We start from the raw sequence: 113,589 nt of genomic DNA, 5'->3' as shown, positions 1-113,589 counted from the left end.
GCCAGATCCCGCAACAGCGCGTCCAGCTCCGCCCGGCTGCGATGCGCCGCGCAGATGAACAGGCCGCGCGACCCCACCATGCCGCAATCGGCCAAGGCCCGCGCCTTGGCGTTGGTGCGCAGGACCCGGCCTTCCGTATCGAGAATAAAACGGGCTGTATCGTCAGCCTCAAACCAGGCGTCGGCTTCCGGAAGATCACGAGGCGCTGAAGGAGAGTAGAACGTCCGCATATCGGCAAAAGTCGTCGCGGGTCGGCTTATCAACAACCCGTCCACAGGGCTCGCCGTGTCCGATCCAAGCGTTGTCGTGGTCTGCTCTCCCATCATCGCCCTAACCTCCCGCACGCCCGGCCCTACTGACCCATCAGCTCCGCGAAGCTGAACAGCGCGTCCTCAGCAATCTCATTCTTGGACGCATAACAGCGAGTTTCAAGCTTCAAAATGAGAAACCGAGATTTTAATAAGCTCTGCCTTAAAGATTCTACCTAGAGAACATCATCAACTTAGCTCAAGTCAAAATTTACGACGACTTTGATGCCACAACGAACACAGAACCTGATACCAAGAACACAACCTTTCTGGCACGAAATTTATTACGACCATTTAAAGTCCCAAAATGGGTCAGTCTACTTCGGGGAGATGTCTATGGTCAGAACATCCGCATAGCGGCCCTCCATAGCCCCGGCGACCGGACCCAGAACGAAGGTCATCGGAATGGAAATACCGGCCAGGGTCCGCGGCGGATCAATCTGTTTTGTCCACAGGGCCGACAGATCAACATCATCGCCATCCAGTTCGACCGTATAGGGCAAGGTCGGGGCGTTGGGCGCCTCTTCCACCCGATGCATGACGCCGCCATGCTGGGAGGCGATCGACACCGTCGCCAGGGTGTTGGCCCGGACCTGAAGGAATATCCGCCGCGTGACCCCGGCGATCGCCTCGCCGAAATCCACGACCTCGACGCTGGAGCCCGTGCCGAAAGCGCCCGCCGCCCCGGCCAGATTCAGTTGCGCTCTCGGCGTCGCCTGAAGGATCAGCCGCACCGGGATCGGCGCTCCGATCGGTTCGCCATCCGCCGTCTTCATCACCAGACGCAGGTTCACGCCGTATTCGCCGGCGTCGGCGACCGCTCCCTGCACCACAGCAGCATCGAACTGCGCCTGCCCCTTGGCGCCCGGTGGCAACTGATACTGAAACACCGCCGTCTGCACGTCGGCCATCTGCACCCCCGATGCTTCGCGCGGGCGGAACTGCACGCCGACATTGCCCAGCACGACGCTGGTGACTTCCACGCCGACCTCGTCGGTGAACGACATCCGTACATCGCAGGCGGCCTCGCCCCGGTTCTCCAGGCCGACGTCCAGCGCGCCGGATGACGGTCCGATGGCGAAGGGATTGTACTCGATCCGCACCGTCTGCGGTCCGTCCCGCACCGCCAGATCGCACGCCTGAGCCGATACGCTCGACGCCAGGGCTGCGGCCGCCAACAGGCCCGCTGTCCCGATCATCAGCCGCAGCCGCGCCTTATGACACAGGGCCGGGGGTTTTGATTTCTCCCACATCGCTTACTCCTTCCGCGTTGTCCGGGATGACGAATTCCCCCACTGTCCGACCCTTGATCACCAGTCGATAGCGTCCGGGGGCCAGGCCGTCGGCGATGAACCGCCCATTGCGATTGGTGAAGAAGGGTTTGCCCTGCGCTTCGTCCTGAGCCTCGGCCGCCACGATCAGCCCCCCCATCAAGGCGACCGGCCCCTCAGGCGACATCAGATAGCCGCGCGCCGTGTGCGAAGCGTCGCTGCCGACGACGAAACGATAGCCGTTGCCGAAACCAGGGAATGCCGAGATCACGCCGGAGCCCAGGTCATAGCCTTCCGGCAGGGGGTCGACCTCCAGCTCATAGCGCCGCACGCCATAGCCGCGATCGACGCCCGCCAGCGCCGGGCCGAACCAGCCGCTGTTGGCGACCGGATAGCCGCTGGAGTCCGTCAGGCTGACGCGCGCGCCCTTCAACGTCGGGTGGCCGGTGGCGATGACGAAACCTTCGCGCGCCGAGCGTCCGATGCCGAAGGCGCCGTCCGCATAGCCGATCATGGTCGAGACCCGCCACAACGACTCCTGCCGCGTCTGTCCGTCGGTCAGGTTGGAGACGAGCCGGTTGGAGACGATCTCCGCATCGAAGCGGTTGTTGATGTAGCGCAGGTCGCCCGCGATGGTCTGCTGCGTCCCGTCCTCAGAGAAGCGCAGATCGCCGCTCAGATCGTTCAGCCGACCTGTAGCGGCCCGCGAAATGCCCACCTCGCGCAGGTCGTTCTGGGTGTCGTAACGGGCCACGCCGCTCCACCGCCCCCCGAAACGAGTGGTCAGGTTGATGCCGAACCGCGTGTCGTCGCGGCCGTCCAGGGCGGTCGTGCGTTGCACCGTCATATTGACGCCGAAACGACGGAAGGTGCGGCCGAAGTTCAGGTTCAGATCGGTTCGATCCCGCTCGCCTCGCCCCTTCACATAGGCCGCACCGAACCCCAGCGTATAGGCGCGGAACCGCAACAACGCCTGACCGGCCGCACGCCACTGCTCACGGTTGAAGGCTGTGTTCTCAAAGACATTCTGAAAATAACGGCTGGTCGCCTGTACCGACGCCACAAGGCGAAGATCCACCTCTCGCCCGAACGTCGTCTCGCGCAGGTAGTCGATCGAGGCGATATAGCCCTGCTCGTCGGTGTCGCCGTTATGACTGACGGCGGCGCTCGCCTGGACCAGTCCGAGGCGGCTGCCCCAAACGGCCAGACCGCCGGCCTGGCCGCGCCCCTGAGCCAATTGAGCGTTGGCCCCCAGGGTCAGCACGTCGCTGATCCCCTTGCGGACAAAGCCCGACGCGGCCAGCGACGAGCCGTATTCCAGCGATCCGCCCTCCTCCAGCACGCCCGCCGACACGCCGAAGTCCACTACGCCGGGGTCCAGCAGTCCCGCGCCGCCGAACAGATCGAACACGGCGATCTCTCTTTGACCCGTATTGTCCTCGATCAGCAGCCGAACGGTGTTGGCGCCCTGGCCGAACGGAAAGTCGCCCAGCGAATAAGGCCCGGCGTCCAGCCGCAGCCGCTCGATGATCACGCCGTTGACCTCGACCACCACCAGGGCGGGGCGATCCAGCACGAACTGCCGCCGCCCGGCCGGACGCACGTTCTGAAAGGGCCGGATGGTCGAATAGGCGCGCGCCGCCGACAGGCCGAGAAACCGTCGCGATCCCTGAAAGCTCTCGACTGGCGGAGCGAACTCGCCCGCGGTCAACCGCACCGCCGACTGGAACAGGTCCTTGGTCAGTCGGATTTCACGGCGGCGCCAACGCTCATCGGATGATGCGCCGTCATAGTCGACGCCCGCCGTCAGCGTCACGCCGTCGAAGCCGCCGAAATTAGCGAACATGTCGATCCCGCCCGAGAGCGGCGCGAACCGGCTTTCGGTGTGGGAATACTGCTGCGCCATCGTGATATTGGCGCCGGCCGCGAAGTTGGAGGGCTGGTCAAAGGCCGCCGGATCGACCAGCTCATTGCGATTGAAGCTGACATCGCGACGCGCCCGCGCCCCGGCCGAGAGTTCGGCCACAAAGGTCAGCGCCAGAGGATCAAAACTCAGGGAAAAGCCTTCGTCTCGCAGGTCCGCCATGTTGACGCGTTTCTGCGACGCGATGATCGTCTTCAGCCGATCGCGCTGGGCGGGCGCCAGACTGGGGCCCAGAAGGTCCATCAGCGCCTGCGCGTCGACCACACCCTCGCCCTGTAGATCCACCTCCCCCGCCAGATCGCCCAGATAGCGGCCATCAAGGGTCAGCGGCCCCTGGATGGGACTCAGCACCGGGTTGGGCCGGGCGGACGGCGTCTGATCCTGAGGTCCGCCGGCCACCGCGTCGAGCGCGGGGGGAACACTCGACGCGGCGCCGGCGGCGAGCAGGACGTCAGGGGCGCCTCGCTCGACCGGGACTACGGCGGCGGCGCCGTAGGTGACTTCGGAATAGTTGGGCGCGGTGCGGATGACCTCATCTCCCGCGAACGGCGTTTCAGCATTGCTCGCCGACGCGACGCTGCCGCCCAGGCAGGCCGCAGCGCCGAGGCGCCGCCAGATCCGATTGGGGCCGGGCATCTCACAGCAGCACGATCGAGGCGGTCACATCGCCGCTGGCGCCTGCCGCCAACGCCGCAGGGATACGCATATTACGCGTGGCGCCGCCCGCCATCACGCTGACCTCGCCGACATCAACCTCGGCGGCAGGAATCTCATGCGCCTTGCCGTCCGCCGTCTTGAGCGTGAAACGCGCCTCGCGCAGATGAGCGAATCCGTCGCCCGTATTGCGCGCCGTCAGCAGGATGTCGCCATTCGCCGCGCGGGAAGCGGAGGTCACCTCGACCGCCGCCCTGGCGCTGGCCGGCGCCACAAAAACATAGGTATTGATCGTGAAGGCCAGTTTGACGTCAGCGCCCGCTTCGTCCTCGCCGGTGACAGCCTGCATGTCGATCGGCAATTGCGCCGCCCGCACAAGGTACATGCGGCCCTGCGGCGCGCTGTCGCCCAGATAGCGCACCTGCACCACCTGCTCGCGATTGGGCGGAATGACGGACTGGACCGGAAAGACCCCGATGTCGTCGTCTTCTGGAACTAGGCTGCGGGCGCCGTTTTCATCGACCTGCATCCGATAGACTTCGATCTCCACGGTGGCCGGCGCCGTGGCCGTATTGCGCACGGTCAGTCGGTAGCTGGATCCGCTTCCTGAAGGCGTGATCTTGGCCACCATCGGCGAGACATCCATGGCGCGCGTACCGGACGCCGGCGTCATGGCCATCATCAGGCAGAGCACTGAAGCTGCGACGACTTGAAATCTCATGACTGCATCTCCCCTGCAGTAATGTGAAAAGAAAACGGGGAGCCTTGCGAGCTCCCCGTTCTGGCTCGATCAAGCCGGGTTCAGCGTGAAGGTAAAGGTCTCCGTATAGGTGCCGGCCGGAGCCGACGCCGCGCCCGGACCGGACGGCGCAGCCGCGCAGCCCGACGAACCGGGGTTGGTGGGATCGCCTTGCGTGCCGCCGGCGCCGGGGCCGCCCGGAACATTGTAGCAAAGGTTCAGGAACAGATCGGCGAAGATGCCGTCGGCCAGAGCCTGGCTATAGCCGCCCGAGTCGGTGACCACCGCCGGACTGCCGGGCCAGGTGTCCTGAGCCGGGAAGCCGAGGCTCGGCACTTGCTGGACAACCAGGTCCCAGTCGTAGTTGATCAGCACGCCATCGGCCGACTTGAAATCGCCGTTCTGGGCGCTGGACGTCAGCTTGGCGCCGCTCGGGGCGTTACACGACATCCGCAGGGTCGTGACTTTCTGGCGCGCGCCATTGGCCACGGCGACATTGCCGCCAGCCACGTTGGCCAGGCCGATGCCGCAGAAGTTGGTCACGCTGGTACTGACCGTCACATTGGTCTGAGCACTGGAAACACCAGGCAGAGCCAGCAGGGCTGCTGCGGCGGTGGCGGCCGCAGTCATCATCAAAGTACGCATCTTCGCCTCCGGGAATGGGTTGTTTAACGAGACCCCAGACTGTCGATTCCGATGTCTGGACTTGCGGCTGATCGCCACAATCTCGCCATTTACAACCTGTCCCGAAGACCAACATCCCCAAGGTTGCTACTCATCTTGGACTAGTCAATTTTAACTAATCATTCACGACTATGACTGGGCCGCGCTGCTGCGCGGAGGACCGAGCAGCAGCCACAGGGCGCCGAAGATCACCGCCAGCGCAGCGAGCCCGACCGCCTGCGGAGCGACCTCCCCCAGACTGGCGCCCATCGCGTTCATCGGCACGAAGGCCTGGACGGCGGCGGTCGACGGCGACAGATGAGCCAGCCAGACCAGCAGCTTGGGCATCATGAAATGCGGCCAGGCCGCACCCGTCAGAAAGAACAGAGGCGCCGAGGTTCCGACCAGCACCTGCAGCACCCGCTCGTGACGATCGAACAAGCCGCCCAGCAGCAGCCCCAGCGCCGAGACCCCGGCCGCGAACACCGGCGACAGCAGGATGACCCCGCCCAGATCGCCGCCGCGCGGATAGTCCTGCACCCAGAAGACGAAACCGAAATAGAACAGGCAGGACGCCGTGCCGATCGCCGTCAGCGCCAGCCACAGGCCCAGTCTCGCACTGCGTCGCATGGGGGCCGCGCCGGTCTCGCGGCGCAGGGCGGCAATGACGCCGGCGCCCAGCAGCAGGGTCTGCTGCAGGATGATCAGACTGACCGCCGGCACCGCGTAATCGCCATACCCTTCCGTCGGATTGAACAGGGACTCCTGCTTCAGCGTCGGCGCCAGTTTTGCCGCGCGTGCGGCCTGAGGCAGGCCCTCCAGCCGCGTCTCGGCGACGTGGGCGGCCGCAGCCGCGACCGCCTTGCCGACAGAGGTGACCCGGACCAGATAGCCGCCGTTCAGCCAGACGGCGACGCCGCTGGGGGCGCCGCGCGCCAGATCGCTCTCAAACCGGTCAGGCAGGATGACGACGCCGTCCACCACCCCTCGCCGCATCAGGTCGGACGCCTCGGCGGTCGAAGGGATCACGGCGGCGACCTCGACCGCATGGGAGGCGTTCAGATCTTCGACCAGGGCGCGGGTCAGGGCGCTCTGCGTCGGCGTCACCACAGCGACCGGCAGGCCCGTCGCCGCCTGCCCGGCATAGGCGGCCGGATAGTAGAAGGCGTACAGAACCACAGCCAGGATTAGCAGGCTGCTGACCGGCCGGGCGCGCGGCAGGTTGCGGAATGTGGCGATGAAAGTAGCGCCCACGCCCTGTTCCGGCAGGGGAAAGGCCAGCGCCTCGGCCTTGGGCGCGCGGCGGGCGCGCAGGCCGATCAGCACGGCGGCCAAGATCAGGGCGATCACAGTGACGACGCTCAGGATCGTCAGGTCGCGCCAGGCCCCGCCGGGCGCTGCGCCGGTCACCATCTGGCCGGTCTGCAGCCGAAGATAGTGGGTGTAGGGCAGGATATCGCTCCAGATTCGGGCAAAGCGCGGCCCGTGATCCAGCGGCAGGGTGCCGTTCGAGAAGGCGATGGCAGCGCCCGAATAGATGGCGGTGGCCGAGAAGGCCATGTCGACATCTCCCAGCAGGGCGACCAGCAGGGCCGACAGGGCGACGCTGACCGCCATTAGGGCGACCACGCCCAGCATCAGCAGGGGCAAGGACCCCGCCACGCCCCAGCCCCTGATCCCGCACAGCCAGCCGATCCAGGCCAGGCCCCACAGGGAGAAAATGACGAAATGCGGGATCAGCGTCCCGATCAGAGCCGCCGTCGTCCGCCCGCCGGTCTGGGCCTTGAACGCCCGGAAGGAACCGCCCTGCATCAGCCGTCCGACCGCAAGCACCGCCGAACAGGCCGCCAGCAGGTGCAGCACGCCGGGCGCCAGCAGACCGCCGAGGAACAGCTCGAAGCTCAGCTGCGGATTGCCGATGATCGACACCTGGACGGCGGGGGGCTCCAGCGCCGTGGCGGGCAGGCCCATCTGGCGCGCGCGCTCCTCCAGTCGAGGCGCGGCGGCCGAGGCGATGGCCGACGACTGGCCCAGAGCCGACAGGGCGCCGACGGTCTGGAAGGCGCCGTTGAACGACACCGTCACCTGCTCCGGACGACGGAAGGCGCCTTCGCTGAAGCCCGAGGGAAAGTGAGCGATGCTGTAGACCTCGCCGCGCCGCATCAGGGCTACGGCCTCATCCACCGTCGCCGGCGCGTGGGCCACCCGCAGGCCGGGGCTGGCCTCCATGTTGCGGATCGCCGCACGGCTGAAGGCCGAGTTGTCCTGATCCACCACGGCGACCGGGGCCTGACGGATCACGCCGGGCGCCAGCATGGCCGCGATCACCGCCAGCAGGATCAGCGGCAGGCCGAAGGCGACGAAGGCGTCCCACGGCCGGGTCGCCAGCCGCCGCGCCTCGTCCTGAACGGCCGCAAGAAAGACGGCCGCCCCGCCCTTCATCGCGCCGACCAGTCGAACAGGACGCTCATGCCCGGCCGCAGGCCCTCGATCGGCCGGACAGGCTTGGCCTTCACCTGGAAGCTGCGGACATCATAGCCGCTGGACTGCCGGGTCGAGCGCCATGTGGCGAACTCGCCCTGCGGGCTGATGGCGGTGACGCGGAAAGCCGCGCCCTTTACGCCCAGCGCGGGTACGTCCCCGCGCACGGTCGCGCCGATCTTCAGCTCGCGGAACTGGTCCTCGCGCACGCTGAAGGCGACCCACGGATCAGACGTATCGACGATGGTGAACACCGGCACGCCCGTCAGCACCAGCTCGCCGACATTGGCGAAGCGTTCCGACACCTCGCCGCCATGCGGAGCGGTCAGACGGGTCTCGCCCTGCAGGCTTTCGACCTCAGCGACGGCGGCGCGGGCGCCGCTGACGTTGGCGTCGGCGACCAACTTCTCTTGCGGACGGGTTCCGGCCTGCGCCTTCAGATACTGCTGGCGCGCGGCCTCGGACTGAGACGCCGTTGCGGCGCGGGCGGCAACCGCCTCGTCGCGGCGCTGGGCGGAAATGACGCCCTCGGCGAACAGGTTTTCGGCCCGGCGCGCGGTCTGATCAGCCAGACGGGCCGTCGCCTGTGACGCGCGCCAGATGGACTCGACCGTCTGCACGTCCTCGGCGCGGGCGCCCTCGCGGCTCATGGACTGGATGGCCTGCGTCGACTGCAGCAGGGCCCGCGCCTGAGCATCCTTGGCCTCGACCTCGGGGCTGCTCATCAGCGCCAACTCCTGGCCAGCCGCCACCTGATCGCCTTCCGCCGCCATAAAGCGTTCGACGCGGCTGGGCACCTTGGTGGCGACGGTGAAGGTCTCGGCCTCGACCATGCCCTGCACCTGATCCGGCGCCGGACGAGCGGCCAGGAACAGACCCACGACGATGAAGACCAGCAGCAGCGCCACCCCCGCCGCGACAATCAACGGCAGAAGCGGACGGCGCTGTTTCGGCGGCGGCGCCTCGGCGGGTTTGGGCGGCGTATAGGCCGATGAAGGCGTCTCGCTCATGGGGCGCTGAGTCATGGGGCGCTGATCCGGTCGTCGCGTTGCAGATAATCGTTCAGGGTCCGGCCGTTGCCCGACGTCGCCAAAAGCGCCGCCAGGCTCAGATCGTATTCATAGGCCGCAGCCGCCCGTTGCAGGCGCGCGGTTCCCAACAGGTTGCGGGCGTCGATCACCGACGCGGCCGTCGCCTCGCCCTCGCGGAAGCCGACCTCCTGCACGCGCAGGTTCTCGCGCGCGGCCTCCAGACTGCTGTCCATGCTCAGGAATTGCCGCCGGGCCAGATCGACCTGATTATAGGCGCGCGTGACCATCAGCCGGGCGTCGTCGCGGGCCTTGCGCTCCATCTGAGACGCCGCCGAGGCCTGGGCCCGCGCGGCGCCGAGCAGCCGTCGCCTGTCCACCGAAGACATCAGGGTGTAGCGGGCGCCCAGGCCAAAAGCCCAGTCAGGCTCGGTCGGCAGGGAATCATCGGGGTTCATGTTGTAGGTCCCGAAGGCGAACACCGACGGCTTCAGTCGCGAGGCCGCCAGATCGGCCCCCGCCTCGGCCAGATCGCGCCCCGCCTGCGCCTGAATGACCCGCGCGTTCGACTGCCCCGCGCTGTCCAGAAACAGGTCGGCAGGTCCCACCGGGCCGCGGTTGACGAACAGGGGCGTGGTCGGCGTCGCCCCGTCCTCAAGGTCCGTCACGCGCGCCAGCGAGGCGACGGCGTTTTCATGCTCCAGCTCGGCGCGGTTGACCTGGCGCTGGGCGGCGTCGCGCGCCACCTCGACCTGAAGCGTCTGGGCGCGGCTGAGGAAACCCTCGCTCTCCATGCGGCGCGCGTTGTCCAGATGCAGATCAAAGCCGTCGCGCGTGTCTATGGCGATCTTCAGCGCCTCCGCCGCCAGCACCTGGCCGAAATAGGCCTGGGCCAGCCCGACGCCTTCCAGATCGACGGCTTCCCGACGCTTGGCTTCGGCCAGATCAAGATTGGCCTCCGCCGCCCGACGGAGGGCCGGAATGGCGCCGCCGGTATAGATGGGCTGAAGCGCCGTCACCGTCGGGCGAAACGTCGTATCGTCCACCTGCAGCCGTATGTCGTGCGGCAGAGCGGCGAAAATCTCCGGCAGAGCCGCCTGCAGCCTCTGCTCCACGACGCCCAAAACATCGCCCGGCACGCCGGGCAGACCTGAGATCAGACCCGGAATGGCCGCGCTGATGTCGGACTGCGCCCGGTCCAGCGGCTCGCCCAGCGACAGGTCGAACGTCTTGCGATAGCGGATCAGCTGAGCGTCCAGCGACACCGTCGGTCGGTTCAGGCCGTCTGCCGCGCGCGCCTGGGCCTCCGCAGCCTCCACCGCATAACCCGCGGCCCGGTTCAGGCTGGACGTCGAACGCAGCCGCGCCTCAGCCTCTGCATAGCTCAACGGGGTGCGGGACGCTTCGGCGTTTCGGGGCGCAGATGCGGTCAGTTGCGCCTGCGGCTCCGCCTCCTGGCTGCTCGCCATCGGCCCCGCAGCCAGCGCGACGCACAGCCCGACCCCACTGATCATCATCGCTTCACCCCGTATCACGTCCGACCCCAACGATCCTGACGCGCCGCCGTTGCGTCAAGCAAGCAGGGGAGCGGCTGGCTCTCCACGTGCAGCCTCGTCTGTAATCCTGCCTCGAGGCCGGCTGCGAGACGAAACAGCCTAGCTGCTGTTGCTCTCGACCCTAGACAGTACTAACTTCAATGTCAGTACTATATTCAACCGCCCCTCACCCGAAATGGAGCATTCATGGACGCCGATGTCATCGTCGTAGGCGCTGGTCTCGCCGGTCTGGCGGCCTGTCAGGAGCTGGTGACGGCGGGCCAGCGCGTCGCCCTGATCGACCAGGAGAATGCAGGCAATCTAGGCGGTCAGGCCTACTGGTCGTTCGGCGGATTATTCCTGGTCGACTCGCCTGAACAGCGGCGTCTGGGCGTGCGAGACAGCCTCGACCTGGCCTGGCGTGACTGGCAGGGCAGCGCCGGATGGGACCGACTTGAGGGGCCGGGCGCCGAAGATGAATGGGCTGTGCGCTGGGGCCGGGCCTATGTCGAGTTCGCCGCCGGCGAGAAGCGCAGCTGGCTGCGGCAGCTCGGCGTGAAGCTGACTCCGATGGTCGGATGGGCCGAGCGCGGCGGCGGGACCGCCTTCGGCCACGGCAATTCCGTGCCCCGCTTTCATGTCGCCTGGGGAACCGGCACCGGGGTGTCCGAGCCGTTCGCCGACAGGGCCAGGGATGCGGCGAAACAAAATCGACTGACGTTTCATCACCGACGTCGCGTCGATCAACTGCTGGTCGAGGGCGGCCGCGTCGTCGGCGTCAGCGGCGCGGTCCTGGCCCCGGATGATGCGCCGCGCGGGGCGCCGACGAACCGCACCGTAATCGGCGACTTCACCCTGAAGGCGCCCGCAGTGATCCTGGCGACCGGCGGCATAGGCGGCAATCACGAACTGGTGCGGCGATACTGGCCTGAACGGCTGGGCGCGCCGCCGCGCGAAATGATCACCGGCGTCCCCGCCTATGTCGACGGCCGGATGCTGGACATCGCCGCTGAGGCCGGGGCCCGCCTCGTGAACCGAGACCGCATGTGGCACTATGTTGAAGGGGTGCGGAACTGGGCGCCGATCTGGCCCCGGCACGCCATCCGCATCCTGCCCGGCCCCTCGCCTCTGTGGTTCGACGCCCTGGGTCGGCGCCTGCCGCATCCCGCCCTGCCCGGCTATGACACCATGGCGACGCTGAAACACCTGCGCACCACGCCCGATCTGGCGGCGTACGACCATTCCTGGTTCATCGTCACCGAGACGATGCTGGCCAAGGAATTCGCTCTGTCGGGATCGGAACAGAACGCCGACATCACCAACCGCAATCTTCTCGGCGTCCTGCGTTCGCGTCTGGGCAAGGGCGCGCCGAAGGAGGTGGCCGCCTTCCGCGACAAGGGCGCCGACTTCGTCGTCGCTGATGATCTGGAGACGCTGGTGGCGAAGATGAACGGACTCACCGAGCAACCGCTGCTCGACCCGGCCCTGATCCGCCGCCAGATCGAGGATCGCGACGCCCAGATGGACAATCCCTACGCCAAGGACGTTCAGGTTCAGGGCATTCACAACAGCCGACGCTACAAAGGCGACCGCTGGGCGCGCACCTCGGCGCCGCACAAGGTGCTGGATCCGCAGGCGGGGCCGCTGATCGGCGTCAAGCTGCATGTGCTGACGCGAAAGTCGCTGGGCGGACTTCAGACGGACCTGTCCAGCCGCGTCTTGACGCCCGACGGCGCTGTGCTGGAAGGTCTCTATGCTGCAGGCGAAGCCGCTGGTTTCGGCGGCGGCGGCCTGCATGGTTACAACGCTCTGGAAGGCACCTTCCTGGGCGGATGCATCTTCTCCGGGCGAGCGGCGGGACGGGCGCTCTCCGGGCGGAACTGACGACAACAGGGGGAATGACCTATGGGCTCGCCGTTGACCCTGATCGGGCTGCCGATCGCGCTGGGCATCATCATGTTCGGCCTGGGCCTGAGCTTGACGCCATCCGATTTCGTCCGGGTGGGCCGACAGCCGAAGGCGGCGGCTGTAGCGCTGGCCTGTCAGTTGCTTCTGCTGCCGGCGATCTGCTTCGCCCTGGTGCTTGCGTTCCGGCTGCCGCCGATCCTGGCGGTCGGCATGATGCTGCTGGCGGCCTCGCCCGGCGGGACAACGGCCAACCTCTATAGCCACCTGTTCCGCGGCGATGTGGCCCTGAACATCAGTCTGACGGCGATCAACTCCGTCATCGCCGTGGTGACCCTGCCGGTCATCGTCAACCTGGCCGTGGCCTATTTCCAGCCCGGCGACATGAAGGTCGGCCTGCAACTGACCAAGACCCTCGAGGTCTTCATGATCGCGCTGGTTCCCGTGGCTCTGGGGATGCTGGTGCGCGGCCTGAAACCCGGCTTCGCCCAGGCGATGGACAGGCCGGTCCGTATCGCCTCCATCCTGATCCTGACGCTGGTGATCCTGGGCGCAGCGGCGTCCAGCCTGGATGTGCTGCTCGCCAACTTCCAGGCCCTGGCGGGGATCGTCATCCTGTTCTGCCTGTTCAGCCTGGGCATAGGTTTCGCCGTGCCCCGCCTGCTGAAGATCGAACGCCCGCAGGCCATCGCCAGCGCCTTCGAGGTCGGGCTGCACAACGCCACCCTCGCCATCGTCATCGCCCAATCGGTGCTGCGCAGCCCGGAGATGACCCTGCCCGGCGCCGTCTATGGCGTGCTGATGTTCCCGCTGGCGGCGGCGTTCGGCCTGCTGATTACCCGCAAGCGCGCAGCAGCCGTCGCACGCTGAACGAGATCAGCCGCGCAGTTCGCGACGCAGAACCTTGCCCACCGCCGTCTTGGGCAGGGGTTCGCTGCGGAACTCGACGATGCGCGGCACCTTGTAACCGGTCAGTTGCGCGCGGCTGTGAGCGATCAGCATCTCGGTCGTCAGCTCAGGCGATCGCGGCACCACGACGATCTTGATCCGCTCGCCCTGCGCCGCATCCGGCACGCCGACGGCGGCGACCTCCTCGACCAAAGGATGGCTGGCGATCACATCCTCGATCTCGCCCGGATAGACGTTGAAGCCGGACACCAGGATCATGTCCTTGATCCGATCCACCAGGCGTACCCGCCCATCCGCCTGCATCACCCCGACGTCGCCGGTCGCCAGCCAGCCGTCGTCCGACAGCACCCTGGCCGTCTCGTCAGGCCGTTTCCAATAGCCCAGCATCACCTGGGGGCCGCGCACATGCAGTTCGCCCTCTTCGCCGATCCCGGCCCAGCTCCCGTCCTCGCGACGCATGCGAACCTCAGTCGAGGGCGCCGGCAGGCCCACCGTTCCGTCGAAGCCCATCCCTTCCGGGTGCTCCAGATCGACGCGCCCGATACAGACCACCGGCGATGTCTCCGTCAGGCCATAGCCGTCGATCAGCGGCGCGCCCGTCACCGCCTGCCACTCCTCCGCGACGACCTTCTGCGTCGCCATGCCTCCGGCGATGGTCAGCTTCAGATCCGAGAAATCGCGCTCTCGAAACGCTCGGCTCTTCATCAGGCTTACGAAAAGGGTGTTCAGCCCCGTCATGCCGACGAAACGCTCCTTGCGCAGGATCCATTCCACCCGCTTGGCGTCGCGCGGATTGGCGATCAGGATGTTGCGCCCGCCCGCCCCGGTGAACATCATCAGGTTCGCGGTCAGCGAGAAGATATGGTAAAGCGGCAGCATGGTGACATTGCCCAGAGGCCGTGTCTGATCAATCTGATCCAGCAGCCAGACCCGCCCCTGAATCGTGTTGGCCAGGATGTTGCGATGGGTCAGCATCGCCCCCTTCGCCACGCCTGACGTGCCCCCCGTATATTGCAGGAAGGCGATGTCTTCAGGACTGATCTGCACCGGCTGCAACGTCAGTCGCCGGGCCTGTCCCATCACGCGCGTCCACCGATGCGAGCCCGGCAGATGATAGGCCGGAACCATCTTCTGCACGTGACGCATCAGGGCGCTGACGGCGACGCCCTTCAGTCCGCCCATCATGTCGCCCATGGCGGTGACGACGACGTGCCGAAGATCGGTTCCTTCGCGCGCCTGCTCCACCGTGGCGGCGAACATGTCCATGACCACCAGGACGACCGCCCCGCTGTCCTTCAGCTGATGGTTCAATTCACGCGGGGTGTAGAGCGGATTGACGTTGACCACGATGCCGCCCGCGAACAGCACGCCGAACAGGGCCGCCGGATACTGCAGGCAGTTCGGCATCATCAGCGCCACCCGCTCGCCCGGCTGCACGCCGATCGACTGCAGCCAGGCGCCGAAGCTCTTGGCCGCCTTCAGCATATCGCCATAGGTCACCGCCGAGCCCAGACTGACGAAGCCGGGACGGTCGGCGAACTTCAGCGCATCCGCCTCGAACAGCTGGGTGACCGAGGCCCAGCGCGCCAACTCATCCTCGATGCAGACGGGCACGCCCTCGCGATAGGACTTGGTCCAGAAACGCTCGGCCCACAGCTGGTCCATCTCCGCAGCGTGATCCGTCACAGCGCTCATTTCTCGACCACTGCGACAACGCCCTGCCCGCCCGCCGCGCAGATGGAGATAAGCCCGCGCCCGCCGCCATTGCGGTCGATCATGGCGGCCAGATTGGCCAGGATGCGCCCGCCGGTCGCCGCGAACGGGTGCCCCGCCGCCAGCGAGCCGCCATTGACGTTCAGCCTGGCACGGTCGATCGAACCCGGCGCGGCATCCAGCCCCAGCCTTGTGCGAGCGTAGTCCTCATCCTCCCAGGCCTTGAGCGTGCACAACACCTGAGCGGCGAAGGCCTCGTGAATCTCATAAAAATCGAAATCCTGGAGCGTCAGGCCCAGCCGCGCCAACATGCGCGGAACCGCATAGGCGGGCGCCATCAACAGCCCTTCGTCCCCGCCGACGAAATCAACCGCCGCCGCCTCGCCGGTCCGCAGATAGGCCTGAATCGGCAGCCCCCGCGCCTTGGCCCAGTCCTCGCTCGCCAGCAGCACGGTCGATGCGCCATCCGTCAGGGGCGTGGAATTGGCCGCCGTCAGGGTGCCGTTCTCGCGGTCAAACACCGGCTTCATCGTCGCCAGCTTCACTGGATCGATATCCGGCCGCAGGTTGTTGTCCCGCCTCAGCCCCCGATAGGGAATGACCATATCGTCGAATAGACCGGCCTCCCAGGCGGCGGCGGCGTTGCGGTGGCTGGCGACGGCCAGGGCGTCCTGATCCTCACGCGCGATGTTCCAGCGCTTGGCCATCAGTTCGCAGTGTTCCCCCATCGACAGGCCGGTGCGGGGTTCGGCGTTGCGCGGCGGTTCAGGCTTGAACGGCGCGGTCAGACCTGCGCCCAACAGCGCCTTGATCCGACCGCCGGTCGTCTTCTCCCGATTGGCGGCCAGCAGGGCCTTTCGGAACCGTTCGTTCAGAGCGATGGGCGCATCGGACGTCGTGTCCACCCCGCCCGCAACCCCGACCTCGATCTGGCCCAGCGCGATCTTGTTGGCGACCAGGATGGCGGCCTCCAGCCCTGTGCCGCAGGCCTGAGACACGTCATATGCCGGGGTGTCCGCGCCGATGGTCGTGCCCAGCACGCTTTCGCGGGTCAGGGCGATGTCGCGCGACAGCTTCAGCACCGCACCCGCCGCCACTTCGCCCAGGCGCTGACCGTGCAGGTCGAAACGGTCGGCCAGCCCCTGCAGGGCGGCGGTCAGCATGTCCTGGTTGGACGCCTCGGCATAGGCGGTGTTGGACCGCGCAAAGGGAATGCGGACGCCGCCGATAATGGCGACTCGACGCGGCGCAGGTGCGGTCAGCATAGGGCTTCATCCCTGGATGAAAGGGTCAACCGACCCCGCATATGGATGCGCGATCCAACAGCGTCGCGCACTTCAAAATGGCGTTCACGGCCGCATGATCCAGCGTACAACGTCGCCTTTCCGGGCAGGAACAGCGGCGCACGAAAGGCGACCTCGACCTCGGCGACCGTCAAGGGTTGCGGCGGCGACAGGGCGGCGATGGCTCGCGCCTTGCTCCACATCCCGTGGGCGATCGCGCGGCGAAAACCGAACAGCCGCGCCCCCAACGCCGAAGTGTGGATGGGATTGGCGTCGCCGGAAACACGTGCGTAGCGACGGCCCAGTTCTTTAGAGAGCTTCCACGTCTCGCTCCGCGCGTCCGCTCCACCGTTCGCCAGAACCGGCGCCGGTTCGCCCGATCCGGACCGACCGACGCGCATGTAGAGGCTGGAGCCTTCCCACACGGTCTCGCCGTCGCGAACCGCCATCGTCTCCAGAGTGAAGGCCTGTCCCTTGTCGTGGGCTACGAACCGTCCCGTCCGGGTCCTCAACGTCAGCCGGTCGCCAAGGCCCAACCGCGCGTGCTGACGGATATGGTTGTGCAGGTGCACCAGACCGACCGCCGGATAGGGAAAGTCCGCTCCCAACAGAATCCGCATCTGCAGAGGAAAGGCCAGAATGTGGGGCCAGGTGATCGGCACGCCCTGCTCGGGCGCAAAGCCGCACACGCCGGCATAGGCGTCGACCGCCGTCGCCTCTAACACCACCTCACGTTCAAGCACGCGGCGCGGCAGCACCGGGTCAGACGGCGCTTTGCGTATCAGACCATGCAGGGCGCCGCCGACCACCGCCAGCCCTGACAGAGGAGCGTCGAACCGCTGGACCGCGCCGTCCACGATCATGCGCCCAGCAGGCTCTGGCCGCAGACGCGCACCACCTGCCCGTTGACGCCGCCCGATGCAGGATGCGCCAGCCAGGCGATCGTCTCGGCCACATCGACCGGGCTGCCCCCCTGCCCCATGCTGTTCATCCGGCGCCCCGCTTCGCGAATGGCGAAGGGGATGGCCGCGGTCATCCGGGTCTCGATGAATCCGGGCGCCACGGCGTTGACGGTCAGGCCGCTTGAAGCCGACTGCGATGCGAGGCGACGGACGGCCCCGATCCACGCCGCCTTGGACAGGGCGTAATTGGTCTGCCCCATGTTGCCGGCGACGCCGCTTAATGAAGATACGGCGACGATGCGGCCATTACGGCGCACTCCCCCGCCCTCGATCAGCGCCTGGGTGATCGCCAGCGGCGCCGACAGGTTGACCGCCATGACGCTGTCCCACTCGGCGGGTTCCATGCGGGCTATGGTGCGGTCACGGGTGATCCCGGCATTATGGATCACCACGTCGTAGCCGCCCCGCTTACGCGCATCGGCGAGCAGGGTCGCGGTCGCGTCAGACGCCGTGATGTCCAGCGCCAGGCTGTCGACGCCCAGTTCTACCGACAGGGCGGACAGGCCGTCCGCCGCCCCGGCCACATCCAGCGCCGTAACCTGGGCGCCCTCAGCCGCGAACAGGCGAGTGATGGCTTCCCCGATCCCGCGCGAGGCGCCGGTGACCAGCACCTTTCGTCCTGAGTGGCCGGCTCCGGCTCCGCCTGTCTCGACCCGCGCGGCCACCCGGATCGACTGCCCCGAAACATAGGCCGAGCGCGGCGACAACAGAAACGCCAGCGTGCTTTCGGCGGCCGCCTCCGCGCCCGGCGTCACATAGAGCATATGGACGCCGATGTTGCGCCGAACCTCCTTGGCCAGTGAGCGGACGAAGCCCTCAAGCCCGCGCTGCACCGCCTCGCCTTCAGCATCTGCCATCAACTCGGGCGGGGCGCCGATCACAACGATGCGGCCATGTTCGGCTACCGAACGAACAGCCTGATGGAAGAAACCATACAGGCCCTTCGCCGCCTGGACGCGCGCGCAGTCCGAGGCGTCGAACACCAATGCGCCATAGCGCGCATCCGGCGACCATTCGGCATGAAGCCCATGCCCCGACGCCTGCATCAGCCCCGCCAGAACGGCCGCCATGGGGCCGTCGCCGCTGCCCCCTGACAGACACGGGCCGACGATCCCCGCCCCCGCCTCTGCGCGACGTTGCAGCGGCGCCGGGCGCGGCAGGCCCAGGGCTCCCGTCACCCAACCGCCCACGCCCGAGTTGACGAAATTCAGATAGCGATCGCTCATCAGGCCGCCTTCTTTTTCGTCTTGGCGAGCGCCGTGTCTGTCGGCCGTCTCGCCAGACCAGCCGCGATATCGAAGTCCGGCGCGAAGTCGTCCACCTGGATCGCCTGATCGGCATGGGCGGCGAAACGACCGATCAACTCGCGCTCCTGCGTGGTGATCAGGCCCTTGCCTTGCGCTTCCACAGCCCAGTCATCCAGCAGGGTCAGATTCTGCGGCGCCCTTGCAATCACGCCTCCGCGCACGGCGTCCTTCAGCCGCCGCTCAATGGCCTCGACCTGCGGATAGAGATCAAAGGCGGCGAGGGTCACGGCGATGGGATCGACCTCTACGCGCGCCGTCCACGACCCGGCGATCAGACGGTCGCGCGCCGGGCTGTGGGTCTGAATCAGGGCGGCGACAGCGGCGGCGCAACGGTCGTCCGGTTCGGACGTCTTCAACCCGAACGGCGCCCCGATCAGCTTCAGGAACAGGGCTGCGCCCCGGCTTGGGTGATTGGCCAGCAGGCTGCGCCAGGCAGCGCCGGCTCGCGCCAGAGCGTCCTGCGCCGCCCAATGAACGAAAGGCAGGTCCTCCGCTGGACGGCCTTCATCCTCAAACCGCTTCAGCACGCTGCTGAGAATGAAGAGCTGAGACAGGATGTCGCCCAGACGTCCCGTCAGCGCGCCCTTTCTCTTCAAGGCGCCGCCCACGGTCGCCATCGACAGGTCCGAAGCCAGCGCCAGCAGAGTCGAGAGCCGCGTCGCCGCGCGATAATAGCGCTTCAACTGCGGCGCCGCGTCGCGAGGCGCCCCGATCAGGACGCCGCCCGTCAGGCCAAAGGTCAGCGCTCGCGCCATATTGCGGAACAGAAAACCGACATAGCCGAACAGGGCGGCGTCGAACGGCTTCAGCTCGCCCGCCTCCGCCGTCCGCATCAAGGTCAGGACATAGGGGTGGCAGCGGATCGCCCCCTGACCATAGATGATCAGGGTGCGGGTCATGATGTTGGCGCCCTCTACCGTGATGGCGATCGGCACCTGCTGATAGGCGCGCGCCAGATAGTTGCCGGGGCCCATGCAGACCCCCTTGCCGCCAATCACGTCCATGGCGTCGTTGATGACGATGCGCGCGCGTTCGGTGACGTGATATTTGGCGATGGCCGAGACCACCGATGGCTTCTCGCCCTGGTCCAGCGCCGCCGCCGCCAGACGCCGGACGGCGTCGGTCGCATACAGATGGCCCGCCATCCGAGCCAAAGCCTCCTGCACGCCCTCAAAGGCGCCGATCGGCTGGTTGAACTGACGTCGGATGGCGACGTAGGCGCCGACCATCCCTACGGCCAGCTTGGACATGCCGACATTGGACGACGGCAGGGAGATAGCCCGGCCCGCCGCCAGACATTCCATCAACATGCGCCAGCCCGCCCCGACCTGAGCGCGTCCGCCGATCACCATCTCCATCGGCACAAAGACGTCGTCGCCCGTCGTCGGCCCGTTCTGGAAGACGGCGTTAAGCGGCCAGTGCCGCCGCCCGATGTTCACGCCGGGATGATCACGCGGGATCAGAACACAGGTGATGCCCGGCTCGGCCTCGTCGCCCAACAGACCGTCAGGATCAACCGCGCGGAACGCCAGACCCAGCACGGTCGCGACCGGCGCCAGCGTAATGTAGCGCTTGCGCCAGCTGATGCGAAAACCCAGCGTCTCTTCGCCGTTCCACATCTGCTTGCAGACCACGCCCGTGTCCGTGATCGCGGCGGCGTCAGATCCCGCATAGGGGTTGGTCAGGGCGAAACAGGGAATCTCCTCCCCCCGCGCCAGACGCGGCAGATAATGGTCTTTCTGTTCTTCCGTGCCGTAGTGCAGCAGCAGCTCGGCCGGTCCCAGGGAGTTTGGCACCATCACCGACACCGCCGCCGCTGAACAGCGGGTCGACAGTTTCTGGATCACCTGACTGTGGGCATAGGCCGAGAACCCAAGCCCGCCGTATGCCTTGGGCACGATCATGCCCAGAAAGCCCTTGTCCTTGGCGTAGGCCCAGGCTTCAGGCGATAGATCCTGCCAGACCGAAGTGGTCTCCCAATCATTGGCGAGGTCGCACAGGTGCTCGGTTTCAACGTCCAGGAACCGCTGCTCCTCGGCTGTCAGGCTGGGTGAAGGCGTCGACAACAGCCGCCGCCAGTCGGGCCTGCCCGCAAAAAGCTCAGCGTCCCACCAAACATTGCCCGCCTCGACCGCCGCCTGTTCCGTGGCGCTCATGCGCGGCATGATCTGTCGAAAAGCGCCCATCGCCGGACGGGACAGCAAAGCCCTTCGCAGGGGCCTGAGCATCAGCAGCGCCAGGATCGGAACTGCTACCGCAGCCATGACGCCCGCCGTCGACGGCGAGACGATCCCCAGCTTCCACCCCGCCAGAATCCACAGTCCGGCCAGCAAGGCCCACAACGCCATGCGGGCTTGATGAAAGGTCAGGATGAAACCAGCGCCCAAAGCGGCGCAGATCCATATCAACATGGTCGATCCCCCGCCGTCGCTGGCGCCGCCAGCCCTCCGGCCTATTCAAGCTTCAATCGAAATCGTCGCCCGCCTCAGCGCAGGCGGGTCCAGGTCTGCGTGCGGCACAAAAGCGGGGCGATGCAGGCCTGAACCGTCAGCCGGTCAGGCTCAGCCAGGGTCAGCCTGCCTGTAGCCGCGCTCTGGCCGCTTTCCGGATCATACAGAGGGCCGCCGCTCCACGTCTGCGGCCCGCCTGAAAAGTCCTGCAGCACCACCAGTCCCTTGATCGGTCGGTCACGCAGCGCCGATCTGCGGTTCCGCACATCACGCTGATCCGGATTGGCGCGCAGGGCGGCGGCGTCGACCAACCGCCCACACAACCTCGCCCCGCACCGCTCGATCGCGACCACGCCATTCTGCGCCGTCGTACGCCAGCGCCCCACAATGGCGTCGTCGTGCTGCGCCGTTGACGGCCCGGCGGCTAGGCCCAGCCCCGTCGTCAGGGCCAGGCCCGTCGCCCACACCCACGATCGCCTCCTCATCCCTTCCCGCCCAGATAGGCGTTGCGGACCGCCGGAGGCACCCGATCATAAATGGTCGGAGGCGAGATTTTCAGCCGCCGCCGCGCTTCATCCAACGGTTCGGCGAGAAGCCGCTCGTAATCCTCGCCCGGCAGCCAGGCCGCGCGCTGTCCATTGCGCCAGGCCTGAAAGACCGCCCGCCCGCAAGGAAAGCCGGTTCGGGCGCGCATGAACTGCACCGCCACGCCGCCGGCGATCAGGCCAAATCCGGCGCTGCGGGTCTGCGGCAGGGAAAAGGCCACAACGCACGCCTCGCCCAGGGCGTCTGAATGATAGCCGGTCAGCACATGCCAGATGTCATGAACATCACGCAGACGGCGCGCGTACCACGCACGCGGATGCGCCGCCTCAATCTCGGTGTCGGCCACCTTGCGGCTATCCTCCGCCAGGCCATAGGCGGTGAAGTTCTGCGGCTCGACAAAGGCGCGATAGGCGGCCCCGACTGTGCCCGGCCCGAACCGCCCCAACCAGTCGCGATCCTGGAGGTAATCCGACAACTCCAGACGCTCATAGGCCTGCTGGCCGCCCATCGGCGTGTCCAGCATCCGCCGATAGCCCCAGTCCGGCGAGCGCCCCGACAAGGCGTTCATGATCTCGAACACCTGGCGCGTGTCGTCCTTGTCCGCCACCAGGCCGCGAAACGCCCGGATAGCCCGTACGGGCTGAACACGGCGGCTCGTCACATGCGTCGGCTGGCGAACGCCCCGATCCGCAGCATAAGGCGCCGCGAGCATCGCTGAACCTGTTTGCACTGGCTCACTCCTCTATCGGAGATTAAATGACACTACCTACACTAATGTCATTTACAGCAATGTCAATTGCAAAAGACTATCAAGGCCACGCCAGATCGCCCTAGCCCGGCGCTGGGCGCCACAACGGAGGGAGACACAGCTATTTTCGAGCGAAAGGCGATGCAGGGTGATGGAGCCCCGACATGCAAGCAATGTCGGCGATATTCTGCTCCATATATCGAGGCGCCAGCGCACAGACAGAGTCGAGACCAACTCCGCACGGCGCCTCAAACAAGAAGTTGGGGCAGTTTCTAAATTAGATAAATCCCCTCGCAGGATTTGATCCTGCGAGGGGCCGCATCATTAGCTGATGGTACGGGCCGGCGTGATTTTTACCGAGCCACCGACAATCGTGCAAGACGGATCGCCTGCATTTACCGGAGGAAGCGGGTTATTGTTGAAAGTAATAGTAGAAGTCGCGTTGTTCCAGTCCGCGTCAAACGTACCATAACAGGGCTTGTTTAGAACCGTATTAGCGCCAATCGTAACTCTAACCTTATTAGTTACGCCCGGAATCACGTCAAAAGACCATGCGCCATAGGGCTTAACCAAGCTCAGCGGGCCACAATACAGAATATTTCCAGGAGAAAACGAACCGCTCAGCGTTCCACCAGAAGAGGTATTGCTACCAGTTCCAGAAACATTACAGTTTGCAGTAACTGATTGCTGCATCGTTACGTTTCCTGAAAATGTAAACGAACCGGTCGGAGACATCGTCTGCGCACCAGCACCCGAAGCGGCGCCGATAGCGAGAACGGAAGCGATAGTAAAAACAATCTTCTTCATAGTTTTTCCTTCCCTTGTTCCAGAGCTCTCAAAAGAGAGCAATAAATACTAACACCAATGCAAACAGAAGCTACAAAATTATCGTACCATCAAAACTTTTTAGAAACTGAAATCGCCATCAACCTCGGATCCAAGGTAAACACGTTTGTGGTTAGTCCAGTATCATCACTATTTGTAAATGCGTCGGTTATCGGAGTCTTATCGAAGACATTCTTCACGTAGAACTGAACGGAAAGCCCACTAACCACGTTTTCGGCAGTTACTGAAATGTTGGTATTATCCCATGACTTCAGCTTGTCATACTCGGTATTATAGATACGGAAATAGCTTTCGCCCTGCCAATAATAGTCTGCACGGAATGTAATATCCCAGCCATTAACAGGAAGCGTGTACTGAGTGCCTACATTCGCTGTCCAATTCGGCGAATTCGGCAATTCATTCCCGCTCAGATCTGCGTCAAAGCCGCGACCATAATTGGGAGCCTCCGTAACCCCGTCATAGGTAAAGCCAAAGAAGGCCCACATAGGTAAAATCGTGTCGAACTCGGGATTGAAGCTGCCGTAGCGCGCCGATCCGGAGCAGAGCGCCTGAAGCGCCTGTCCGGTCGTAACTCCATCGTAGCCGAAGCTCAGGATCGTCTCGACGTGCTTGGTCGGCGCAATACAGTTAGAGGGCACCTGAACCCAGGGCCGCAACAGGGTCCAGTCGGCATTGCCCTGGGTGCGGTTCATCACGTCGATGGACTTCTCGCCATCAGCAACACGCGTGTTCAGATAGCCGACATTAGCGTCGATACGCCAAGCGGGCGTCGGATAGAAAGCGCCCTCCAATTCAACACCCCAAATCCGCGCATCGAAATTCTCATTCAATGAGATCCGATCAACGATTTGGGAGACCTGGTAATCGCTATAATCATAATAGAAGGCCGTCGCATTGAGGCGCATCCGGCCATCCATGAAACTGTTCTTGGTCCCGATTTCAAAGGCATTGATGTATTCAGGAGCGAATTCAGACGCCAGCGGCTGATACTGGATGACTTCTGGATTGATATCAACGCGCGGAGGATTGGTGCCCCCGCCCTTATATCCTCGTGAATATGAAGCATAGACCAGCGTATCGTCTGAGAAAGCCACGTTCGGTTTCCAGTCGACGACAAACCGACCCGTCACCGCATCCCAGCTTTGCTTCACATCGGGCAAGGCCGGATAGCCGCGATTGACATAACCGCCGGACGATAAGCCAGGCGTTCCATCCGGTGACGCCCCGAGCAATAGCTGGCTGGGATAGGGCGTCGTGGTCTTGCGATCATCCGTATATCGCAGACCTGCAGTAACTCTGACCGTGTCCGCGACGTCCCAGTAGGCTTCGCCGAACACCCCTAGCGAGCGCGTACGCACTACATTTCGGCTGCGGAAATAATTATGCCCATCGCCTTCAAGTTCGGAAAGAGGAGAATATTCGACATATACACACTCACGCCACGCAGGAGCGGAGGGATCTCCACATGGAATGGTGTCCAGGAAACCGGAAGAAAGGTTCTGGTTATAGAAATACTCTCCGATAAAGGAGAACAGGTTATTGAATACGTAGTAATTATCTTCAGATTTGAAATCGAGATAGTTAGCGCCGAGGCTAAAATTAAATCGCCCATCCCACGCCGATTGAAGGCGGAATTCCTGAGTAAACTGCTTATTGTCGGACTGACTGACGTCCACCGACAAAATAGACGACGAGGGGCCCAGTTGTGGATCCGTGTAAATCCCACCTGGCGCAGCAGGGCTTGGCGGAAGCGTTGGACCACCCGGCCACGAACTGCGAGCGGGAGAAGAGTCAACGAAAATGTCATTACTGACATATCTGCTATAATCTTGGGTAGAGTAATAGTCGTCCTTAGCAAAAGCAGTTTGAGAATGGAAAGTCAGCCCATTATTAAATTCATATCGCCAATTCAACTGAACAACATCATTCTCAGCTCTGAATTTTGGATCATATGCGGTTGATATTTCGCGAAGATCCTTAGACTGCGTCACCCCCGCATATGGGTCAGTCAGGTAGTAGAATGCATATGCGGGAACAAATTCATCAGGATCATAGCCGTAGTTCATCATCGCGCCCATGAAGACGTGACTGAACGCCCCACCGTTAGGCGTCCCATAGGCTGCGTCGTCGAACAGACTTGACGCCATACACCCCTGGCTCATCCGGTTCCGGGTAAAACTGTCCGTGACCGCGAAGGATCCGACCTGCGTAGGCCCCTCGTCCTTGGTGCATAGCTGCTTGCCCGTACGGGACCTCCGATCATCCTCACCGAAATGTTCCCAGATCAGATTGGCGCTGAACCGGTCGGTCGGTTCCCAAGCCGCCGACAGACGTGTCGAGTACAGGTCACGATCATTGACGCGCGTTTCGTTGAACGTGTTGTAATCAAACCCCTCACGCTTCGTCAGTGACCCCGCACCTCGTATCCAGAAGGTATCCGTTACAGGAATGTTGACCATCATCTGGCCGCGCATGGAGTTATAGTTGCCCGCTTCGGCCTTCATCATCGCGTCGAAGTTGGGGCCAGGCAGATTGGGGATCATGTTGACGACGCCACCCGTGGCGTTGCGCCCATACAAAGTCCCTTGCGGGCCTCGCAGGACCTCCACACGATTAACGTCTAGATATTCCTGCTCGAACAGTCGGTTACGTATCAAAGGCGTATTGTTGAAGCTGACAGCCACCGCTGGATCCGATGAAGCTGAAATCGCTTTGGTGCCAACCCCCCGTATGGAAAAGTTATACATACTGAAATTGGACTTGGAAAAACTGACGTTGGGCACAGCCCGCACCAGTTCAGAACCGCCGTCGATCTTCATGGCGTCCAGGGTCTCGGCTGAGAGCGCTGTAACCGCGATCGGGACATCCTGAATGGATTGTTCACGCTTCTGGGCCGTGACGATGATGTCGCCAACCGACGTTGCGTCCTGGGAAGGCGCTGCATCCTGAGCCAGCGCAGGGCCGGCGGCTACAACTAGAGCGAAAGCCGACGCGGTGACAGCCAGACGCGCGCGATTACAGGCCGCTGAAGCCATGAAAACCCTCCCCTGCACGGCCCTGCTCCCCAGCTGGACCGAATGCTTCCTCCCGCCTTTATGTAGAGCTGACGACGAGGCGGATGCGCCGAAAGCCGACGCTATCGATCCATCTATTCATACCCATGTCAACAGCTTATTTACATTGATGTCCGGTAAATTTTCCCGGCGGGTTTCGTCCTTCTGCTCCATAGAACTCGAAAATAGGCGGCGCGTCAGACACCTGCGGGCCGGCGTTAACCAACGGTTTCGCGAACCCTACCCTCGGCCTTACGATCATCCGACAGCCGAGAGACCTCGCCAACGGCTTGCGGTCGCTCCGGACGGCCCGTAAGAGACTGCTATCTACATGAATGTCACTTTTATAAGCATCGACTGGAAAAATGGAAAAGCCGCGCCGCCGTCGCCGTTCGCCTGAGGAAGCTCGTCGTGAGGCTCTGGCGTCAGCACGGATTCTCTTGCTTTCGGGGGGGCCGAACGCCGTCACACTGGCCGCCGTTGCAGCTGAAATCGGCGTAACCCATGCAAACCTGATCCACCATTTCGGCTCAGCGGCCGGCCTCCAGTCAGCTCTGATGGGGTCGATGGTGGCTGATCTCAGCGACGCCCTGGACGCCGCCGTCGACCGATTACGCACCGATGAAGGGGCGCCGTTAGAGCTGATCAACGCCGTCTTCGACGCCTTCTCGGCCGGGGGCGCGGGACGCCTGGCGGCTTGGATCGCCTTATCCGGCGACCTGTCGCACCTCGAACCCGTGCGTGAAGCCGTTCAAAGCCTCGTCGTCGCCATCCAGGAGAAGCTGGGCCTGGGCGTAGACCTTCCTGACGAGACTGTTGGCTCGGCTGTCCTCTTCATCGCACTGGGCGCATTTGGCGATGCCCTGATAGGCGCTCCCCTTCGAGGCATGCTTGGTCAATCCGAGGACGCCAGTCGCAGGGTCACGGCCAGTTTGCTGCCGACTTTCCTCGCCATGCGCCCGCGCACCGCCTAGTGCGCGCGCAGCGCCTTTGGGCGTGCTCCCACAAGCGATCGCTTGATCCCGAAGCCGTTCCCCGACTTTGGCGAGCATTCCGCCAAAGGGTCGACGTCACAAAAGCGAGACCCTCCGAAAGCGTTCGAAAGGGCTCGTCAGAATCTACTTTTTGTTCAGTGACTATCGGCGCTTTCGGAAGTGACTTCGAAAGGGCGCCATAAGGCGTGAATCACTCCCATTCGATTACTGAAGCCGGACCAGAACATTGAATGTTTTGGATTTTTTGTTCGACATCGATAGCGAAACCGATCCGTAGGCCGAACAAATCTCGAGGTATTGAAAACATTGGTGAAATTCTAATCAATAAAATTTTCGTGATGTCGAGGCCTTTCGCAGTCTGTTGTGACCTTCGACGACATCTTTGACCCAAACGACATCAGTATCAACTTGGAGCTTCTCCACCATGATGGAGTGTATTCTGCGGTCCAGGCTAGCCAAGAGGTTTGCCGGATTCGCACGAATAGGTCAGCACAGCGGCTTCTGCGTAGCCACTCCACAAGCGACCGACCGACCGGAACTGGGCGAGGAGTTGACGGCATGGTCGAGGACGCGATGAGAGGCGATATCGATCTGGCCCCATTCGTAACCCACACGATGGGTTTGGAGGAGATCAACGAGGACTTCGCACTGATGCACGAAGGCAAGTCGATCCGCACGGTCATTCACTACTGACCCGCCGATCCGAAGCGGCGCGAGGCGCTCGGATCGACAACTCGGCCGTCATCATGGCCCGACCCCGGCCATGATGAAGCGCGCTCTGGCAAATGGGCAACGCGTCGCGATGCGGTAACAAGCGCCGAAGTGCGGTCGTTACATGCCGATAGCGGCACGGACCAGGGCCGCCTCGCCCAGGCGCTTACCACCGGAGTGTGTGTGGCCTCGTCGCGCGACCCAACGGGAAAATGGTTTTGTCGTAACCTTTGTCTAGTGCTGGAAAAATATTTCAAAGCTGCCGAACATCCGGCCAGCCTGGCCGTTGGATGTATTGAGTGGGAAATGCATTCATCTGTTACCCGACTGTGATGAACCACGGGCCGCACGTGCGTATAGGGCAGGAAGATTGAATTGAAGAGCAAGGATATTCACGCGACGACGCCGACCACCGATCATGGGCATACGGGGCCGCCCGCTTGCGTGCAGGTTCGCGGCGCGCGCCAGAATAACCTCAAAAATATTGACGTCGATGTACCGCGCGACGCCTTCGTGGTGTTCACCGGCATATCGGGCTCGGGCAAGTCATCGCTCGCGTTCGGCACCCTTTATGCCGAAGCCCAGCGGCGTTATCTGGAATCGGTTGCGCCCTATGCCCGTCGCCTGATCGACCAGGCCGGGGTGCCGGAGGTCGACGCGATCGACGGTTTGCCGCCTGCGGTCGCGTTGCAGCAGCAGCGCGGTTCGGCCAACGCGCGATCCTCGGTCGGCAGCGTGACGACGCTCTCCAGCCTGGTGCGGATGCTCTATTCGCGCGTCGGCGAATATCCGCGCCATCAACCCATGCTCTATGCGGAGGATTTCTCCCCCAACACGGTCGCGGGAGCCTGCGCGACCTGCCACGGCATCGGCCGCGTATATGACGCGACCGAAGAGACGATGGTTCCTGACGACAGCCTCACCATTCGCGATCGAGCGATCGCCGCCTGGCCGGCCGCCTGGCATGGCCAGAACCTGCGCGATATCCTCGTTTCGCTCGGCTATGACGTCGATACGCCGTGGCGTGACCTACCGAAAAAAGATCGCGACTGGATCCTCTTCACTGAAGAGGCGCCGACGGTGCCGGTCTATGCGGGCCTGACGCCCGAACAGACCCGGACGGCGCTCAAGCGCCGCATGGAGCCGAGCTACCAGGGCACCTTCACCGGCGCGCGCCGCTATGTGCTGGAAACCTTCGCCAACACTAAAAGCGCGCTGATGAAGAAGCGCGTCTCGCAATATATCATCGGCCGCGATTGCCCGACCTGCGACGGCAAGCGCCTGAAGCGCGAAGCCCTGTCGGTCAAATTCGCCGGCCTCGACATTGCCGAGTTCGGTGACCTGACGGTGCTCAAGCTGAAGGACTTGCTGATGCCCGTCGCGCATGGCGCGTATGGGGCGGTCTCCGCCCCCTCAGAGGGCCATGTTCTGGAAAAAGCGGCCCGCGATGCAGCGGTCGAACAACGGGTTGCGGCGGGCGGCTCTGCGCACAAGAGCGCGCCCGACGTACGCCGCACGCCCAATCTCTCCGACGAGAAGCGGATCGCCGCCCAACGCCTTGCCTGCGAATTGATCGAGCGGCTAGAGCCGCTGATCGATCTTGGCCTTGGCTACATTTCGCTCGACCGCAGCACGCCGACGCTCTCCTCCGGAGAGCTGCAGCGCTTGCGGCTTGCCACACAATTGTCGTCACAGCTTTTCGGGGTGGTCTATGTGCTTGACGAGCCTTCGGCAGGGTTGCACCCGGCAGATGGCGAAGCCTTGCTCACCATTCTCGAGCGTCTCAAGGCGGCGGGCAACTCCCTGTTCGTCGTCGAACATGATCTCGACGTGATCCGCCGCGCGGAATGGCTCGTCGATGTCGGGCCAGGAGCCGGGGAAAAAGGCGGTGAAGTCCTCTACAGCGGGCCGATAGAGGGGCTTGCCGACGTCGAGACTTCGATCACCCGCCGCTACCTGTTCGCAGAGCCGCTCCGCAGTGAGCGCACACCGCGCGATCCCAAGGCATGGCTACGCCTGGAAGGGATCAGGCGGAACAATCTCCATGGTCTCGACGTCGAGTTTCCCATCGGCTGCTTCACCGCTGTCACCGGCGTTTCGGGATCGGGCAAATCCAGTCTTGTCAGTCAGGCGCTGCCCGAGCTCGTCACGGAACACCTCGGCGGCTCCCCCGTGGCCGAGGAGGAGGATATCGATCCGCTGCTCGATGCCCAGAACGACACTGAAGGACGCATTGTCGCAGGCATGGAGTATGTTCGCAGGCTGGTGCGGGTCGATCAGAAACCGATCGGCCGCACGCCGCGCTCGAACCTATCCACCTACAGCGGCATGTTCGACCATGTGCGACGGATCTTCGCTGATACGCCGCTCGCCCGCCGGCGGCACTACAGCCCGGGAAGGTTCTCGTTCAACGTACCGCAAGGCCGCTGCCCTGTGTGCGAGGGCGAGGGATACGTCATGGTGGAGCTGCTATTCCTGCCGAGCGTTTTTGCCCCCTGCTCGACCTGTCATGGCTCTCGCTACAACCCGCAAACGCTCGAAGTCGAATGGAACGGGCGCAATATCGCCCAGGTGCTCGAACTGACGGTCGACGATGCGTGCGATTTCTTCGCTGGCGAGGCATCTGTGATGCGCTCCCTCGACGTGTTGCGGGAGATCGGTCTTGGCTATCTGAGGCTCGGTCAGCCGGCGACCGAGCTGTCTGGCGGGGAGGCGCAGCGCATCAAGCTGGCGACTGAACTGCAACGCGCTCAACGCGGCAACACGATCTACATCCTCGACGAGCCAACTTCGGGGCTTCACCCCTCCGATGCGGACCGGCTGATGCAACATCTGCAGGGCCTCGTCGACGCCGGCAATACCGTCGTAGCCGTCGAACATGACATGCGCGCCATCACACAGGTGGATTGGATCATCGATCTGGGACCGGGGGCCGGTGAAGATGGTGGCCGTATCGTTGCCAGCGGCGTCCCCGGCATCGTTGCGGAAACGGAAGGCAGTCTTACCGCCCGCTATCTTAAGGCGGCGATGTAGGTCGTAAATCTGGCCGAACGCACGTTCGATCAGGTGCATCTCAACCACAGGTTGGAATGGGTCGAATCTGGAAGCGGGAGCCGGCGATGTGTCACCGCGGTTGACGCGGCTTAGGGTTGAATGCCCGCCAGGTGCGCCGTGTCCGTGTGACACGCAGCGTGGCGGACGGCCAATCGCTGGCCACCCGCCACGCTTGTTTTGTGCGGACCTTCTCCACAGGGAGAGGACCCTCACATGGTTCGTCGAAACGCCCCGTCTTAATTCCCTGCTGCGAACGCTGCGCCCCCACGTTCTGCGATTTCCTCAACGAGTTTGGCACAGAAGGCGGGCAAATCATTGGGATCGCGGCTGGTAACAAGCCCGTTGTCGACCACGACTTCCTCATTGGTCCATGCACCGCCGGCGTTCTCGATATCGACCTTCATCGTCGGGTAGGACGTCAAGGTGCGACCCTTAAGCACGCCCGCCTCGATCAATGTCCAGGGTGCATGGCATATGGCCGCGACAGGTTTATTCTGATCGAAGAAGGCCCGGATGAAACCAATGGCCTCGACGACGTCCCGCTGACAGCAGCCACCGTGGCGTTGGTCTGCCAGAATGGCCCCGACATGCCACGCATTGAAAAACGGATATGAACCGTGTCGTTGACCTTGGGCATGAGCGCCTTCCTTTCAGCCGAGCAGCGGCCTTCTTGCGGCGCCTTGTACACGGCCAGACGAACGGCGCCTCCCGCCGAGCCGGGGCCAGCGTCGGGATGAGCATGCTATAGACGCCCGGGTGGCGAACACCCTTCCTGCCCCAAGGACCTCATGGCGCGACAATCTCGGATTTCGACCCGGCTATCCGCAGCCAGCCTGGTCCACCTCGGCGCGCCGCGCCTGGCGGAACTCCTTATCGAGGCCGGCGCCGGAAACGCCAATCTCAAGCGCCGGCTGCGTCTCGAGCTGGCGGCCGAGATCAGTCCTGACATCCTGGCCCTGGAGATCTACAAGCGCATCACCGCCGTCTCGGCCGCGCGCACCCGCGTGTCCTGGCGAAAACGCGGCGAACTGATAGAGGACCTGAACGCGCACCGCCGGATGATCGTCGAGCGTCTAGCGCCCGAAGCGCCCGGCGAGGCGCTCGCCGTCCTCGTCCGCTGGTTCGACCTCTATTCCGGCCTATCCGCCCGCGTAAAGGACACCAAGGGCGAACTCCCCGCCGCTTTCGAGGCCGCCGCTCCTGAACTTTTCACCCTGGCGGAGACAGCCGGGGACGAGGCCTTGCGCGACCTGGTCGACGCCCTGCGCCGACACCCGCAGGATTACGCTCGCTGGGCATCCGCCGCCGGCGAGACCCTGGGTCCACGCACCGCCCGCCGGCTGCTCGACAGCCTGGACGCCGCGATCAGGAAGACTCCGGCAGGCCGCAACCTTTTACGTCGCCTGGCGGACAAGGCCGGGGACCTCGACCTCTGGCTGTCGCTCGTCACCCCCGAACAGGCCGGATCCCCCGACATAGCCTCAGACGTCGCCCGCCGCCTCCTGGACGCCGGCCGCGTCGCCGAAGCCCGCGCCGCCCTGGAGGCCGCCTTGAGCCCCTCCCCGCTCAACCGCCCCTGGACCTTTGGCCACAGCCCGAAGAACGGCGCACCGCGCCTGACCCCGGCGTGGGAAGCCGCCTCCATCGACGTGCTCGACGCTGAAGGAAGCCGCCAGGAGGCCCAGGACCTGCGCTGGAGCCTGTTTGAACGCGACCTGTCGGCTCTGGTTCTGCGTGACTACCTCTCGCGCCTGCCCGACTTCGACGACGTCGAGGCCCTGGACCGGGCCTTCGTCCACGCCTCGAGCCATCCGGACTTCGAGGCCGCCATGCGCCTCCTGATGGACTGGCCCGCTCACAGGGAGGCGGCGGCCCTCGTCCTGGCCCGACCCCGGGAAGCCCGGCAGGCTCGCCCGGGGTCTGCGGACTGGGCCTCTCGCCTGGCCCAGCGTTATCCCGAAGCCGCCGACATCCTGGCGAGCTAGACGCTCTGGCCAGCCAGGGTCCTGAAGGTGACGGAGTAGCGCAGTGCCGTCATCGGCGAGATCGAATGCTCCCAGTCTCTCCGCGCCTCTCCTGACAGCCGATAGGCCGATCCGGGCGCCAGCGGCGCGGCTGACCGACGCCATCCCGTCCCGTCCTTCCGGCGCAGGCGCATCACGCAAGGCGCGAGAAAGGAGACGCCGAGGATCTCCCCGTAGATCGGCCTGTCGCGGTGCCAGCCGATACCGGCTCCGGGGGCGTATTCATTGACCAGAACCTGGACGAAGGCCTCTTCATCAAGGTCGAGCCGTCCGGTCAGACTGCCCAGGAGCGCCTTCAGGAAATCCGGCCAGGGCGCGGCCATCTCCAGTCGACGTCGGTCATGATCATAGCGGCGTCCGAAGGCGGCGATCTGTCGGAAACCCTGGTAGCCCATGTGCTCATAAGGCCTGAACTCCAGCCGCTGCAGTTGTTCGACCACCCCTGCCTGCTCGCATGCCGACAGGACATCCGGCCAATAGTCGAAGCCCGGCGGCACGGCAGGCTGGGGCGCGTGCCCGAACAGGTCCGCCTGGAGCATGGCTGTCACAGCGCCAGTTCGCCGGACGCAGGCTTCGGCGAAGCCTTCTCCAGATTGGACAGGGTCACGCCGACGAGGCGTACGCCCCTGGTCGGCTGATAGAGGGATCGCACCAGCAGGCGGGCGATCTCGCGCAGGCGCGCCTTCGAGGCGACCGGCTCATTGAAGGAGCGGCTGCGGGTCGATTGCTGGAAGTCGGCCCACTTGACCTTCACCGTCACGGTCCGGCCCAGCGATCCGGCCTTTTCGCACCAGGCCCAGACATCGTCGGCCATCTCGTCCAGCCCGGCCTCGATCGCCGCCGGATTGACCAGGTCGCTGGCGAAGGTGGTCTCCGATCCGCTCGACTTGCGCTCGCGATCCGGATTGACCGGGCGATGGTCCTCTCCGCGCGCCACGCCATGGTACCAGGCGCCGGACTTGCCGAAGTGATGCTGCAGGAAGGCCAGGGACTGACGCTTCAGGTCCGCGCCGGTCTCGATGCCCAGGCGGTTCATCTTCTCCGCCGTCACCGGCCCGACGCCATGGAAACGCTTTACAGGCAGGGCTTCGACAAAGGCCTCCCCTCGCCCGGGGGGGACCACGAACTGGCCGTTCGGCTTGCGCTGGTCCGAGGCCAGCTTGGCCAGGAACTTGTTGTAGGAAATCCCGGCCGACGCCGTCAGACCGGTCGCCTCGAGGATGCGCACGCGTATCTCCTCCGCCGTCGCCGAGGCCGTCGGCAGCCCCCGGATATTGGCTGTCACGTCGAGATAGGCTTCGTCGAGAGACAGGGGTTCGATCAGGTTCGTATAGTCGGCGAAGATGGCGTGGATCTGCGCCGAGACGGCGCGATAGACCTCGAACCGGGGCGGCGTGAAGATCAGTTCCGGGCACTTCCGCAAGGCCGTGCTCGACGGCATGGCCGACCGCACGCCGAACTTGCGCGCCTCATAGCTGGCGGCGGCGACCACGCCGCGCGAAGCGGCGTGGCCTACGGCGACGGGACGACCGCGCAAGGCGGGATCGTCCCTCTGCTCCACCGAGGCGAAGAAGGCGTCCATGTCCACATGGATGATCTTGCGAGGTGCTTCCGTTCCCATCACAGGCGCCATCTAGCAGCGAAAGAACAAAACAGGAACTCATTTCGCCTGACGACGTCAGCTGCCTGAAAATAGGGAAGCTCCCAATCCTCACCGGAGCAAGGGGCGTCCTTGCGCGTCCGTGATCCCCAGGGCGACATCCCATTCGTTGACCTCGGCCTGTTCAGTTCCGGCGGCAAGGATCAAGGTGAAGCCGCCCCCGGGTGGGAACTCGACCGCATGAACCGTGTGGCCGGCCTCCTCCACGGCGAGTATTCCCCTTTTGAGGCTGGCCCTTGAAAACGTCGCTCGCGTCCGGCTCCCTCCGCTCATCTAAGCCGCCTCCCAGACCCGGTTCAGGACCTGGGCCGCCAGCGCCGCCTTGTCCTGCGGGAGGAAGCGACCGTAGTGGTCGGCGACCGTGGCCGGCGTGTCCTGGATGGCGTAGCTGGCCTGCTCGTAGGAACCGGTCAGCTTCAGCACATGGGTCGCCAGGACGTCCCTCACATTGTGCGGCCCGTGGGGAAGCAGGCCCGGGATCGCCCCCCTCCCCGTGTAGGGGTTGTAGATCCCGTACCGCTGGATCACCTGACGCCAGGCGCTGTAAAAGGTGTGCTGGTTGTAGGCGGCGTCGCGGCTCGAGGTCTTCACGGTCTTGACGAAGAAGGTGCCTGGATCGCGCGAGCCGTTCAGCAAGGCCGGTCGATGGCGCCCCACATAGGCGTCGATCCAGCGATACAATCCGCCGAGGTCCGGCAACAGAAGCCGGAACGGGCGTTTGGAAAAGTAGGCCGAGCCGGAGTTCTTGAAGGCCACGCAGGGAATGAAGACCTCCCAGCCGCCTTCCCTCTCGCTCCAGCGCAGTTCGCCGCACCGCCGGACCTCCAATTCCCTCTCGGGCGTCGGCGGACTCCCCCGCGGACGCAGTTGGAGTTGCCGCAGGTTCTTCTGCCGGACGCCGAGATGCAGACCCAGCCTCAACATAAGGAAGGATCGGACCGCCTCGGCGGCGGCCCGGGGATAGCGCCTCTCTTCGGGCATGCGCCGCAGGATCTCCTCCGTGATCTTGCGATACTCCCGACAGGGCTCGCCGCTTCGAGAATCCTGCCCGACAAGGCCTGGAATGGGTCTCAGCCGATCCGCCAGCCACGGGCTCTGCCTGAGCCACCCCGTCTGGCTGCGCGAGAATGCGGCGCCCAGCAGGAGCATCTCGCTCTCCCAGCCGGTGTAGAAACCCCGGCGTCGCTCGCGCCACTGCACATACCAGTCCCAGACCGATGGCAGGACCAGCAGCCCGAAGGTCAGGTCCCCGCGGGGCACGCCCAGCCCGCTCACCTCGTCGTCAGGCAGGGCGGCCAGGGCGCCGAACAGCAGGGCCAGATGCTCCTCGCGCTGCGCCGCTGTCTCCGCGCCCCATACACCGGAGCGCTGATAGCCGATGTTCGTGAGCGTCGCCGACTTGAACCGCAGGAGGGCGTCCATCTCGGCCCGGAGTTGGGCTGGGGCGGCGAGTTCGGGCGGCCCGCTTCCGTCAAAGCGAAGCGCGAACCGATGCTTCGAAACCGTTGAATGATAACGATGATAAGCCGTGCCGCCGGACAGGATGGTCGAGCGCACCCAGGCCAGGATTTCCTCCCGTTCTTGGGCCGACCGCTCATCGAAGTCATCCGGCAGGTGCCAGGCGAGACGACGGGATTCCGCGTGCTGCACCTCGGGCGGAACTAGGCCGGAGAGCGCGCGACGCCTTTGCAGGCGCGACCGCAAATAGCCGGTCTCCAACTGATAGCGATGCTCAATGATGTCGAGGACCTTCAGGCTGGCAGGCGTCTGCGGGACCTTCAGCCCACGCCGCCAGGCCGCGAGGGTCGTGCGGTCCGTCAACCCGCCGGCGACCACGATGGCCCGGTGCAGGCGATGTGAGTTCTCACCATGCCGGCGAATCTGGAGATCCAGCGCGGCGTGGAAGTCCCGGGGGTCATCATGAACCTCCCACAAGGCAGTTGGATGAGTGACGATCAGGAGCGGCGGACGCCCTCTTTTTCTCGGAACGGACGCGTCAACTGGCGAAGGCACGACAAGCTTTGAACTGCGCACAAAAACTCCACTGGAAACATCGTCTTCGGACGACGGTGGAGAGACGTTTCAAAAGACGCTTTCCCCTAACTATCGATGTGATCATGCGACCGAGCATCAGGAGGGCGGACCTTCCGAAAGCCCCGCTTGACTCCCCCAGGGGGTTAGCGCGCATATAAGAACATATGCAGAACATTCATTCTCAGCCTGAGGCTCTGGCGGCGCTGAAGACTCGCCTGGAGGCCCTGGATCGGGCCGGCGGTCGTCGGGCCGGCGCGGGCGTGCGCGCGGGAAGCGACGACGCCTTCGCGCCGCTGGCGACGGGCGTTCTGCATGATCTTTATGCTGCTGCGCCCGCCGACGCGGTGGCCGTCAACGCCTTTGGGCTGGGCTTGGCGCTGCGGGCGGCGGGGGGACGGCCCATCGTCTGGGGCCTGCATGAGATGATGGCCCAGGAGGCGGGACGGCCGCACGGTCCGGGCCTGCATGAGATGGGGTTATCTCCGCGCGACCTGTTGCTAGTGCGCACGCGCGACGTGCAGACCCTGTTGGCCGTGGGTGAAGAAGCCCTGCGCAGTCCCGCTGTGGGCGCGGTGCTGCTGAGCGCCTGGGGCGAGGCCAAGGCCTTCAGCCTGACAGCCAGTCGCCGACTGACGCTGGCGGCAGAGACGGGGGGCGCGCCCCTGTTCCTGGCGCGGGCGGGCGCCCTGCCCTGTCCCAGCGCGGCCGAGACCCGCTGGTCGGTGGCGTCCTGCGCTTCGGAGCCTCTGGAAGGCGGAGCGCCGGGGCGGCCGTCTTTTTCTGCGACCCTGCTGCGGCGGCGCGGCGGCGGGGCGACCGGAACCTGGATCATGGAGTGGGATCGTGAACAACGAACCTTCCGTCCGCCCGCGCCGCTATCTGGCGGTCTGGTTCCCCTGGCTGCCCAGCGACCGACTGCGGCGTCGGGAACAGCGGGACGGCGCGCCGCCTGAGGATGCGCCGCCGGTCGTCCTGGCCGAAAAGATCAAGGGCGCGCTGCGGTTGGCGGCCGTCGATCCGGCGGCGGCCCAGGCGGGACTGACCCCTGGCCTGGCCCTGGCCGACGCACGGGCGCGGACCCCCGCCCTGCGCGTCGTCGCCCATCGACCGGACCTCGACGACGCCCTGCTGGGGCGCGTGCTGGAGGATTTCGGCCGCTTCACCCCCATGATCGCGCAGGACCCGCCGCACGGCCTGATGCTGGACGTGACCGGCTGCGCCCACCTGTTCGGCGGAGAGACCGGCCTGATGCGGACGGTCCAGGCGCGGGCCGAACGCGCCGGACTCAAAATCCGGTGCGCCCTGGCCGGCACGCCCCAGGTCGCTCGCGCCCTGGCCCGCTTCGGCCCCGGCGGCCGGTTCGAGCCCGGCCAGGACCGCGCCGCCGCACGTCGCCTGCCGGTCGCCGCCCTGGAGCTTTCGGACAAGGAGGACGAGGCCCTGCGTTGCCTGGGCCTGAAGCGGCTGGGCGATCTGGACGACCGGCCTCGCGCACCCTTGGCCGCCCGCTTCGGCGCTGACTTCCCGACCCGACTGGCGCGGGTTCTGGGCGACGAGGACATGCGCATCACCCCGCATCGTCCGGCCGCGCCCGTGATCGTCGACCGCGTCTTCTTCGAGCCGATCTCCGCGCCCGAGGACGTGGAGCGGGTTCTGTCCGACCTGCTGGTCGAGACCATGGACCGGCTGGATCAGACCGGTCTGGGCGGCCGCGTCTTCAAGGCCGCCTTCTATCGCGTGGACGGCGAGACGCGCCGCGTCGTCGTTCGCACCGGCCGCCCGACCCGCGACGCCCCCGCGACCCTGCGGCTGTTCCGCGAGCGGATGGCGGTCCTGGCCGCCCCGCTGGACCCCGGCTTCGGCTTCGACCAGATGCGAATGTCCGTGCCCTGGACCCAGGTCCTGGCGCCGACCCAGCAAGGCCTGGAACGCGAGACGCCTGGCGAGGAGGCCTTCAGCCGCCTGATCGATCGGCTGACCGCGCGTCTAGGACCGGAGGCCGTGCTGCGCTTCGAACCCTTCGCCTCGCACATTCCCGAACGCGCGGCGCGACTGGTCCCGGCCGCCGCCCGTCATGGCGACGAGACCTGGCCCGACCTTGATCCCGACGATCCGCCCTTGCGGCCGCTGCAGATGTTCGACCCGCCCCAGCCGGTCGAAACCCTGGCCGAGGTCCCCGACGGCTATCCGCTGAAGTTCCGCTGGCGCCGCGTCCTGCACGAGGTGACGCGCGCCGAAGGGCCCGAGCGGATCAGCGGCGAATGGTGGCGCGCGCCGGGCCAGCGCACCCGCGACTATTACCGGGTCGAAGACCGAGACGGCCGTCGCTTCTGGCTGTTCCGCCAGGGCCTCTATGGCGAGACGCCCGAGCCGCGCTGGTTCATCCACGGCCTGTTCGCATGAGCAGGCTCGACCCGTGCGGCGCCTACGCCGAACTGGCGACGGCCAGCAACTTCTCCTTCCTGCGCGGCGCCTCGCACCCCAAGGACCTGGTGCTGACGGCGATCCTGCGCGGCCACGCCGGGCTGGGGCTGGCCGACCGCAACACCGTGGCGGGCGTGGTGCGCGCCTGGAGCGCGCTGAAAGAGATTCGCATCGAGGGTCTGGCCCCGCCGGACAGGGTGCGCGACGGCGGCAGTCCCGGCGAGATCGCCTTCATCGAGAACCCGCTGAACGACCCGGTCCTCTCCGAAGAGGTGAAGCGTCGTGCGGCGGACTTTCGCCTGCTGACCGGGGCGCAACTGGTCTTCAACGACGGAACGCCCGACGTCATCGCCTATCCGGAGACGCGGGCGGGTTGGGGCCGACTGACGCGCCTGCTGACCCTGGGCAACCGCCGGGCGAAGAAGGGCGAGTGCGAGATCGGCCTGCGCGACCTGCTGGCCGATCCCGAAGGCCTGCTGCTGATACTTGTCCCGCCGGACCGGCTGACCGGGCTGGAAGCGATTCTGGCCCGCATGAAAGAAGCGGCGCCGGGCGCAGTCTGGCTGGGCGCCGCCCTGCACAGGCGCGGCGACGACCGGCGCCGGCTGGCCCGGCTCAAGGCCATGGCGGAGCGAGCGGACGTTCCCCTGCTGGCGCTCAACGACGTCCTCTACGCCGGCCCCGAGGACCGTGACCTGCAGGACGTCCTGACCTGCATCCGCGAAGGCGCGACCATCGAAACCGCCGGCCGTCGGTTGGAAGCCAACGCCGAACGCTGGCTGAAGCCCGTGGACGAAATGGCCCATCTGTTCCGGGACGCGCCCGAAGCTATAAGCGAGACGGCCGCCTTCCTGTCGCGCGCGACCTTCGACCTGTCCGAACTCAGCTATCAATACCCGGAAGAGCCCGTCCCGCCCGATTGGACGCCGCAGGCCTGGCTGGAAGAACTTACAGGGCGTCACGCCGCCATGCGTTACCCCGACGGCGTTCCCGACAAGGTGCAGGCCTTGCTGGACAAGGAACTGGCCTTTATCGCCCGCAAGGATATCGCCCCCTATTTCCTCACCATCTTCGACATCGTCCGCGTGGCGCGCAACAAGCGCATCCTGTGTCAGGGGCGCGGCTCGGCCGCGAACTCGGCGGTCTGCTATGTCCTGGGCATCACCTCGGTGGACCCGATGGAGTCCGACCTGCTGTTCGAACGCTTCCTGTCCGAGGACCGGAACGAACCGCCCGACATCGACGTGGATTTCGAGCACGAGCGGCGCGAAGAAATCATCCAGCATATCTACGAACGCTATGGCCGCCATCGCGCCGGCATCGCCGCCACCGTCATCCATTTCCGTCCCCGCAGCGCCATCCGGGAGGTGGGCAAGGCCCTGGGTCTGACCGAAGACGTCACCGCTCGTCTTGCCTCCAGCCACTGGGGCAGTTGGGGGACCGAGATCGGCGATCGCCACGTCGTTCAGGCGGGACTGGACGCCGCCAATCCCATGATCGCCCGCGCGGTCGAGATGGCGTCTCGTCTGCTGAACTTCCCCCGCCACCTCAGCCAGCATGTCGGGGGCTTTGTCCTGACCCAGGACCGGCTAGACGAGATGGTCCCCATCGGCAACGCCGCCATGCCCGACCGCACCTTCATCGAATGGGACAAGGACGACATCGACGCTCTGCGCCTGATGAAGGTCGATGTTCTGGCGCTGGGGATGCTGACCTGCATCCGCAAGGCGTTCGACCTGATCCGCACCCACGAAAACGAGGACTGGGAACTGCACACCCTCCCGCGCGAGGACCCGGCCGTTTACGACATGCTGTGTCGAGGCCAGTCCATCGGCGTCTTCCAGGTCGAGAGCCGGGCCCAGATCAACATGCTGCCGCGGCTCCGGCCCCGTTGCCTGTACGACCTGGTCATCCAGGTCGCCATCGTCCGCCCCGGCCCGATCCAGGGCGACATGGTTCACCCCTATCTGCGTCGCCGCAACGGTGTGGAGAAGGTCGTCTATTCCTCACCCTCCCCAGATCACGGCCCGCCCGACGAACTGGAACAGGTGCTGCGCAAGACCCTCGGCGTGCCCCTGTTCCAGGAACAGGCGATGAAGCTGGCCATCGTCGCCGCCGAGTTCAGCGACGGCGAGGCCAATGGCCTGCGCAAGGCCATGGGCACCTTCCGCGGCGACGGCAGCCTTCACACCTATGAAACCCGGATGGTCGGGCGGATGGTCGAACGCGGCTATGACCCGGCCTTCGCCCAGCGCTGCTTCGAGCAGATCAAGGGTTTCGGTTCCTACGGTTTTCCCGAAAGCCACGCCGCAAGCTTCGCCCGGCTGGTCTATGTCTCGTCCTGGATCAAGCACCGCCACCCGGCGGCCTTCGCCTGCGCCCTGCTGAACAGCCAGCCGATGGGCTTCTATGCGCCCGCCCAGATCGTACGCGAGGCGCAGGAGGTCGGGGGGGTCGAGGTGCGCCCCATCGACGTCTCGCACAGCGACTGGGACAACAGTCTGGAGGGGCCTGTGAAGACGCCCGCGCTGCGTCTGGGCCTGCGCCAGATCGACGGCTTCAGGGAGGATTGGGCGAACGCTCTGTCCACGGCGCGTGCCGAGGCGCCCTTCGCCGATATCGAAACCCTGGCTCGTCGCGCCGGACTGCCCGCCGCCGCCATGCGCAAGCTGGCCGACGCCGACGCCTTCCGCTCCTTGGGACAGGATCGTCGTGAGGCCCTGTGGGCGGTGCGCCGCCTGCCCGACGACGATCCCCTGCCCCTGTTCGCCGCCGCCGAGGCGCGTGAACGCGACGCCCGCGAACTGGGTGCCGAGCCCGACGCCCATCTGCCCCGAATGTCGCTGGGCGAACACGTCGCCGCCGACTACCAGACCGCGCGCCTGTCGCTGAAGGCCCACCCCATGGCCATCCTGCGCCCCATCTTCGCCGCCGACCGCGTCCTGACCTGCGCCGAAACCGAGGCGAAGCGCGGCGGCTACCTGGTGCAGATCGCCGGCGTGGTCCTGGTGCGCCAGCGACCGGGCAAGGGCAACGCCGTCTTCGTGACCCTGGAGGACGAGACCGGCATCACCAACGTGGTCCTGTGGGCGCGGATGCTCGACCAGTACCGACGCGAGGTCATGGGTGCCCGCCTGATGCAGGTCGAAGGCGTGGTCGAGAAAAGCCCCGAGGGCGTCGTCCATGTCGTCGCCCGCCGCGTCATCGACCGCAGCGCCGAGCTCTCCCGCCTGTCAGAAGACCACGAAACCGACATTCAGTTGGCCCGCGCCGATATCGTCGCTCACTCTCAACCGCCGCGTCAGCCGCCGCACCGGCATCCGCGCGACGTGCGCATCCTGCCGGGATCGCGGGATTTCCACTGAACGATATGTAGGGGAAACGACAAGCTTCGAACTACGCACAAAAACTCCATTGGAAACATCGCCTTGCAGACGACGGATGGAGAGACGAATGTTGAGCACCCGGACCCTAATAGGCTGGCGAAGAATCTCGGGGTTATGTCAGCACCTCCTCAAAGGAAGGGCGGTCCCGGCCACTAGCGATCACTACTTCGCCTGGAGAGGGCACGATGAAGCGGCGCTTCGCTACATCTCTAACAGGCAGGGGCCCAAGGGACCGACGCCCGACACAAGCAGGGCGTGGAGCGTGGAAAGGAACCATTTCCGCCGGGAGGTCGTCTTTCTAGCGGGGGCGGTCAGGAGCAAGACTATGAAACCCGAGCAATCCAGAGGACGAGCAGGCAACGCCGCGACACCGGGCGGCAAGCCCACCCCTGATGAACCCGACGAGGGCGTGTTGCGCGTGGGCCGCGAGTCCCGCCAGCGCGCCGGCCCGGACGGTCCGGACGCGACAGTAGTCGGCGACATCTTCAAGAGGCCGCCTGATCGACGGCGGTCGAAAGAGACGGGCCCCAAAAAGTCGGCGGAGCGTCCACCGAATGGATGACCGTCCCGCGCCGCCCCTGAATCCAGAGCCCGTCTTCGGGCCGCGAGACGGCGACCTGCCGGCCTATCTCTGCAACGGCCTGATCGGCCTGAGGGTTCGAGAGGTTCCGCTCTTCCCCGGCATGGTCCTCCTCAACGGGCTCGCCGGCGCCCACCCCGAGCGCGGGATCGAAGCCGCCGCCGCCGCCCCCTATCCTCTGTGCGGGGACCTGGCGATCGACGACGTCTGGATGAGCGAGCAGCCCTGGGCCATCAACGATCTCCGCCAATCGTACGACTTCGCGAACGCCGAGCTCCATTCCGCCTTCACCTATCAGGTCGGGACGCGGCGCCTCTCGGTGGAGGTCGTCGCCTTCGCCAGCCGCACCGCCCCCTCGATCGTCGCCCAGGAGGTCCGGGTCACGGCCGATGGACCTTGCAGCCTAAAGTTTCGGGCTGTCGTGTCGATCGCCGCACTGACCGGACGGGTCCTCCGACGGCGGACGGATACGCCCGGCGAACCTGAGCCTGCGTGCGACGGCAGTCTCCTGTGGGAAACGGCCGAAGCGCTCGGACAATGCGGCCTGGCCATTGTCACCGAAGCCCCCGCGGCCGCCCGCCGCCAGGTCCTGGCCTGGTGCGACGCCGGGCCCCTGTGCACGGAATATGGGATCCGGCTGGCTTCAGGACGACCTGCGCGTTTCCGGCAAGTGGCGGCCATGGTCCCCTCCGTCCTCCACGCGCGGCCTGACGAGGAGGCTGTCAGGCGTGTGGCGCGAGCCTCCCGGGACGGTTTCGACGTCCTGCGACGCTGCAACCGCGCGGCCTGGGCGGAGATATGGGAGGGTCGGATCGTCATTGTGGGCGCGAAATCGCGGCATCAGGCGCTTGTCGACGCCGCCTTCTACTACCTGAACGCTTCCGCCCACCCCGCTTCGCCGGCCTCCACCTCGATCTTCGGTCTCGCGACCTGGCGGGACTATCACTACTACTACGGCCATGTGATGTGGGATGTGGACGCCTTCTGCGTCCCGCCCCTGATCCTCATGCAGCCGGACGCGGCGCGCGCCATGCTGGCCTTCCGGAGCCGAGGACGGTCTGCTGCGGCGGCCAATGCGCGCCTTTCCAACCGTAAGGGGCTGCAATATCCCTGGGAGGCCGCGCCCGGCACCGGCCAGGAGGCGGCGCCTGGCGCCGGCGACGCCGCTCATCACGAAGATCATGTCTCCCTGCATGTGGCCCGCGCCTTCTCCCTCTTCGCGGACGCCACGGGGGACCAGAAATTTCTGGAAGAAGAGGCTTGGCCGGTTCTCAGCGGGGTGGCCGACTGGTTCGTAAGTCGCGTGAGCCGAACAGGCCGGGGATTTGAGCTTCTCCGTTCTATGGGACCGGCCGAGGTCCCTTCGCCTCCGGACAACGACGCCTTCAGTCTCATGGCCGGAGCCGACATCCTGCGGCGCGCCCTGCGGGTCGCCGAGCGCCTGCGGAAGACCGCGCCCAAGGCCTGGACGGCGGTTCTCACCGAGCTCTACCTGCCGGTGCGCTCCGACGGGGTCATCGCAGCCCATGACGGCTATGATCGCCGCGAGGAAAAAGGCGCCACGCCCTCGCCCCTGGCCGGACTGTTTCCCTATGACTATCCGGCGTCGCCCGCGATGAGCCGCAAGACGCTGGCCTTCTACCTCAAACTCTGGCCGGACTACGTCGGATCGCCGATGCTTCCCGCTCTCTACTGCGTCTGGGCGGCGATGGCCGGGGACCGAGACCTGGCGCTCAAGCTGTTTGAGGAGGGCTTCGCCGCCTACGACCGGCCCCGGTTCCACCAATGCCTCGAATACCGGCTGGATCACGCCGACGGCCCCCCGGCCGGTCCCTTCTTCGCCAACCTCGGCGGCATGCTTCTCGGCCTCTGCTACGGGCTTACAGGACTGGTGGTGGACGACGGCGAGCCGGATAGCTGGGCCCGCCGCCCGGTCACCCTGCCGGCAGGCTGGCAGGCTGTCAGAATCGGCCGCCTCCAGGTGAGAGGCCGTTCGGCGCGCCTTGTCGCGCGGCAGGGCGCCGAGCGCGCCGAGCTGTCATTTTTCTAAAAGCTAGGGCAGCGTCGCTGGCTGGCCGCTCATAGCCAGACCCCTTCTAGCTGACGGCCCCGGTCTCCCCTGCGTCCGGCCCGCATCGAAGGCGGAAGGCCAGGGGCGAAAACACTTCTTCAGTTCCACCATCTTGAATGGCCACGCCTGTCAGGCCCTGAGCCTCGAGCGACGTTGCGAGGCGCAGAGCGGCGCGGTCGTCGGATACGCAAGTGGCGAGCGCCTTCCCGCCGACTTCATAGGTGACCAGATAGGGCATTTGATCGCTCCTCGCTCCCGCCTCCTTAGTTAAGCGTCCCAGCCGGCTGGCCGACGCGCCCCCTTGAGGCTGGATCAAGGCTTGAGGACGACCTTGGTCCACTCATTGGGATTGTCGTGGAAGTTCTTGTAGGCCGTCGCCGCCTCCTCAAGGGGAAGGCGATGGCTGATGAGGTCGGTCGTGTCGATCTGACCATCCATCACCAGCTCCAGCAGCTTTGGCAGGTATTTCTGCACATGGGTCTGCCCCGTCTTCAAAGTCAGTCCCTTCTGCATGAAGGCGCCGATAGGCAGCTTGTCGCCAATCCCACCATAGACCCCGGGCATGGAGATGCGGCCGCCTTTGCGGCAGGCCATGATAGCCTCGCGCAGCACGTGCTGGCGGTCCGTGCCCAGTTTCGTCTCCTGCTTGACCGCATCGATAACGTTGTCGGGGGCAAAACCGTGCGCCTCCATGCCCACGGCGTCGATGCAGGCGTCAGGGCCGATGCCCGCCGTCATCTCCTTAAGGGCCTCCAGCACCTTAACCTCATGATAGTTGAGCACCTCGGCGCCGTTCTGTTTCGCCAGAGCGAGACGGCGCGGATGGTGGTCGATAGCGATCACCCGCGCCGCGCCCATGTGGATGGCGCTCTTGATCGTGAACAGGCCGACCGGCCCGCATCCCCAGACCACCACCGTGTCGCCCGGCTCGATCCCGGCGTTTTCCGCCGCCATCCAGCCGGTGGGGAAGATGTCCGACAGGAAGAGCACCCGCTCGTCTTCGATGCCGTCAGGCACGACGATGGGTCCGAAATCCGAATAGGGAATACGCGCATACTCGGCCTGCCCGCCGGCGTAACCGCCGGTCAGGTGCGAGTAACCGAACAGCCCGGCCGCGGGATAGCCGTAGGCGACCTCGGAGGCGTCGGACTTGTCCGCCGGGTTAGAGTTGTCGCAGGCCGAGTACTGCTCCTTGCCGCAGAAGAAACACTGGCCGCAGGCGATGACGAAGGGGACCACCACCTTCTGCCCGACCCGAAGGCTCGTATTGCCCCGTCCCACCTCGACCACCTCGCCCATGAATTCATGCCCGAGAATGTCTCCGCGGTGCATACCGGGTATGACGCTGTCATAGAGGTGGAGGTCCGAGCCGCAGATTGCGGTCGCGGTGATCTTGATGATGGCGTCGCGAGGATTGACGATCTCCGGATCGGGGACCGTGTCCACCCGAACATCGTGTTTGCCGTGCCAGGTCAGTGCGCGCATGAAATATGTCCTTGATAATCAGCCGCGGGGAGCGGCGCCGGGAGCCTGGGAAGTGGAAACCTCCCCCGTCTCCATCAGTTGTTTGAAGCGGCGAAGTTCGCGTCGTGCCTGGATGCGCGGTTCACGCTGCATCACCTTGGCCACAAGCTTGCCCACGGCGCCGGCGGGAGGGTCATAGCTGATCATGACCCGGACCTCGGTCCCCCGCCCGAAGGCGTTGTCGCGGAACTCGACCCAGCCCTCGTGATCGACGTCCGCCGCCTCCGTGGAACGCCAGGCGATCTTTTCGCCCGGCCGGTCTTCGACGATCTCGGTTTCCAGTTCGACATCCATGCCGCCGGGCCCGGCTATGACCCAGTCGCGTCCGTCGCTGCTGACCGACCGCACATTGGCCATGAAAAGAGGAAGATTCCGGAACTCCCGCCAGAAGGCGTAGAGTTCGGATCGGGGCCGGTTGATCATGACGGCCTGGATGGACGAGGAGGCGTGATCCCCCTCATGTACGTCGTCGTTCAGAAATCCTGTCGACGCCATGTCTGCGTCGGTGCTTCTGGGCTCAGTCTGCATGGGTTCTCTCCTGGTTCCGGGGAGGCGCGGACGCCTCCTCCGATCCTAGTTTCTCGCGCGCTATGGCGAGGTCTCGAACAAGCCTGGTCCGTGTCTGGTCAAACCGCGCCTTCTCTTCGGCGGCCCGCGCCTCGAGGCCTTGCATCTCGGCGCGAACGGCTGCCGCGCTTTCGGCGTGGGCCTGATCGAGCGCCTCCAACTCGTCAGCGAGGCGCTGGGCTCTACGGAGTTGGGCGGGGGTCCCTCCCTTGCGCGCCCTGGGTCGCGATGCACGGGGGCCGGCCTTGCTGATATCGACCGTCAATCGACGCTCGATTACTTCTCCAGGTCGTGCTCTGGCCGCCTCGGCGTCCTCAGCGTCGGGCGCTTCCCTGGCGAGGCCGGACGCGAAGATGTCCTGCCGGATGCCCCAGGCGGCGAGGGCCTTGGGCCGGGAGGCGGCAGCTACCGTGAAGCGATGGAAGCCGTCCGACCATTCAAAGAGCTTCAGTTTGGGGGCCATGGCGATCATATCGCCGCCTGGAGGCTCCCCATGGGGGCGGCGGAGGTCTGACCGGCTGGAGCTGAAACAGCGTCCTGGGCCTTGGCGACGGGGGCATCGCCGCCCCCCTGCGGACTGCAGCGGGACAGAAGCGCGGCGGCGGCGGAAGAGACGATGATCGGGACGTGGCGCATGGTCATGAGCTCCTGGGTGTGACTAAGAAAGCGCGCCGCGCGTCCGCTGGTTTCCCTCCTCATGCCTTCCGGTCGCGTCGAGGTCCCGCCGAGCCCGGAGCAGCGGGGCCGTGCGCCACTGTCGGGAAGGCGACAGAAGGCCGAACAAGTCTACGGTGCTGGCCTTTGATAACCCTAGCGGAACTGCGGACTGCCTTCGCGGATCGGGACAGCAGGCGTCTGAAGGCAGCTAGAGCAAACGCTCATTTCCGGTCATGCGTTTGAAGAAGCCGTCGAGCGCCACAAGCAGGTATCCACCAAGTCCAGTCATGCCTATCCAAGTGTCTATGCGCGCTTTCGTTGCGCAGCTTGGGCGCTAACGCACCTCAGCCTAAGCTGTGCCCACGTCGCCTTCCCTTCGAGTCCAAACACATCCGAATTGCGTGTAGCCCTCGCTGAGTAGGGCCCGCCGCACTTCAGATGGAATGCGACACCGTCCGCTGTCCGCCAACCCGAAGGCGCGCTGAACGACCGGTGTTTGCGACATCCCGAACCTCCCTGTCAGCGAATCTGAACGCAGCGCTCCCGGTAGGGTTGCGGCAGGGGCGTTGCCTTGGGCGGGTTTCAGCCTCCCGATCCAACCACAGGCAACTGCGCGCCGGAACTGCCGCCCAAGCCTGCCTGACCCGCACATAAACCCATCTATCACCTTGGGATTCAGGCATAATTCACGGAGGCGACTAGGAGGGGCCAAAGGTCGGTTTGCAAGCGGCCGAGCTTTTTCCGCTATCGAGACCCGCTTTTTCGGAGGGCTGATTTCTTCGGCAGTCCAGGCGAACGGCTGTGGGCGACGCCGCGTTTGCCAGACCAGCGTTAGTATATGGAACAAGGCTCCGTCGGGAGCCTTGTTCCTCCGCCAACCAGGAGGAACAAATGGCTGACAAGACCCTCGACAACCTATTTCACGACACGCTCAAAGACATCTACTACGCCGAGCGGAAAATCCTGAAGTCGTTGCCGAAGATGGCTCGCGCCGCTCAGTCGCCTGAACTGAAAGCTGCTTTCGAGAAGCACAAGGAGCAGACGGAAGGCCAAATCGAACGTTTGCAGCAAGTGTTCGAAATCATCGGCAAGGCCCCGCGCGGAAAGACCTGCGATGCCATTGAGGGCATTCTGGCTGAAGGCGATGAGATCATGGAGGAGTACAAAGATACTCCTGCCCTTGATGCCGGGCTTCTAGCCGCGGCCCAAGCGGTCGAGCACTATGAGATCACCCGCTACGGCACACTGAAGCGTTGGGCGCTGGTGCTGAATCTGAAGGACGCCGCGGCTCTGCTAGACGAGACCCTGCAGGAAGAGTCTCAGACCGACGAGGATTTGACGAGCATTGCCGATACCGCCGTCAACGCCGAGGCGCTGTCATCTGCAGCCTAAGGGCGCCTTCGCTCCCTTGGAGGCCCGCTCTCTCCCAGAGGGCGGGCCTCTGCTTCCTGGAGGTCTTCAATTCGCCCTCGGCCGCAACCTGCACGCAGTTGGAAGGCCGTTCGCCGCTTGGTCCGCAAAAGGCGGCTCAGTCTGCTGCTTGGCGGCCACGCTGTTTCAATACACGGCTTTGCCAAGAAGCTTGGCGCGGGCGGTTTCACTGTTCTCAGCTAGCGCATCTTTTAAATAGGAGTCGACTTTCTCCCGCATCGTTTGCTCAACCTTGGCCATAGCTTACTTCATCCCGGGATTTCTAGAGGCAACTAATAGGTTGCTGAACGCTGGCCCAAGTCCAGTTCCGGACATTAGCCGCTCACCAGGCTCGGGCTTCCACTGCGTGGTGAAGCCCTGAGCTTATGCCTCAGTTGATCGTATCGCTTCTGCCGGCCGTCGCCGTCGTTTCCATTTCGATATTCGCGAGCATCTGATCCAAGGCTTGGTTGAGCGCTTCTGTATCCCGATGAGGATAAATAGCTGGTGTGTCTTCCCTGAAGGCTGAGACAAAGAGGGCAATGACCTGGCTCTCGTCTAGTTCGGTCCAGGAGACGCCTCTTTCTGACAGGCGACTCTCCATGATGGGCCCGGTCGCGCGCATTGCCTCGCCCATGGGCACGCCCAGCCCTTGCATCCAGCGTTCGAAATCTAGTTTGGCCGCCATGGGCGTCTCCATTTAAACAAGGGCGGAGCCGACGCCGACTGGCCCTGTGATCAAAGCTACCGTAAAGTCTCGAGCCGTCTTTTCTCGCCTCCCCGCGCTCTTTCACTTCACGCTACAAGCCCACGCGGATCGCGGCGCAAGTCAGCTGTAGTCATCAGGTAGGATCAGCGAGCGGCGGCCTGGGCAACTCACGCGCGCCCTCGGGCTCGGCGACGCCCGGCGGCGACGGCTCTGTACCGGCGGCGTCCTCGATCTTCTTCATCTGCGTGGCGTCATCGTCCAGCTTTGGCGGAGAAGGGGGCGGGTCTGACGGCCTTGGCGTGATCAGACGGGCTGAGATATTCTCCTGGTCTACGCCGCGGAGCAGCTCTGCTGGGTCGCCCCTAGATACCGCGTCGGCTTTGATCGGCGTGAGGGCGCCGTCCTCATTATTGAGGTATTCGGACGGATTACGAGGCGTCTTGACCATGGCTCTCTCCTTTCGCCTCACGAGATAAGGCGAGCGGCGGTAGGGTGTTCCCGCAGAGCAGACCGCATTTGGTGCGGCGTTTTAGGAACGGTCCCGTCAGAGCGCCCCCCAGGCGTACAAGGAGGGTTGCGATCACCCGCATGACGGCCACTTCGCCCCTCAAGCGTCGCCAATCTGCATGAGCGATGCTAGCTCACCAAAGGCTCTTCGGCGCCGGTGTCTTCGCCGTCGTAGCGGACGAACGACATCCGGCCATCGGGCTCCAACACTCCCCACTTGACCATATCCAGGCGCTCGATCCCCGCCTTGCGCATTTCCGAAAGGATTTCGTCAGGTCTGACACGATCCTTGTGCAACACGTCTTCGACGAGCCGCCCCCTATTGATCACGATCGCCGGCGGCGCTTCACTGACGGTCTGAAACCACTTCAGTCGGTAAGTCATGACTGAGTCAATGAAGGTGAGGAGCAGGAGGGTAGCCGCCCCGATCAAAGCCCCCGGGATCGATTCATCACCGGCGGTGAGAGAGGGGGAGACGATTTCGGCTATAAGCAACAGCGTGACGATTTCGAACGGCGACATCTGGCTCAGCTCACGCTTGCCGAGAAAGCGGAAGCCGGCGGTGAGCGCGACAAAAATGATGGCGACCCGCACGACCAGATCCAGGCCGCTGCTTTCCTCCGGCTTGATGAAGCCGATAGCGCCCAGAAAAACCACGGCGGCGATAATCGAAACGCCGACCGCCTCGACTCTTCGAAAGCGAATCTTTGGTGCGACATGCGCCAGGCCGGGCAGAACGCTCTCGTCTGCTGTGGCTCTCTCGTTCATCACGTCACGTCCTTGTTGTTAAACCGACAGCTCAACAACGCAGCACGTCAATTCTGGTTGGCTGTGCGCCAACGCTTCAATCAGGCGAGAACGTGAGCCCTCGTGGATCGCTTGTCGCGCAAGTAGGATGGCGCGGACCCACGTCGGATTGGCCGCACGCGATCGGGTCGGCGCGCAAGGCCAAGATGGTCGGCAAAGCAGGTCGATTTGGCGGTTCATAGGCCTCAAGGCGATCCGGCGCGGCACTCGAAAGCGAGGACGGATTCATCATTCCGCAGCGTCGCCGCCAGCGCATCGACTCTCGTCTCCCTATAGCCGCTGACCATCGTAGTGAATGTCAGGGCCTCAACGTCGGTCTCCAAGTCGATTTTACGAGGGTTCAATGCGTGCTCCGAAAGAGCCAGACGAAACGCTGCGATGTTGATCGCTGCGTCCGCCCGATAGCGCACCTTGATCTCCGCGTACCGTCGCTGGGGAAGGATCGCGTCAGTCAGGCTGACCGCTGCAAGGACCAGTAGGGTAGCGATGGTCCCTAGCGCCCCCAGACTGAAAAAACCCACACCGAAGAGGATGCCTAGCGCGGACGTGAACCATAAGGACGCAGCGGTCGTTAGCCCGCGCACGGTGAAGCCCTCGCGAAAGATGACCCCGCCGCAGAGGAAGCCGATGCCTGTGAGGATGCCATGGGCCATTCGTACAGGGTCGATGCGGATGATATCCGGCGGCGTGTCGGTCAGCCAGTGGACCTGGTGCACCGCGGCCAGCATGAGAAGCGCGGAGGAGAGAGAAACCAGAATGTGCGTACGGAACCCGGCCGCGCTGGCGCGGTACTCGCGCTCCAGCCCGATCAATGCGCCGGCGACAACCGCGCCGACCACCGGCCAGATGATCTGCGGGTCAATCAATAGCGCTTCGCTCAATAAGCGGCTCCCCGTCCTTAGGGCGTCGGCGTTCCTGCGCGCCGACGCTGAGTTGCGATGGCCTATAAGCGCTTTGCTGCGAAGACCGATCCGCCGACGGCCGGCTCCACGGAGCGGTGAGAAGATGCCGCGGTTCGGCCCGCCGCAATCCCAGTTGAGCCAAGGCGTTCATCTAGCTTCATGCCCTGACAAGCGGCTCGCGTTCCCATGGATGAGTATTTGCGGCGAGGCCTAGGCCCAGGCGTCCAGAACTTCGTCGCACTGCGCCGTCTCGATCTGTTGGCCGAACCGGTCGTGATAAAGACCCAGCAAGGCGTCGTGCGACTGGTCAGACGAACTGCACAGGGCGTCGGCAACAACCACCACCCGAAAGCCCAGGTCCACCGCTCCGAGCACGGTCGCGAGCACGCACATGTCGGTCTCGGCTCCGGTCACGACCAGAGTGTCCACGTGACCCGCCGCCAGAGCGCTCGCCAAACCGGTATCGACCCACGCGGAATAATGCGCCTTGTCCAGCACCCTGGCGGGCGGGGTGAAGGTCTGAAGCTCGGGCAACAGCTCCACCTTGTCGTCCCCCAGGTTGTCGAGCGTGATCGACGACCATCGCTCCCAGTAGCGCCGCCACGTTCCCCGCCCCTCGCCCGGCGAGCGCGCGGGGATGAAACGGGTGAAACAGGTGCGCTCGGCCTTACGCTCGCACAGACGCACGACGACGGGCAGGACGCGCGGCATCCATGGCGTGCGCCAGGCCGTATCTTCCGCAAAGAGACGTTGCATGTCGACGCACAGATGGACCGCGTTGGCCGGGATGCGGCCGAAATGAATGCCGGAAGCCATGCCCTTCTAAACCGAAGCTCCGTCTTCCGTTCCCGTGGTCCGGAGAGCGGGCCCTCGGGCGCCGCCTAGACCGCCACTTGGACGAAAACGCCGCCCATAATGAGGTCAGAAAGGAGGCCCTGGCGAAGCGGGGTCCCCACCTTCGCTGATCTCGGCAGTCAAGTTCAACCAGCGTCTCTGTATTGCCAAGACGGTGCGGTCCGCCAGCGCCCCTCCATCCGGTACACGGCTTTACCAGGAAGCTTGGCGCGGACGGATTCATCCTTCTAGCAGGAAGTGTGCAGTTCCCCCTCCCCCGCAGGTACAGGGTTGCTGATTGGAACTGCCGTCCGTCTTCCTAGTCTTCGGGCTCTAGGCGAACATCACCCGCCCTGGCGCGACCTCAGCTATTCTGCACAGGTCTTGGTTCGAGCGCATAGCCATGCCCATCAAGGTCAGCGTTGCGCCCGGCTGCAAGGCGCCTGCGATCCTGATGAGTTCGTCCACGGGGCGAGTATCTGCATAGACAGTGATGCTGCCTCCGCACCGCGCTAACTCAACCAGTTCACCAGTCGATTTGCGTTGCACCAATCATCCCCCCAAAGCCCTAGATTAATCCCACCAATGGCTTTTGCAGGTAGCCGTCAAGCCGTAAATTCTCGTACGGCCTCAGGCTGGCAGTGCTCCGCTTTCGATCAGCTCGAGGACAACCGGGTCTTGTAAGGAGGCGGCGACTTCGCGCGCAAAGGCTCGGTGCGCCTCGGCTTCATCCATGATGAGGCGCTGATTGTCATTGCGATGGGTCGAGAGCCGAAAGGAAATCTCACGCTGGTGCTTGGCAAGCCGCTCAATCCGAACCAGTTCGACGCCTGCATGATCGCGCAGGGTGGCGCGAGAACTCACAATCATGACCGACCTCCTGAACAGGCAGGTTAAAGGTCGTGGCGCGCCGCTGGGTTCCTGAATAGCCAGCCCAGCCTGAGCGGTATGGAACGGAGAGCGTCGCGCGTCTTTCGATAAAGGCGACAAAGGAGCAAGACATGCCACATCAGAACACGTCATCGTCTACCGCGACCGCCCAGAACGCCGCGACCGATCCGGCGGCCCCGCGCGACCAGCCTACAGACCAGGACCGTAAGGAAGAACCTCGCACTTATACGGCCTCGGAAGTCGCCGATAGTTCGCTCGCCCCGCCAGCTGCCGGCGAGGTGTCCGATTACATGGACGAGGGGGACGCCCTTGAAGGAGAGGCTGTTCACCAGGGCGCCAACCATACGAACCGGCCCGACCGGACCGAGGCTGTGGACTCGCAGGGGCCCAAGACCCGGGCCGCCAATCGTGACATCGTCCAGGGAAGAAATTAATTGGGCGGCGGCGGCACCATCGGCAGCCGTTTTGCAGGAGGGAAAGGGCGGCGACGGCGTCAACCAGTCTGACGACCCATCCGTCCGAGCTCTACCCTCGCCTCCCTCGCCCCGTCGCCCCACTGGATGGCGGGGCTTTCTCTACTCTGAGGGTTCAATTTGCAGGCAGAGAAGTGCTCCTTGCGACCCGTTGCCGATCTTTGGAGTTGCCTTGCGGGTACACGATACCATGGCCGTATGATCATAGAACGGAAGCGCCAGATCGGGCGCTCTGGGCGGCGCTATTGATGTGACCTGCTGATCGACCTGCCTGCGCTTACCGTGTGGATATGCGCAGGCCTAACCTCCGCCGTGCGACCCGCCTCGAACGGGGGTACGGTCTTCGCCGGCGTGGTGTTCGATTCGGCCAAGCTCGACCTCAGTTCGCGCGAAGACCTCTTCCTGGCCATCCATCAGGAGTTCTTCGTCTTCGCCGACAGCGCCATCCGCGCTGGTAAAGACTCCGCCCTGGTCAAAGCCGACGCTACCGACGCCTACGGCCGAACCGGCTAACCGGTTGTGCCGGCTGGCCATGGCCGCCATAGCGCGATCCCCATCTGACAAGGGCTGGTCGCCCCCGCGGTTTGCCAAACGTTCAGCCGCGCTCACACCGGCGTCGTCGGCGGCAATGTCGGTCGCCGTGTGGGATTGCTGTCCATATCGTTCCTGCGGTCCGGCCATGATCTTCCTCTCCGTGTTCCCTGCCCAAACGCCCCCGCGCGCCTCTGGTCGCAAAAGTTCTCTTCCCAACACGCTCACAGCTAACCTGGCCGTGGCGCTCCGGGGCCAGCAGCCCGCGGCCCGGGCGAGCCGTCCCGGTGTGAGGAATGCAGGTTTCGGCGCGGGCCTCGGCCGTCGGACGGAGCGCCTTCGCGCTTCCCCCGCTCTCGGGAACTGAATGCCGCTTATTCCGCCGGGAGAATGGGCCATGTGCAACGACTAACCGCCTGCACGAATCTGGCTTCTTGACTGTCGGGATGGCCGAGACGTAGTCCGACAGCGTAACCCATCTATAGCCCGAGCTTCGGCCCAACAGGCCCGTCGCAATATGGCTGACGGGTTTTCTTATGCCCGGCAGCCAGGCCTGCCGAATTTGAGCGGCGACGAGCGCCGCAAGCCCTTTCCGGGTCGGGAATCGGCCGGTGGCGCGCCACGCCGCGTTCACCCAGTCGAGTATAGAGACTGGGGCGGCGCGATTAAGCTCGCGCCGCCCGCCCCTCAACGATATCTGGCCCGCTCTGCAGCGATCTGATCGGGAGTATAGGGCGCGCCAGCCGGGTCAAACCCGCTCCAGCCCCCCTCACGGTAGGCCGCGCCCCTGGCGCGCGCATCCCAGCCCCGGCGCTCGTCGAGGATAGCCTGGGCTCGGGGTCGGTCCGCTTCATTCACGCGCACGCTGACCAATGTTCCTCCGCGGCGCACCCCTTCGGCGTATACGTGGGCTTCCTCCTCATCGTGGCCCGCTTCCTTGAGCGCCCCGAGAATGCCGCCAACCGCACCACCCGCGGCCGCTCCCGCTGCACCGGCCACGGCGGCCGAAGCCAGCCAACCAGCGGCCACTACAGGACCGAGGCCCGGCACCGCCAACATGCCCAGCCCCGCCAGCACGCCAGCTCCGACGCCCAGCGCGCCGCCTGTCGCGGCGCCTTTGCCGGCCCCTTCAGCGACCTCGTTCTCGCCGTCGCCGTTCATATCGCCGGGCGTGCGCCCATGATGGCGATGGCCTTCGTGCCAACTTTCAGCGTTGTTTGAGATGACACTGATCACATCGGCCTCGAAGCCCGCCGCCTCAAGCGCAGATACTGCGTCCATCGCCTCGGTGTGGGTGTCATAAAGTCTGGTTATGGTAGCCATGGAAGTCTCCTTCAAATCCATTAGGAAGCGGGTGCGGCCGTGACGACGCCTTTGTAATCGACCGAAACCCTGGACTGGACGCCATCCTTGAGGCCGGTAGCTGTCCACACGCCGTCTGCGTCCTGACTCAGAGGGCCGACCTCCACGTAGCCTTGTTTTTCAATGGCGGCTCGCGCCTGCGCCTCGGTAAAGGAGTTCGCACCGGGCGTGATTGTCCCGTCGGCGTTCTGTGTCGTGTCTATGGGTGGGTTGCGAGGCGCTTCGGACTCAGAAACCACCGGCCCTTCGATAGGGGATTCGGCATTCCGGTTGTCCCCGCACGCTCCCAGCAACAGCGCTGCTCCGGCCAGACCTGTAAGAACTCTGATCACGGGTTTCTCCTTTTGTTAGGTGCTAGAAGAAGACTCCGATATTCAAAGCGTTCCTTCTCGTCCGAGAACTTCGTGCCTAGTCGGCCATTTGCGGAAGACTTAACCACCCGCACAACAACCGCCCCCCGTGTGAAATCCCTTCTCGCCAACGCTGGGCACGGCCCGGGCGCCTTGCGCACCGCCTCGACTAGCGGAGCTTAGTTGCGCGCGAAGGCTTGCCCGATGAGGCTCCGCATCCCGACATCCATTTCGCAACTAAAACCCGCAAAGCATGATGATCTCCAGTGTCCGGTTGTCGTCATTATGCTGCTGGCACGCACCATTCGGCACCACCAAGCCCGGCCTGGTCGTGCAGGGTGTCCACCGCCCGTGATCAGCGCACTTTTCCCGACCTCCAGCACGATGCGCGCGCTGATCCAGGGCAAGGCATGGAGGCCTCCCTGCTGCAGCTCGTCGAGCACGATTTCACGTCATGACGTCAGGGTGGCTGAATGAGGAAGTGTCCGCCGATCCACCCTCGGTTTCGTCGAGCGCTCCCGGCCACCTAGACCCCATGTCGAACGGAGCGTTTCTCATCACGCCGGCGATGAAGGTGGCAACCATGAGCAGCTGCGTCGCCCAGCACATTTGCTCGGTCGCTCGACAGCCGCGCGCTATAGCTAGATGGTACCGGCGTTCACGGGAGGGCTGGATATGCCGGGGAGGCATCGCAAGCGCATCGGTTGGGTCTTGGAGTCGGTCCTGATCGCCCTGTGCCTGGCGATCTTCGGCGTCCTCTACTGGATTGCTCTGGGCTGACTCGGCAGCATCGTTCGGATTAAGGCGAGGCGACTTGGAACAACCATCTTGCGCCGCTCGGAGGACGTGGCATGAGCCGTAAACCACCCCGCTGGTGGCCGCAGGTGATCAACCTGCCGCGCACCACGCCGATCCTCGCCCTGGCCGGCAACCTGCTCTTCCTGCCGATGATCGCAGGGCCGGGCGACATGGTGGATGAGCGCTACGCCGACGCCGTCATGCCGGTGGCGTCCATGTTCAAGGACGGGATGCTGCTGATCCTGGGCTTCTATTTCGGGCGCAACCAATCGGAGGCTGGAGCTGGGTGAAGCCGAGCAATCGCTTCTTCTTGCTCAACGATGAGCGCAGCCAGCGCCGTGCGGGCGCGATCATCTGAGACCAAGTGCGAAAGACGTGCATACCTGTCCCGCTCTTTTATGAGGTCCTCACAGGTGATGCACATGGGAGCGCAACGCCAGCGAGCATCGGCGGTTCAGGTTCCACGAAAAGAATTACCCGGCGCCCACTTCCGCACCCGAGTTGGAATAGGCCTCGGAACCGTTCGGCCTTCAGCCGACCTCTGCTGGAAAGCCTCGCAGCACCGGTCGCGCAACTGCGTTGCTCTGCCCTCGATGCCGAAGACGTCCGGCTGGGTATAGCCCTCGCTAAGCAGCGTCCTTCGGACTTCTGAAGGAATACGGCACCGTCCGCTGTCCGCCAACTCGAATGCGCGCTGAATTACGGGTGTCTGCAACATTCTGAACTCCCCTTTCCAGGCGAGTCCGAACGCAGAAGTGTTGGTTGAGGTTGCCCGTGGGCGCGGCACTCTTCAGCCCATCGCAATCCAATAGAGAACGCCGAAGATCGCCAGGCGCAGGGCGATAAGGACCGACTCCAAGACCCAACCGACGCGTTTGCGATGCCTCCCCGGCATGGACCGTAAGGCCCTGTTCGACGCCGTGCGCCTCCATGCGCCGGGCGGAAAGCTGAAGCCCGACTGGGTGCCGATGATTGACGCCTGGCCGAAGCTATGGGCCTGCCCTGTGCGGCGGACGCGCCTGGCGATCCTGACCCGGAGCTGATCGCGGCGCTGAAGAAGGACGAGGGGCTGAGGCTCAAGGCCTATATCCCGCCCCCCTCTTGCCTCGCGCAAAGACCGGCAAGCGCTCGGGCGCCCCCTTGGACGGTCAGCTACGGCCGGGCGCGCGGGATCCAGGAAGGCCAGGTCATCACTGAAGCGACGGCTGACGCCTGGCTGATTGAGGACGCCCGCGCGCACAACCGGGTGATCCACGCTGCCCTGCCGCGGCTCAAGCGTCTCGCACCTGGCTGATCTTCGCCGTCCTCGCCGCCTTCATGATCTTCGGAGTCTATTGCGCGCACTGGGGCGCCGACGGCGTTCGCGACCGTCACGCGGCCGAGCAAGCCAAGGTCGAGGCAACGGCCTCCAGCGCGCGGGAAACAGCCGCCAGCGAACGCCTGACCGACACCACCACCATCCGAGACCGGCAAGAGGAGAGAGACCATGCCGCGCAAGCCCTTCCTGACGGCGTGCCTGATGAGCGTGAGCTTAGGCGCCGCTGTCGCCAGTTGCGGGACGCTGGGCGCAGTCCGCCCGCCTGTCGAGGACTTGAGGGTCCAGCCTAAGCCGGTCCCGCCCGACGACGTGCTGAACAGCCGGATCGCCGGCGAGCTGCACGATAACGCTGTCGAGGCTTGGGGTGAAGCAGGATGGGCGCAGGTCGGGCGCCTGTGCCGGTTCCATCGCGAGCTGGGAATGAAGGGACTGAGTTGCCCGCCGCCGCCTGAACTTCCGCCTTGACCTGGCTGACGGGCATAAGAAAACCCGTCTGCCACATTGGGACTCAGACGGGCCTCATGAGCCGAAGCTCGAAGCGTAGATAGGGTTGCGCGCACAAAACGCAAGGGCGGCAAGATAAGACTCGTTCGAAATCACGGAAAAGACATGCATTTCGGCGATGCGATAAATAATCAAAGCTGAAGCTTGCATGTTTGGGCGGGGGCGTTCACCCTATGGATGTCGATATCTCTGCGTAACGCCCTATTTCTTTGCGACGCATCGAGATTTTCCGTTTCCTTAGACCCGACAGCCCTCGGGAGACTTCCTCAGGGCAACCTTTTTCGGAGGTCATGGAAATGGCTACTGGTATTGTTAAATGGTTCAACCCTACCAAGGGTTTCGGTTTCATCGCGCCTGACGCTGGCGGCGGCGACGTCTTTGTCCACATTTCCGCCGTTGAGCGGGCTGGCCTCAGCGGGCTGAACGAAGGCCAAGCGCTTTCGTACGAGCTGGAGCGTGATCAGCGCTCCGGCAAGACCTCGGCAGGTCAGCTGCAGGCCGCATAAGCCAACGCTCCGGTTCACCGGCGCCATCAGAGGCCCGCTCTCTTCGGAGGGCGGGCCTTTCTTCGTTTAGGCTGGAACGTCGGCGCCCTGTGTCAGTGGCGGTCGCGCGAGCAAGCTGCCGCCCATCAAAAGCGGGCTGTCATCATCTGAGATCGGCGGGAGACATACGAAACGCGCAGCCAGTTCTCCGTTGCGCAAGAACAGGTGAAGCTCGACGCGGTCCCCTGCTGCGGCCAGGGTTTCCGCGATCCTTTTTGCGGCGCTCTCGGCCGCCCGCCCCCGCGCAAACAGCTGGGGCTCGGTATCGTCCACGCGAACAGACCAGACATCTCCAATGGGTTCCACTACGACAGTTCGCATCGAAGCATCTCCAGAGGTTGAAGCCGGCCGCTATCTGGCGACAGATGGCAAATCTTCAAGGCCCGGCGGGTGTTCGGTGTTGCTGACAGAGATTGTGACGCCTTCCACGACGAGCTTGACGTTCGCTCCGAGACGGCACTCCGCGATGGCGATCTGCAGGGCCGTCTCTACTGCGGCGCTTCGGTCGAGATAGTCCCCGATGTGCTTGGTCGATCGCCTCACCTGCCAAACGCCACTTCGCGGCTCCACGACGACTGGAATCTCTGTCGGTCTTTCCGGAGAGGCCGTCATGCTGTGCGATGGGGGATAGTCCACCTTCGGCTTTAGCGCGGCCCTTTCTTCGCCCAGCTTCGCAACCTGCCTGATGAACGCCTCTGCGTAGTCCTCGGCGTCAGTATAGTCATGCTGATGCGCTTTACGCCCCTGAGGCGAGAAAGCGGCAAGGAGGCGATCCAGCAGGGGGGCGTCCTCTCGTGCCATCTCGGCGAGAAGGAACTGAAGGATGCGCTCGTGCGCGAGGACGCGACGCTCCAGGTCGGTAGTTTGGGGGGGCACGGTCAAGTCTCCGTTGACCTGACGCCTGTCCGATAAGGCTCGCAGGCGCCTGATCCGTAGAGATGGGGTGCCGCGCCCTGATCCAAGCGCTACAGGCCCTCCCGCCAGCGCACGCGGCCATGAGGTCGAGAGCCGTGATCAGCTCGTCAGGTTAACGGGCGCGGCGGAGTAGCTGGGTCGTGCGCTGTGCGCCCCGTCGCCTTCGCCGGGTGGCGGGGCTTTTTGTTTTGCAGCGTCTCGTTTAGGACAAAGTGGAGAAGGGAGCTTACAACCCGTAGGCGACGTTCGGGACGTCTCTATTGCTAATCTGCCATCCTGAAAAATATCCAGATCATCGACGGGGCGTGGAACGCGACCTTCAGCATCTTCCAAGCCACGGACGAAGAGTTCGCTGAACTGTTCCCCGGCATTGATCAAGATATGGATGTCGTTGAAGACGTGTTCGACCGGCTTGGCGAGGATCGAGCGAAGGCGCTACTTACGCCGTTGTGGTCGCGCCCTATTCTGAAGCGCGACGCCAACGGCATCCATGGCACTCTGTTCTACGACAGGGATCAGCCCGGCTGGGTGTTGCCGCCTTCGAAGCGGGAGGTCGATCTAGAGCCGGACAGCATCAACAATGCGCAACGGGCTTTGTTCGACCGTCGGCGATCAGAGTGGTCTGCGCCTGAGCCAACTGGATCTGCCGACCCACTAATATGGCTGACGCAGTGGTATTTCTCGCAGTGCGATGAAGACTGGGAACACGCCTACGGGATCACAGTGGAAACGCTCGACAATCCGGGCTGGAGCCTCACGGTTGATCTGACGGATACATCGTTAGCGGAACAGCCATTCACGCCTGTCTTCCACAACATGTCCGAGGCGGAAGCGGGACAGGGTTTGGACGGCGACTTGGGATGGTGGCATGCCAAGGTCGAGCAACAGAAATTCAAAGCATATGGTGGTCCGCACAACCTGCCGGATTTGATCGGTGTATTTCGTGCTTGGCAAGCGAGGTCCGCTAACCTCCCTTAGGCGACAACGACCGGGCCCGCTTTCGGGCCCGGTCGCCAGTCACAGATCTATCTGTCCTGATATTTCCAGGGCGTCGTCCACTTCGATGCCGAGGTATCTGACGGTGCTCTCCAGCTTCCTGTGGCCGAGCAGGAGCTGACATGCCCGGTGATTGCCCGTCTTCTTGTAAACGAGCGCAACCTTCGTCCGCCTGAGGCTGTGGGTCCCGTAACCCTGCGGTTCCAGGTCGATCATCTGAACCCAACGATCAACGAGCCGCGCGTACTGAGGGGCGCCAATGTGCTGACCTGGTCGGCTGGCGGCTCGGAAACAGCCAGTCATCATCGCGCTGTCCACGGCTCGTCAGCCAAGCGGCGATGGCGTCGCGCGCAGGCTCCGTGATCTCGAAAGGAACAGGCCTTCCGGTCTTCTGCTGGATGACAATCGAGCGCTGGCGAAGCACGCCGCCGGGCGCCACATCGCTAACCCGGAGCCGAACTAGGTCACAGGCCCGCAGCTTGGAAACCAGAGCGCAGTTGAACATCGCAAGGTCGCGCACTTTCCTAGCGACTTTCAACTGCTGTGGAATTGCCCAGATATGCTTCGGCTTCAGCGGCGCCTTGGGACCAATGAGGGTCGAATGAACAGGTCAGACTGGCGCATAGCCAACCTCCATTACGGTCGCCACCCTTTGTCAGCTGCCAGTCTACGCTCTCAGGATCTCCTCAGCGCCAGTTGCGGACATTGCCACCCTGTCCGAGAGGCGACATTCACAGGCCTGAGGAATGCCTGCTGTCCGGCCAGGCGATAAGGTCGTGGACCTGCCGTCACCGCCCAAGAGGACGAAAGTCGGACGCTCCGCTCCGCGCAAACCGCGGACGATGATCTCCGCCTAGCCATCTTTGACGTAGAGCATGAACTTTAGGGGGCTTACGGCCAGACTTCGCAGCTCGCCGGGATACGGCGACCACAGCGGGGCGGGTACGCCCAGTCCGACCTCAGTGTGAAACCGGACCTGTAAGTTCACGACCAGCGCAAGAGGGAGAGCGGTATTCGCGCGCGCTGCCGCGTGCGGTAAACTCACCGCGTCAAATGCGGGGCTGATGCGTGAAACCGCGGATGCTGGTCAGCGCGCGGGCGTCTCGCTCGATCTCCACCCCGCTCTGGGCATAGGCGATCAAAAGCCGGGCGAGATCGAACAGAGCGTTTTGATGGATACGCTCATAGCCGTGGCTGGCGTCCACGCCGAACGTCACCAGTGCTGTGCGGATGTCGGCGCCGGATTCAAGGGCCGAGGCGGAATCCGAACGATAGTAGCGGAACACGTCTTTCTGGTGCGGTATGTCGTGGTCCCGAGCCAGTTGCACCAGCTTGCGCGAGAGGTGCCAGTCAAAGGGTCCGGTTTGGTCGGCCATGGCTATGGTGACCCCGAACTCGGACGAGTTCTGGCCGGGCGCGGTGGTTCCATTATCCACTGTGACCAGCGCCGCTACGTCCGGGACCAGGACGGAGGAGGCTCCTACGCCCACTTCCTCTGCGATCGTGAACAGCCACCAGGTGTCGACCGTCGGCGTGCGTTCCTCGCGCAGCATGCATTCCAGGGCGGCCAGCATGACGGCCACGCCCGCCTTGTCGTCGAGATGGCGCGAGACGATGAAACCGCTGTCGGTAAACTCGGGCTGGGCGTCGATGGCGACAATGTCGCCGACATCCACGCCCAGAGCCAGGGTGTCGGCTCGCCCGTGGATCACGGCGTCGATCCGCAGTTCGACCTGACGCCAATTGACGGGTTGATCGTCCACCTCTTCGTTGAAGGCATGCCCGGAGGCCTTCAGGGGGAGGATCGTTCCGCGATAGCCTCCGCCTTCCGCGAAGACGGTGCAGCGCGCGCCCTCGGCGAAGCGTGACGACCAGTGGCCGATTGGCACAAGCTCCAGCCTGCCGTTGTCCTTCACCGCCTTCACCTGGGCGCCGAGCGTATCGACGTGCGCCACGACGGCCCGCGCCGGAATAGCTTCGAGACCCGGCAGGCGCACCCGGATCGCGCCGCGTCGGGTCAGTTCATAATCCAGGCCCAGACGCTCCAGCTCTCGGCACAGGGCCCAGACGGCTTCGTCCGTGTAGCCCGTCGGACTGGGCAAATTCAGTAGTTCCCCCAGGCGGGCGTTCAGGTAGTCCAGGTCGATCTTCGGGGAGGTCAAGGTCGCTCCTGATATAGTCTCAGGCGTCGGCGCGCGCCGACAGCGGGAACAGCAGATCGATGAACCGTTCTGCCGTGGGGCGGGGCTCGTGATTGGCCAGGCCAGGGCGCTCATTGGCCTCGATGAAGGCGTAATCCGGCTGATCGGGCGCACGCACCATCAGGTCGATCCCCGTCACCGGGATGTCGATGGCCCGCGCCGCCGCCATGGCGGCTTCAACCAGAACCGGATGCACCTTATCCGTGACGTCATGGATGGTGCCGCCCAGATGCAGGTTGGCCGCCTTGCGGACAAGGATCTCCTCGCCCTCTCCTGCGACATCATCCAGGCCATAACCGGCCTCCGCCAGGGTGCGCTCCGTCTCGGCGTCAATGGGGATGCTGGATTCCCCGCCCGTGGCCGCGGCGCGTCGGCGGCTCTGATGCTCGATGAGAGCGCGCAAAGTCGAGCGACCGTCGCCGATGACGCGCGGCGGACGCCGCACGGCGCAGGCCACGACCTCATAGTCGATCACGACCAGGCGCAGATCCTCGCCTTCCACCTGCTCCTCGACAAGGACTTCCGGGCAGATACGCCGTGCTCGCAAGAGAGCCGCCTGAACGTCGGCCATCGTCTTCAGACCCACGGCCACGCCCTTGCCCTGCTCCCCTCGCGCGGGTTTGACCACCAACTGACCATAGGTCTCCAGCGCTTCGTCGATCGCGTCGAGATCCTGCGGATCGATGCGGCGGGGCACGCGCACTCCGGCGGCTTCCACGACCCTGCGGGTCACCCGCTTGTCGTCGCAGATGCTGAGGGCCACGGCCGAGGTCAGTTCAGAAAGGCTTTCGCGGCAGCGGACGGACCGCCCGCCCCACGAAAGGCGGAACAGCCCCCCTTCTGCGTCGATGATGTCGGTCTGGATGCCCCGTCGTCGCGCTTCGTCCACGATGATCCGGGCATAGGGGTTGAGCGCATGGTCGTCAGAGGGTCCCACGAACAAGGCTTCATTGATCGGGTTCTTGCGCTTCACGCCGAAGAAATGGACGCGTCGGAAGCCCAGTTTCTCATAAAGGGCGATAGCCTGAGCGTTATCGTGCATGACCGAAAGGTCCATGTAGGCTAGGCCGTGCGTCTTGAAGTGCTCCGCCAGGCGGCGAACCAGGGCCTCCCCGATCCCCGGCTGGGCCGCTTGGGGATCAACCGCCAGGCACCACAGGGATGCGCCGTTCTCCGGATCCTCAAAGGCGCGGGCGTGGTTCACCCCCGTCACCGTGCCAATTACCGCCCCCGTCACCAGGTCCTCGGCGACGAAATATGACAGGGTTCGGTCGTCGCGACGCGACCAGATGAAGTCCGGCGGCGCCTGCACCATGCGACGCTTGGCGTAGATATCATTGACCGCATGGGCATCCGCTTCCGACATGAGGCGGCGAATGGTGAAGCCCCGCGGCTGACGGCGGCTGGACCGATAGGTCGCCAGGTCAAGCCGATAGGTATGGGACGGATCAAGGAACACCTCCTGCGGCGCAGAGGCGAGCAGGACGTGGGGATTGCGGACGTAGAAGGCGATGTCGCGGCGATCCGGCCCCTCCGCGCGCAAAGCCTCGACCAGGGGCGCGGCGGTCTCGAAGGTCTGGGCGAACAGGAGGCGGCCCCAGCCGCAGTCCAGCACCGCGTCCCGCGCAGGCTCGCGGCCGGCCTGCACGGGGGGCTTCAGCCCTTCATGGCGCAGACGTTTTAGCCGGTGCGCCTTGGGGCGCGCGAGACGAAGGTCAGACGCCATGTTGCTGCATCCACATCTCGAGGACGGCGACTTGCCACAACTCCGAACCTTGCAGAGGGGTGATATGTCCCGTCGGGTCAGCGAACAGGCGATCCAGATAGGCCCTGTCGAACAGGCCGCGATCACGCGCCGCCTGATTGGTGAGGGTTTCGCGCACAAGGTCGAGATAGGGGCCTTGGATGTATTTGAGCGCGGGCACCGGGAAATAGCCCTTCTTGCGGTCGATCACCTCTGAAGGGACGACGAGGCGCGCCGCCTCCTTGAGCACGCCCTTGCCGCCCTGGGCCAGTTTGTGTTCCGGCGGGATGCGGCCAGCCAGTTCGACCAGTTCGTGGTCGAGGAAGGGCACGCGCGCCTCCAGACCCCAGGCCATGGTCATGTTGTCGACCCGCTTCACCGGATCATCGACCAGCATGATCTGGCTATCCAGCCGCAGCGCCTTGTCGACCGGCGTCTGCGCCCCGGCTTGCGCGAAATGGGCCTCGACCAGAGCCCGGCTGACGTCGACATCCGTCATATAGGCGCCGTTCAGCTGGGTCTTCAGGGTTTCGTGGCTGCGATCGAAGAAGGCGCGGGCGTAGGCCTCGACCGGGTCAGCCGCCCCGACCAGGGGCGGATACCAATGATAGCCGCCGAACACCTCGTCGGCCCCTTGCCCGGACTGGACGACCTTGATGTGTTTCGACACTTCCTGGCTGAGCAGGTAGAAGCCGACATTGTCGTAGCTGACCATCGGCTCGGACATGGCGGCGATCGTGCCCGGAAGGGCGTCCATCAGCCGCTGGTGCGGCACGAAGATCTGATGGTGCTTCGTCCCGTAATGACGGGCGATCAGATCGGAATAGACGAACTCATCCCCCTTCTCGCCGTTGGCCTCCTCGAAGCCGACTGAAAAGGTCATCAGGTCCTTCTGCCCCAACTCAGCCAGCAGACCCACGATCAGGCTGGAATCCACCCCGCCCGACAGCAGCACGCCGACCGGGACATCGGCGACCATGCGGCGCTTCACCGCCGTGCGCAGGCCATCCAGCACCTGGTCGCGCCAGTCCTCGGCGGTCAGGGCGGCGTCTTCGACATGGCGGGTCATGTCGGGACGCCAGTAGACCCGTTCGCGCGACGCGCCGTCCGGCTCGATCACCCGGATCGTCGCTGCGGGGAACTTCTTCACACCCTTCAGGAGGGTGTGCGGCGGCGGCACTACCGCATGAAAGGTCATATAATGGTGCAGCCCCACCGGATCGATCGTCTTGTCGACCTCCCCCGCCGCCAGAAGCGCAGGTAGGGTCGAGGCGAAGCGCAGCCGCTTGCCGCGTTCCGCCAGATACAGCGGCTTGATGCCGAAGCGGTCACGCGCGATTACGATCCGACCGCTGTCGCGCTCGTGGAGGACGAAGGCGAACATCCCCTTGAACCGGTCGACGCAGGCCTCGCCCCAGGCCGTCCAGGCCTTGATGATCACCTCTGTGTCGCCGTGCGAGAAGAAGCGGAAGCCCAGCCCCTGAAGTTCCTCGCGCAATTCCGGGTAGTTGTAGATGCAGCCGTTGAAGGCCAGGGTGACGCCGAGGTTGGCGTCCACCATCGGCTGCTGCGCCTTCTCGGACAGATCGATGATCTTGAGGCGTCGATGCCCCAACCCCACTGGCCCGCGCATCACGATCCCGGACCCATCCGGTCCGCGAGGCGAGAGGGCGTCCGTCATCCGTTGAACCGCGCCGGCATCGGCGGGGCGCCCGTCGAAGTTGATCTCGCCGCTAAGACCGCACATGGGCCCTCCTTGAAATGTTGATGCAGCGTGTACAAATGGTTAGTCCACGAATGAGTTCAACCCGATGAGCGAAATTCCCCTGCCTTCAGCCGCTGACGCCAACGAGTCTCTGGTGCGCGCGGTCCGTCGCATCGGCCAGGCGATCGATGTCCGCTCGCGGGAAATCGCCCGGTTGACGGGCCTGACGCTTCCCCAGCTTCTGGTGCTGCAGTCCATCCGCCATCTCGGCGAGGTCAGCACCCGCGCCATTTCCAGGGACGTCTCCATGTCGCCGCCGACCGTCGTGGCCGTGCTGGACCGCCTGGAGGCGCGCGGGCTCATCGTGCGGTACAGATCGACGATGGATCGTCGCATCGTCCACGCACGCCTCACTGAACCGGGCCACAAAGCTCTGGCCGAGTCCCCGGACCTGCTTCACGCCGATGTGCTGACGAGGCTGGCGCTGCTGCCTGCAAACGAACGGCGGCAGATCGCGGGCGCCGTCGCCGCCCTCGCGGACCTTATGTCGCCTCCCGACATGGCGTCCGAACCCGATCCTCTAAGCCTCTGAGAGGACGACGGACAGGAGCCGGCGTGTCGCGCTCCATCATGAGCCTGTCGCGTTCCACCAGGCCTCTTAGCCTGGATGCGCAACGCTTGGCTGGCCCTCCGCAGGCGGCGCGTCTGCGAGTACGCACGGCCTGTGCCGCCGTGCCGACCCTTGCGCTGCGCGCAGCTTTATCCAGCGGGCGGCATCCGGGGCGTGAGCACGGATGCAGTGTCCGACTCCATCGAATGGGTGAGGAACGCCAGGTGCGCCTCGTAGCGTTCCAGCACGTCGTCGATCACCTGCTGACGCGTGAGCCCCATCAGGTCATAGCCGCCCGAACCCGTCTGGGTGAACATTTCGAGGCGATAGTAAAGGTCGGTCTCGCGAGACATCCGGCCGCTGAACATAGGCACCGGCGCTTCAACCACCGCCACGTGATAGTGGAAGGCCCGGAACGCATCCAGCATCACCCGCAGCACGGGCTCATCGACGCCGCTCGCGCCAGGCACGACGGTCTGCTCGACCGCATAGCCTTGAGCGCGAAACTCTGCGGCGACGTCGTCCAGGGCCGGCCGCACCGTGCGGTCAAGGAACTGCGTGACCTGGCGCAGCGAGGGGAAGGCGCGCAACCGCTCAAGCCGCTGCTTCCAGGAGCGTTCGGGCACATGGCCGCCCGTGGGCGCGATGGAGCGTCGCCGCAACACCTGGCCTTCGCGATCAGCGCGTTCCATCCGCAATGCTTTGTAGAAGGACGCCATCACCAGATAGGCGATGATCGTCACCGGCAGCGCGAAGATGAGTGTCGCGTACTCCATCGTCGTCACACCCCCAGCCAGCAGCATGGCGATGGCCAAAAGCGCCGTCAGCACCGCCCAGAAGATGCGCAGCCATTTCGGACCGTCGTGCGAGGGATCGGGGATCGACGTCGAGAAGTTCGAGGTCACCATCGCCCCGGAGTTCGCGCTGGTGAGATAGAACAGCAGGCCCGAGAGCGTCGCCAGGCCGATCAGGAACATCGGCGCGGGGAACATGGCCAGCAGCGCATACCACCCCTCTTCCGGGCTTTCGGCCGCCAACTTGGCGAACGCCGTATTGCCCTGAAGGACTTCAAACAGCGCAGAGTTGCCGAAGAAGGAGACGATGATGAAGTCGCAGAGGACGGGCGCCGTGATCGCCGCGATCACGAACTCACGCAAGGTTCGACCACGCGATATGCGGGCGAGGAAGACGCCAACAAACGGCCCCCAGGCCAGCCAGAAGGCCCAGAAGAAGAGCGTCCAGCCGCCCATCCATTCTGCGCCGCCAGGCTCATAGGCAAAGGTCTGCAATGTGCGTTCTGGCAGGGTGACCAGGAACCGTCCGATGTTCTCCACCAGGGCGTTCAACAGGAAGGCGGTCTGACCGGTGAACAGAATGTAGAGCATCATCGCCGCAGCGCTCCACAGGTTCAGCTCCGAAATCCAGCGGATGCCTCGATCCACCCCTGAGGTCGTGGCCGCAATGGTCAGGGCGACCGCGACCGCTACCAGGGCGATCTGCAATGCAAGACCTTGCTCCAGGCCGAACAGCAGCGAGAAGCCCACGCTCAGCAACACCACGCCGATGCCCATGGATGTGGCCACGCCGAACACCGTCCCGACCAGGGCGATGATGCTGATGCCGTCGCCCAGGGCGCCGCGCACACGCTTTCCGAACAGCGGATAAAGCGCGGCGCGGATCGACAGCGGCATCCCCCACCGATAGGCGAAATACCCCATCGCCATGCCGAGAAGCGCATACATTGACCAGCCGGCAATGCCGTAGTGGAACATGGTCCAGACGACCGCTTCCTGTCGCGCCAAGGCCGTACCACCCGCGCCGGACGGCGGTTGCAAATACTGCACGACCGGGCCTGTGACCGAGTAGAACAGCATGTCGATGCCGACCCCCGCGGCGAACAGCATCGCCACCCAGGTCACGAGCTTGTACTGCGGCCGCGATTGATCGGGCCCCAGCCGCACGTCGCCTTCCTTGGAGAAGGCCACCCAGAGGACAAAGCCGACGACGATGGTGACCGTCAGCACATAGTACCAGCCGAGGTTGGTCGATATCCATCCGACGACCGCCTTCATCGCGGCGCGCGCCTCGCCGGGCATAAGCATCGCCCACAGCGAAAAGGAAAGGATCACCGCCGACGAGATCAGCAACACCCGCCAGTTCACATGAGCCTGATGGTCCTCAAGCACCTCTTCAGGGCCTTTGACGAGGTCATCCCGCGACGGGCGCATCTTCGTCGATGGGAGGCTCATGGCGGCGCTCCGTGCCGCCGAACCGGCTGCGTTGGAGAGGCGACAGCTTCGGCAGGGGCGCGCGGGATCCCTCGTGATGCGCCGGATTGCCTGGCTCGTCGTCGAAGATCTCATCTGCCACTGGGCGTGTCTTTCTTCGCAGCCTACGCCGCACCGTAGCATCTGACCGAAATTGAACAACGTCGCGCCGTCATCCGGCGCGCCTGACCGCAACCGCCAGAAGGAGATGCGCAAAACCTCCCCGGCCAGCCCGTTGCCGCACCTGTCGCCTCGGCAGCCCACTGACGGGAGCCTGGCTGCGACCGAGGTGTGCGCACGAATGCTCAGGCCTCAAGAAGGCGGCACCTCACGCCCCTCAGGGCCACCGACGCCTTCGATGAAGGCCAGGCTGGTCTAGCACCGTGGCCGAAGTCGTCGCCCTCGGAGTGTAGGGTATAGGCGCTGCGCACCAGTTCGCCGTCGGCTTCCCAGCCGTCATCGACCGGACCCGGTTCGTCCGACCAGGAACGGCCGCCGCTGCTCGGGACATAGACCGGTTCAGCGCCCGAGTGGTGATAGGCCATCTGGCCGTCGAACATATTGTCCACCGGGACCTTGGGTTGGTTGACCGGCAGCTGGTGGAAGTTGATCCCGATGCGGTTCGCTGGGCGTCGTTATAGGCGAAGGCCCGGCCCAGCAGCATCTTGTCCGGCGACAGGCCGATCCCGGGCACGGTGTTGCCCGCCTGATCGATCTGGGCGAAGAAATTCCGGGTTGCGATTCAGCGTCATCGTGGCGACTGGGATCAGCGGACAGTCCTTGTGCGACCAGGTCTTGGTCAGGTCGAGGGGGTTGAAGCGATAGGTCGCCGCCTCGTCGTAGGGCATCATCTGGACTGACAGGTCCCACGCCGGATGCTCGCCGCGCGCGATGGCGTCGAAGAGACGACGGGTCTGTTCGGCTCACCCGAATGGAAGGACGCCGTCCGCACCACCTGGTCCTCAGGGCCCTGGAGCGCCAACTGGACTCTGCGCCACTTCATGAGCCCGGGACGCCATGTGACGCCGAAACTTTACGACGTGTATGAAACCGACCACGTCTTCTACACCGACCTTTCGGCTGCCTATCAACTCAACGAACGCGTTTCTCTCTAAGGAGGTCTGCGTAACGCCTTCGACAAGGCGCCGAACGTGCTCCGGGTGCAGTAGCCGGCGGCGCAAACTTCGAATTCGGCTATCAGGCCGGCACCTATGACGTGATCGGCCGCACCTTCTACGTCGGCGTCACCCTCCGTCGATAGGCCGGCCCCAAGTTGGGAAGAACGCCGCATCCCTCCGGCTGTTCTCCCGGTCAGGCGGCGCCGTCCTGCCGGCGCCGCCTGACGTCCTTTTAAGACTTGCGCGACTCGACGGGTCCCGGGCCGACCCCGCTCGCCCTGACATCGGCATTTTCGGTTCGACAGTCAGCACACCTTTGCGATCGACTAGATGCGTCCAAGGAACCGCGCGTCCTAAGGCGCACTCCCGATCGCTTGCATGGCGGCGTCATGCGCGCCGCCAAGGTTTCCGCCCTATCGGACCACCGCGCTCAAGCGGTGTGAACAGGGCGAGACGCCTCCCCTCGAGGCTTCGCCACGGCCGCTTCCGACACCAGGCAATCCCTCGATCTGGATAAGGAAGCGACTCGGCCAGGGTGCGCCCAGAGATAGGCCGAGTCGCTTGTGCGCCGCTGCGGGAAGCAGGACGGACCCAAGAAGGCTGATACATCTATGAGGGAGCGGACGCAGCGCTGGCGACCGCGACTTCCGGAGCCGGAGTCGCCTCCCCTTTCGCCGCGACATCATGGATGTCCGACGGTTGATTGGCGAGGTCGGTGTGGGCCTGCTCCCATTTGGCGATGACGCCGGCGGCCACGGCGTTGCCCACCACGTTGGTGGCGCTGCGGCCCATGTCGAGGAACTGATCGATGCCCAGCACAAGCAGAAGCCCGGCCTCGGGCAGGCCGAACTGAACCAGGGTGGCGGCCACGACGACCAGGGAGGCGCGAGGCACCCCGGCCACGCCCTTGCTCGTCACCATCAGCACCAGCAGCATGGCGATCTGTTCCCCTAACGACAGGTCGATGCCGTAGGCCTGGGCGATGAACAGGATGGCGAAGGTCGCGTACATCATCGAGCCGTCGAGATTGAAGCTGTAGCCGAGCGGCAGGACGAACCCTGCGATACGGCGCGGCACGCCTGTTTCCACGAGGCGTTCCAGCGTCCGGGGATAGGCGGCTTCGGAAGAGGCCGTTGAGAAGGCCAGCATCAACGGACCGCGAATGGCGCGCATGAGCGGCATGATCGCCCGCCCCAGGACCAGAAAGCCGGCCAGGATCAGCAACGCCCACAAAAGGCCCAGCCCGATATAGAACTGGCCGATGAATTTGCCGAACACGAGCAGCACGCCAAGACCTTCGGTCGTGATAACCGCCGCGATGGCGGCGAAGACGGCCAACGGGGCGGTCAGCATGACGTAGCCAGTGACTTTCAGCATGACCTCGGCGACGGCATCAACGGCCCGAACGAGCGGCCTGCCGGCGTCGCCGATCGCGGCCAGGCCGACGCCGAAGAACAGAGCAAAGACGACAATCTGCAGGATGGAGTTGGTGGCCATCGCTTCGACGATGGAGGCCGGCACGATGTCCACCAGGAAGGCGGCGAGATCCGGCGTCTTGGCGGTCACGGCGCCTGCGTCTTCGGTCGGCAGCGGCAGGTCCAGCCCGCGGCCGGGCTGCAATAGGTTCACCAGCACCATGCCCAGGGCGAGGGACGCCAGGCTGGCGCCCATGAACCAACCGAGCGTCTTGGCGCCGATGCGCCCGATGGCGCGCCCGTCGCCCATGCGCGCCACGCCCGCCACCAGGGTGGCGAATACTAGAGGCGCGATGATCATCTTGATCATCTTCAGGAAAATGTCGGACACGATCGAAAAATAGCCGGCGACCCGCTCCGCCGCCCCGGCATCGCCCAAGGCCTGATGACAGAAGAAGCCGGCGACGACGCCGAGCAGCATCCCGATCAGGATGACGAAGGTAAGATTGCGGGGCATGACGACAAACTCCAGACACGATGGGCGGCGCGAGGCGAGCGGCAGGGCTCAACCGGCTCGCGGTTCGATGAGACGGACGATTTGGGAGGGGAGCGCCATCAGACAGCGCGACGGGAACCCTAGGGAGCTGACGACGCCGGTCTATTTCGTCGCCGGTCACCGCGCTCCAGATCTTCCACCAGAGCCCGCAGCCCTTCGGCGTCGCCGATGTGCAGCATGCCGTAGATGGGAATATCGGCCATGGATGCATCCGGCAGGCGGATCTTGTGCGACGAATAGCGGTTCAGCTCGTCGATCACCTGCGACAGCGGTTCGCCCTCGAACTGCAGCATGCCGTTGACCCAGCTGGCGTAGCGTTCGGCGTCGACCTTTCGGGCGGGTGAAAGGTAGGCGCCGCCTGCTTGGGCGGCGCCCGCGTCTCGACGCTTGCCGAGGTGCACCTGATGACCGGCGCTGGCGACCTGGGACAGCTGCAGCTTGGCGTTGCCGTCCTGATCGCCAGCCGTCACGCGGACGACGCCCTCGACCACAGTGACCACCACATCCTCACCCTTGCGGATGTTGAAGCGCGTGCCGATGGCCCGCACCTGGCCGCTGCCCACGTCGACGAGGAACGGCCGCCGGGCGTCATGGGCGACATCGAACAGGGCCTCGCCCTGCTCCAGTTCCAGCAGGCGTTGATCACGTCCCAAGGCTGCGCGCACCACGGTGTGGGGGCTCAGGCTGACGGTCGATCCGTCCGCCAGAGTCACGATGCGGCGTTCGTCCGCTCCTGTGCTCATCAGGGTCGCGCCGCGGTCGCCGAAGGCGCCGTGCGCCAGAAACAGGGCCGTAGCGGCCAGGAGCGGCAGCAGAACGGACGCGGCGATCAGCTGCCAATTTTGCGGCCCGCGCGTCGGCTGCCTGGACGACAGGCGAGGCGGCTCCAACTGGCCGAGGTCGCCCCACAACGCCATGATCTCGTCATGCAAAGCAGTCTGCTCCGGCCCCTCACGGCGCAGGCGTTCCAGCGCCTGTCGCGCCTCTAGAGGCCCGGAGCCGAAGTCTGCCGCGACGATGCGATCGACCATCTCCTCGGCAGGGGTCGGGCGGGGGTCAATGCTGCGCCTCATAGCCAGTCCTCCCGGCCGCGGCCCTGTTCGCTCACCGCTTCATGCAGGGCGAGAAGAGCCCGCGACATGTATTTCTGGACCATGCGATGACTGATGCCGAGCGCGCCGGCGATCTCCGGCGTGGTCATGTTCTTGAACCGCCGCATGACGAAGACGTCGCGGCACTTGGCCGGCAACTGATCCAGCACGATGTTCAGGGTCGCCTGCAGGTCCTCGAGCCGCCGTCGGTTTTCCTGCTCAGGGGGCACCGCTAGGGCGACGTCGTCGACGTCCAGTTCGGTCTGCACAGGACTGCGGGCGCGACGCCGTCCCCGGTCATGAATCAGATTGCTGGCGATACGAAAGAGATAGGCGGCTGGATATTCAACGTCGCGGCGCTCGCCCGACTCGATCAGTCGGGCGAACGCCTCCTGAACCAGGTCATCTACCTCGTCACGCGAATAGACGCGGCGTCCGAAGAAATCGCGCAGCGCTCCTTCATAGCGACGCAGGAGCGCGGCGTCGATCTGGCCCGGCCCCGCCACGGCGTCAGGATCAGATGCGCGCGCGGGCTCGCTCCTGTTCGGGGTCATGTCCAGCTCCGTCCTCAACACGCCCTCTCCCGACCGCCTCTATCAGTAAGACGCTACGGATGAGGCAATGCGAAATCGGCGGACGCCTTTTGGGCGATAAATTCGCTCCAGTCAGGCGCCAGCAGCCGCACGGAGGCGATCAGATCGCCGCTTTCCTGGGCATGCTGGGCGATCTCGGCGGCGCGGACATAGCCGAGATGCGGCACCAATTCGGCCGCCAGAGCCGTGCTTTGCGCCAGGTTCTGACCACAGCGGACCGGATCGGCGACGATGCCGTCGACGCAGTGCAGGCGCAGGGCGTCCGCGCCACGTGTCAGCAGCGTGGCCGCCTCGTGCAGGGACCAGATAATCACCGGCTCGAAGGCGTTAAGCTGGAGTTGGCCGCCTTCGGCCGCAAAGGTTACGGCGGCGTCGCAGCCGAACACGCGAAACGCCAGACAGTTGATCGCCTCGGGGATAACCGGATTGACCTTCCCGGGCATGATGGACGAGCCCGGCTGGCGCTTTGGCAGATGAATCTCGCCTATCCCTCCACGCGGCCCGCTCGACAGCAGCCGCAGGTCGCTGGCGATTTTAGACATCTTGGCGGCGACCCGCTTCAGCATGCCGCTGTAGAGCACGAACACGCCAGTGTCCGACGTTGCGGCGATCAGATCATCCGCAGCCGTGACCGGCAGGCCCGTCACCTCGGCCAGACACGCCGTCACCCGCGCCCGATAGGCCGCATCGGCGCCCAGTCCCGTCCCGATCGCTGTGCCCCCCAGATTGACCGTCAGCAGTTCCGAGGACACCTGGCGAAGGCGCGCCGCGTCGTCGCGTGTAGCGGCGGCGAAGGCGGCGAACTCCTGGCCCAGCGTCATCGGCACCGCGTCTTGAAGCTGGGTTCGGCCGAGCTTGGGCAGGTGGCGGAAGGCTTCGGCCTTGGCGGCGAAGGCCTCGGCCAGGCGGTCGAGCGCGGCGGCCAGCGTCTGTCCCTGGCGGTAGGCGGCCAGGCGGATCGCCGTGGCGTAGGCGTCGTTGGTGGATTGACCGCGGTTCACATGGTCGTTGGGATGGATGACGTCATAGGCGCCGGGCGTCAGGCCCAGGCGCAGAAGCGCCAGGTTGGCGATGATCTCATTGGCCGCCATATTGGTGGATGTCCCCGCCCCGCCTTGGCAGACGTCCAGATCAAAGGCGGCGTGATGCGCCCCGGCGATTAGTTCGTCGCAAGCCCCGACAATGGCGCCGGCGACTTCAGGCGACAGGCCTTCGGTCTCGCGGTGCGTGAGGGCGGCGGCCTTCTTCACCTCGGCCAGGGCCACGATCAATTCCGGCAGGTCCGATACCCGGGTCTGGCTGAGGTCGAAATTCGTGCGTGCGCGCTCGGCTTGCGGGCCATGCAGGCAGTCGGCGTCCAGTTCGACCGGGCCGAGGGGGTCGTAGTCGATGCGGCGAACGGCGGCGTTGATCATGATTAAGGCGAAGCTCCCCTGGCCTTGTGACGCTTGTAGGAACAGGGACGCTCGCCGAGGCCGAAGGCGAACCGAACAGCGGCAGGTTCGCCTTAGGCGCGCTTCAGCGTCGAGTCCCTACAAGGCGCCTGTCGAGGGGCCGACCACATCGGAAGGAAGCGGAAATGAAGCTTGAGGGGATGACGACCTGGGCGGCGGCGGCAATGCTCGGGATTGCGACGCTGGCCATGACGCCTGCGGGCGCGGCGCTGGCAGAAGCGCCTTCGGGAATGGGGGCGCCTTCGGACAGCGAGCGGCTAGCGCCCGGCGACGGTCGGTTTGTGTTCGACGGCTGGTCGGGACCGGCGCTGCGCGTTTGGACCCATGCGCCCGAGAACGTCGGCCCCGCCACGCCGATCGTGATCGTCATGCACGGGCGTGGCCGCGACGCGGATCGCTATCGCGACGAATGGCGCGACCTGGCCGACCAGCATGGCTTCATCCTGGCCGTGCCCGAGTTCGACGCTGAACGCTTCCCCGGCGCCAACGCCTACAACCACGGCTATTTCCGCGACAAACAGGGCGCGCTTCGCCCTCGCCCGCTGTGGAGCTTCTCGGCGATCGAGCCGCTGTTCGACGATCTGAAGCGACGCTCTGGCAGTCAGGTCGAAGGCTACGGCCTCTATGGCCATTCCGCCGGCGCCCAGTTCGTGCACCGCTTCGTCCTCTTGACCCCTGAGGCACGCTATCGCGTGGCGATCGCCGCCAATGCAGGCTCCTACGCCTTCCCAGACTTGGACCAGGCATATCCCTTCGGGCTGGAAGGGGCGCCCGTCGATGAAGCGGGGCTAGAGGCGGCTCTGCAGAAGCCGCTGGTGCTGCTGCTAGGCACGGCCGACACGGATCCCGCCCACCCCAGCCTGCCGCACGGCCAAAACGCCGACGCCCAGGGTCCGCATCGCCTGGCCCGAGGCCAGGCCTTCCATGCCGCCGGTCAGGCCGGGGCGGAGCGCAGCGGGGTCAAGTTCGGCTGGCGCGTGGCCTATGCGCCCGGCATCGCCCATGACAACGGCGGGATGTCGGGCTTCGCCGCCCCCATCCTCGCGGGGCAGGCGCAGTAAAATTCGCGGCCCCGGGTTCGCATCGCCCGGGGCCGCGCGTCCAAAAATATAACGGCTCATGTCGCCGCCTACGCTTTGCGGACGGCGCCATAGAAGCCGAATTTGGGGAGCGAAACATGTTGAACAGAAAAGCCATTCTTTTGGCGTCCGCCCTGTCGCTGGCCGCCATGGCCGCGACGCCGGTTCTGGCGCTGGAGCAGGAGCGCCATTCGATCGTGCTGCCGGCGCAAAGCCTGCATGAAAGTCTGCAGCAACTGCCGCGGCTGACCGGCGTGCAATTGATCTACACCGACCCGGCCCTGCGCCAGCAACGCGCGCCCGCCATCAACGAGCGCCTCACGCCGGAAGAAGCCCTGGTTCGACTGTTGGCCGGATCAGGTTTCAAGCACCGCTTCGTCAACGCCAACACCGTGCGCATCTTCCGGGAGGATCAGGCGCAAGCCGAGACGTTTCCCGACACTGCCCTCTCGTCCGAGGCCTCAGCCGTAGGCGACATCGTCGTCACCGGCAGCCGCATTCGTCGCTCGACCTTCGACACCCCGACGCCGGTTGTCGGCGTCAGCGCCGATGATCTGCAGGAATCGGGCACGACTGAGCTGAGCGAAATGCTCGCGGACCTCCCCGCCGCGACCTCAACCCTCAACGACAGCACCGTGGCCGGGAACGTCCAGAACTCAGGGCTCAGCGCCATCCAGCTGCGTAACCTGGGCGACAACCGCACCCTGGTGCTGATCGACGGCCGCCGCACCGTGTCCAACAGCGCCAACGCCAACCGGGTCAGCACCAGCACCATCCCCTCCAGTTTCGTGGACCGGGTCGAGATTATCACCGGCGGCGCGTCGTCCGTCTACGGCTCGGATGCGGTGGCCGGGGTGGTGAACATCATCACCACGCGCGACACCGGTCTGTCGGTCCGCGCTCGCGCCGGCGTGTCCGAGGAAGGCGACGGCGAGGAACAGACCTATGAAATCCTGTGGGGCAAGAACTTCGCCGACAAGCGCGGCTATTTCGCCCTCAGCGGCACCTATGACCGCGATCACGGCATCCGCGCCGCCGATCGCGACTGGGCCACCCGCCAGGCCAGCTATGCCTATAACGCCGAACTCGGGCGCAATGAGTTCGAGACGCTCTACACTGACGCAAACGGCGTGCTGATCAGCGACTATCAGCCCGCCTCGTCCTTCCCGCCCAACGCCTATCGCGACCTCAGCGGCAACACGGCCGGCGGCGTCTTCTACGGCGCCAACTCCGCGCAGCGCCGCTTCTATGAGGGCGGCGGCCTGGTTCCGCTCGGCCCCAACACCCAGACCGGCGCGCCGGTCCTGCCGGGCCAGAGGGACGACGGCAACACCGGCTACTTCCTGGCCAACCGCGACGGCTATAACCAGCGTGAGCATCGCTCCCTGATCCTGCCGCGCGAGCGCTACCTGCTCGCGGCCAAGGCCGATTACGACCTTCGTCCTAACCTCAACCTGTTCGGACAGCTGCAGTATTCGCGGGTCGACACTCAGGAGCGTCGCGAGCCGGTCGGCCTGACCTTCAACTCGACCGTGTCCGTGTTCGATCCCGATACCGGCCTGCAGACCGACGAGACGCTCGGCCGCATTCCCTGCCGCCGCGCCGATCTGGGCGACTGCAACCCGACCGTTCCCTATGATGTGTTCGCCAATAACCTGTCAGCCAGCACCCAGGGCATCGCCTGGGCGCGCCGCTTCAACGAGGTCGGCTACCGCGACACGACAAACCGGCGCGACACTCTACGCAGCTGGGTCGGCCTGCGTGGCGACGCCTGGGGCGACTGGACCTGGGAGGCTACGGCCGGCTACGGCCGCTACGAACAGGAGCAGCACCGCCGTAATGAGATCAACGGCCTGGCTCTGCGCCACGGCCTCAACGCCGAACGCGGTCCCGACGGCGCCATCCGTTGCGCCGATGCGGCGGCGCGCGCGGCCGGCTGCGTGCCGGTCAATCTGTTCGGCGAAGGCGCCATCACGGCTGAAGCCGCCGACTATATCCGCGCCGACCTGCACCAGCAGGTGACGATCGAACAGCACACTCTGCAGGCCTTTATGGCCGGCTCCGTGATGCAACTGCCCGCCGGGCCTTTAAGCGCGGCCTTCGGCGCCGACTTTCGCAAGGACAGCCAGAGCCTCCGCGGCGACCGCCTATCGAACCTGGGCGGGACCTCGGGCAATCCCGTGCCCGACTTCGACGGCGAGATCTCGGCGATCGAGAGCTTCGCCGAGGTGTCGGTCCCGATCCTGGCCGACCTGCCGTTCGCGCGCATGCTGAGCCTGGACGCTTCGGTGCGTCTGGCCGACTACGACATCGCCAAAGTCGGCACGGTGTTCAGTTATCGGGCCGGCCTGCAGTGGGCGCCCAACACCGATCTGCGCTTGCGCGCCCAGACCGCCCGCTCGCAACGCGCGCCCGACATCGCCGAACTGTTCTCGCCTCCGCGCGGGGATTTCGACACCGTCAGCGACATCTGCAGCAATGTGACGCCCGCAACGGCTGGCCGGATCGCCGAGCGCTGCCGCGAAGAGGTCGGCATTCAGGCCGCCTTCGCGGAGGCGCTGAACCAGGGCAATACGGTGCGCTATCGCCAGTCGGGCTCCTCGGTCTACAGCCCCAATGGCGGCAATCTGGACCTGAAAGAAGAGACGGCGGACACCCTGACCCTGGGAGCCGTCTATACGCCCAGCTTCATTCCCCGGCTGACACTCTCCGTCGATTACTACGCCATCGACATCAAGGACGCGATCACCCAGTACGCGAATGAGGACATCCTCATTCAGTGCTACGCCAGCGACCGGTCGATCGCCGACAATCCCTTCTGCGCGGACGTCAGCCGCAACCAGAACGACGGCCAGATCTCATCGCTGACCCAACGGCAGTTCAACGTCGCTGGGCTGGAATCCTCGGGCATCGACGTGGCCCTGCAATACCGCTTCAACCTGGATGCTATCGGCGTCCCCGGACGTTGGGACCTGCGGTATGACGGCTCCCATGTCCTGAAGCAGAAGCACCGGTTCGAGGGACTGGAGGGCGAAGTCGTCACTGACCAGCGCGGAGACCTGTCCCAGGGCAGCTTTGATTACCGGGGCCGCGCCTCCCTGTCCTGGCGCCTGAACGACTTCCGGCTCCGTTACACGGTCAAATACCTGAGCCCCACTCTCGACAGCCGCTTCCGCCTGCAACAGTACGAGGCGCTGCTGCAGACCATGCCCGACGCCGAATACCCGCTGTTCCTGCGCATTCCCGAGATGTGGGAGCACGACCTCTACGCGGGCTATGACCTGGACGTCGGAGGGCACGACATTCGCTTGTACGCGGGGGTCAACAATCTGCTCGACGAGGTCAGCCCCTTCCTGCCTTCCGGCGACGTGTTCAGCGGCCGCCTGGCCAACTACAACGGGGCCTACGATACTGCGGGCCGTCGCTATTACTTTGGCGTCACGGTCAAGTTTTAAGACGCCCTAAAAATCTACCTGCCGGCGGCCATCGTCCCGCCGCCGGCAGCCTGCTGCCGTGACGGAACCCTCGCGCGCGAGCGGCATGAGATCGCGCCGCAACCACCGGATATCGAATCGTCCTGTCCCAAGCGGCCAGCATATGAAGATGCTGGACCCGCGGCTTGCTCGCGGCAGCGGTCGCGCATCAACTTGTCCCCTACGCTGACCCCGAACTCAGCGGTTCTCGGGTGAAAGTTCCACCGGACCAGCACGCTCGAACAGGCCGGTTATGTCCAGGCGTCGGGCGAGCAGGCTCTCCAGAGTGTAACCGTCCAGCACCGTCAGAAAGGCAGCCAGGGCCTGGTGCAGAGCGCCTGTCAGGCCGCAGGCGGGCGCGATGATACAATTGCCGCAATCAACCAGATCGAAGCCGTCCTCCCCGAGACGCCCGGGCGCGCGAATGAGCGGTCGTCAGGGCGCGCACGTGCTGGCCTGGCCGAGCAGACCCCTATCGGGACTGCGGACTACTACCTGTGCGGCCAGCGCCCCTTCCTCCGCGCCCGGGTGTCCGACCTGCGGGCCGCCGGCGTGTCCGAGGACCGCATTCACTATGAGTTCTTCGGTCCGGCCGACGAAATCCTCGCGGCCTGACGCCATTTGAGCCAGGCAGCCTCCTCAGGCTGCCTGGCCGCCTCGCATTAGATGACGCCTGGGCCGTTCTGCCTTTCAGCACCAAGGGCTGCAATGCACGTGGTGCGGACATCGGCGCCGAGCCTCGTCGCCCGTTTAGGTCCAGGCCATTTTCCGACGCAGCGAAGGGATTTCGCTCTAGAAACGGGCAGTGACGAAGACCGACGTGTAGAACAGGTCCTTTCCGTCGCCGGTTTCTTTCAGAAAGTCGCCCGCAGAGACATGGTTGACCATAAAGCCGGTGGAGAGATGGCTGTTCCAGTCGTAATCAACGCGGGCCGTGGTGCGAAGGCCGACGTCGCGAGATTGCCCTTCGGCGGCGCCCCCGGATCAGGGCGGGGGCCAGGCTATAGACGCCGTCGTCGCGCGACAGACGGCGCAGCGTGGTCACGCCCAGGTTCGCGTTCAGCCTGGGGATCGGATTGAGGTTCAGGTTCAGACCCGCCTGGACCATGTTGGTATAGCCGAACTCTGTGGTGAACGATTGGCCTCGCCCCCACAAGGCGTCGAATCCCTGCGCCTTGTCGTCGCTGGCGTCATCATCGCCCGACCCGGCGTCGACGCGGGCGCCGATCCGCGGCTTCCACGCTCCCGGCAGCTGATAGCCCCCCTCGAAGCCGACGAACCAGGCTTCGACATCCTGGCCCGCAGCCGTCTCGCCGTCCTGCAGCATGGCTTCGACGTCATAGGTCAGGGCGCCCTTCTTCGCGGCCACGCGCAGAGAATAGGTGTCGCGCTCGCCGATGAAGTCGGAAACGCGCGCCGCCTCCTGATCGGTATGCCGCCAAACCTGTCGCAGATTCTTGGGGCATCGGCTCGAGTTCATAGACGTGCTCGCCTACGCCGAGGGCCTATTATACAGATTATTGAAGGCTCACCCGCAGCCGTCGATAGGCTGCTGGCTCGCTTGGGGCCGGACAACCGACACACCGATATAGTATGCTCGGAAAGCATTGGGGGCGGGAGCGGGCCTTTCCAGTGTGGGTCCAGTGTGGGCAATGGAAGTACCCAAGGTGCGTCCTGACCGAGTGGAGATGTCAAGACGCGATGGTGCTCGAACTTGCGGCCGCACAGAACGATCACGCGACAACACATGACACGCGGCCGCCACTGGCGGCCACAGTACATTGCTCAGCTTGCATGGTTCGCTGAGTGATGGTCATATTCGCCTATGGGGCGACTTCTCGACATTCTCTTGGAAGCGTCACCCGCCTACCAAGTTCGGCGGGACAACGGCGGCTTCTTGCTGGTGGGCAACCCTAAGCGGGCCGCTGAGTTCAACGATGTGGTGCGCCAAGCCAATGACGACGCTGGCACAGACTTTGTAGCCTTTCCTATCAGCGATGACCGGAATGGCTATAGCCAGATGTTCATTATTCCGCTGGCTTGATGCCGCCTCCATAACACCGGCGCAATCCTGATGAAGCCGCACATCGGTGCCGGATCCAGGCAGAACGGCCGTCGCTTATGCTCCTGTCCGACCTCCCTCGGCGCCCGACAGCCACGGTGAATCCCCCCTTGACGGAGTAAGGAATATTCCTTACCTACACTGAAGACCAAGTTAGGAGCCGATCATGGCTGTGTTGCTGAAAGAAGAAAGCACCATCACCGCGAAGGGCCAGACGACCGTTCCCAAAGTCGTCCGGCAGGCTTTGGGCGTAGATTACGGCGGGCGCATCGCCTACTTTGTCGATGATCAACACCGGGTCTTTGTCGAGAAAGCGACAGCAGAGACAAGCGACCCGGTTGTGGATCACTTCCTCGAATTTCTGGCGCACGACATGAAAGAACACCCCGGCACGTCCATCGCCGCACTGCCCGCCACCCTGCGGGATCGCATCGCCGCGCTCGTTGGGAACATGGACGTTGACCTCGACGCCGAGATCGACGGGGATGTCGCACTCTAGTCATGCTGACGATCAATGGCTGGACCATTCTCGCGCATCCTCTCTTTCTCGATCAGTTGGAAACGCTGACCGCGACCGTCGAGGCGTTGCAGGCGAAAAAGCCCGGCGAGTTCAAAAAGAACGCGAACACCAAGCTCTTGGCGGCTTTAAACAAGCTCGTGTTCCAAACGATTTCGGCCGACCCGACCGCCACCGTCTATCGGCAGGGCTCGACGTTAGGCGAGGCTCACAAGCATTGGTTTCGGGCCAAGTTCGGGAATGGCCGGTTCAGGTTGTTCTTCCGCTACGACTCGAAGGCGAAAGTCATCATCTTCGCCTGGGTCAACGACGAAAAAACGTTGAGGACGTATGGCGGCAAAACCGACGCCTACAAGGTCTTCAAGGGGATGCTGGAGGACGGCAATCCGCCCGATCATTGGACCACTCTGTACAAGGCGGCTTCCGAGCCTGCTGCGGTCGAGCGGCTGGAAGGCGCTTCGCCTACAGACGCATGATGAACGCGGTGACGGCCGAATCACACTGAGCCTTCGTCACGCTCAATCCCGGTTCGCCGCCAAGATGACAACTTCCGGTTCCCAGAGCGCCAACAGCCCCGGTTGAAATGCTCCCGCGCCCGCCATACTCTGCCTCTCAACGTGTAGAGGAACCAGCAAGGTTCTAAGGCGGAACAAAATTACACATACAACTTATAGGCATTCCCTCTCGACGGATGCCCCAGCTGCAGGCGAGTTCCACGTCCAGGTCAACCTCAACAGACTGAAGAAGGGCGGCTAAAGGCCTATCCTCCGCTCAATCCACCTCGATGAGACCTCGCCTCACCCCCACAGCCACCGCCTCTATCCGCGTGCGTACGCCCAGTTTGGACGCTGCCTTCTCGAGATAGCTGTCCACGGTGCGAGCCGACAGGCCCAGTATGGCTCCGATGTCGGTCGAGCTCTTGCCCTGGCTGACCCAAGCGAGACATTCGAGCTCGCGCGGGCTCAATCCGAGCGTGACCGTCCATGCGGTCTGGCTGTTCAGGTCGGCGTCCATTCCTTCCCCTCCCCCGGCTGCTGCTCCGTCCGTACACGGCGATAACCGCGATTCTCAACGCCTAAGAGTTGCGGTCAGACCGCAACTTCTCTGCGGAATAGGCCTCCATCACATGGTTGAACCCGGAGCGACCCCCGCCTAAGGATTGGGCGTCGGGCGCCGCGAAACAGGCGCGGAGCTGGAGCCGGGGGCCCTTTGGGCAGGGCAGCGCTCCGTTGGCAGATAGCGGGCCTCGTTCCGCGAGGATTCCAACGCCCGACCCCCTCGCCTTGCGTCCGGATTCGGTTTGATTCATGCTCGGGCGTCGGCCCTGGCGCCGACAGGGGCTTGGAATCCCCTTTGCGGACTCGGATTTGGAAAGCGCAATTGCTGCGTGAGCTGTCGTCGTACCTGGCGCAGGCTATGTCCTGCGTCCGGATGATCATGGCTGACCAAGACCCACGGGATTCCCGGCCCGCCCTGGAGGCGGGAGATCGACGTGAGCGACGTCAAGGAATTGAAAGCGGATGCGCTGGAGGGCCTGAACACCCTCTATCGCCAGTATGCGCGCTGGCTCGATGGCAGGCTGCGGGCCCATGTCGATCCGGATCAGGCCGCGGACGTGGTCCAGGAAACCTACCTCCGCGCTGCTCCCTATTCGGCAGGCCTCATCCGGCACCCCCGGGCCTTTCTCCTGCGGATCGCCATGAACGTGGTCCGGGACGAGAGCCGTCGCCGCAAGAGACGGGGAACGACAGAGACCTTCACGGAGGCCGCTGATCCGGGCGAAGCGGCTGATCAGGTCGAGGCGCTAATGATGAAGCAGGCCGTTCTGACCATGCCCGCCCTTTACCGTGAAGTTTTCATCCTGAGCCGTTTTGCCGGTATGAGCTATCCTGAGATCGCCGCCGCACGCGGGTTGAGCGTCAAGGCGGTAGAATGGCGTATGTCTAAGGCGTTGCAGCACTGCGTCGAGCAACTGGACGGATAGGCGGGATGACGATCGATAAGGAACGGGACGTCCCCCGGCAGGAAGCCGCGACCTGGTTCGCCCGTCTCGGTCAGAAGCGCGTGTCGACGACCGATATCCACGACTTCTTCGAATGGCGAAAAGACCCGGCCAATGCGCGCGCCTACGAGCGCGTCGAGAAGGCCTGGGACACGAGCCGGACGCTTGCCGAGGATCCCGACATCGCCGCTCTGACGGCGGAAGCCCTGGGCCAGGCTCCGCCGAGGGTGCGGGCTCGCCACATAGTGTCGCGCCTGTGGAAGCCGATCGCGACCGGCGCCATGGCGCTCGCCGTCCTGGGTCTGGTGTCGGTCTGGACCCTGAACCGGCCGCAAAGCTACGCCACCGGTGTCGGCGAGCAGCGGACCCTGCGTCTGGCCGACGGCTCCCAGGTTATCCTCGACACCGGCAGCCGGGTGGAGGTCCGCCTGCGCTCAGACCGCCGATCCGTGATCCTGGTCTCCGGCCAGGCCTTCTTCGACGTTGAGGGCGATCCGACCCGCCCCTTCGTGGTTACCGCCGGCGATACCACGGTTACCGCCGTCGGCACGCGGTTCGATGTCCGAAGGCTGGACCGGGGCGCCAGGGTCACCCTGATCGAGGGCCGCGTCGACGTGGGAACCTCCAGCGCGTCGAAACCCGCCTGGTCCCTGACGCCGGGCCAGCAGGTCGTCACAGCCCGACGCAGCCCCCAGGTGCAGTCGGTCGACGCGGCCCGTGAAATCAGCTGGACCACGGGAAGGCTGATCTTCGCCGCGACTCCGATCCGGGAGGCGGTCGCTGAGGTCAGCCGGTACAGCGACCGTCGGATCGAACTGAAGGACGCGGGCATCTCGCAGATTCCCGTCAGCGGTGCCTTCGACACAGGCGACACCGATGCCTTCATCGCCGCGCTTTCCGACCTTTACGGCGTCACAGCGTCCACGGGCGCCGATGGCGCCATCATTCTTGAGGCGCCGAAGACCTGACGAAAATAATCTTTAGGCGGAGTTAGGGGGCCCGCGCCTTCCCGGCGTCTCTGCCCGTCCCGCACCACGCGGGAGGAGCAAACGGGGAAGATCATGCGTATCGGATTGGGGACGACGACAGCACTATCAACCGCCCTTATAGCCTGCGTCGCGCCGGCCTGGGCCCAGGGCGCGGACGCCGTGAGGCGGTATGATGCGCCCCCCGGCCCTCTCGCTCGGACCCTGAGCGTCTTCGTCGAGCAGAGCCGCCTCCAGATTCTCTATCCGGCCGCCCTTGTGGAGGGCCGCACCTCTTCCGGTCTGCAGGGCGACTACAGCGCAGAAGCGGGGCTGGCTGCGCTGCTGCGCGACACCGGGCTGGCTTTCCGACGAACCCGCCCGAACGTTTACGTCCTTTACGATCCGAACGCGCGCGCCGGGCTGACCGACGACGTACTGACCGTGGTGGACGACGTCGTCGTTACGGGCAGCCTGATGCCTCCTGACGGTGTGACGAGCACGTAAAGACCGTCTCTGTCGGTCTTTTTATACGCCTTTGATTTTCCTCGCGTATTCCTCAGTTCTGCGTCGGTAAGCATCACATTTCCCCTTCCAAAAGACCGTCAGGCGTTTTCAGGGTCTTTCGCAGCCATTTTTCGTAAACAATTCAGAAGCTTGTTTCGAAAAAAAGACCGTCAGAACGCCCTTAATGGGGTGACGGTATGAATCAGGGGCGGCTGAGGCAACGGACGCGAGACCGTCAGGAAAGCCGTCATCACAAAAAAGAGACCCTCCGAAAGGCTTCGAAGGGTCTCGTCAGAATTCACTCTTTCGTCAATGACTTACAGGCGGTTTCGGAAGCGATGCCGAAAGCTGCCGAAAGGCCTGAATTATTCCCACTCTATTGTAAACAAGACATTTTTATCTTTTATATTCAATGGCTTATTTTCCTGCTAATTGGTAATACCATGAAAAATACCATGCTCAGAAAAGGCTTAACAATATTTTGAAAAATTGCCTACTGAGCGCTGCCGCACAGCTCCATAGGCCGCTTTCCTGGCTTTGCTTCCAGATGTATACTCTTCTGCTCCTGCAGCTAATGGATCACCGCAAACAGGTTACTCGCCTGGGGATTCCCTTTCGACCCGAGCATCCGTATGAGACTCATGCTCGATTATTATTATTATAGAAGCCCCCATGAATAAATCGCTCATCATTTTCGGCATCGTCAACATAACCTCGGACAGTTTCTCCGATGGAGGCCGGTATCTGGCGCCAGACGCAGCCATTGCGCAGGCGCGTAAGCTGATGGCCGAGGGGGCAGATGTGATCGACCTCGGTCCGGCATCCAGCAATCCCGACGCCGCGCCTGTTTCGTCCGACACAGAAATCGCGCGTATCGCGCCGGTGCTGGACGCGCTCAAGGCAGATGGCATTCCCGTCTCGCTCGACAGTTATCAACCCGCGACGCAAGCCTATGCCTTGTCGCGTGGTGTGGCCTATCTCAATGATATTCGCGGTTTTCCAGACGCTGCGTTCTATCCGCAATTGGCGAAATCATCTGCCAAACTCGTCGTTATGCATTCGGTGCAAGACGGGCAGGCAGATCGGCGCGAGGCACCCGCTGGCGACATCATGGATCACATTGCGGCGTTCTTTGACGCGCGCATCGCGGCGCTGACGGGTGCCGGTATCAAACGCAACCGCCTTGTCCTTGATCCCGGCATGGGGTTTTTTCTGGGGGCTGCTCCCGAAACCTCGCTCTCGGTGCTGGCGCGGTTCGATGAATTGCGGCTGCGCTTCGATTTGCCGGTGCTTCTGTCTGTTTCGCGCAAATCCTTTCTGCGCGCGCTCACAGGCCGTGGTCCGGGGGATGTCGGGGCCGCGACACTCGCTGCAGAGCTTGCCGCCGCCGCAGGTGGAGCTGACTTCATCCGCACACACGAGCCGCGCCCCTTGCGCGACGGGCTGGCGGTATTGGCGGCGCTGAAAGAAACCGCAAGAATTCGTTAACTGCACATTCGGGATATTTCTCTATATTCGCGGTTCAGCAGGCATGTCCCCTTTGAGGGCGACCCGACGACAGGATAATCGACCTTATGGTGCGCAAATATTTCGGCACAGACGGTATTCGTGGCAAAGCCAACGAAGGCGCGATGACGGCGGAAACCGCCTTGCGCGTCGGCATGGCGGCTGGCCGTGTCTTTCGTCGCGGTGACCACCGCCATCGTGTCGTGATCGGCAAGGATACGCGCCTGTCGGGCTATATGCTTGAACCCGCGCTCACAGCCGGTTTCACCTCGATGGGCATGGACGTATTCCTTTTTGGCCCGCTGCCGACAACGTATAGGAAGAATAAACGCCCTTTTCACCCAAGTCCAACAGCTTTGGACCGCAGTTGACTCTTTCGACACCCCTGCGATGCAACCCAATCCGGCTGACGGGGAGCCAGCAACGCTGAAAATTTACCCTCCTCTTTCCCACTAGCGGCTCCTTTTCCGACAACCAGCACGGCGGATCCCTGCCGCGGCGCTGTGAACGCAGCATTTTGATTGGTATCGTTGGCCTTCAGGCTCGTCAGTCAAACAGACCCAGGAGCAGCTCAGCCGGTGGCGCCCGGCTTTCGGGTAACGCCCTGGTCCCGCTGGTTTCGGCTTTGTGCTTCAGGTGATCAAGGATCTGCTTGATCACTATAGGGTCTTCAATGCAGGCGATGACTTTCATGGCGCCGCCGCAGCCGCTGCAGGTCTCGATGTCGATATTGAAAACACGCTTGAGCCGTTGCGCCCATGTCATCGACGCTCGCCGTTGTGCTGGTGTTGCCGGTTCATCAGCCACCCTGACCTTGTTGCCCCTGCCCCGTTTTGCCGGCGTGACCAACGCCCGGTGCCGACTGTTGGGTGCGAACACCCCGTGGAAGCGGGTTAGGTTGACTCTGGGCTTCGGTACCAGGGCGGCCAGCCTTGCAATGAAATCCAATGGTTCGAAAATGACGTGCGTGGTGCCGTCCCGGTACGGCGTCTTGAGCTGGTAGCGCACGTTGCCGCCTCGTGTTAACGACAGCCGCTTCTCGGATACCGCCGGGCGGCTGATGTACCGGCACAGCCGTTCGAGCTTCTTGCGTTCATCGGCCCTGGCCGCCACGCCGGCGTGCAGGCTGGACCCGGCTACCTTGCCAATCCCGTCACCGAACGGATCACCACTGGTCGGCAGAGTTTGCAAAGTGAACACCTTTCGCCCCGCCTGTGAACCGACAGCGATACGGTAAGTGATCGAGTGCCCCAGCAGGGGTGTCATCGGGTCGTCATCCACCGCATCCGAGGCCAGATAGCTGTTTTCGACATCCCGTTCCAGCAGGCCTTGCCGTTCCAGATAGCGACCCACCCGGTGGGCGATGGTGTGCGTCAGCTGGGTGAGCTCTGGGCTGGTCGGCGCCTTGACCCAGCGGAAACGCGCTGAGCCGTGGGATTGCTCGACATACACACCGTCGAGAAACAGCATGTGGAAGTGAACATTCAGATTGAGCGCCGATCCAAAACGCTGGATCAGGGTGACCGCGCCCGTCTTGGCCACTTGGTGGGTATGGCCCGCTTTCTTGACCAGGTGCGTGGCAATGACGCGGTAAACGATGCCCAGCACCCACCCCATGATCTCGGGCCGGCTGGCAAACAGGAAACGCAGCTGAAACGGGAAGCTCAACACCCACTGACGCATGGGTTGTTCAGGCAGTACTTCATCAACCAGCAAGGCGGCACTTTCGGCCATCCGCCGCGCCCCACAGCTCGGGCAGAAACCGCGACGCTTACAGCTGAAAGCGACCAGGTGCTCGGCGTGGCAAGACTCGCAGCGAACCCGTAGAAAGCCATGCTCCAGCCGCCCGCATTGGAGAAATTCTTCAAATTCCCGTTGCACATAGCCCGGCAATTCCTTTCCCTGCTCTGCCATAAGCGCAGCGAATGCCGGGTAATACTCGTCAACGATCTGATAGAGAAGGGTTTGCTCGGGTCGGTGGCTCTGGTAACGACCAGTATCCCGATCCCGGCTGGCCGTCCTGGCCGCCACATGAGGCATGTTCCGCGTCCTTGCAATACTGTGTTTACATACAGTCTATCGCTTAGCGGAAAGTTCTTTTACCCTCAGCCGAAATGCCTGCCGTTGCTAGACATTGCCAGCCAGTGCCCGTCACTCCCACTCGATCGTCCCTGGCGGCTTGGACGTCACGTCATAGACGACGCGGTTGACGCCGCGGACTTCGTTGATGATGCGCGTGGCGGTCTTGGCCAGGACGTCCCAGGGGAACTGGTAGAAGTCAGCCGTCATGCCGTCGGTCGAGGTGACCGCGCGCAGGGCCAGCACCTTTTCATAGGTGCGGGCGTCGCCCTGGACGCCGACCGTCTTGACCGGCAGCAGAACGGCGAAGGCCTGCCAGATGTCGTCGTACAGGCCCGCCTTGCGGATCTCGTCCAGATAGATGGCGTCCGCGTCCTGCAGGGTCGCGACCGCCTCCGGCGTGATCTCGCCGGGGATGCGGATGGCCAGGCCCGGTCCGGGGAAGGGGTGGCGGCCGACGAAGGCGTCGGTCAGGCCCAGCTCGCGACCTAGCGCGCGGACCTCGTCCTTGAACAGTTCGCGTAAGGGTTCGACCAGCTTCAGCTTCATGAAGTCCGGCAGGCCGCCGACGTTGTGGTGGCTCTTGATCACGTGCGAGGGGCCGCCGGTCGGGGACACGCTTTCGATCACGTCGGGATAGAGGGTGCCCTGGGCCAGGAAGGCGGCGCCTTCGATCTTGTTCGCCTCGCGGTCGAACACCTCGATGAAGACGCGGCCGATGGTCTTGCGCTTGGTTTCCGGGTCCGAAATTCCGGCCAGCTCGCCGAGGAAATCCTTCGACGCGTCAACATGCACCAGGGGGATGTTGTAGTGCTCGCGGAACAGGGTCGTGACCTGATCGGCCTCGCCCTTGCGCATCAGGCCGGTGTCGACGAAGACGCAGCTCAGCTGGTCGCCGATGGCCTCATGGATCAACACGGCGGCGACCGATGAGTCGACCCCGCCCGACAGGCCGCAGATGACCTTGGCGTCGCCGACCTGTTCGCGGATCTTGGCGATCTGCTCGTCGCGATAGGCGGCCATGGTCCAGTCGCCGGTCAAGCCCGCGACGCCATGGGTGAAGTTCTTCAACAGTTGGGCGCCGCGCGGGGTGTGCACCACCTCAGGGTGGAACTGCACGCCGTAGATCTTGCGCGTCTCATCGGCGATGGCGGCGAAGGGCGCGCCTTCCGAGGTGGCGATGACGTGGAAGCCCTCCGGCAGGGCCGTCACGCGGTCGCCGTGGCTCATCCACACCGGCTCGCGACCGCCGACCGAAGCGACGCCCGCGAACAGGGGGCTGTCCTGGGTGATGACGATCTCGGCGCGGCCGAACTCGGCGTGGTGGCCGCTCTCGACCTTGCCGCCCAGCTCGGCGCAGATCAGTTGCTCGCCGTAGCAGATGCCCAGGATCGGCGCGCCATAGTCGAAGACGGCGCGGTCGACGCGCGGGCTGTCGGCGTCAGTCGTCGAGTTGGGGCCGCCCGACAGGATGATGGCCTGCGGCTGCATCGCCTTCAGGGCTTCACCCGCCTTGTTGAACGGATGGATTTCGCAATAGACGCCGGCCTCGCGCAGGCGACGCGCGATCAGTTGCGTCACCTGACTGCCGAAATCGACGATGAGCACCTTCTGGTGTTGGGTCGGCTGGGTCATGAGGTCGAATCCGGGGCGAGCGATTGCGCGAGGGTTTGGCCTTGCGGGGCCGGAATTTCAAGGGCGGAGAGGCCGTGATCCGTCAGCACCGCGATCAGGCTGTCCACGGCCTGGGCCAGGTTCTCGTCCACCAGATGCAGGGTCGAGGTCCAGTCATGCAGGCCGGTCAGCTCGGCCTTGCCGTCCGACACGCCGCGCAGCGCGACCATAGGCAGACCGAAGGTCTGGGCCGCGCGCACCAGCGCCCACGTCTCCATGTCCACCATCTCGGCGTCGATGGCGTCATAGGCGGCGCCCGAAACGACGTTTCCGCCGGTCGACAGGCGCGCGCTCGGTACGTCAGGGATGGGGCACGGCAGCGGCAGAACGGCGGGCATGTCGAGCAGCGGCGTCACGCCTTTAGGGAAGCCCAGCGCGCTGGCGTCCATGTCGCGATAGGCCACGGACGACGCCTGATAGACCGCCGCATGATCCAGAACGCGAGACCCGCACGAGCCCAGCGACAGGATCAGATCCGGCGTCTCTCCCCTCGCCTCCAGCCGCGCCAGAGCCGCCGTCAGCGCCACAGCCCCCTCGACCGGCCCGATGCCGGTCATCAGCGGGTCGATGCGGGCGCGCAGGTGTTCGCCGTATTCCGCAGGCGCCGCCATCACCGGCAGGACCGTGACGGCGCCGTAGCGCTCAAGCCTCATGAAGCGCGCTCGAACAGGGCGATGAAGAAGCCGTCCGTGCCGGTCGCGGCGGGCGACAGACGCAGGCTGTTTCCTTGCGCCAGCGCAGTCAGGCGTTCGCGCCCCGCCTCGGTCAGGTCCGCGCTGTGCGCTGCATCTGCGAGGGGGACCGGCTTGAAGTCCGAATGCGCGGCCTCGAAGGCGGCGGCCGTCGCTTCGTTCTCCGCGCCCAGCACCGAGCAGGTGACATAGGCCAGACGCCCGCCCGGCCGCACCAGCTTGGTCGCCTGCCCCAGAATGCGCAGTTGCAGCGCATGCAGGCGCGCGACTTCCTCTGCCGTCAGACGCCAGCTGTCCTCCGGCCGACGCCGCCAGGCGCCCGAGCCCGAGCAGGGCGCGTCGACGAACACCACGTCAGCCTGACTGTTCAGGTCCTCGACCCCGCCGCCATTGGTGCCCAGCAGGCGCAGGTCAGCCTCGACGCCCGCGCGGGCCAGTCGCGGCTTCACATTGTCCAGCCGCTTGGCCGAGACGTCGCAGGCGATCAGCGCGCCCTGCCCCTGCATGGCCTGCACCAGACCCAGCGTCTTGCCGCCGCCGCCCGCGCAGTAATCCACCACCGTCGCGCCGGGGAAGGCGCCGGACAGCCAGCCGACAACCTGGCTGGCCTCGTCCTGAATCTCGAAATGACCGTTCTGGAAACCGTCCAGCGGCTGCACGTTCGGCGCGGGCTCCGCGTCCAGACGCAGGCCCCAGCCCGACAGCTCCGTGCGCTGGGGCGACAGACCGGCGTCGCGTAGTTCGGCCTCGACCTCTTCCATCGTGGCGCGCAGACCGTTGACCCGCAGGTCGACCGGAGCGCGACCGCTCAGGGCTTCGACCTCTTCACGCCAGCGGTCGCCGTGGACCGCCTTCAGGTCCGCCGTCACGAAGTCCGGCAGGGCGACCTCGGCCAGATCGGCCGCGTCCTCGTGCGCCGCGATGCGGCCGCGTTCGTGCTTGGACAGGGGACGCGGGCCATAGCCTTCGCCGTTGTAGAGGCCTTCGATCTCCTCCAGCGTCGCGCCGTCCAGCAGCGACAGGGCGCCGACGATCAGGGCGCGTCCGTCCTGACGCCCGCCCATGAAGGCCGACAGACGGCCCCGCGCGCGCAGCACCTGATACACGCGCTCGGCGATGGCGCGTCGGTCGCCTGAACCGGCATAGCGGTTCTGTTGGCTCCAGGCCTTGAGCACGGCGTCGGCGGGCTGGCGGCCCTGTGAAATGCTGTCGATGATGGCGGCGGCGGCGGCCAGACGGGCGGCTGGGGTCAAATCAGACTCGGATGAAAAGGGCCAGAAGGCACAGCGCCAGTCCCGCAAGCGAGACCAGCCAGACCAGCGACCGGATATAGGGAACGCCCAGGGCGTACAGCGGGATATAGGCGACGCGCGCCCAGAAGTAGAGGCCTGCGCCCCACGCCGTCAGCGCGCCGGTCCGATCAGCGACCTGGGCGATCAGCACGGCGCCGATGAACAGCGGCAGGGTCTCGAACAGATTGGCCTGCGCCCGCTCCAGACGGCCGACGACGGGGCTGTGCGCCTCGGGCGTCTTGTCCCGCGCCCCGGCGTTCCACGACAGGCCGAACTCGCGCGTCCGGGCGAAGGCGGGCAGGAATACCTGCACCAGGGCCAGCACCAGCGTCGCCGCCAGATAGGTCAGTTCAGTCGTCATGCCCGTCTCCTGTTCTACTCGCCCAAAACAAAACCGCTCCCGGCCGGGGCCGGGAGCGGATCAGGTCAGCCCTGACGATAGTTGGGCGCCTCGCGCGTGATCATCACGTCGTGGACGTGGCTTTCACGAAGGCCCGCATTGGTGATGCGGACAAAGCGCGCGCGCTCCTGGAAGTCCGGAATGGTGGCGCCGCCGACATAGCCCATCGAGGCGCGCAGCCCCCCGACCAGTTGGTGCACCACGGGGGCGATCGGCCCCTTATAGGCGGTCTGGCCCTCGATGCCCTCGGGAACCAGCTTCTCGGACGAGACTTCCTTCTGGAAGTAGCGGTCGGCCGAGCCGCGCGCCATGGCGCCCACCGAACCCATGCCGCGATACGACTTGTAGGACCGACCCTGGTACAGGAAGACCTCGCCGGGGCTTTCGTCCGTGCCTGCGAACATCGAACCCATCATGGCGACATTGGCGCCCGCCGCGATGGCCTTGGCCAGATCGCCCGAGAACTTGATGCCGCCGTCCGCAATGACCGAGGCGCCCGTGCCTTCCGCCGCGCGGGCGGCATCGACGATGGCCGTCAGCTGCGGCACGCCTACGCCAGCTACGATGCGGGTGGTGCAGATGGAACCCGGCCCGATGCCGACCTTCACCGCATCGGCGCCCGCGTCGATCAGGGCGCGGGTGGCGTCATAGGTGGCGACGTTGCCGGCGATGATCTGGACGCGGTTGTTCTCGCGCTTGATGCGCTCGACCACCTGGGCGACCGAGGCCGAGTGGCCGTGGGCGGTGTCGATCACCACCACGTCCGCGCCCGCATCGGCCAGGGCCATCGCCCGCTCGAACCCGGCGTCGCCGACGGTCGAGGCGGCGCCGACGCGCAGGCGGCCCTGCTCGTCCTTGCAGGCGTTGGGGAAGGCCTGCGCCTTCTGAATGTCCTTCATCGTGATCAGACCGACGGCGCGATAGGCGTCGTCCACCACGATGACCCGCTCGATCTTGCGGGTGCGCAGCAGCTCGCGCGCCGCCTCGCGCCCGGCCGAACCTTCGCGCAGGGTGATCAGCTCGCCCGTCGTCATCAACTCGGCGGCCTTGAGGTTCAGGTCCGTCTCGAAGCGCATGTCGCGGTTGGTTAGCATCCCGACCAGCTTGCCGGTCTTGGGATCGACGACCGGGAAGCCGGTGATCTTCTTGCGCTCGACGATCTGGAGCACTTCGCCCAGCGTCGTGTCGGGGGCGACCGTGACCGGGTTCACCACCATGCCGCTTTCATAGCGTTTGACGGCGCGGACCTCTTCGGCCTGCTCCTCGATGGTCATGTTCCGGTGCAGCACGCCCAGGCCGCCGGCCTGCGCCATCGCGATGGCCAGACGGCTTTCCGTCACCGTGTCCATCGCGGACGACAGCAGCGGGATGTTCAGTTTGATTTCGCGCGTCAGCTGGGTCGAGACATCGACATCAGCGGGCATGACCTCGGACGGACCGGGTTCGAGCAAAACGTCATCGAAGGTTAGGCCTTCGCGTATCTCCATTTGGAGCCTCCATTTTGCGGGCCGCGTATAGCCCCCGTTGGCGGGGAACCGCAACCCCAAGCCCGCGCTATCGTGCATATAAGAGGAATTGCCTTGAAACGGACGGCGAAGGGCCGCATTCCCCGACAATGGTTCGCATCTTGATCAACACGGCGCGACAGCTCGCTCTCAAGATCGCGAGCTATGGCGTGATGCACCTGATCGTGGCCATCCTGGTGGCCTTCGCCCTGACGCGCGACTGGCGGCTGGCGCTGGCGGTCGGCGTGGTCGAGCCGATCGTCCAGACCGTCGCCTATTCCATCCACGACCGCGTCTGGCACCGGGTCGAGCGGCGCAAGATGCTGTCCGGCGTCGAGGAAACGGCCGAGGCCTTCACCGCCCGCCTGGAAGTCATGGACGCGCATGAGCAGAACCGCGCCCACAACCATCATGGCCACAGCCACGCCCTGCCCCGCAACCTGAAGCAGGTGGCGCTGAAGACCGTCACCTACGGCCTGATGCACTTCACCGTGGCGGTTCTGGTGGCCTTCGCCCTGACGCGCGACATCCGCATCGCCCTGGCCATCGGCACCATCGAGCCGCTGGTGCAGACGGTCTTCTTCACCCTGCACGACCGCATCTGGACGCGCGCCGAAGCAAGGAAAGCCGCCCGGCGCGCCGCCTCTCAGGCGGACGGCGCGTCCGCCTAACGCTTGTTCAGCGCCACCAGGAAGACCTCGGCGCTGCCCTTGCGGCTCGATTCCGGCTTCACATACTTCACCGTCTCGAACTCCTCGCGCAGGCGCGTCAGCACCCCGCCGGCGTCGCCGCCCTGAAAGTTCTTCGACACGAAATTCCCACCCGGCCTCAGCGTGCGGATGGCGAAATCGGCCGCGATCTCGATCAGGGCGATGATCTTCAGGTGGTCCGTCTGACGGTGGCCGATCGTGTTGTGCGCCATGTCCGACAGCACCAGGTCCGGCGGTCCGCCGATGGCGTCCAGCATCTGCTGATCCACGCCCGGATCGGTGAAGTCCGCCTGAATCAGCGTCGCGCCCGGAATCGGCTCGATCATCAGCAGGTCCACGCCCGCCACCGCCGTAGCGCCGCGATCCAGCGCCACCTGCACCCAGCCGCCCGGCGCGGCGCCCAGGTCGATGACCCGCGAGCCGCGCTTGATCAGACGGTACCTGTCGTCGATCTCCATCAGCTTGAAGGCGGCGCGGCTGCGCCAGCCCTCGGCGCGCGCGCGGTCGGACCACTCGTCCGACAGTTGTCGCTTGATCCACGCCTGGCTGGACAGGGTCTTCTTGTCGGCCGTCTTGATCTTCTGGCCGACCTTGCGGCCCGAGGCCGTGCCGCCCGTAGGCAGACGCACCATTCGGCGGCGTTCCTGCGGCTTGTCGGCGGGCTTTTCGTCTTCACTCATGCTTCCCACATAGCCCTGACGGCGTTCAGCCGCTATGACCCGCGCACAATTCCGGCTCGCATAACCTCAAGGAGCGCCCGATGGCCGACCAAACCCTGACCTTCACTCTGGACACCGGCGACGGCGAAGACCGCAACGTCGTCATCAAGCTGCGCGACGACCTGGCGCCCAACCACGTCAAGCAGATCACCGACCTGGCCAAGGAAGGCTTCTACGACGGCGTGGTCTTCCACCGCGTGATTCCGGGCTTCATGGCCCAGGGCGGCGACCCGACGGGCACCGGCACCTCGGGCTCGTCCAAGCCGAACCTGAAGCAGGAATTCTCGAAGGAGCCGCACGTCCGCGGCGTCTGCTCGATGGCCCGCACCGCCAACCCGGACAGCGCCAACTCGCAGTTCTTCATCTGCTTCGACGACGCCCGCTTCCTCGACGGCCAGTACACCGTCTGGGGCGAAGTGATCGAAGGCATGGAACACGTCGACGCCCTGCCCAAGGGCGAGCCCCCGCGCGCGCCGGGCAAGATCGTCAAGGCGACCGTCGCCTAAGGATCGGCATAAGCGGCGGGGGATCAGTCCCCCGCCCACCACCGCATCGACACCCCGTCGAAGGTCCGGTCCCCGACCTTCAGCCGTCCTTTCAGGACCACGCCCTGATCGCCCAGATTGCGCCGCGCCGTCGCCAGCGCATCCTGATCCAGCGCCCCCTCGAACGACACCGCGCCCAGCTCGCGCGACGACGCCTCAAAGCGCACACGGTCCTCGGTCACCTCATAGGCCGTTGGAATCAGCCGCGTGCGCCGCTTACCATCCCCCGCCTCGAACTCCATCATGATCGGCGCGAAACCCGCCGTCCGCGCGCCGTCGCGCCAGGCGATGAAGTCGGGAACCTGTCCCATGAACAGGTGATGCAGCCGCCAGTCCCCGACCTGCACCGCCGTCGTGGGGATGTAGTAGCCGGACACGTCTTCCGGCAGGTCGTGCCTGAACGCCGTCGCCGAGGGCGCCTTGTCTGGCGCCGCCCCCCGATCACAGGCCGCCGCCATCAGGGCCAGAGCCCCGGCCAACAGGATCGGCAGCGCCCTCAAGGCAGATGCACCAGAGCCGACAGCCAGCCCATGTCCTGAAGATGCTCGACCGACTCGAACAGCGGCACTGCCAGCAGGAAGACCAGACCGTCACGCAGCGTCGTCAGGAAGAACTGCGGCCGCACCTCCAGGCTGTCGGCGTCGCGCCATTTGGAGAAGTCCGGCCCGAAACGCGGCGTCCGCGCGCAATAGTCCGCATAGGTCTGGCCGAAGGCGCCCGCCAGCCAGGCCTCCTCGCGCTTCACCGTGGCGTAGAAGACCGCCATCGTCAGCAGCAGAAAGACGGTCGCCAGCGTCACGCTGCCCGTCTGCGCCCCCACGCCGAACGCCCCCATGAAGCTGAACACATACAGCGGGTTGCGGCTGATCGAATAGGGACCGCGATCCACGATCTCGGCCTTCTTGCGCCCGCCGATATAGAGGGAGCACCAGGCCCGCCCGACGATGCAGACGACGATCAGGCCCAGGCCGAACGCCTCCAACCCCTCGTGCAGCATGGTCTCGCCGCCGATGGACCGGCTGACGAAGGCCAGCCCGACCACCCCGATCAATCCGACCAGCAGCGCCGCCTTGCGCAGTTTCTGCACCCGTTGGAGGTCAAACCCTTGCGTCGCCGACATCTATATTTCCTCGACTGATGAGGGTGCGACAGAACGCCGCTCTGACGGCGGATTCAAGGCCTATCTTTGCAAGTGTTTTGCGACAGCCGTCATTGATCCAGCCACCGGTCCAGCGCCCGGAACCCGCCGATCGCCAATTCCGTCGAGTCCTGGAACACCGCCGGATTGACCTTCTCGAAGTCGTCGCTGGGGCGGTGATAGTCCGGGTGATAGTTCACCCCGAAATAGAGGAACGGCAGGCCCGCGCGGTGGAAGGCGGCGTGATCCGACGCCTCGACCCAGTTGTCGGCGCCCTTGTCCTCGGGCGTGTCCTTGCCGAAGGCGAAGGCGACGTTCCGGCGCGCCGGAACCTGATCCAGCACCGGGCGGAAATAGGGATGCTGATACGTCCCCGTCACCCACAGCTTGCCATCGCTGTCGGCCCGCGCCGTCATGTCGAAATTCAGGTTCATCGAAATCGCGTGCAGCGGCACCGGCGGCGCCTCGACGAAATGCTTGGCGCCCAGCAGCCCCCGCTCCTCGCCGTCCAGCGCCACGATCAGCACGCTGTGCTCGGGCGGGTCAGCCTTCAGCCGTCTGGCCAGCTCCAGCATGGTCGCCACGCCCGAGGCGTTGTCGTCCGCCCCGTTGAAGATCTGGCCGTCGTTGACGCCGACGTGGTCATAGTGGGCCGTCACCACGATGTATTTGTCGGCCACGCGCGTGCCGGGGATGACGCCGATGATGTTGGTCCCGTTATAGGTCTTGGTCCCCTCGCGCGTGCGGCCCAGCGCCTCCCACGGCTGAAGACGGCCCATCGGCGAAGGCTGAACGCCCAGCGCCTCCAGACGCGCCACGATATAGTCGCGCGCCTTGGCCCCGCCCTCGGACCCCGTATCGCGCCCCTGCATGTCGTCCGCCGACAGGATGCGCAGGTCGTCCATCAACTGGGCGTATTCGCCCGACGACGGCGCCTCGACAGCGGGCGTCTCGACCACAGGCGCGGTCGTCGTCTCACAGGCGGCCAGCGTCAGGGCGGCGGCGATCACGGACAGGCTGACTAGGACAGGACGCATGGAGGGCTCCGGCAGGAATCTTTTGAGGCGCGACGCTAGCGGCCCCCGACCGCCGCGTCAGATTACGTTTCTGTCATGGCGCGTCTGCCATCAAGGTCGGGGGATGATAAGGAACCGTTCCGCCTTTTCCGACTTCCTGCGATTCTCATGTCCGATCTCTTCACGCCTGTCGAAACCCTGACCGAAGCCCAGGCGCGCGAAGAGCTGGATCGCCTGTCGGCCGAACTGGCGCGCCATGACGCTCTCTATTACGCCGACGCCGCGCCCGAGATTTCCGACGCCGACTACGACGACCTGAAGCGCCGCGCCCTGGCCATCGAGGCCGCCTTCCCGGCCCTCTCCAGCCCCGTCTCCCCGTCCCACCGCGTCGGCGCCCCCGTCTCCAGCCAGTTCGCCGAGGTCCGCCACGGCGTGCCCATGCTGTCGCTGGACAACGCCTTCGACGACGACGAGGTGCGCGACTTCGTCGCCCGCATCGCCCGCTTCCTGAAGCTGCCGGGCGACGAGCCCATCGCCTTCGTCGCCGAACCCAAGATCGACGGCCTCTCGGCCAGCCTGCGCTATGAAAAGGGCGTTCTGGTTCAGGGCGCCACGCGCGGCGACGGCAAGACCGGCGAGGACGTGACCGCCAACCTGCGCACGCTGGCCAGCATCCCCCAGACGTTGGCGGGCTCCGGCTGGCCCGACGTCATCGAGATCCGCGGCGAAGTCTACGCCCCCAACGCCGCCTTCGACGCCTTCAACGCGGCGGCCGAGGCCGAAGGCAAGCGCACCTACGCCAACCCCCGCAACTTCGCCGCCGGGTCGCTGCGCCAGAAAGACCCGAAGATCACGGCCCAGCGCCCCCTGACCTTCTTCGCCTACGCCTGGGGCGAGACCTCCGCCCCCTTCGCCGAGACGCAGGCAGGCGCGCTGGAGGCCTTCCGCAGTTGGGGCTTTCAGGTCAACGACCGCTCGGCCCGCGTCGAGGGCGCCGAAGGCCTGATCGGCGCCTATCAGACGCTTGAGGCCGACCGCAGCCGCCTCGGCTACGACATCGACGGCGTGGTCTATAAGGTCGACCGGCTGGACTGGCAGCAACGCCTCGGCTTCATCGCTCGCAGCCCCCGCTGGGCCATCGCCCACAAGTTCCCGGCGCAGCAGGCGACGACCGTTCTGGAAGGCATCGACATCCAGGTCGGCCGCACCGGCTCCCTGACCCCCGTCGCCCGCCTGCATCCCGTCACCGTCGGCGGCGTCGTGGTCCGCAACGCCACCCTCCACAACGAAGACGAGATCGCCCGCAAGGACGTGCGCATCGGCGACACGGTCGTCCTGCAACGCGCCGGCGACGTCATCCCCCAGATCGTCGGCGTGGTCGATACGCTGCGTCCCGAGGGCGCCGCTCCTTACGTCTTCCCCACCGTCTGCCCCGTCTGCGGCTCCGAAGCCGTCCGCGAGGGGGACGAGATCAAGCGCCGCTGTACCGGCGGCCTGATCTGCGACGCCCAGATCGTCGAACGCCTCAAGCACTTCGTCAGCCGCCGCGCCTTCGACATTGAAGGGCTTGGCGAAAAGCAGTTGATCGCCTTCCACGCGCGCGGCTGGATCAAGGAGCCCGCCGACATCTTCCGCCTCGCCCGCGACGAGGAGAAGCTGGCCCTGCTGCGCGCCGAGGACGGCTATGGCGAGACCAGCGTCCGCAACCTGATCGCCGGGATCGACGCGCGGCGCGTCATCTCCCTCGACCGCCTGATCTTCGGCCTCGGCGTGCGCGAGATCGGCGAGCAGACGTCTCTGGTGCTGGCCCGCGCTTTCGGCAGTTGGACCGCCTTCCGTGAAGCCTGCATGGCCGCCGCAAACGGCCTCGCCAGCGACGACTGGAAGCTGCTGGCCGCGACCCACGCCATCTCGACCCGCGTTCTGGGCCTGATGGCCGAGGCGCAGCCGCCCGCCGACGATCCGTGGCCCGAGGCGCCCATGGATCAGAAGATCGCCCTCGCCTTCCCCGGCATGGCCGCCCCCGCCCGCCGCTCGCTGGCGGAGATCTCGGACGGCTGGACCGACCTGACCCGCTGGGCCGCCGTCGCGCGCAATGAAGGCCCCTCGGACATCCTGAACCAGATCGCGGGCGTCTCCGGCGTCGGCCCGGTCGCCGCCGAGGCTCTGGCCCACTTCTTCCACGAGCCGCACAACCTTCAGGTCGTCGACGCCCTACTGGCCGAGCTCGAGCGCGTCGAGGACGTCGCCGCCCCCACGACCGACAGCCCCGTGGCGGGCAAGACGGTCGTCTTCACGGGCTCGCTGGAACGCTTCACCCGCGACGAAGCCAAGGCCCGCGCCGAAAGCCTGGGCGCCAAGGTCTCGGGCTCAGTGTCGAAAAAGACCGACTACGTCGTCGCCGGCCCCGGCGCCGGGTCCAAGCTGAAGGACGCCGAAAAACACGGCGTCGCCGTCCTGACCGAGGACGAATGGCTGGCGCTGATCGCCTGATGCACGCCGTCGCCATCGACTTCGAAACCGCCAATGAGCAGCGGGCCAGCCCCTGCTCCATCGGCCTGGCCTGGATCAACGACGGCGTCATCGAGTCCGTCGAGCACCACTACATCCGCCCGCCGGGGATGCGTTTCGCCAGCTTCAACATCGCCTTTCACGGCATTGGGCCCGAACAGGTCGAGGACGCCGAAGAGTTCCCGGCCGTCCTGGCCGCCATCACCCCGCGCCTCGAAGGCCGCACCGTCCTGGCCCACAACGCCGCCTTCGACGTCAGCGTCATCCGCAACACCTGCGACCACTACGGCCTGACCTATCCCGAGTTCGACTACCTCTGCACGGTCAAGCTGGCCCAGATCAACTGGCCGGACTTCGCCTCGCACAAGCTGAACAACGTCTGCGCCGAACTGGGCGTCGCCTTCCGCCACCACGACGCGGCTGAAGACGCCTTCGCCTGCGCCTCCGTGGCCCTGGCGGCGGCTCAGATGCATCAGGCCGCGGACTGCCGCGCCCTGGCCGACGCCAGCCGCCTGACCATGGGCCGCGTCTGGCGCGACGGCTATTCGCCGTGTTCAGCGCCATCATTAAAGCGCGCGCCTAAGTCAGCAGCCAAGTCAAAACCGACACCGCTTCTGCCATCCCAGCCGTCTGCCAGAACAGGTGCGCTTGCTGGCAAGTCTATTGTCTTTACCGGCACGCTTGAGCGCTGCACGCGATCGGAAGCTCGATACCTCTCGGAAACAGCGGGGGCATACGTTTCTGGGTTAGTCTCCAGCACGACTGACTATGTCGTCGCCGGTCCCGGAGCAGGGATGAAGCTGAAAAACGCTCAAAAGCATGGTGTTAGCATCCTGACTGAAGACGAATGGTTAGCCCTGATCGGCGATAACTTGACCTAAGGTCATGTAATCATTGAGTGAAGTTCACAATTTCGGCCTTGTTTCAGACCGAAACCCGGCCCACCTTTCGACCAAGGGATCGCCTCAACGATCCGTCAGAAGGAAAACGCCGATGAAGACCCCCGTCCTGACGGCGCTCGCCGTCGCCGCCCTCGCCCTCGCTTCTCCGGCCCTCGCCAGCGACCCCACTGGTCTGTGGCAGACCCCGACCAACGGCGGTCAGGTCCGCATCGAACGCTGCGGCCAGGCCCTGTGCGGCGTCCTCGTCACCTCCAGCCACATCCGCGCCAACCCCGAAGTCAAGGATCAACGCAACAAGGATGAATCCCTGCGCGACCGCCCCCTGCGCGGCCTGCGGATGCTGTCGGGCTTCACCGGCGGCCCGACCGAATGGCGCGGCGGCTCGGTCTACAACCCCGAGGACGGCGGCACCTATCGCGGGACCATCACCATGACCAACGACAACACCCTGCGCCTGCGCGGCTGCATCGTCGCCCCCCTGTGCAAGACCCAGACCTGGACGCGCGTGCAGTAAGCCTTCGCACACGCCCGAATGAAAGACGCCTCCCCCGCGATCGCGAGGGAGGCGTTTTCACATCAGCGGTTCAGCGAACTCATGCCGCCGGGCGCATAGCGCTCGCCCGCCGCCGCCCCGCGCGAGAAGACGGCCTCGATCCGCGCCAGATCATCCGGCGTCAGCACGATGTCCGCCGCCGCCGCGTTCTGCTCTAGCGTGGCGATGCGGCGCGTACCGGGGATGGGAACAAGGTCTTCTCCCTGCGCCAGCACCCAGGCCAGGGCCAGTTGCGCCGCCGTCACCCCCTTGTCCGCCGCGATGGCGCCGACCGCATCGACCAGATCGAGGTTCTTCTGGAAGTTGGCGCCCGCAAAGCGCGGGTTCGTCCGGCGGAAGTCGTCCGGCGCCAGGTCGTCGATCGACTTGATCTCCCCGGACAGGAAGCCCCGACCGAGCGGACTGTAGGGCACAAAGCCGATGCCCAGTTCGCGCACCACGCCCAGAAGCTCGTCCTCCGGGTCGCGGCTCCACAGCGAATATTCGGTCTGCAAGGCCGTGATCGGATGCTCGGCGTGGGCGCGGCGAAGGGTGGCGGGCGCCGCCTCGGACAGGCCCAGGAAGCGGACCTTGCCCTCCTTCACCAGTTCGGCCATGGCCCCGACCGTCTCCTCGATCGGCGTATTGGGGTCGATGCGGTGCTGGTAATAGAGGTCGATGTGATCGACGCCCAGACGGCTCAGGCTGCCCTCGACCGCGCGGCGCACATTGGCGGGCGAACCGTCGGTGATCGCCGAACCGTCCGGCTGGCGATTGATGCCGAACTTGGTGGCGATGAAAGCCTCGTCCCGGCGCCCCTGCAGCGCCTTGCCCAGCAGGACTTCATTGGTGTGGGGGCCGTACATCTCGGCCGTGTCGAACAGGGTGACGCCCAGGTCGAGCGCGCGGTGGATCACCGCTATGGATTGGGCCTCGTCGGCGCCGCCGTAAAAGGCGCTCATGCCCATGCAGCCCAGACCGACGGCCGAGACCTCAGGGCCGTTACGGCCCAGCTTGCGCATCTTCATCCGCGCATTCCTTCTGATGTGAGGGGGTCGGCGGCGCATCCGCCGACCCTCTTCAGATGGGCGCCGTATGGCCTTATTTCAAGGGGGCCGTCTGCGTCTTCAGCCACTCCAGCGCCGCCTCATCCTTCTGAACGCCGTCCGCCAGCAAAGGCCCGACCTTGGCCAGAACCTCGGCGTGATAGGCGTCCACATAGGCCCGCTCTTCCGCCGTCAGCAGAGCGACATCGATCAGGCGTCGGTCCAGCGGCGCCAGCGTCAGTTGCTCAAATCCATGCATCGGCCGCTCGCCGCCCGGAACCTGCGCCGGGGCCGTGACGACCTGCAGCGTCTCGATGCGGATGCCCCACTCGCCTTCGCGGTAATAGCCCGGCTCGTTCGACAGGATCATGCCGGTCAGCAGAGGCTGGTCCGTGCCCCAGCCGGCGATACGTTGCGGCCCCTCGTGCACGCCCAGATACGACCCGACGCCGTGGCCCGTGCCGTGATCGAAATCGAAGCCTGCGTTCCACAGCGGCTGGCGCGCAATGGCGTCCAACTGGCGTCCGCTGGTCCCGGCCGGGAAGCGGATCACCGCCATGGCGATGTGGCCCTTCAGCACAAGCGTGAACATCCGGCGCTGATCGGCCGTGCCCTCGCCGATGGCCATGGTGCGGGTCACGTCCGTGGTCCCGTCCAGATACTGGCCGCCGCCGTCCACCAGCAGCAGCGAGCCCGCCTCCATCGGCCGGATCTTGGCCCCGACCGGCTTGTAGTGCGGCAGGGCGCCGTTCGGCCCGACCCCGGCGATGGTGTCGAAGGACAGATCCTTCAACATGCCGGTCGCCTCGCGGAAACCCTCCAGCGCCTCGACCACCGCCCGCTCGTCCGGCAGTTCCTTCTGCGCGACCGTATCGACCCAGTGCAGGAACCGTGTCAGGGCCGCGCCATCACGGATATGGGCCTGACGGCTGCCCTCGATCTCGACGTCGTTCTTCTGCGCGCGCGGCAGGGCGCAGGGGTCCATGCCGCGAACGATGGCGGCGCCCGCCGCCTCCAGCCGGTCGAAATACCAGGCCGAGGACACCGCCGGATCGATCATCACCCGGCGCCCCGACAGGGCGTCCAGCGCGCCCGGCAGCGCCTCGGGCGCCTCCAGCGTCACGGCGTCGCCCAGCCAGCCGGGCAGTTCGTTGGTCACCTTGGCCGGATCAAGGAAGACGCTCGCCGTCCCGTCCGCCTTCACCACCGCCTGTCCCAGCGGCAGAGGCGTGCGGATCACATCCCCGCCGCGAATGTTGAACAGCCAGGCCAGCGACGACGGCGCCGTCAGCACGGCGGCCTCGGCTCCGGCCTCAGCGATGGCCTTGCCGATGCGAGCGCGCTTGGACGCGGCGTCTTCGCCGGCATAGCGGTCCTCATGCGGGACCACCGGCGCCTGCGGCTGGGCCGGGCGCGCATCGCCCCAGGCCAGGTCGATCGGATTGGGCTCGACCGCCTTCAGCGTCGCCCCGGCCTTCTCGACGGCGGCGCGCAGACTCGCCAGCGCATCGGGGCTGTGCAGGCGCGGATCATAGCCGATGACCGAGCCAGACGGCACGGCCGCCAGCCAGTCGGCCAGCTTGTTCAGCGGCTGCCGCTCGAACAGGGCCTCGTCCGTCTGCGCCTTGGCCTGCACCGTATAGCGGCCGTCGACGAAGACCGCCGCCCTGTCCTTCAGCACGACGCCCGCCCCGGCCGAGCCGGTGAAGCCGCTGACCCACGCCAGCCGCTCATTGGCGTCGGGCAGGTATTCGTTCTGATGCTCGTCCTCGTGCGGGACCAGCAGGCCGTCGAGGCCCTGCTTGGCCATCTCGGCGCGGAGCAGAGGCAGGTGTTTGGCCCCGAAGGAGGGATCGGTGGTTTCGTCGAATGTCTGGCGCATGAATGCATCCGTATCATCTCCCTCCCTTTCATGGGGAGGGTGGTCGCGCAGCGACCGGGTGGGGAGGGCTAGGAGACACAGGTGCAGCGCTTGATCAGTCGAAGCGCCCCACCCGGCTTCGGCTACGCCTCAGCCACCCTCCCCAGAACGGGGAGGGAGAAGGTCGCGCCTCTACTTTTTGCGCAGTTGCAGCGCGCTCCACGCGTCGTGATGGATCGTCTGCTCCACTACGAAACCCAGCGGCAGATAGGCCTCCAGAATCCGCTCTTCCTGCGTCCGCAGCAAGCCCGACAGAATCGCCACCCCACCCGACTTCAGCGCCCCGGCGATCTCAGGCGCCAGGAACACCAGCGGCGCGGCCAGAATGTTGGCGAACACCAGATCATAGGGCGCGTGCTGCGCAATCCGCTCATCGCTCAGACCATCGGCGAAATAAAAGTCGCATTTGGCGTCGTTGATCGCCGCATTTTCATTGGCGATCCGGGCCGAGGGCTCGTCGATGTCGGTGCCGACGGCGATGGGCGAACCGGTCTTGGCCGCTGCAATCGCCAGCACGCCCGTGCCGCAGCCGACGTCCAGCACCTTCTCGAAGGTCTCGGTCTTCAGCAGATTGTCGAAGGCCTCCAGACAGCCGACCGTCGTGCCGTGGTGGCCGGTGCCGAAGGCGGCGCCCGCGTCGATCTTCAGATTGACCCGGCCCTCGGGAATCTTGCCCTGATCATGGGCGCCGTAGACGAAGAAACGTCCCGCCTCGACCGGCGGCAGGCCCGACAGGCTCATGGCCAGCCAGTCGGCGTCGGCCAGCTTCTCGACCACGACCTCCAGCCCCGGCGTGGCGCGCAGTATCTCGGCGATGCCTTCGGCCTCTTCCTCGCTGGTCGGGAAGGCGTCGATGCGCCAGATTTCCTTGTCCTCATCCTCTTCCAGGATGGAATAGGTGGCGCCTTCCAGCAGGGGGTTGGCGTCGATGGCGGCGGCGGCGGCTTCGGCCGGGGCGCGGTCGCCGCGCGCGATCACCTGAACTGCGGATTCGGACATTTCTTAAACACCGTTATAATGACGAATCGCCAGTACGGGCTTGGTTCTCACGCCCGTGTCCAACGAGGGGTCGGGGAGTTCATGGCCAAAGCACCGTCTGAGACGAAACCTGCCGCGAAAGCGGCCTCCGCCGCTTCCAAGCCGAAACCGGCGGCAAAGTCGAGCGCAACAGCGACAAAAGCTGACGCCAAGCCCAAGACCGTAAAGGCGGCCGCCGCGACGAAGGCTCCCGCCAAGACCCCCGCAGCAAAGCCCGCGACCAAGGCGGCGGCCAAGCCTGCAGCGACCAAGCCTACAGCGACCAAGGCCGCCACCAAGACGACGAAGGCTCCGGCAAAGGCCGCTGCGGCGAAGCCCGCCGCCGCCAAGGCCGCGCCGGCCAAGAAACCCGCTGCCAAATCAACTACAGCCAAGCCTGCGGCGACCAAGGCCGCCGCACCGAAGAAACCCGCCACGTCCAAGACGGCCGCCGCCGCTCCGGTCGAGACGCCGGTCGCCGCCTCCCTGGCGCCCGCGCCTGTGGCGCCGGCCGAAACCGGGCCTGCGCCCAAGCCCGAGCCGGTCGTCGCGACCGCGCCCGTCGCCGCCGAGCCGCCGGTTCAGGCCGCCGCGCCCGCCCCTGCCGCCGAGCCGGTAACGCCCGTCGAAACGCCCGCCCCCGAAAAGAAGAAGGGCTTCTTCGCCCGCCTGTTCGGCTGGTGATCCGACGCTGATCGCCAATAGAAAAGGCCGGAGAGGACGCCCTCTCCGGCCTTTTTCAATTCGCGTCTTCCGCAGGCGTCAGGCCGGCGGCAGGTCTTCCGCCAGGATCGCCATTTCGAACATGTAGGAACCGGCTTCGTCTTCATCCTCGAACACCACGCCGATGAACTCGTCATCGACATAGACTTCGGCGGAATCGGCGACCTTGCGGCCCTTCACCTTGATGCCGCCGTGGTTGAAGGTGCGCTTCAGGTGCGTCTCGACGCGCTTCAGATCGTTCTCGGTCACGGGGTCAGCCTCGTTTTGGCGCCGAAGCGCATATCGTTGGGCGCGGACCCTAGAGAAGCCGTCCCTCCTTGGGAAGCCCGAGGCGAAGCCCGCGCTTCAGGCGTCCACAGGCGACGCCTCCTCAGATCACGAAGTCATAGACGATGTCGGACAGCGTATGGTCCATCGTCCGCGCGGGCGTGGCGTCGGTCGGGCAGTTGACCAGCCGCGCGGGCACCCCCGCCACGGTGCAGCCCGCCGGCACCGGCTTCAGCACCACCGAGCCCGACGCCACCTTGGCGTAGTCGCCGACGGTGATGTTGCCCAGCACCTTGGCCCCGGCGCCCAGCAGGACGCCGCGCCCGATCTTAGGATGGCGGTCGCCGCGCTCGGCCCCCGTTCCGCCCAGCGTCACGGCGTGCAGCATCGACACCTCGTCGCCGATCACCGCCGTCTCGCCGATGACGATGCCCGTGCCGTGGTCCAGAAAGACGCCCGAGCCGATCCGCGCCGCCGGGTGGATGTCCAGCTGGAACAGCTCCGAGATCCGGCTCTGGAAGTGAAACGCCAGGGTGTCGCGGTCCTGTGTCCACAGCCAGTGCGCCACGCGCCACGCCTGCAACGCCTGGAACCCCTTGAAATACATGAAGGGCTGCAACAGCGAGCGGATCGCCGGATCGCGTTCCTGCACCGCCTTCAGGTCCGCCTCGGCGGCGGCGACAATGCCCGGATCGGCGGCGAAGGCCGACAGGGCCACCTCGCGCACCGTCATGGCCCCCAGCTCCGCATCGCCCAGCTTGCGCGCGATCTGGAAGCTCAGCGCCCCGGCGAAATCGTCGTGCGCCAGCACCACGGCGTTCAGCTGCGACGCCAGACGCGGCTCCTCGCGCGCAGCGTCCTCGGCTGCGGCGCGCAACTGCGCCCACAGGTCCGGCTGTTGCGGCACGACTTCCAGCTTGGCCATCAGGCTTCCTTAAACTTCGGCTCGACCCTACGCGCCCAGCATGGAACGCGCCAGCGCGGCGGGCAGTTCGCCCTCCCGCGCCATATGGTAGGCCCGATAGGCCGTCGCCACCGTCAGGCTGTCGCGCACCGCGCCGCGCGCAATCTCGGCCATCAGCGCGCCGAACGGCACGCGCGCCGACAGGAAGACCTCGGTCGGGTCCGGCGCCTTGTCCGTGGCTTCCAGCCCCCAGGCCACCCAGGTCATCGCCCGCTCGTCGGTGATGGAGTTGGACAGGTCCATGTCCAGCGCCCCGCGCCAGTGCTGGGCCGTCAGCCCCGCCTCCTCGGCCAGTTCGCGCTTCACCGCCTCGAAGGGGTCTTCCCCCTCCGGCGCCCCGCCCTCGGGCATCTCCCACGAATAGCGCATCAGGGCGAAGCGGTGCTGCCCGACCAGACTGACCGTCCCGTCGTCATGCAGCGGCAGCACGCCCGTCCCCACATTCCTGGGCCGCATGACCATGTAGTCGGCATCCGCCCCCGTCGGCGCCACGGCCGGATGGCGCGTCACCTGCATCCACGGCGTATCGACGACCACGCTCGTCCCCAGACTGCGCCACGGCGGCGTCTCGGGCAGGCCCTCGGCCCAGCGAGGCTTGATGTCGCGGATCTTGCTCATGCCCCTGCTATGGCGCCGCGCGCCTCGAAAGCCTAGCTATCGGCCATGAGCCAGTCAGACCTGTCCTCCCCCCTGCCCCTGCCCGTCCGTTCGCAAGAGCTGCTGTCGCGGCTGGCCGTGCGCCGCTCGGCCTCGGCCCAACTGCTGACCCTGCCCGGCCCCACGGACGCCGAGGTCGAGCAGATTCTTCTGCTGGGCGCCCGCACGCCCGACCACGGCAAGCTGTTCCCCTGGCGCTTCGTCATCCTTGGCCCGCGCAGCCGCGCCGAGCTGTCCGAGGCCCTCGCCGCGCTGGGCGAGACCCAGAACCGCACCGGCAAGGAGATCGCCTCCCTGGCCAAACTGGCCAATCCGCCGCTGACCATCCTTGTCGTCTTGACCCCCATCGAAGGCCACAAGGTTCCGGTGTGGGAGCAGCAGTTGTCCGCCGGCGCCGTCTGCATGAACCTTGAGCACGCGGCCAATGCGCTCGGCTATTGCGCCAGCTGGATCACCGACTGGTATTCCTACGACCCCGCGGCCGTCGCCCTGTTCGGCATCGAGGACGGCGAGAGCATCGCCGGCTTCATCCACATCGGCTCCCTGTCCGAGCCCCCGCTGGAGCGCCCCCGCCCCGACCTGGAGCACAAGGTGACGGCCCGGCCGTAACCCTCTTTTTTTCGTCATCCTCCGGCAAGCCGCACAGCGGCGCAGACCGGGGGACCCAGCGGCGCCCATAGGGCGAAAGCGGCACACGCGACGCCTGCATAAAGATCGCCTTCGGCGCCGCTGGGTCCCCCGGTCTCCCCCCGCTTTCGCGAGGGTCGCCGGAGGATGACGAAAGAGAGGATCAGCGCTCCTCCTCCTCCGGCCGGTGCACCAGCGACACCAGCACCACCGAGATGATCATCAGCAGGAACCACGCCCCCAGCTTGTTCAGGCTGACCATCTCCCATCCGCCCTCCTGCCCCGGATAGACCCAGGCCCGCGCGAACGTCCCCAGGTTCTCCGCGAACCAGATGAACAGCGCCACCAGCCCATAGCCCAGCAGCAGCGGCATCGCCCTTCGCGTCCGGTCTGCGGTGAAGTAGAACCACCCCCGCATGAACAGCAGCCCCGTCGCCGCGAATAGCGCCAGCCGAATGTCCGGCAGCCAGTGGTGGGCGAAGAAGTTGACGTAGATCGCCGCGGCCAGCACCCACGTCGTCCATAGCGGCGGATAGTTCCGCACCCGGATATGGAAGATGCGCTGCACCCGCGCGATGTAGCTGCCCACCGCCGCATACATGAAGCCCGAGAACAGCGGCACGGCGCCGATCCTCAGCACCGACTCTTCCGGATAGATCCACGACCCGTGATAGGTCTTGAACAGCTCCATGATCGTCCCGGCGACATGGAACAGGAAGATGACCCGCGCCTCCTCCCAGCTCTCCAGCTTCAGGGCCAGCATCAGCGCCTGTATCCCCAGCGCCCCCAGCACCAGAAAGTCATAGCGCGCCAGCGGCGCCTGATCCGGCCATAACAGAAACGTCCCCACGATCAGCGCCAGCATCGCCCCGCCGAACAGACACGCCCACCCCTGCTTCAGCCCGAACCACAGGAACTCATAGGCGTAACGGCGAAGCCGCGAGCGGTCCGCCCATGCCTCGGCGCGGGTCATCAGGCGACGGCCCCAGGCTTCGAGCGGGAGGCGGGGGGATGGGGTCATGGCAGGGGATTAGCGATAGCTAGAAGTGAGGACACATTGGATTGCCGAAGCGATTGCCATTTATCGGAAATCTGCCTCTATCATCGTAATAGCGCTTTTCAACCTGCAAGCATCCGAGGAAAGGCATGGCAATGCACCTTCTGTATTGCGACGAATCGAATATGGAAGATCGCCCCGGCGACTTTCTAATCTACGCAGGCATCGCCATTGACGGCACGCGCGCAATGGATCTTTCACGTGAAATCGACGCTATTCGCGCCAACCTCAACGTCCCCCGTGAATATAGACTTAAGTTTAACCCTGGCCCAGAGGGATTTTCACACGAACAATTTATCGAACTAAAGCGCCAAGTCATTGACGCAACAGTAAGACATGAAGTTAAATTGCTAGGCTACTTAGTTCTACACGACATCGCGACCAATCCTGATGAAGCCCGCCGTAACGGCATCAATACGGTTTGTTTTCACTTTGACTGCCTGCTCAATCGATTGAATGAGACTGGCTTAGTGTTGATTGATAGATTTAATGATGCTGGAAACCAGATTGAAGCTCACTTAGCCGAAAAATTCAGCGTCGGATTGGTAGGCATGCCGTATGCGGCTGAGGTTCCGATGCGGCGCATCGTCGGCTACCATTATTCAGCAATCGGTCAATCGCACTTCACCTCTCTCATTGATGTGATCGTTGGTTCGTTTCGCTTCGCCATCAACGCACATTGCCGGAACGTTCAGCAGCATCGCCAATCTGCAAACAACATTCTTCAAGCGATATCTCCTCTTTTCGTAAGAAACAATGCAGGAGGCGCCGTATCGGAACTTGGGCTTATATTTAGCCCAAAGATAATTCGGGTTTCAGGATATCGATCCAAATATCAGGATTTAAAGGACTTCCTAGAAGCTGCA

At 65.0% G+C, this 113,589-nt stretch carries 99 protein-coding genes and 3 pseudogenes (2 of these 102 running past the window's edge); 39 read left to right on the top strand and 63 right to left on the bottom strand.

All coding sequences use genetic code 11. The annotated features are described in order from the left end of the window. The 8 genes from H556_RS0108805 to H556_RS0108765 all read right to left on the bottom strand — a co-directional run. Positions 1 to 230: the 5' portion of a helix-turn-helix transcriptional regulator gene (locus H556_RS0108805; RefSeq protein ID WP_024354079.1), read on the bottom strand. It extends 349 nt beyond the left edge of the window; 230 of the gene's 579 nt are visible here — the first part of the coding sequence; the start codon lies at positions 228 to 230; its stop codon lies off the left edge, out of view. 395 nt (positions 231 to 625) lie between these two features. Beyond that, complete coding sequence (locus tag H556_RS0108795; RefSeq protein ID WP_024354078.1) at positions 626 to 1,507, bottom strand: hypothetical protein; 882 nt, start codon at positions 1,505 to 1,507, stop codon at positions 626 to 628. A 16-nt stretch (positions 1,508 to 1,523) separates the two neighbouring features. Beyond that, on the bottom strand, positions 1,524 to 4,139 hold the full coding sequence (locus H556_RS0108790; protein ID WP_024354077.1) for a fimbria/pilus outer membrane usher protein: 2,616 nt from the start codon (positions 4,137 to 4,139) through the stop codon (positions 1,524 to 1,526). Position 4,140: 1 nt separating this feature from the next. After that, positions 4,141 to 4,878: a fimbrial biogenesis chaperone gene (locus H556_RS15870; RefSeq protein WP_119412274.1), complete on the bottom strand. Its 738-nt coding sequence runs from the start codon at positions 4,876 to 4,878 to the stop codon at positions 4,141 to 4,143. A 69-nt stretch (positions 4,879 to 4,947) separates the two neighbouring features. Further along, the gene (locus H556_RS0108780) at positions 4,948 to 5,541 is read right to left on the bottom strand and encodes a hypothetical protein (RefSeq protein ID WP_155802450.1); all 594 of its coding nucleotides are present in this window, start codon (positions 5,539 to 5,541) and stop codon (positions 4,948 to 4,950) included. 168 nt (positions 5,542 to 5,709) lie between these two features. Continuing rightward, positions 5,710 to 8,001 carry an ABC transporter permease gene (locus H556_RS15865; RefSeq protein ID WP_024354074.1) on the bottom strand — a complete coding sequence of 764 codons (2,292 nt, stop codon included), beginning with the start codon at positions 7,999 to 8,001 and terminating at the stop codon, positions 5,710 to 5,712. Next, positions 7,998 to 9,065 carry an HlyD family secretion protein gene (locus H556_RS0108770; RefSeq protein WP_245559453.1) on the bottom strand — a complete coding sequence of 356 codons (1,068 nt, stop codon included), beginning with the start codon at positions 9,063 to 9,065 and terminating at the stop codon, positions 7,998 to 8,000. Before H556_RS0108770 ends, H556_RS15865 begins: the two co-directional genes overlap by 4 nt. Then, positions 9,062 to 10,585: a TolC family protein gene (locus H556_RS0108765; protein WP_024354072.1), complete on the bottom strand. Its 1,524-nt coding sequence runs from the start codon at positions 10,583 to 10,585 to the stop codon at positions 9,062 to 9,064. The genes H556_RS0108770 and H556_RS0108765 overlap by 4 nt, the downstream gene beginning before the upstream one ends. Before the next feature lie 225 nt (positions 10,586 to 10,810). On the opposite strand from H556_RS0108765, the gene H556_RS0108760 reads away from it, so the two are divergent. Further along, positions 10,811 to 12,487: an FAD-binding dehydrogenase gene (locus tag H556_RS0108760; RefSeq protein WP_024354071.1), complete on the top strand. Its 1,677-nt coding sequence runs from the start codon at positions 10,811 to 10,813 to the stop codon at positions 12,485 to 12,487. A 21-nt stretch (positions 12,488 to 12,508) separates the two neighbouring features. Next, on the top strand, positions 12,509 to 13,378 hold the full coding sequence (locus H556_RS0108755; protein ID WP_024354070.1) for a bile acid:sodium symporter family protein: 870 nt from the start codon (positions 12,509 to 12,511) through the stop codon (positions 13,376 to 13,378). 6 nt (positions 13,379 to 13,384) lie between these two features. Here the strand turns inward: H556_RS0108755 and H556_RS0108750 are convergent, their stop codons facing one another. The 9 genes from H556_RS0108750 to H556_RS0108715 form a co-directional block, all read right to left on the bottom strand. Further along, positions 13,385 to 15,112 (bottom strand): AMP-binding protein, encoded by a 1,728-nt coding sequence (locus H556_RS0108750; protein ID WP_024354069.1) that lies wholly within the window; start codon positions 15,110 to 15,112, stop codon positions 13,385 to 13,387. Continuing rightward, a complete protein-coding gene (locus tag H556_RS0108745) occupies positions 15,109 to 16,395 on the bottom strand; it encodes an acetyl-CoA C-acetyltransferase (RefSeq protein WP_024354068.1) in 1,287 nt (428 codons plus the stop codon). Before H556_RS0108745 ends, H556_RS0108750 begins: the two co-directional genes overlap by 4 nt. Further along, positions 16,389 to 17,276, bottom strand: a complete 888-nt coding sequence (locus H556_RS0108740; protein ID WP_029673429.1) for a MaoC family dehydratase — start codon at positions 17,274 to 17,276, stop codon at positions 16,389 to 16,391. Before H556_RS0108740 ends, H556_RS0108745 begins: the two co-directional genes overlap by 7 nt. Continuing rightward, positions 17,273 to 18,601 (bottom strand): 3-oxoacyl-ACP reductase, encoded by a 1,329-nt coding sequence (locus H556_RS0108735; RefSeq protein ID WP_024354066.1) that lies wholly within the window; start codon positions 18,599 to 18,601, stop codon positions 17,273 to 17,275. The genes H556_RS0108740 and H556_RS0108735 overlap by 4 nt, the downstream gene beginning before the upstream one ends. Further along, the gene (locus tag H556_RS0108730) at positions 18,601 to 21,093 is read right to left on the bottom strand and encodes an acyl-CoA dehydrogenase (protein ID WP_024354065.1); all 2,493 of its coding nucleotides are present in this window, start codon (positions 21,091 to 21,093) and stop codon (positions 18,601 to 18,603) included. Before H556_RS0108730 ends, H556_RS0108735 begins: the two co-directional genes overlap by 1 nt. A 74-nt stretch (positions 21,094 to 21,167) precedes the next feature. Further along, on the bottom strand, positions 21,168 to 21,599 hold the full coding sequence (locus H556_RS0108725) for a DUF2147 domain-containing protein (protein WP_245559452.1): 432 nt from the start codon (positions 21,597 to 21,599) through the stop codon (positions 21,168 to 21,170). 14 nt (positions 21,600 to 21,613) lie between these two features. After that, positions 21,614 to 22,390, bottom strand: a complete 777-nt coding sequence (locus H556_RS0108720) for a Coq4 family protein (RefSeq protein WP_024354063.1) — start codon at positions 22,388 to 22,390, stop codon at positions 21,614 to 21,616. A 360-nt stretch (positions 22,391 to 22,750) separates the two neighbouring features. Continuing rightward, complete coding sequence (locus H556_RS16330; protein ID WP_147399872.1) at positions 22,751 to 23,233, bottom strand: hypothetical protein; 483 nt, start codon at positions 23,231 to 23,233, stop codon at positions 22,751 to 22,753. A gap of 89 nt (positions 23,234 to 23,322) precedes the next feature. Beyond that, a complete protein-coding gene (locus H556_RS0108715) occupies positions 23,323 to 26,307 on the bottom strand; it encodes a TonB-dependent receptor (protein WP_029673427.1) in 2,985 nt (994 codons plus the stop codon). 383 nt (positions 26,308 to 26,690) lie between these two features. Here H556_RS0108715 and H556_RS0108710 point away from each other — a divergent pair, with 383 nt between their 5' ends. From H556_RS0108710 to H556_RS0108700, 3 genes are all read left to right on the top strand, one after another. Then, entirely contained in the window at positions 26,691 to 27,299 is a 609-nt protein-coding gene (locus H556_RS0108710) for a TetR/AcrR family transcriptional regulator (RefSeq protein WP_029673426.1), read from the top strand. Between the two features lie 579 nt (positions 27,300 to 27,878). Continuing rightward, complete coding sequence (locus H556_RS16140) at positions 27,879 to 28,013, top strand: hypothetical protein (RefSeq protein WP_473206026.1); 135 nt, start codon at positions 27,879 to 27,881, stop codon at positions 28,011 to 28,013. Positions 28,014 to 28,406: 393 nt separating this feature from the next. Continuing rightward, positions 28,407 to 31,064: an excinuclease ABC subunit UvrA gene (locus H556_RS0108700; protein ID WP_024354061.1), complete on the top strand. Its 2,658-nt coding sequence runs from the start codon at positions 28,407 to 28,409 to the stop codon at positions 31,062 to 31,064. Between the two features lie 257 nt (positions 31,065 to 31,321). Here H556_RS0108700 and H556_RS0108695 read toward each other — a convergent pair whose 3' ends face one another. Continuing rightward, positions 31,322 to 31,609 carry a DJ-1/PfpI family protein gene (locus tag H556_RS0108695; protein ID WP_272866968.1) on the bottom strand — a complete coding sequence of 96 codons (288 nt, stop codon included), beginning with the start codon at positions 31,607 to 31,609 and terminating at the stop codon, positions 31,322 to 31,324. Between the two features lie 264 nt (positions 31,610 to 31,873). On the opposite strand from H556_RS0108695, the gene H556_RS0108690 reads away from it, so the two are divergent. Continuing rightward, entirely contained in the window at positions 31,874 to 33,070 is a 1,197-nt protein-coding gene (locus tag H556_RS0108690) for a DUF6880 family protein (RefSeq protein ID WP_024354059.1), read from the top strand. Here the strand turns inward: H556_RS0108690 and H556_RS0108685 are convergent. From H556_RS0108685 to H556_RS16685, 3 genes are all read right to left on the bottom strand, one after another. Next, a complete protein-coding gene (locus H556_RS0108685; RefSeq protein WP_024354058.1) occupies positions 33,067 to 33,648 on the bottom strand; it encodes an alpha-ketoglutarate-dependent dioxygenase AlkB in 582 nt (193 codons plus the stop codon). The two genes, H556_RS0108690 and H556_RS0108685, sit on opposite strands and share 4 nt — an antisense overlap. A 5-nt stretch (positions 33,649 to 33,653) precedes the next feature. Then, positions 33,654 to 34,730, bottom strand: coding sequence for a DNA polymerase IV (gene dinB, locus H556_RS0108680; RefSeq protein ID WP_024354057.1), 1,077 nt, complete (start codon positions 34,728 to 34,730; stop codon positions 33,654 to 33,656). Between the two features lie 312 nt (positions 34,731 to 35,042). Then, positions 35,043 to 36,704, bottom strand: a complete 1,662-nt coding sequence (locus H556_RS16685) for a hypothetical protein (RefSeq protein WP_024354055.1) — start codon at positions 36,702 to 36,704, stop codon at positions 35,043 to 35,045. A 263-nt stretch (positions 36,705 to 36,967) separates the two neighbouring features. On the opposite strand from H556_RS16685, the gene H556_RS0108665 reads away from it, so the two are divergent. From H556_RS0108665 to H556_RS0108650, 4 genes are all read left to right on the top strand, one after another. Next, positions 36,968 to 37,756, top strand: a complete 789-nt coding sequence (locus H556_RS0108665) for an ImuA family protein (RefSeq protein ID WP_024354054.1) — start codon at positions 36,968 to 36,970, stop codon at positions 37,754 to 37,756. Next, positions 37,647 to 39,206, top strand: coding sequence for a Y-family DNA polymerase (locus tag H556_RS0108660; protein ID WP_024354053.1), 1,560 nt, complete (start codon positions 37,647 to 37,649; stop codon positions 39,204 to 39,206). The genes H556_RS0108665 and H556_RS0108660 overlap by 110 nt, the downstream gene beginning before the upstream one ends. Further along, on the top strand, positions 39,203 to 42,592 hold the full coding sequence (locus tag H556_RS0108655) for an error-prone DNA polymerase (protein WP_024354052.1): 3,390 nt from the start codon (positions 39,203 to 39,205) through the stop codon (positions 42,590 to 42,592). Before H556_RS0108660 ends, H556_RS0108655 begins: the two co-directional genes overlap by 4 nt. Before the next feature lie 575 nt (positions 42,593 to 43,167). Then, entirely contained in the window at positions 43,168 to 45,243 is a 2,076-nt protein-coding gene (locus H556_RS0108650) for a glycoside hydrolase family 65 protein (RefSeq protein WP_024354051.1), read from the top strand. Positions 45,244 to 45,289: 46 nt separating this feature from the next. On the opposite strand, the gene H556_RS0108645 is transcribed toward H556_RS0108650, so the two are convergent. The 4 genes from H556_RS0108645 to H556_RS15860 form a co-directional block, all read right to left on the bottom strand. Further along, complete coding sequence (locus tag H556_RS0108645) at positions 45,290 to 45,502, bottom strand: hypothetical protein (RefSeq protein WP_024354050.1); 213 nt, start codon at positions 45,500 to 45,502, stop codon at positions 45,290 to 45,292. 74 nt (positions 45,503 to 45,576) lie between these two features. Then, positions 45,577 to 46,749, bottom strand: a complete 1,173-nt coding sequence (locus H556_RS0108640) for a zinc-dependent alcohol dehydrogenase (protein WP_029673419.1) — start codon at positions 46,747 to 46,749, stop codon at positions 45,577 to 45,579. Positions 46,750 to 46,767: 18 nt separating this feature from the next. Then, positions 46,768 to 47,316 carry an SRPBCC family protein gene (locus tag H556_RS0108635; protein WP_029673417.1) on the bottom strand — a complete coding sequence of 183 codons (549 nt, stop codon included), beginning with the start codon at positions 47,314 to 47,316 and terminating at the stop codon, positions 46,768 to 46,770. Further along, positions 47,306 to 47,827 (bottom strand): hypothetical protein, encoded by a 522-nt coding sequence (locus H556_RS15860; RefSeq protein ID WP_024354048.1) that lies wholly within the window; start codon positions 47,825 to 47,827, stop codon positions 47,306 to 47,308. The genes H556_RS0108635 and H556_RS15860 overlap by 11 nt, the downstream gene beginning before the upstream one ends. Positions 47,828 to 48,903: 1,076 nt before the next feature. Between H556_RS15860 and H556_RS0108620 the strand changes: the two genes are divergently transcribed. Then, positions 48,904 to 49,404: a YciE/YciF ferroxidase family protein gene (locus H556_RS0108620; RefSeq protein ID WP_024354046.1), complete on the top strand. Its 501-nt coding sequence runs from the start codon at positions 48,904 to 48,906 to the stop codon at positions 49,402 to 49,404. 409 nt (positions 49,405 to 49,813) lie between these two features. On the opposite strand, the gene H556_RS0108615 is transcribed toward H556_RS0108620, so the two are convergent. The 6 genes from H556_RS0108615 to H556_RS0108585 form a co-directional block, all read right to left on the bottom strand. Next, positions 49,814 to 50,110 (bottom strand): hypothetical protein, encoded by a 297-nt coding sequence (locus H556_RS0108615; RefSeq protein WP_024354045.1) that lies wholly within the window; start codon positions 50,108 to 50,110, stop codon positions 49,814 to 49,816. A 154-nt stretch (positions 50,111 to 50,264) separates the two neighbouring features. Further along, on the bottom strand, positions 50,265 to 50,579 hold the full coding sequence (locus tag H556_RS0108610; protein ID WP_024354044.1) for a hypothetical protein: 315 nt from the start codon (positions 50,577 to 50,579) through the stop codon (positions 50,265 to 50,267). Positions 50,580 to 50,767: 188 nt separating this feature from the next. Then, the gene (locus H556_RS0108605) at positions 50,768 to 51,406 is read right to left on the bottom strand and encodes a DUF421 domain-containing protein (protein WP_024354043.1); all 639 of its coding nucleotides are present in this window, start codon (positions 51,404 to 51,406) and stop codon (positions 50,768 to 50,770) included. Positions 51,407 to 51,630: 224 nt separating this feature from the next. Beyond that, the gene (locus tag H556_RS0108600; RefSeq protein ID WP_024354042.1) at positions 51,631 to 52,326 is read right to left on the bottom strand and encodes an MgtC/SapB family protein; all 696 of its coding nucleotides are present in this window, start codon (positions 52,324 to 52,326) and stop codon (positions 51,631 to 51,633) included. 231 nt (positions 52,327 to 52,557) lie between these two features. After that, entirely contained in the window at positions 52,558 to 53,163 is a 606-nt protein-coding gene (locus H556_RS0108595) for a cysteine hydrolase family protein (RefSeq protein WP_024354041.1), read from the bottom strand. Positions 53,164 to 53,811: 648 nt separating this feature from the next. Further along, positions 53,812 to 54,045: a hypothetical protein gene (locus H556_RS0108585; RefSeq protein ID WP_155802449.1), complete on the bottom strand. Its 234-nt coding sequence runs from the start codon at positions 54,043 to 54,045 to the stop codon at positions 53,812 to 53,814. Between the two features lie 812 nt (positions 54,046 to 54,857). On the opposite strand from H556_RS0108585, the gene H556_RS16325 reads away from it, so the two are divergent. Next, a complete protein-coding gene (locus H556_RS16325) occupies positions 54,858 to 55,058 on the top strand; it encodes a hypothetical protein (RefSeq protein ID WP_155802448.1) in 201 nt (66 codons plus the stop codon). 705 nt (positions 55,059 to 55,763) lie between these two features. Here the strand turns inward: H556_RS16325 and H556_RS0108570 are convergent. Both H556_RS0108570 and H556_RS0108565 read right to left on the bottom strand, forming a co-directional pair. After that, the gene (locus H556_RS0108570; protein ID WP_024354038.1) at positions 55,764 to 56,399 is read right to left on the bottom strand and encodes a hypothetical protein; all 636 of its coding nucleotides are present in this window, start codon (positions 56,397 to 56,399) and stop codon (positions 55,764 to 55,766) included. 20 nt (positions 56,400 to 56,419) lie between these two features. Beyond that, entirely contained in the window at positions 56,420 to 56,770 is a 351-nt protein-coding gene (locus H556_RS0108565; RefSeq protein ID WP_024354037.1) for a hypothetical protein, read from the bottom strand. 869 nt (positions 56,771 to 57,639) lie between these two features. Between H556_RS0108565 and H556_RS0108550 the strand changes: the two genes are divergently transcribed. From H556_RS0108550 to H556_RS0108530, 5 genes are all read left to right on the top strand, one after another. After that, on the top strand, positions 57,640 to 57,876 hold the full coding sequence (locus H556_RS0108550; protein WP_035302840.1) for a hypothetical protein: 237 nt from the start codon (positions 57,640 to 57,642) through the stop codon (positions 57,874 to 57,876). Between the two features lie 603 nt (positions 57,877 to 58,479). After that, complete coding sequence (locus H556_RS16320; RefSeq protein WP_155802447.1) at positions 58,480 to 58,629, top strand: hypothetical protein; 150 nt, start codon at positions 58,480 to 58,482, stop codon at positions 58,627 to 58,629. Beyond that, complete coding sequence (locus tag H556_RS16825; protein WP_191742480.1) at positions 58,578 to 58,880, top strand: glycoside hydrolase family protein; 303 nt, start codon at positions 58,578 to 58,580, stop codon at positions 58,878 to 58,880. Before H556_RS16320 ends, H556_RS16825 begins: the two co-directional genes overlap by 52 nt. 192 nt (positions 58,881 to 59,072) lie before the next feature. Further along, positions 59,073 to 59,369 (top strand): hypothetical protein, encoded by a 297-nt coding sequence (locus tag H556_RS16315; RefSeq protein WP_024354035.1) that lies wholly within the window; start codon positions 59,073 to 59,075, stop codon positions 59,367 to 59,369. Positions 59,370 to 59,704: 335 nt separating this feature from the next. After that, positions 59,705 to 59,914, top strand: a complete 210-nt coding sequence (locus H556_RS0108530; protein WP_024354034.1) for a cold-shock protein — start codon at positions 59,705 to 59,707, stop codon at positions 59,912 to 59,914. A gap of 390 nt (positions 59,915 to 60,304) precedes the next feature. Here the strand turns inward: H556_RS0108530 and H556_RS0108520 are convergent, their stop codons facing one another. Continuing rightward, positions 60,305 to 60,835 carry a hypothetical protein gene (locus H556_RS0108520; protein ID WP_024354032.1) on the bottom strand — a complete coding sequence of 177 codons (531 nt, stop codon included), beginning with the start codon at positions 60,833 to 60,835 and terminating at the stop codon, positions 60,305 to 60,307. A gap of 414 nt (positions 60,836 to 61,249) precedes the next feature. Here H556_RS0108520 and H556_RS16545 point away from each other — a divergent pair, with 414 nt between their 5' ends. Further along, positions 61,250 to 61,846 carry an immunity 53 family protein gene (locus H556_RS16545; RefSeq protein WP_024354031.1) on the top strand — a complete coding sequence of 199 codons (597 nt, stop codon included), beginning with the start codon at positions 61,250 to 61,252 and terminating at the stop codon, positions 61,844 to 61,846. 39 nt (positions 61,847 to 61,885) lie between these two features. Here H556_RS16545 and H556_RS15655 read toward each other — a convergent pair. The 4 genes and pseudogenes from H556_RS15655 to H556_RS0108495 all read right to left on the bottom strand — a co-directional run bounded on the left by H556_RS15655 (position 61,886) and on the right by H556_RS0108495 (position 67,556). Beyond that, a pseudogene (locus tag H556_RS15655) lies at positions 61,886 to 62,456 on the bottom strand (tyrosine-type recombinase/integrase). A gap of 457 nt (positions 62,457 to 62,913) precedes the next feature. Then, positions 62,914 to 64,026 (bottom strand): osmoprotectant NAGGN system M42 family peptidase, encoded by a 1,113-nt coding sequence (locus H556_RS0108505; RefSeq protein WP_029673408.1) that lies wholly within the window; start codon positions 64,024 to 64,026, stop codon positions 62,914 to 62,916. Between the two features lie 19 nt (positions 64,027 to 64,045). Then, on the bottom strand, positions 64,046 to 65,791 hold the full coding sequence (ngg, locus tag H556_RS0108500) for an N-acetylglutaminylglutamine synthetase (protein ID WP_024354030.1): 1,746 nt from the start codon (positions 65,789 to 65,791) through the stop codon (positions 64,046 to 64,048). Then, a complete protein-coding gene (locus H556_RS0108495; protein WP_024354029.1) occupies positions 65,781 to 67,556 on the bottom strand; it encodes an N-acetylglutaminylglutamine amidotransferase in 1,776 nt (591 codons plus the stop codon). Before H556_RS0108495 ends, ngg begins: the two co-directional genes overlap by 11 nt. A gap of 64 nt (positions 67,557 to 67,620) precedes the next feature. Between H556_RS0108495 and H556_RS0108490 the strand changes: the two genes are divergently transcribed. Continuing rightward, a complete protein-coding gene (locus H556_RS0108490) occupies positions 67,621 to 68,106 on the top strand; it encodes a MarR family winged helix-turn-helix transcriptional regulator (RefSeq protein ID WP_024354028.1) in 486 nt (161 codons plus the stop codon). Between the two features lie 167 nt (positions 68,107 to 68,273). Here the strand turns inward: H556_RS0108490 and betT are convergent, their stop codons facing one another. Beyond that, positions 68,274 to 70,373 carry a choline BCCT transporter BetT gene (gene betT, locus H556_RS15650; protein WP_155802446.1) on the bottom strand — a complete coding sequence of 700 codons (2,100 nt, stop codon included), beginning with the start codon at positions 70,371 to 70,373 and terminating at the stop codon, positions 68,274 to 68,276. 323 nt (positions 70,374 to 70,696) lie between these two features. After that, positions 70,697 to 71,254, bottom strand: a pseudogene (locus H556_RS15645) (catalase). 12 nt (positions 71,255 to 71,266) lie between these two features. Here H556_RS15645 and H556_RS0108475 point away from each other — a divergent pair. Further along, positions 71,267 to 71,506: a hypothetical protein gene (locus H556_RS0108475; protein ID WP_024354026.1), complete on the top strand. Its 240-nt coding sequence runs from the start codon at positions 71,267 to 71,269 to the stop codon at positions 71,504 to 71,506. Between the two features lie 612 nt (positions 71,507 to 72,118). Here H556_RS0108475 and H556_RS0108470 read toward each other — a convergent pair. The 4 genes from H556_RS0108470 to H556_RS0108455 form a co-directional block, all read right to left on the bottom strand. Beyond that, positions 72,119 to 73,441, bottom strand: a complete 1,323-nt coding sequence (locus H556_RS0108470; protein ID WP_024354025.1) for a dicarboxylate/amino acid:cation symporter — start codon at positions 73,439 to 73,441, stop codon at positions 72,119 to 72,121. A gap of 119 nt (positions 73,442 to 73,560) precedes the next feature. Then, positions 73,561 to 74,553 carry a FecR family protein gene (locus H556_RS0108465; protein WP_024354024.1) on the bottom strand — a complete coding sequence of 331 codons (993 nt, stop codon included), beginning with the start codon at positions 74,551 to 74,553 and terminating at the stop codon, positions 73,561 to 73,563. Next, complete coding sequence (locus H556_RS0108460; protein WP_155802445.1) at positions 74,550 to 75,125, bottom strand: RNA polymerase sigma factor; 576 nt, start codon at positions 75,123 to 75,125, stop codon at positions 74,550 to 74,552. The genes H556_RS0108465 and H556_RS0108460 overlap by 4 nt, the downstream gene beginning before the upstream one ends. A gap of 53 nt (positions 75,126 to 75,178) precedes the next feature. Then, complete coding sequence (locus tag H556_RS0108455; RefSeq protein WP_024354022.1) at positions 75,179 to 76,579, bottom strand: aspartate ammonia-lyase; 1,401 nt, start codon at positions 76,577 to 76,579, stop codon at positions 75,179 to 75,181. A 164-nt stretch (positions 76,580 to 76,743) separates the two neighbouring features. Here H556_RS0108455 and H556_RS0108450 point away from each other — a divergent pair, with 164 nt between their 5' ends. From H556_RS0108450 to H556_RS16540, 3 genes are all read left to right on the top strand, one after another. Next, positions 76,744 to 77,679, top strand: coding sequence for an alpha/beta hydrolase family protein (locus H556_RS0108450; protein ID WP_024354021.1), 936 nt, complete (start codon positions 76,744 to 76,746; stop codon positions 77,677 to 77,679). 116 nt (positions 77,680 to 77,795) lie between these two features. Continuing rightward, entirely contained in the window at positions 77,796 to 81,152 is a 3,357-nt protein-coding gene (locus tag H556_RS0108445; protein WP_051130241.1) for a TonB-dependent receptor, read from the top strand. Between the two features lie 345 nt (positions 81,153 to 81,497). Continuing rightward, complete coding sequence (locus H556_RS16540; RefSeq protein ID WP_024354019.1) at positions 81,498 to 81,785, top strand: hypothetical protein; 288 nt, start codon at positions 81,498 to 81,500, stop codon at positions 81,783 to 81,785. Between the two features lie 307 nt (positions 81,786 to 82,092). Here H556_RS16540 and H556_RS0108430 read toward each other — a convergent pair whose 3' ends face one another. Then, positions 82,093 to 82,650: an alginate export family protein gene (locus H556_RS0108430; protein WP_024354018.1), complete on the bottom strand. Its 558-nt coding sequence runs from the start codon at positions 82,648 to 82,650 to the stop codon at positions 82,093 to 82,095. Positions 82,651 to 82,995: 345 nt separating this feature from the next. Between H556_RS0108430 and H556_RS0108425 the strand changes: the two genes are divergently transcribed. The 3 genes from H556_RS0108425 (at position 82,996) to H556_RS0108415 (ending at position 84,225) form a co-directional block, all read left to right on the top strand. Continuing rightward, the gene (locus tag H556_RS0108425; protein ID WP_024354017.1) at positions 82,996 to 83,214 is read left to right on the top strand and encodes a hypothetical protein; all 219 of its coding nucleotides are present in this window, start codon (positions 82,996 to 82,998) and stop codon (positions 83,212 to 83,214) included. Positions 83,215 to 83,398: 184 nt separating this feature from the next. Beyond that, entirely contained in the window at positions 83,399 to 83,731 is a 333-nt protein-coding gene (locus H556_RS0108420) for a type II toxin-antitoxin system PrlF family antitoxin (RefSeq protein ID WP_024354016.1), read from the top strand. Positions 83,732 to 83,733: 2 nt separating this feature from the next. Next, the gene (locus tag H556_RS0108415; RefSeq protein ID WP_024354015.1) at positions 83,734 to 84,225 is read left to right on the top strand and encodes a type II toxin-antitoxin system YhaV family toxin; all 492 of its coding nucleotides are present in this window, start codon (positions 83,734 to 83,736) and stop codon (positions 84,223 to 84,225) included. 295 nt (positions 84,226 to 84,520) lie between these two features. Here H556_RS0108415 and H556_RS16730 read toward each other — a convergent pair whose 3' ends face one another. Continuing rightward, complete coding sequence (locus H556_RS16730) at positions 84,521 to 84,763, bottom strand: response regulator transcription factor (protein WP_024354014.1); 243 nt, start codon at positions 84,761 to 84,763, stop codon at positions 84,521 to 84,523. Between the two features lie 478 nt (positions 84,764 to 85,241). Between H556_RS16730 and H556_RS0108405 the strand changes: the two genes are divergently transcribed. The 5 genes and pseudogenes from H556_RS0108405 to H556_RS16100 all read left to right on the top strand — a co-directional run. After that, positions 85,242 to 85,733 carry an RNA polymerase sigma factor gene (locus H556_RS0108405; RefSeq protein WP_024354013.1) on the top strand — a complete coding sequence of 164 codons (492 nt, stop codon included), beginning with the start codon at positions 85,242 to 85,244 and terminating at the stop codon, positions 85,731 to 85,733. A gap of 5 nt (positions 85,734 to 85,738) precedes the next feature. Beyond that, positions 85,739 to 86,719 (top strand): FecR family protein, encoded by a 981-nt coding sequence (locus tag H556_RS0108400; protein ID WP_024354012.1) that lies wholly within the window; start codon positions 85,739 to 85,741, stop codon positions 86,717 to 86,719. A gap of 93 nt (positions 86,720 to 86,812) precedes the next feature. Beyond that, positions 86,813 to 87,223, top strand: coding sequence for an STN domain-containing protein (locus H556_RS0108395; protein ID WP_024354011.1), 411 nt, complete (start codon positions 86,813 to 86,815; stop codon positions 87,221 to 87,223). 672 nt (positions 87,224 to 87,895) lie between these two features. Further along, entirely contained in the window at positions 87,896 to 88,711 is an 816-nt protein-coding gene (gene sul2, locus H556_RS0108390; protein WP_001043260.1) for a sulfonamide-resistant dihydropteroate synthase Sul2, read from the top strand. Positions 88,712 to 88,797: 86 nt separating this feature from the next. After that, positions 88,798 to 89,040: pseudogene (locus H556_RS16100) on the top strand (phosphoglucosamine mutase); the annotation flags it as partial. A 235-nt stretch (positions 89,041 to 89,275) separates the two neighbouring features. Here H556_RS16100 and H556_RS0108385 read toward each other — a convergent pair. The 6 genes from H556_RS0108385 to guaB form a co-directional block, all read right to left on the bottom strand. Further along, the gene (locus H556_RS0108385) at positions 89,276 to 90,769 is read right to left on the bottom strand and encodes an IS91-like element ISCR2 family transposase (protein WP_001120888.1); all 1,494 of its coding nucleotides are present in this window, start codon (positions 90,767 to 90,769) and stop codon (positions 89,276 to 89,278) included. A gap of 111 nt (positions 90,770 to 90,880) precedes the next feature. Continuing rightward, on the bottom strand, positions 90,881 to 92,443 hold the full coding sequence (guaA, locus tag H556_RS0108380; protein ID WP_024354010.1) for a glutamine-hydrolyzing GMP synthase: 1,563 nt from the start codon (positions 92,441 to 92,443) through the stop codon (positions 90,881 to 90,883). After that, positions 92,440 to 93,135 (bottom strand): 5'-methylthioadenosine/S-adenosylhomocysteine nucleosidase, encoded by a 696-nt coding sequence (locus H556_RS0108375; protein WP_024354009.1) that lies wholly within the window; start codon positions 93,133 to 93,135, stop codon positions 92,440 to 92,442. Before H556_RS0108375 ends, guaA begins: the two co-directional genes overlap by 4 nt. Beyond that, positions 93,132 to 94,427, bottom strand: coding sequence for an RsmB/NOP family class I SAM-dependent RNA methyltransferase (locus tag H556_RS0108370; protein ID WP_024354008.1), 1,296 nt, complete (start codon positions 94,425 to 94,427; stop codon positions 93,132 to 93,134). The genes H556_RS0108375 and H556_RS0108370 overlap by 4 nt, the downstream gene beginning before the upstream one ends. A 1-nt stretch (position 94,428) precedes the next feature. Further along, entirely contained in the window at positions 94,429 to 94,827 is a 399-nt protein-coding gene (locus H556_RS0108365) for an MAPEG family protein (protein WP_024354007.1), read from the bottom strand. Between the two features lie 65 nt (positions 94,828 to 94,892). Continuing rightward, the gene (gene guaB, locus H556_RS0108360) at positions 94,893 to 96,353 is read right to left on the bottom strand and encodes an IMP dehydrogenase (RefSeq protein ID WP_024354006.1); all 1,461 of its coding nucleotides are present in this window, start codon (positions 96,351 to 96,353) and stop codon (positions 94,893 to 94,895) included. A gap of 128 nt (positions 96,354 to 96,481) precedes the next feature. On the opposite strand from guaB, the gene H556_RS16090 reads away from it, so the two are divergent. Beyond that, complete coding sequence (locus H556_RS16090; protein WP_024354005.1) at positions 96,482 to 97,042, top strand: DUF2061 domain-containing protein; 561 nt, start codon at positions 96,482 to 96,484, stop codon at positions 97,040 to 97,042. Here H556_RS16090 and H556_RS0108350 read toward each other — a convergent pair. Continuing rightward, entirely contained in the window at positions 97,039 to 97,761 is a 723-nt protein-coding gene (locus H556_RS0108350) for an RlmE family RNA methyltransferase (RefSeq protein ID WP_024354004.1), read from the bottom strand. The genes H556_RS16090 and H556_RS0108350 overlap by 4 nt on opposite strands. A gap of 80 nt (positions 97,762 to 97,841) precedes the next feature. Here H556_RS0108350 and H556_RS0108345 point away from each other — a divergent pair, with 80 nt between their 5' ends. Next, the gene (locus tag H556_RS0108345) at positions 97,842 to 98,306 is read left to right on the top strand and encodes a peptidylprolyl isomerase (RefSeq protein WP_003167307.1); all 465 of its coding nucleotides are present in this window, start codon (positions 97,842 to 97,844) and stop codon (positions 98,304 to 98,306) included. A gap of 23 nt (positions 98,307 to 98,329) precedes the next feature. On the opposite strand, the gene H556_RS0108340 is transcribed toward H556_RS0108345, so the two are convergent. From H556_RS0108340 to H556_RS0108330, 3 genes are all read right to left on the bottom strand, one after another. Beyond that, entirely contained in the window at positions 98,330 to 98,845 is a 516-nt protein-coding gene (locus tag H556_RS0108340) for a hypothetical protein (RefSeq protein ID WP_024354003.1), read from the bottom strand. Next, positions 98,842 to 99,465: a methyltransferase family protein gene (locus H556_RS0108335; protein ID WP_024354002.1), complete on the bottom strand. Its 624-nt coding sequence runs from the start codon at positions 99,463 to 99,465 to the stop codon at positions 98,842 to 98,844. The genes H556_RS0108340 and H556_RS0108335 overlap by 4 nt, the downstream gene beginning before the upstream one ends. A gap of 89 nt (positions 99,466 to 99,554) precedes the next feature. After that, positions 99,555 to 100,520, bottom strand: a complete 966-nt coding sequence (locus H556_RS0108330) for a M28 family peptidase (RefSeq protein ID WP_024354001.1) — start codon at positions 100,518 to 100,520, stop codon at positions 99,555 to 99,557. 147 nt (positions 100,521 to 100,667) lie between these two features. Here H556_RS0108330 and ligA point away from each other — a divergent pair, with 147 nt between their 5' ends. From ligA to H556_RS0108315, 3 genes are all read left to right on the top strand, one after another. Beyond that, positions 100,668 to 102,992, top strand: coding sequence for an NAD-dependent DNA ligase LigA (gene ligA / locus H556_RS0108325; protein ID WP_024354000.1), 2,325 nt, complete (start codon positions 100,668 to 100,670; stop codon positions 102,990 to 102,992). Continuing rightward, positions 102,971 to 103,891, top strand: coding sequence for an exonuclease domain-containing protein (locus H556_RS16750; RefSeq protein ID WP_081650919.1), 921 nt, complete (start codon positions 102,971 to 102,973; stop codon positions 103,889 to 103,891). The genes ligA and H556_RS16750 overlap by 22 nt, the downstream gene beginning before the upstream one ends. A gap of 112 nt (positions 103,892 to 104,003) precedes the next feature. Next, the gene (locus H556_RS0108315; protein ID WP_024353998.1) at positions 104,004 to 104,426 is read left to right on the top strand and encodes a DUF2147 domain-containing protein; all 423 of its coding nucleotides are present in this window, start codon (positions 104,004 to 104,006) and stop codon (positions 104,424 to 104,426) included. 62 nt (positions 104,427 to 104,488) lie between these two features. Here the strand turns inward: H556_RS0108315 and H556_RS0108310 are convergent, their stop codons facing one another. The 3 genes from H556_RS0108310 to H556_RS0108300 all read right to left on the bottom strand — a co-directional run bounded on the left by H556_RS0108310 (position 104,489) and on the right by H556_RS0108300 (position 108,410). After that, a complete protein-coding gene (locus H556_RS0108310; RefSeq protein ID WP_024353997.1) occupies positions 104,489 to 105,472 on the bottom strand; it encodes an aldo/keto reductase in 984 nt (327 codons plus the stop codon). A gap of 73 nt (positions 105,473 to 105,545) precedes the next feature. Further along, complete coding sequence (locus H556_RS0108305; protein ID WP_024353996.1) at positions 105,546 to 107,372, bottom strand: aminopeptidase P family protein; 1,827 nt, start codon at positions 107,370 to 107,372, stop codon at positions 105,546 to 105,548. Between the two features lie 171 nt (positions 107,373 to 107,543). After that, the gene (locus H556_RS0108300) at positions 107,544 to 108,410 is read right to left on the bottom strand and encodes a 50S ribosomal protein L11 methyltransferase (protein ID WP_024353995.1); all 867 of its coding nucleotides are present in this window, start codon (positions 108,408 to 108,410) and stop codon (positions 107,544 to 107,546) included. A gap of 81 nt (positions 108,411 to 108,491) precedes the next feature. On the opposite strand from H556_RS0108300, the gene H556_RS16305 reads away from it, so the two are divergent. Next, positions 108,492 to 109,112: a hypothetical protein gene (locus H556_RS16305; protein ID WP_155802444.1), complete on the top strand. Its 621-nt coding sequence runs from the start codon at positions 108,492 to 108,494 to the stop codon at positions 109,110 to 109,112. Between the two features lie 78 nt (positions 109,113 to 109,190). Here H556_RS16305 and H556_RS0108290 read toward each other — a convergent pair whose 3' ends face one another. The 3 genes from H556_RS0108290 to H556_RS0108280 form a co-directional block, all read right to left on the bottom strand. Then, a complete protein-coding gene (locus tag H556_RS0108290; RefSeq protein ID WP_003167318.1) occupies positions 109,191 to 109,400 on the bottom strand; it encodes a DUF3126 family protein in 210 nt (69 codons plus the stop codon). Between the two features lie 121 nt (positions 109,401 to 109,521). Next, complete coding sequence (gene cysE / locus H556_RS0108285; RefSeq protein ID WP_024353994.1) at positions 109,522 to 110,343, bottom strand: serine O-acetyltransferase; 822 nt, start codon at positions 110,341 to 110,343, stop codon at positions 109,522 to 109,524. A gap of 27 nt (positions 110,344 to 110,370) precedes the next feature. Further along, positions 110,371 to 111,000, bottom strand: a complete 630-nt coding sequence (locus tag H556_RS0108280; protein ID WP_024353993.1) for an NUDIX domain-containing protein — start codon at positions 110,998 to 111,000, stop codon at positions 110,371 to 110,373. A gap of 45 nt (positions 111,001 to 111,045) precedes the next feature. On the opposite strand from H556_RS0108280, the gene H556_RS0108275 reads away from it, so the two are divergent. Further along, a complete protein-coding gene (locus tag H556_RS0108275; RefSeq protein ID WP_024353992.1) occupies positions 111,046 to 111,648 on the top strand; it encodes a nitroreductase family protein in 603 nt (200 codons plus the stop codon). A 181-nt stretch (positions 111,649 to 111,829) separates the two neighbouring features. Here H556_RS0108275 and H556_RS0108270 read toward each other — a convergent pair whose 3' ends face one another. Continuing rightward, on the bottom strand, positions 111,830 to 112,687 hold the full coding sequence (locus tag H556_RS0108270) for a DUF817 domain-containing protein (protein ID WP_024353991.1): 858 nt from the start codon (positions 112,685 to 112,687) through the stop codon (positions 111,830 to 111,832). Positions 112,688 to 112,848: 161 nt separating this feature from the next. On the opposite strand from H556_RS0108270, the gene H556_RS16080 reads away from it, so the two are divergent. Beyond that, on the top strand, positions 112,849 to 113,589 hold the 5' portion of the coding sequence (locus H556_RS16080; RefSeq protein ID WP_211216117.1) for a hypothetical protein. It continues 45 nt past the right edge of the window; only the first 741 of its 786 coding nucleotides appear in the window; its start codon is at positions 112,849 to 112,851; the stop codon falls past the right edge of the window.

Origin of the sequence: Brevundimonas naejangsanensis DSM 23858, assembly GCF_000421705.1 — a bacterium.
Classification (GTDB): Bacteria; Pseudomonadota; Alphaproteobacteria; order Caulobacterales; family Caulobacteraceae; genus Brevundimonas; species Brevundimonas naejangsanensis.
Note: the sequence above shows the minus strand (reverse complement) of the source record. Positions and strands in the feature narration are given on the sequence as shown.

What these genes read in the sequence shown, in the direction of transcription:
- H556_RS0108400 (WP_024354012.1), top strand. Translation starts at nt 85,739, where the DNA reads ATGACGATCGATAAGGAACGGGACGTCCCCCGGCAGGAAGCCGCGACC.
- H556_RS0108330 (WP_024354001.1), bottom strand. Translation starts at nt 100,520, where the DNA reads ATGCGTCCTGTCCTAGTCAGCCTGTCCGTGATCGCCGCCGCCCTGACG.
- H556_RS0108550 (WP_035302840.1), top strand. Translation starts at nt 57,640, where the DNA reads ATGAGCCGTAAACCACCCCGCTGGTGGCCGCAGGTGATCAACCTGCCG.
- H556_RS16315 (WP_024354035.1), top strand. Translation starts at nt 59,073, where the DNA reads ATGCCGCGCAAGCCCTTCCTGACGGCGTGCCTGATGAGCGTGAGCTTA.
- H556_RS0108740 (WP_029673429.1), bottom strand. Translation starts at nt 17,276, where the DNA reads ATGATCGTGGACGGCGCGGTCCAGCGGTTCGACGCTCCTCTGTCAGGG.
- H556_RS0108275 (WP_024353992.1), top strand. Translation starts at nt 111,046, where the DNA reads ATGAGCCAGTCAGACCTGTCCTCCCCCCTGCCCCTGCCCGTCCGTTCG.
- H556_RS0108755 (WP_024354070.1), top strand. Translation starts at nt 12,509, where the DNA reads ATGGGCTCGCCGTTGACCCTGATCGGGCTGCCGATCGCGCTGGGCATC.
- H556_RS0108455 (WP_024354022.1), bottom strand. Translation starts at nt 76,579, where the DNA reads ATGATCAACGCCGCCGTTCGCCGCATCGACTACGACCCCCTCGGCCCG.
- guaA (WP_024354010.1), bottom strand. Translation starts at nt 92,443, where the DNA reads ATGACCCAGCCGACCCAACACCAGAAGGTGCTCATCGTCGATTTCGGC.
- H556_RS0108685 (WP_024354058.1), bottom strand. Translation starts at nt 33,648, where the DNA reads ATGCTCCAGGCGGACCTGTTCGGGCACGCGCCCCAGCCTGCCGTGCCG.
- H556_RS0108365 (WP_024354007.1), bottom strand. Translation starts at nt 94,827, where the DNA reads ATGACGACTGAACTGACCTATCTGGCGGCGACGCTGGTGCTGGCCCTG.
- H556_RS0108760 (WP_024354071.1), top strand. Translation starts at nt 10,811, where the DNA reads ATGGACGCCGATGTCATCGTCGTAGGCGCTGGTCTCGCCGGTCTGGCG.
- H556_RS0108780 (WP_155802450.1), bottom strand. Translation starts at nt 5,541, where the DNA reads ATGCGTACTTTGATGATGACTGCGGCCGCCACCGCCGCAGCAGCCCTG.
- cysE (WP_024353994.1), bottom strand. Translation starts at nt 110,343, where the DNA reads ATGGCCAAGCTGGAAGTCGTGCCGCAACAGCCGGACCTGTGGGCGCAG.
- H556_RS0108655 (WP_024354052.1), top strand. Translation starts at nt 39,203, where the DNA reads ATGAGCAGGCTCGACCCGTGCGGCGCCTACGCCGAACTGGCGACGGCC.
- H556_RS0108610 (WP_024354044.1), bottom strand. Translation starts at nt 50,579, where the DNA reads ATGGTCAAGACGCCTCGTAATCCGTCCGAATACCTCAATAATGAGGAC.
- H556_RS0108305 (WP_024353996.1), bottom strand. Translation starts at nt 107,372, where the DNA reads ATGCGCCAGACATTCGACGAAACCACCGATCCCTCCTTCGGGGCCAAA.
- H556_RS0108475 (WP_024354026.1), top strand. Translation starts at nt 71,267, where the DNA reads ATGCTCGCCGCGCGCGATGGCGTCGAAGAGACGACGGGTCTGTTCGGC.
- dinB (WP_024354057.1), bottom strand. Translation starts at nt 34,730, where the DNA reads ATGGGAACGGAAGCACCTCGCAAGATCATCCATGTGGACATGGACGCC.
- H556_RS16750 (WP_081650919.1), top strand. Translation starts at nt 102,971, where the DNA reads ATGGCTGGCGCTGATCGCCTGATGCACGCCGTCGCCATCGACTTCGAA.
- H556_RS0108465 (WP_024354024.1), bottom strand. Translation starts at nt 74,553, where the DNA reads ATGAGGCGCAGCATTGACCCCCGCCCGACCCCTGCCGAGGAGATGGTC.
- H556_RS16090 (WP_024354005.1), top strand. Translation starts at nt 96,482, where the DNA reads ATGGTTCGCATCTTGATCAACACGGCGCGACAGCTCGCTCTCAAGATC.
- H556_RS0108490 (WP_024354028.1), top strand. Translation starts at nt 67,621, where the DNA reads ATGAGCGAAATTCCCCTGCCTTCAGCCGCTGACGCCAACGAGTCTCTG.
- H556_RS0108495 (WP_024354029.1), bottom strand. Translation starts at nt 67,556, where the DNA reads ATGTGCGGTCTTAGCGGCGAGATCAACTTCGACGGGCGCCCCGCCGAT.
- H556_RS0108345 (WP_003167307.1), top strand. Translation starts at nt 97,842, where the DNA reads ATGGCCGACCAAACCCTGACCTTCACTCTGGACACCGGCGACGGCGAA.
- H556_RS0108715 (WP_029673427.1), bottom strand. Translation starts at nt 26,307, where the DNA reads ATGGCTTCAGCGGCCTGTAATCGCGCGCGTCTGGCTGTCACCGCGTCG.
- H556_RS0108450 (WP_024354021.1), top strand. Translation starts at nt 76,744, where the DNA reads ATGAAGCTTGAGGGGATGACGACCTGGGCGGCGGCGGCAATGCTCGGG.
- H556_RS0108335 (WP_024354002.1), bottom strand. Translation starts at nt 99,465, where the DNA reads ATGTCGGCGACGCAAGGGTTTGACCTCCAACGGGTGCAGAAACTGCGC.
- guaB (WP_024354006.1), bottom strand. Translation starts at nt 96,353, where the DNA reads ATGGAGATACGCGAAGGCCTAACCTTCGATGACGTTTTGCTCGAACCC.
- H556_RS0108350 (WP_024354004.1), bottom strand. Translation starts at nt 97,761, where the DNA reads ATGAGTGAAGACGAAAAGCCCGCCGACAAGCCGCAGGAACGCCGCCGA.
- H556_RS0108300 (WP_024353995.1), bottom strand. Translation starts at nt 108,410, where the DNA reads ATGTCCGAATCCGCAGTTCAGGTGATCGCGCGCGGCGACCGCGCCCCG.
- H556_RS0108770 (WP_245559453.1), bottom strand. Translation starts at nt 9,065, where the DNA reads ATGACTCAGCGCCCCATGAGCGAGACGCCTTCATCGGCCTATACGCCG.
- H556_RS0108720 (WP_024354063.1), bottom strand. Translation starts at nt 22,390, where the DNA reads ATGCTCGCGGCGCCTTATGCTGCGGATCGGGGCGTTCGCCAGCCGACG.
- H556_RS0108730 (WP_024354065.1), bottom strand. Translation starts at nt 21,093, where the DNA reads ATGTTGATATGGATCTGCGCCGCTTTGGGCGCTGGTTTCATCCTGACC.
- H556_RS16140 (WP_473206026.1), top strand. Translation starts at nt 27,879, where the DNA reads ATGGTCGAGGACGCGATGAGAGGCGATATCGATCTGGCCCCATTCGTA.
- H556_RS0108395 (WP_024354011.1), top strand. Translation starts at nt 86,813, where the DNA reads ATGCGTATCGGATTGGGGACGACGACAGCACTATCAACCGCCCTTATA.
- betT (WP_155802446.1), bottom strand. Translation starts at nt 70,373, where the DNA reads ATGAGCCTCCCATCGACGAAGATGCGCCCGTCGCGGGATGACCTCGTC.
- H556_RS0108310 (WP_024353997.1), bottom strand. Translation starts at nt 105,472, where the DNA reads ATGAAGATGCGCAAGCTGGGCCGTAACGGCCCTGAGGTCTCGGCCGTC.
- H556_RS16545 (WP_024354031.1), top strand. Translation starts at nt 61,250, where the DNA reads ATGGATGTCGTTGAAGACGTGTTCGACCGGCTTGGCGAGGATCGAGCG.
- H556_RS0108445 (WP_051130241.1), top strand. Translation starts at nt 77,796, where the DNA reads ATGTTGAACAGAAAAGCCATTCTTTTGGCGTCCGCCCTGTCGCTGGCC.
- H556_RS0108650 (WP_024354051.1), top strand. Translation starts at nt 43,168, where the DNA reads ATGGATGACCGTCCCGCGCCGCCCCTGAATCCAGAGCCCGTCTTCGGG.
- sul2 (WP_001043260.1), top strand. Translation starts at nt 87,896, where the DNA reads ATGAATAAATCGCTCATCATTTTCGGCATCGTCAACATAACCTCGGAC.
- H556_RS0108385 (WP_001120888.1), bottom strand. Translation starts at nt 90,769, where the DNA reads ATGCCTCATGTGGCGGCCAGGACGGCCAGCCGGGATCGGGATACTGGT.
- H556_RS16330 (WP_147399872.1), bottom strand. Translation starts at nt 23,233, where the DNA reads ATGAAGAAGATTGTTTTTACTATCGCTTCCGTTCTCGCTATCGGCGCC.
- H556_RS0108470 (WP_024354025.1), bottom strand. Translation starts at nt 73,441, where the DNA reads ATGCCCCGCAATCTTACCTTCGTCATCCTGATCGGGATGCTGCTCGGC.
- H556_RS0108795 (WP_024354078.1), bottom strand. Translation starts at nt 1,507, where the DNA reads ATGATCGGGACAGCGGGCCTGTTGGCGGCCGCAGCCCTGGCGTCGAGC.
- H556_RS0108690 (WP_024354059.1), top strand. Translation starts at nt 31,874, where the DNA reads ATGGCGCGACAATCTCGGATTTCGACCCGGCTATCCGCAGCCAGCCTG.
- H556_RS0108280 (WP_024353993.1), bottom strand. Translation starts at nt 111,000, where the DNA reads ATGAGCAAGATCCGCGACATCAAGCCTCGCTGGGCCGAGGGCCTGCCC.
- H556_RS0108710 (WP_029673426.1), top strand. Translation starts at nt 26,691, where the DNA reads ATGGAAAAGCCGCGCCGCCGTCGCCGTTCGCCTGAGGAAGCTCGTCGT.
- H556_RS0108430 (WP_024354018.1), bottom strand. Translation starts at nt 82,650, where the DNA reads ATGAACTCGAGCCGATGCCCCAAGAATCTGCGACAGGTTTGGCGGCAT.
- H556_RS0108765 (WP_024354072.1), bottom strand. Translation starts at nt 10,585, where the DNA reads ATGATGATCAGTGGGGTCGGGCTGTGCGTCGCGCTGGCTGCGGGGCCG.
- H556_RS16320 (WP_155802447.1), top strand. Translation starts at nt 58,480, where the DNA reads ATGGACCGTAAGGCCCTGTTCGACGCCGTGCGCCTCCATGCGCCGGGC.
- H556_RS15860 (WP_024354048.1), bottom strand. Translation starts at nt 47,827, where the DNA reads ATGATCGCCATGGCCCCCAAACTGAAGCTCTTTGAATGGTCGGACGGC.
- H556_RS0108615 (WP_024354045.1), bottom strand. Translation starts at nt 50,110, where the DNA reads ATGGCGGCCAAACTAGATTTCGAACGCTGGATGCAAGGGCTGGGCGTG.
- H556_RS0108530 (WP_024354034.1), top strand. Translation starts at nt 59,705, where the DNA reads ATGGCTACTGGTATTGTTAAATGGTTCAACCCTACCAAGGGTTTCGGT.
- ligA (WP_024354000.1), top strand. Translation starts at nt 100,668, where the DNA reads ATGTCCGATCTCTTCACGCCTGTCGAAACCCTGACCGAAGCCCAGGCG.
- H556_RS0108620 (WP_024354046.1), top strand. Translation starts at nt 48,904, where the DNA reads ATGGCTGACAAGACCCTCGACAACCTATTTCACGACACGCTCAAAGAC.
- ngg (WP_024354030.1), bottom strand. Translation starts at nt 65,791, where the DNA reads ATGGCGTCTGACCTTCGTCTCGCGCGCCCCAAGGCGCACCGGCTAAAA.
- H556_RS0108570 (WP_024354038.1), bottom strand. Translation starts at nt 56,399, where the DNA reads ATGGCTACCATAACCAGACTTTATGACACCCACACCGAGGCGATGGAC.
- H556_RS0108605 (WP_024354043.1), bottom strand. Translation starts at nt 51,406, where the DNA reads ATGAACGAGAGAGCCACAGCAGACGAGAGCGTTCTGCCCGGCCTGGCG.
- H556_RS16730 (WP_024354014.1), bottom strand. Translation starts at nt 84,763, where the DNA reads ATGGACGCCGACCTGAACAGCCAGACCGCATGGACGGTCACGCTCGGA.
- H556_RS0108425 (WP_024354017.1), top strand. Translation starts at nt 82,996, where the DNA reads ATGGGGCGACTTCTCGACATTCTCTTGGAAGCGTCACCCGCCTACCAA.
- H556_RS15870 (WP_119412274.1), bottom strand. Translation starts at nt 4,878, where the DNA reads ATGAGATTTCAAGTCGTCGCAGCTTCAGTGCTCTGCCTGATGATGGCC.
- H556_RS0108375 (WP_024354009.1), bottom strand. Translation starts at nt 93,135, where the DNA reads ATGAGGCTTGAGCGCTACGGCGCCGTCACGGTCCTGCCGGTGATGGCG.
- H556_RS16305 (WP_155802444.1), top strand. Translation starts at nt 108,492, where the DNA reads ATGGCCAAAGCACCGTCTGAGACGAAACCTGCCGCGAAAGCGGCCTCC.
- H556_RS0108270 (WP_024353991.1), bottom strand. Translation starts at nt 112,687, where the DNA reads ATGACCCCATCCCCCCGCCTCCCGCTCGAAGCCTGGGGCCGTCGCCTG.
- H556_RS0108460 (WP_155802445.1), bottom strand. Translation starts at nt 75,125, where the DNA reads ATGACCCCGAACAGGAGCGAGCCCGCGCGCGCATCTGATCCTGACGCC.
- H556_RS16825 (WP_191742480.1), top strand. Translation starts at nt 58,578, where the DNA reads ATGGGCCTGCCCTGTGCGGCGGACGCGCCTGGCGATCCTGACCCGGAG.
- H556_RS0108315 (WP_024353998.1), top strand. Translation starts at nt 104,004, where the DNA reads ATGAAGACCCCCGTCCTGACGGCGCTCGCCGTCGCCGCCCTCGCCCTC.
- H556_RS0108750 (WP_024354069.1), bottom strand. Translation starts at nt 15,112, where the DNA reads ATGAGCGCTGTGACGGATCACGCTGCGGAGATGGACCAGCTGTGGGCC.
- H556_RS0108665 (WP_024354054.1), top strand. Translation starts at nt 36,968, where the DNA reads ATGCAGAACATTCATTCTCAGCCTGAGGCTCTGGCGGCGCTGAAGACT.
- H556_RS0108420 (WP_024354016.1), top strand. Translation starts at nt 83,399, where the DNA reads ATGGCTGTGTTGCTGAAAGAAGAAAGCACCATCACCGCGAAGGGCCAG.
- H556_RS0108645 (WP_024354050.1), bottom strand. Translation starts at nt 45,502, where the DNA reads ATGCCCTATCTGGTCACCTATGAAGTCGGCGGGAAGGCGCTCGCCACT.
- H556_RS0108745 (WP_024354068.1), bottom strand. Translation starts at nt 16,395, where the DNA reads ATGCTGACCGCACCTGCGCCGCGTCGAGTCGCCATTATCGGCGGCGTC.
- H556_RS0108595 (WP_024354041.1), bottom strand. Translation starts at nt 53,163, where the DNA reads ATGGCTTCCGGCATTCATTTCGGCCGCATCCCGGCCAACGCGGTCCAT.
- H556_RS0108415 (WP_024354015.1), top strand. Translation starts at nt 83,734, where the DNA reads ATGCTGACGATCAATGGCTGGACCATTCTCGCGCATCCTCTCTTTCTC.
- H556_RS15865 (WP_024354074.1), bottom strand. Translation starts at nt 8,001, where the DNA reads ATGAAGGGCGGGGCGGCCGTCTTTCTTGCGGCCGTTCAGGACGAGGCG.
- H556_RS0108635 (WP_029673417.1), bottom strand. Translation starts at nt 47,316, where the DNA reads ATGCAGACTGAGCCCAGAAGCACCGACGCAGACATGGCGTCGACAGGA.
- H556_RS0108640 (WP_029673419.1), bottom strand. Translation starts at nt 46,749, where the DNA reads ATGCGCGCACTGACCTGGCACGGCAAACACGATGTTCGGGTGGACACG.
- H556_RS0108735 (WP_024354066.1), bottom strand. Translation starts at nt 18,601, where the DNA reads ATGAGCGATCGCTATCTGAATTTCGTCAACTCGGGCGTGGGCGGTTGG.
- H556_RS0108790 (WP_024354077.1), bottom strand. Translation starts at nt 4,139, where the DNA reads ATGCCCGGCCCCAATCGGATCTGGCGGCGCCTCGGCGCTGCGGCCTGC.